Source organism: Psychrobacter raelei (assembly GCF_022631235.3).
GTDB classification, from domain to species: Bacteria; Pseudomonadota; Gammaproteobacteria; order Pseudomonadales; family Moraxellaceae; genus Psychrobacter; species Psychrobacter raelei.
This window is the reverse complement of sequence record NZ_CP093310.2, coordinates 634,388-749,730: the sequence shown is the minus strand read 5'-3', so window position 1 is coordinate 749,730 and position 115,343 is coordinate 634,388. Positions and strand designations below refer to the sequence as shown.

At 44.5% G+C, this 115,343-nt stretch carries 106 protein-coding genes and 1 pseudogene (1 of these 107 cut by a window edge); 22 read left to right on the top strand and 85 right to left on the bottom strand.

Features of this window, described 5'->3' with window-relative positions:
* Positions 1–119 precede the first annotated feature (119 nt).
* The gene (locus MN210_RS03190) at positions 120–1,499 is read left to right on the top strand and encodes a solute carrier family 23 protein (protein ID WP_011959846.1); all 1,380 of its coding nucleotides are present in this window, start codon (positions 120–122) and stop codon (positions 1,497–1,499) included.
* 117 nt (positions 1,500–1,616) lie between these two features.
* Here the strand turns inward: MN210_RS03190 and MN210_RS03185 are convergent, their stop codons facing one another.
* On the bottom strand, positions 1,617–2,579 hold the full coding sequence (locus MN210_RS03185; RefSeq protein WP_338412535.1) for a DMT family transporter: 963 nt from the start codon (positions 2,577–2,579) through the stop codon (positions 1,617–1,619).
* Positions 2,580–2,794: 215 nt separating this feature from the next.
* On the opposite strand from MN210_RS03185, the gene MN210_RS03180 reads away from it, so the two are divergent.
* Together MN210_RS03180 and ppc are read left to right on the top strand one after the other, a co-directional pair.
* Positions 2,795–3,100 carry a monooxygenase gene (locus MN210_RS03180; RefSeq protein ID WP_011959844.1) on the top strand — a complete coding sequence of 102 codons (306 nt, stop codon included), beginning with the start codon at positions 2,795–2,797 and terminating at the stop codon, positions 3,098–3,100.
* 86 nt (positions 3,101–3,186) lie between these two features.
* Positions 3,187–5,985 carry a phosphoenolpyruvate carboxylase gene (ppc, locus tag MN210_RS03175; RefSeq protein WP_338412534.1) on the top strand — a complete coding sequence of 933 codons (2,799 nt, stop codon included), beginning with the start codon at positions 3,187–3,189 and terminating at the stop codon, positions 5,983–5,985.
* A 153-nt stretch (positions 5,986–6,138) separates the two neighbouring features.
* Here the strand turns inward: ppc and MN210_RS03170 are convergent, their stop codons facing one another.
* From MN210_RS03170 to rpsB, 3 genes are all read right to left on the bottom strand, one after another.
* Positions 6,139–7,017, bottom strand: a complete 879-nt coding sequence (locus tag MN210_RS03170; RefSeq protein ID WP_241879191.1) for a hypothetical protein — start codon at positions 7,015–7,017, stop codon at positions 6,139–6,141.
* 176 nt (positions 7,018–7,193) lie between these two features.
* Positions 7,194–8,072: a translation elongation factor Ts gene (tsf, locus tag MN210_RS03165; protein WP_011959841.1), complete on the bottom strand. Its 879-nt coding sequence runs from the start codon at positions 8,070–8,072 to the stop codon at positions 7,194–7,196.
* Between the two features lie 192 nt (positions 8,073–8,264).
* Positions 8,265–9,053 carry a 30S ribosomal protein S2 gene (gene rpsB, locus MN210_RS03160; RefSeq protein WP_041773277.1) on the bottom strand — a complete coding sequence of 263 codons (789 nt, stop codon included), beginning with the start codon at positions 9,051–9,053 and terminating at the stop codon, positions 8,265–8,267.
* Positions 9,054–9,712: 659 nt separating this feature from the next.
* Here rpsB and map point away from each other — a divergent pair.
* The 7 genes from map (at position 9,713) to MN210_RS03125 (ending at position 20,314) form a co-directional block, all read left to right on the top strand.
* Complete coding sequence (gene map, locus MN210_RS03155) at positions 9,713–10,513, top strand: type I methionyl aminopeptidase (protein ID WP_338412533.1); 801 nt, start codon at positions 9,713–9,715, stop codon at positions 10,511–10,513.
* A 169-nt stretch (positions 10,514–10,682) separates the two neighbouring features.
* A complete protein-coding gene (gene glnD / locus MN210_RS03150; protein WP_338412532.1) occupies positions 10,683–13,382 on the top strand; it encodes a [protein-PII] uridylyltransferase in 2,700 nt (899 codons plus the stop codon).
* Positions 13,383–13,442: 60 nt separating this feature from the next.
* Entirely contained in the window at positions 13,443–14,672 is a 1,230-nt protein-coding gene (gene dapC / locus MN210_RS03145; RefSeq protein ID WP_011959837.1) for a succinyldiaminopimelate transaminase, read from the top strand.
* 140 nt (positions 14,673–14,812) lie between these two features.
* Positions 14,813–16,858 (top strand): DUF294 nucleotidyltransferase-like domain-containing protein, encoded by a 2,046-nt coding sequence (locus MN210_RS03140; RefSeq protein WP_338412531.1) that lies wholly within the window; start codon positions 14,813–14,815, stop codon positions 16,856–16,858.
* Between the two features lie 64 nt (positions 16,859–16,922).
* Positions 16,923–17,528, top strand: coding sequence for a 3'-5' exonuclease (locus tag MN210_RS03135; RefSeq protein WP_338412530.1), 606 nt, complete (start codon positions 16,923–16,925; stop codon positions 17,526–17,528).
* Between the two features lie 129 nt (positions 17,529–17,657).
* Positions 17,658–19,691 (top strand): D-alanyl-D-alanine carboxypeptidase/D-alanyl-D-alanine-endopeptidase, encoded by a 2,034-nt coding sequence (locus MN210_RS03130; protein ID WP_338412529.1) that lies wholly within the window; start codon positions 17,658–17,660, stop codon positions 19,689–19,691.
* Between the two features lie 80 nt (positions 19,692–19,771).
* Positions 19,772–20,314 (top strand): DUF421 domain-containing protein, encoded by a 543-nt coding sequence (locus tag MN210_RS03125; protein WP_201543974.1) that lies wholly within the window; start codon positions 19,772–19,774, stop codon positions 20,312–20,314.
* A gap of 157 nt (positions 20,315–20,471) precedes the next feature.
* Here MN210_RS03125 and MN210_RS03120 read toward each other — a convergent pair whose 3' ends face one another.
* Positions 20,472–20,918, bottom strand: a complete 447-nt coding sequence (locus MN210_RS03120) for a DUF2147 domain-containing protein (RefSeq protein ID WP_011959832.1) — start codon at positions 20,916–20,918, stop codon at positions 20,472–20,474.
* Positions 20,919–21,385: 467 nt separating this feature from the next.
* Here MN210_RS03120 and MN210_RS03115 point away from each other — a divergent pair, with 467 nt between their 5' ends.
* Positions 21,386–22,312, top strand: coding sequence for an N-acetylmuramoyl-L-alanine amidase (locus tag MN210_RS03115; protein WP_241879185.1), 927 nt, complete (start codon positions 21,386–21,388; stop codon positions 22,310–22,312).
* Between the two features lie 69 nt (positions 22,313–22,381).
* Here the strand turns inward: MN210_RS03115 and MN210_RS03110 are convergent, their stop codons facing one another.
* Both MN210_RS03110 and MN210_RS03105 read right to left on the bottom strand, forming a co-directional pair.
* Positions 22,382–23,188, bottom strand: coding sequence for a M48 family metalloprotease (locus MN210_RS03110; protein WP_011959830.1), 807 nt, complete (start codon positions 23,186–23,188; stop codon positions 22,382–22,384).
* A 218-nt stretch (positions 23,189–23,406) separates the two neighbouring features.
* Positions 23,407–23,601: pseudogene (locus MN210_RS03105) on the bottom strand (acyltransferase family protein); the annotation flags it as partial.
* 224 nt (positions 23,602–23,825) lie between these two features.
* Here MN210_RS03105 and MN210_RS03100 point away from each other — a divergent pair.
* Complete coding sequence (locus MN210_RS03100; RefSeq protein ID WP_241879184.1) at positions 23,826–24,032, top strand: hypothetical protein; 207 nt, start codon at positions 23,826–23,828, stop codon at positions 24,030–24,032.
* Positions 24,033–24,158: 126 nt separating this feature from the next.
* On the opposite strand, the gene purL is transcribed toward MN210_RS03100, so the two are convergent.
* Positions 24,159–28,184 (bottom strand): phosphoribosylformylglycinamidine synthase, encoded by a 4,026-nt coding sequence (purL, locus tag MN210_RS03095; protein ID WP_338412528.1) that lies wholly within the window; start codon positions 28,182–28,184, stop codon positions 24,159–24,161.
* A 424-nt stretch (positions 28,185–28,608) separates the two neighbouring features.
* Here purL and MN210_RS03090 point away from each other — a divergent pair, with 424 nt between their 5' ends.
* Positions 28,609–29,103, top strand: a complete 495-nt coding sequence (locus tag MN210_RS03090) for a pyridoxamine 5'-phosphate oxidase family protein (RefSeq protein ID WP_011959826.1) — start codon at positions 28,609–28,611, stop codon at positions 29,101–29,103.
* Positions 29,104–29,231: 128 nt separating this feature from the next.
* Here MN210_RS03090 and pgsA read toward each other — a convergent pair whose 3' ends face one another.
* The 11 genes from pgsA to MN210_RS03035 all read right to left on the bottom strand — a co-directional run bounded on the left by pgsA (position 29,232) and on the right by MN210_RS03035 (position 39,947).
* Positions 29,232–29,894 (bottom strand): CDP-diacylglycerol--glycerol-3-phosphate 3-phosphatidyltransferase, encoded by a 663-nt coding sequence (gene pgsA, locus MN210_RS03085; protein ID WP_110816162.1) that lies wholly within the window; start codon positions 29,892–29,894, stop codon positions 29,232–29,234.
* 103 nt (positions 29,895–29,997) lie between these two features.
* A complete protein-coding gene (locus MN210_RS03080; RefSeq protein WP_241879183.1) occupies positions 29,998–30,876 on the bottom strand; it encodes a class I SAM-dependent methyltransferase in 879 nt (292 codons plus the stop codon).
* An 81-nt stretch (positions 30,877–30,957) separates the two neighbouring features.
* A complete protein-coding gene (locus MN210_RS03075; protein ID WP_011959823.1) occupies positions 30,958–31,809 on the bottom strand; it encodes an undecaprenyl-diphosphate phosphatase in 852 nt (283 codons plus the stop codon).
* 81 nt (positions 31,810–31,890) lie between these two features.
* Positions 31,891–32,583 (bottom strand): tRNA (adenosine(37)-N6)-threonylcarbamoyltransferase complex dimerization subunit type 1 TsaB, encoded by a 693-nt coding sequence (tsaB, locus tag MN210_RS03070; RefSeq protein ID WP_011959822.1) that lies wholly within the window; start codon positions 32,581–32,583, stop codon positions 31,891–31,893.
* Between the two features lie 237 nt (positions 32,584–32,820).
* Entirely contained in the window at positions 32,821–33,510 is a 690-nt protein-coding gene (locus tag MN210_RS03065) for a YidB family protein (protein ID WP_011959821.1), read from the bottom strand.
* Positions 33,511–33,643: 133 nt separating this feature from the next.
* Positions 33,644–34,090, bottom strand: coding sequence for a hypothetical protein (locus tag MN210_RS03060; RefSeq protein ID WP_241879182.1), 447 nt, complete (start codon positions 34,088–34,090; stop codon positions 33,644–33,646).
* Between the two features lie 46 nt (positions 34,091–34,136).
* Entirely contained in the window at positions 34,137–34,409 is a 273-nt protein-coding gene (locus tag MN210_RS03055; protein ID WP_338412527.1) for an FAD assembly factor SdhE, read from the bottom strand.
* A 94-nt stretch (positions 34,410–34,503) separates the two neighbouring features.
* Positions 34,504–35,415 (bottom strand): dihydropteroate synthase, encoded by a 912-nt coding sequence (gene folP / locus MN210_RS03050; RefSeq protein WP_241879180.1) that lies wholly within the window; start codon positions 35,413–35,415, stop codon positions 34,504–34,506.
* Positions 35,416–35,581: 166 nt separating this feature from the next.
* Positions 35,582–37,465: an ATP-dependent zinc metalloprotease FtsH gene (gene ftsH, locus MN210_RS03045; protein ID WP_011959817.1), complete on the bottom strand. Its 1,884-nt coding sequence runs from the start codon at positions 37,463–37,465 to the stop codon at positions 35,582–35,584.
* A gap of 526 nt (positions 37,466–37,991) precedes the next feature.
* Positions 37,992–38,624, bottom strand: a complete 633-nt coding sequence (gene rlmE / locus MN210_RS03040; protein ID WP_011959816.1) for a 23S rRNA (uridine(2552)-2'-O)-methyltransferase RlmE — start codon at positions 38,622–38,624, stop codon at positions 37,992–37,994.
* A gap of 216 nt (positions 38,625–38,840) precedes the next feature.
* Positions 38,841–39,947, bottom strand: coding sequence for an RNA-guided endonuclease InsQ/TnpB family protein (locus MN210_RS03035; RefSeq protein WP_338412526.1), 1,107 nt, complete (start codon positions 39,945–39,947; stop codon positions 38,841–38,843).
* Between the two features lie 315 nt (positions 39,948–40,262).
* Here MN210_RS03035 and MN210_RS03030 point away from each other — a divergent pair, with 315 nt between their 5' ends.
* Positions 40,263–40,598: a YhbY family RNA-binding protein gene (locus MN210_RS03030; protein ID WP_011959815.1), complete on the top strand. Its 336-nt coding sequence runs from the start codon at positions 40,263–40,265 to the stop codon at positions 40,596–40,598.
* Between the two features lie 232 nt (positions 40,599–40,830).
* Here MN210_RS03030 and MN210_RS03025 read toward each other — a convergent pair whose 3' ends face one another.
* Complete coding sequence (locus MN210_RS03025) at positions 40,831–41,556, bottom strand: CHAP domain-containing protein (RefSeq protein ID WP_011959814.1); 726 nt, start codon at positions 41,554–41,556, stop codon at positions 40,831–40,833.
* Between the two features lie 189 nt (positions 41,557–41,745).
* On the opposite strand from MN210_RS03025, the gene MN210_RS03020 reads away from it, so the two are divergent.
* Positions 41,746–42,285, top strand: a complete 540-nt coding sequence (locus MN210_RS03020; protein ID WP_155586555.1) for a DciA family protein — start codon at positions 41,746–41,748, stop codon at positions 42,283–42,285.
* A gap of 295 nt (positions 42,286–42,580) precedes the next feature.
* Here MN210_RS03020 and lpxC read toward each other — a convergent pair whose 3' ends face one another.
* The 12 genes from lpxC to MN210_RS02960 form a co-directional block, all read right to left on the bottom strand.
* Entirely contained in the window at positions 42,581–43,474 is an 894-nt protein-coding gene (gene lpxC, locus MN210_RS03015; protein WP_201543950.1) for a UDP-3-O-acyl-N-acetylglucosamine deacetylase, read from the bottom strand.
* A 196-nt stretch (positions 43,475–43,670) separates the two neighbouring features.
* Positions 43,671–44,864, bottom strand: a complete 1,194-nt coding sequence (gene ftsZ, locus MN210_RS03010; protein WP_011959811.1) for a cell division protein FtsZ — start codon at positions 44,862–44,864, stop codon at positions 43,671–43,673.
* An 80-nt stretch (positions 44,865–44,944) separates the two neighbouring features.
* Complete coding sequence (gene ftsA / locus MN210_RS03005) at positions 44,945–46,243, bottom strand: cell division protein FtsA (protein WP_011959810.1); 1,299 nt, start codon at positions 46,241–46,243, stop codon at positions 44,945–44,947.
* Between the two features lie 352 nt (positions 46,244–46,595).
* Positions 46,596–47,486 carry a cell division protein FtsQ/DivIB gene (locus tag MN210_RS03000; protein WP_227675254.1) on the bottom strand — a complete coding sequence of 297 codons (891 nt, stop codon included), beginning with the start codon at positions 47,484–47,486 and terminating at the stop codon, positions 46,596–46,598.
* Positions 47,487–47,760: 274 nt separating this feature from the next.
* Positions 47,761–48,759, bottom strand: a complete 999-nt coding sequence (locus tag MN210_RS02995; RefSeq protein WP_241879175.1) for a D-alanine--D-alanine ligase — start codon at positions 48,757–48,759, stop codon at positions 47,761–47,763.
* Between the two features lie 141 nt (positions 48,760–48,900).
* Complete coding sequence (gene murC / locus MN210_RS02990; RefSeq protein ID WP_338412525.1) at positions 48,901–50,331, bottom strand: UDP-N-acetylmuramate--L-alanine ligase; 1,431 nt, start codon at positions 50,329–50,331, stop codon at positions 48,901–48,903.
* A gap of 171 nt (positions 50,332–50,502) precedes the next feature.
* The gene (gene murG, locus MN210_RS02985) at positions 50,503–51,660 is read right to left on the bottom strand and encodes an undecaprenyldiphospho-muramoylpentapeptide beta-N-acetylglucosaminyltransferase (RefSeq protein WP_425605629.1); all 1,158 of its coding nucleotides are present in this window, start codon (positions 51,658–51,660) and stop codon (positions 50,503–50,505) included.
* A 369-nt stretch (positions 51,661–52,029) separates the two neighbouring features.
* Positions 52,030–52,473: a DUF2147 domain-containing protein gene (locus MN210_RS02980; RefSeq protein WP_110816151.1), complete on the bottom strand. Its 444-nt coding sequence runs from the start codon at positions 52,471–52,473 to the stop codon at positions 52,030–52,032.
* Positions 52,474–52,652: 179 nt separating this feature from the next.
* Complete coding sequence (gene gshB / locus MN210_RS02975) at positions 52,653–53,630, bottom strand: glutathione synthase (RefSeq protein ID WP_338412524.1); 978 nt, start codon at positions 53,628–53,630, stop codon at positions 52,653–52,655.
* A 112-nt stretch (positions 53,631–53,742) separates the two neighbouring features.
* Positions 53,743–54,417 carry an orotate phosphoribosyltransferase gene (pyrE, locus tag MN210_RS02970; RefSeq protein WP_011959803.1) on the bottom strand — a complete coding sequence of 225 codons (675 nt, stop codon included), beginning with the start codon at positions 54,415–54,417 and terminating at the stop codon, positions 53,743–53,745.
* Positions 54,418–54,585: 168 nt separating this feature from the next.
* Positions 54,586–55,968, bottom strand: a complete 1,383-nt coding sequence (locus MN210_RS02965; protein ID WP_241879172.1) for a hypothetical protein — start codon at positions 55,966–55,968, stop codon at positions 54,586–54,588.
* A gap of 72 nt (positions 55,969–56,040) precedes the next feature.
* Positions 56,041–56,931 carry an NAD-dependent epimerase/dehydratase family protein gene (locus MN210_RS02960; protein ID WP_241879171.1) on the bottom strand — a complete coding sequence of 297 codons (891 nt, stop codon included), beginning with the start codon at positions 56,929–56,931 and terminating at the stop codon, positions 56,041–56,043.
* A gap of 416 nt (positions 56,932–57,347) precedes the next feature.
* Here MN210_RS02960 and MN210_RS02955 point away from each other — a divergent pair, with 416 nt between their 5' ends.
* The 4 genes from MN210_RS02955 (at position 57,348) to MN210_RS02940 (ending at position 62,808) form a co-directional block, all read left to right on the top strand.
* Positions 57,348–58,007 carry a hypothetical protein gene (locus tag MN210_RS02955; protein WP_338412523.1) on the top strand — a complete coding sequence of 220 codons (660 nt, stop codon included), beginning with the start codon at positions 57,348–57,350 and terminating at the stop codon, positions 58,005–58,007.
* Between the two features lie 212 nt (positions 58,008–58,219).
* Positions 58,220–58,816 carry a hypothetical protein gene (locus MN210_RS02950; RefSeq protein WP_338412522.1) on the top strand — a complete coding sequence of 199 codons (597 nt, stop codon included), beginning with the start codon at positions 58,220–58,222 and terminating at the stop codon, positions 58,814–58,816.
* A 124-nt stretch (positions 58,817–58,940) separates the two neighbouring features.
* Positions 58,941–61,961 (top strand): TonB-dependent receptor, encoded by a 3,021-nt coding sequence (locus MN210_RS02945; protein ID WP_338412521.1) that lies wholly within the window; start codon positions 58,941–58,943, stop codon positions 61,959–61,961.
* 19 nt (positions 61,962–61,980) lie between these two features.
* Positions 61,981–62,808 (top strand): hypothetical protein, encoded by an 828-nt coding sequence (locus MN210_RS02940; RefSeq protein WP_338412520.1) that lies wholly within the window; start codon positions 61,981–61,983, stop codon positions 62,806–62,808.
* Positions 62,809–62,831: 23 nt separating this feature from the next.
* Here MN210_RS02940 and MN210_RS02935 read toward each other — a convergent pair whose 3' ends face one another.
* Positions 62,832–64,202: a PGAP1-like alpha/beta domain-containing protein gene (locus MN210_RS02935; RefSeq protein WP_338412519.1), complete on the bottom strand. Its 1,371-nt coding sequence runs from the start codon at positions 64,200–64,202 to the stop codon at positions 62,832–62,834.
* 52 nt (positions 64,203–64,254) lie between these two features.
* On the bottom strand, positions 64,255–66,267 hold the full coding sequence (locus MN210_RS02930; protein WP_338412518.1) for an Lnb N-terminal periplasmic domain-containing protein: 2,013 nt from the start codon (positions 66,265–66,267) through the stop codon (positions 64,255–64,257).
* Between the two features lie 178 nt (positions 66,268–66,445).
* Here MN210_RS02930 and ampD point away from each other — a divergent pair, with 178 nt between their 5' ends.
* The gene (gene ampD / locus MN210_RS02925) at positions 66,446–67,066 is read left to right on the top strand and encodes a 1,6-anhydro-N-acetylmuramyl-L-alanine amidase AmpD (RefSeq protein WP_110816141.1); all 621 of its coding nucleotides are present in this window, start codon (positions 66,446–66,448) and stop codon (positions 67,064–67,066) included.
* A 32-nt stretch (positions 67,067–67,098) separates the two neighbouring features.
* On the opposite strand, the gene MN210_RS02920 is transcribed toward ampD, so the two are convergent.
* Entirely contained in the window at positions 67,099–67,980 is an 882-nt protein-coding gene (locus MN210_RS02920) for an HpcH/HpaI aldolase/citrate lyase family protein (protein WP_338412517.1), read from the bottom strand.
* A gap of 236 nt (positions 67,981–68,216) precedes the next feature.
* Here MN210_RS02920 and murJ point away from each other — a divergent pair, with 236 nt between their 5' ends.
* Positions 68,217–69,767, top strand: coding sequence for a murein biosynthesis integral membrane protein MurJ (murJ, locus tag MN210_RS02915; protein WP_110816139.1), 1,551 nt, complete (start codon positions 68,217–68,219; stop codon positions 69,765–69,767).
* Positions 69,768–69,850: 83 nt separating this feature from the next.
* Here the strand turns inward: murJ and MN210_RS02910 are convergent, their stop codons facing one another.
* The gene (locus MN210_RS02910) at positions 69,851–70,129 is read right to left on the bottom strand and encodes a type B 50S ribosomal protein L31 (RefSeq protein WP_011959789.1); all 279 of its coding nucleotides are present in this window, start codon (positions 70,127–70,129) and stop codon (positions 69,851–69,853) included.
* A gap of 278 nt (positions 70,130–70,407) precedes the next feature.
* Entirely contained in the window at positions 70,408–71,727 is a 1,320-nt protein-coding gene (locus tag MN210_RS02905; protein WP_338412516.1) for an EcsC family protein, read from the bottom strand.
* 466 nt (positions 71,728–72,193) lie between these two features.
* Here MN210_RS02905 and MN210_RS02900 point away from each other — a divergent pair, with 466 nt between their 5' ends.
* On the top strand, positions 72,194–73,897 hold the full coding sequence (locus MN210_RS02900) for an anthranilate synthase component I family protein (protein ID WP_338412515.1): 1,704 nt from the start codon (positions 72,194–72,196) through the stop codon (positions 73,895–73,897).
* Positions 73,898–74,045: 148 nt separating this feature from the next.
* On the opposite strand, the gene hisC is transcribed toward MN210_RS02900, so the two are convergent.
* The 48 genes from hisC to MN210_RS02660 form a co-directional block, all read right to left on the bottom strand.
* Positions 74,046–75,149 (bottom strand): histidinol-phosphate transaminase, encoded by a 1,104-nt coding sequence (gene hisC, locus MN210_RS02895; protein ID WP_338412514.1) that lies wholly within the window; start codon positions 75,147–75,149, stop codon positions 74,046–74,048.
* Between the two features lie 326 nt (positions 75,150–75,475).
* Complete coding sequence (gene hisD, locus MN210_RS02890) at positions 75,476–76,768, bottom strand: histidinol dehydrogenase (RefSeq protein WP_338412513.1); 1,293 nt, start codon at positions 76,766–76,768, stop codon at positions 75,476–75,478.
* Positions 76,769–76,958: 190 nt separating this feature from the next.
* Positions 76,959–77,630 (bottom strand): ATP phosphoribosyltransferase, encoded by a 672-nt coding sequence (gene hisG, locus MN210_RS02885; protein WP_011959784.1) that lies wholly within the window; start codon positions 77,628–77,630, stop codon positions 76,959–76,961.
* 53 nt (positions 77,631–77,683) lie between these two features.
* The gene (gene murA / locus MN210_RS02880) at positions 77,684–78,982 is read right to left on the bottom strand and encodes a UDP-N-acetylglucosamine 1-carboxyvinyltransferase (RefSeq protein WP_155586576.1); all 1,299 of its coding nucleotides are present in this window, start codon (positions 78,980–78,982) and stop codon (positions 77,684–77,686) included.
* A 181-nt stretch (positions 78,983–79,163) separates the two neighbouring features.
* A complete protein-coding gene (locus MN210_RS02875; RefSeq protein WP_011959782.1) occupies positions 79,164–79,418 on the bottom strand; it encodes a BolA family protein in 255 nt (84 codons plus the stop codon).
* 291 nt (positions 79,419–79,709) lie between these two features.
* Entirely contained in the window at positions 79,710–80,624 is a 915-nt protein-coding gene (locus MN210_RS02870; protein ID WP_338412512.1) for an alpha/beta hydrolase, read from the bottom strand.
* Positions 80,625–80,701: 77 nt separating this feature from the next.
* Positions 80,702–81,574 (bottom strand): BON domain-containing protein, encoded by an 873-nt coding sequence (locus tag MN210_RS02865; protein ID WP_110816133.1) that lies wholly within the window; start codon positions 81,572–81,574, stop codon positions 80,702–80,704.
* Between the two features lie 173 nt (positions 81,575–81,747).
* Positions 81,748–81,909 (bottom strand): PDDEXK family nuclease, encoded by a 162-nt coding sequence (locus MN210_RS02860; protein ID WP_338412815.1) that lies wholly within the window; start codon positions 81,907–81,909, stop codon positions 81,748–81,750.
* 154 nt (positions 81,910–82,063) lie between these two features.
* On the bottom strand, positions 82,064–82,255 hold the full coding sequence (locus MN210_RS02855) for a hypothetical protein (protein WP_241879151.1): 192 nt from the start codon (positions 82,253–82,255) through the stop codon (positions 82,064–82,066).
* On the bottom strand, positions 82,252–82,611 hold the full coding sequence (locus MN210_RS02850; protein WP_241879150.1) for a hypothetical protein: 360 nt from the start codon (positions 82,609–82,611) through the stop codon (positions 82,252–82,254). The genes MN210_RS02855 and MN210_RS02850 overlap by 4 nt, the downstream gene beginning before the upstream one ends.
* Positions 82,612–82,680: 69 nt before the next feature.
* Positions 82,681–82,821, bottom strand: a complete 141-nt coding sequence (locus tag MN210_RS02845; protein ID WP_241879149.1) for a hypothetical protein — start codon at positions 82,819–82,821, stop codon at positions 82,681–82,683.
* A gap of 48 nt (positions 82,822–82,869) precedes the next feature.
* On the bottom strand, positions 82,870–91,017 hold the full coding sequence (gene gpJ, locus MN210_RS02840; RefSeq protein ID WP_241879148.1) for a TipJ family phage tail tip protein: 8,148 nt from the start codon (positions 91,015–91,017) through the stop codon (positions 82,870–82,872).
* Positions 91,017–91,727: a tail assembly protein gene (locus MN210_RS02835; protein ID WP_241879147.1), complete on the bottom strand. Its 711-nt coding sequence runs from the start codon at positions 91,725–91,727 to the stop codon at positions 91,017–91,019. The genes gpJ and MN210_RS02835 overlap by 1 nt, the downstream gene beginning before the upstream one ends.
* Positions 91,727–92,437, bottom strand: coding sequence for a C40 family peptidase (locus MN210_RS02830; protein ID WP_241879146.1), 711 nt, complete (start codon positions 92,435–92,437; stop codon positions 91,727–91,729). Before MN210_RS02830 ends, MN210_RS02835 begins: the two co-directional genes overlap by 1 nt.
* Entirely contained in the window at positions 92,434–93,135 is a 702-nt protein-coding gene (locus MN210_RS02825) for a phage minor tail protein L (protein WP_338412511.1), read from the bottom strand. Before MN210_RS02825 ends, MN210_RS02830 begins: the two co-directional genes overlap by 4 nt.
* Positions 93,132–93,482, bottom strand: a complete 351-nt coding sequence (locus MN210_RS02820; protein WP_241879145.1) for a hypothetical protein — start codon at positions 93,480–93,482, stop codon at positions 93,132–93,134. Before MN210_RS02820 ends, MN210_RS02825 begins: the two co-directional genes overlap by 4 nt.
* A 31-nt stretch (positions 93,483–93,513) precedes the next feature.
* Positions 93,514–93,843 carry a phage tail protein gene (locus MN210_RS02815; protein WP_241879144.1) on the bottom strand — a complete coding sequence of 110 codons (330 nt, stop codon included), beginning with the start codon at positions 93,841–93,843 and terminating at the stop codon, positions 93,514–93,516.
* Between the two features lie 124 nt (positions 93,844–93,967).
* Entirely contained in the window at positions 93,968–94,528 is a 561-nt protein-coding gene (locus MN210_RS02810) for a hypothetical protein (protein WP_338412510.1), read from the bottom strand.
* A 72-nt stretch (positions 94,529–94,600) separates the two neighbouring features.
* Positions 94,601–98,020 (bottom strand): phage tail tape measure C-terminal domain-containing protein, encoded by a 3,420-nt coding sequence (locus MN210_RS02805; protein WP_338412509.1) that lies wholly within the window; start codon positions 98,018–98,020, stop codon positions 94,601–94,603.
* 86 nt (positions 98,021–98,106) lie between these two features.
* On the bottom strand, positions 98,107–98,451 hold the full coding sequence (locus MN210_RS02800) for a hypothetical protein (RefSeq protein ID WP_241879139.1): 345 nt from the start codon (positions 98,449–98,451) through the stop codon (positions 98,107–98,109).
* Between the two features lie 8 nt (positions 98,452–98,459).
* Positions 98,460–98,840, bottom strand: a complete 381-nt coding sequence (locus MN210_RS02795) for a hypothetical protein (RefSeq protein WP_338412508.1) — start codon at positions 98,838–98,840, stop codon at positions 98,460–98,462.
* Between the two features lie 81 nt (positions 98,841–98,921).
* Positions 98,922–99,848: a hypothetical protein gene (locus MN210_RS02790; protein WP_338412507.1), complete on the bottom strand. Its 927-nt coding sequence runs from the start codon at positions 99,846–99,848 to the stop codon at positions 98,922–98,924.
* Positions 99,849–99,866: 18 nt separating this feature from the next.
* On the bottom strand, positions 99,867–100,316 hold the full coding sequence (locus tag MN210_RS02785) for a phage tail terminator protein (RefSeq protein WP_241879136.1): 450 nt from the start codon (positions 100,314–100,316) through the stop codon (positions 99,867–99,869).
* Positions 100,306–100,791: a phage virion morphogenesis protein gene (locus MN210_RS02780; RefSeq protein ID WP_241879135.1), complete on the bottom strand. Its 486-nt coding sequence runs from the start codon at positions 100,789–100,791 to the stop codon at positions 100,306–100,308. Before MN210_RS02780 ends, MN210_RS02785 begins: the two co-directional genes overlap by 11 nt.
* An 81-nt stretch (positions 100,792–100,872) precedes the next feature.
* Positions 100,873–101,127 carry a hypothetical protein gene (locus MN210_RS02775; RefSeq protein WP_241879134.1) on the bottom strand — a complete coding sequence of 85 codons (255 nt, stop codon included), beginning with the start codon at positions 101,125–101,127 and terminating at the stop codon, positions 100,873–100,875.
* 25 nt (positions 101,128–101,152) lie between these two features.
* Positions 101,153–101,608 (bottom strand): gp436 family protein, encoded by a 456-nt coding sequence (locus tag MN210_RS02770; RefSeq protein WP_241879133.1) that lies wholly within the window; start codon positions 101,606–101,608, stop codon positions 101,153–101,155.
* Entirely contained in the window at positions 101,605–102,078 is a 474-nt protein-coding gene (locus MN210_RS02765) for a hypothetical protein (protein ID WP_241879132.1), read from the bottom strand. The genes MN210_RS02770 and MN210_RS02765 overlap by 4 nt, the downstream gene beginning before the upstream one ends.
* Positions 102,079–102,170: 92 nt before the next feature.
* Positions 102,171–103,082, bottom strand: a complete 912-nt coding sequence (locus MN210_RS02760; RefSeq protein WP_241879131.1) for a Mu-like prophage major head subunit gpT family protein — start codon at positions 103,080–103,082, stop codon at positions 102,171–102,173.
* A 74-nt stretch (positions 103,083–103,156) separates the two neighbouring features.
* A complete protein-coding gene (locus MN210_RS02755; RefSeq protein WP_241879130.1) occupies positions 103,157–104,110 on the bottom strand; it encodes a phage protease in 954 nt (317 codons plus the stop codon).
* Positions 104,111–104,346: 236 nt separating this feature from the next.
* On the bottom strand, positions 104,347–105,666 hold the full coding sequence (locus tag MN210_RS02750; RefSeq protein ID WP_338412506.1) for a phage head morphogenesis protein: 1,320 nt from the start codon (positions 105,664–105,666) through the stop codon (positions 104,347–104,349).
* On the bottom strand, positions 105,666–107,255 hold the full coding sequence (locus MN210_RS02745) for a DUF935 domain-containing protein (RefSeq protein WP_241879127.1): 1,590 nt from the start codon (positions 107,253–107,255) through the stop codon (positions 105,666–105,668). Before MN210_RS02745 ends, MN210_RS02750 begins: the two co-directional genes overlap by 1 nt.
* Positions 107,252–108,889, bottom strand: coding sequence for a terminase large subunit domain-containing protein (locus MN210_RS02740; RefSeq protein WP_338412505.1), 1,638 nt, complete (start codon positions 108,887–108,889; stop codon positions 107,252–107,254). Before MN210_RS02740 ends, MN210_RS02745 begins: the two co-directional genes overlap by 4 nt.
* Complete coding sequence (locus tag MN210_RS02735) at positions 108,882–109,457, bottom strand: DUF3486 family protein (protein ID WP_241879125.1); 576 nt, start codon at positions 109,455–109,457, stop codon at positions 108,882–108,884. The genes MN210_RS02740 and MN210_RS02735 overlap by 8 nt, the downstream gene beginning before the upstream one ends.
* Before the next feature lie 8 nt (positions 109,458–109,465).
* Positions 109,466–109,765, bottom strand: a complete 300-nt coding sequence (locus tag MN210_RS02730; RefSeq protein ID WP_338412504.1) for a VpaChn25_0724 family phage protein — start codon at positions 109,763–109,765, stop codon at positions 109,466–109,468.
* Between the two features lies 1 nt (position 109,766).
* A complete protein-coding gene (locus MN210_RS02725) occupies positions 109,767–110,114 on the bottom strand; it encodes a DUF2730 family protein (RefSeq protein WP_338412503.1) in 348 nt (115 codons plus the stop codon).
* 3 nt (positions 110,115–110,117) lie between these two features.
* Positions 110,118–110,339 carry a TraR/DksA C4-type zinc finger protein gene (locus MN210_RS02720; RefSeq protein WP_338412502.1) on the bottom strand — a complete coding sequence of 74 codons (222 nt, stop codon included), beginning with the start codon at positions 110,337–110,339 and terminating at the stop codon, positions 110,118–110,120.
* A 6-nt stretch (positions 110,340–110,345) separates the two neighbouring features.
* A complete protein-coding gene (locus MN210_RS02715) occupies positions 110,346–110,528 on the bottom strand; it encodes a Pam3-gp28 family putative phage holin (RefSeq protein ID WP_241879121.1) in 183 nt (60 codons plus the stop codon).
* 11 nt (positions 110,529–110,539) lie between these two features.
* A complete protein-coding gene (locus MN210_RS02710) occupies positions 110,540–111,133 on the bottom strand; it encodes an N-acetylmuramidase family protein (RefSeq protein WP_338412501.1) in 594 nt (197 codons plus the stop codon).
* A 90-nt stretch (positions 111,134–111,223) separates the two neighbouring features.
* The gene (locus MN210_RS02705) at positions 111,224–111,496 is read right to left on the bottom strand and encodes an HU family DNA-binding protein (protein ID WP_241879119.1); all 273 of its coding nucleotides are present in this window, start codon (positions 111,494–111,496) and stop codon (positions 111,224–111,226) included.
* A gap of 16 nt (positions 111,497–111,512) precedes the next feature.
* Positions 111,513–111,746: a hypothetical protein gene (locus MN210_RS02700; protein WP_241879118.1), complete on the bottom strand. Its 234-nt coding sequence runs from the start codon at positions 111,744–111,746 to the stop codon at positions 111,513–111,515.
* A gap of 80 nt (positions 111,747–111,826) precedes the next feature.
* Positions 111,827–112,015: a hypothetical protein gene (locus tag MN210_RS02695; protein WP_241879117.1), complete on the bottom strand. Its 189-nt coding sequence runs from the start codon at positions 112,013–112,015 to the stop codon at positions 111,827–111,829.
* A 7-nt stretch (positions 112,016–112,022) separates the two neighbouring features.
* On the bottom strand, positions 112,023–112,649 hold the full coding sequence (locus MN210_RS02690) for a DUF3164 family protein (protein WP_241879116.1): 627 nt from the start codon (positions 112,647–112,649) through the stop codon (positions 112,023–112,025).
* Positions 112,650–112,688: 39 nt separating this feature from the next.
* Positions 112,689–112,943, bottom strand: a complete 255-nt coding sequence (locus tag MN210_RS02685; RefSeq protein WP_241879115.1) for a hypothetical protein — start codon at positions 112,941–112,943, stop codon at positions 112,689–112,691.
* 46 nt (positions 112,944–112,989) lie between these two features.
* Positions 112,990–113,379: a Mor transcription activator family protein gene (locus tag MN210_RS02680; protein ID WP_241879114.1), complete on the bottom strand. Its 390-nt coding sequence runs from the start codon at positions 113,377–113,379 to the stop codon at positions 112,990–112,992.
* A 10-nt stretch (positions 113,380–113,389) separates the two neighbouring features.
* Positions 113,390–113,938 (bottom strand): regulatory protein GemA, encoded by a 549-nt coding sequence (locus tag MN210_RS02675; protein ID WP_241879113.1) that lies wholly within the window; start codon positions 113,936–113,938, stop codon positions 113,390–113,392.
* Between the two features lie 2 nt (positions 113,939–113,940).
* The gene (locus tag MN210_RS02670) at positions 113,941–114,849 is read right to left on the bottom strand and encodes an AAA family ATPase (protein ID WP_241879112.1); all 909 of its coding nucleotides are present in this window, start codon (positions 114,847–114,849) and stop codon (positions 113,941–113,943) included.
* Entirely contained in the window at positions 114,846–115,292 is a 447-nt protein-coding gene (locus tag MN210_RS02665; protein WP_338412500.1) for a hypothetical protein, read from the bottom strand. Before MN210_RS02665 ends, MN210_RS02670 begins: the two co-directional genes overlap by 4 nt.
* Positions 115,282–115,343: the 3' portion of a transposase domain-containing protein gene (locus MN210_RS02660; RefSeq protein ID WP_338412499.1), read on the bottom strand. The gene runs 1,945 nt beyond the window's last position; only the last 62 of its 2,007 coding nucleotides appear in the window; its start codon lies beyond the right edge, outside the window; the stop codon is at positions 115,282–115,284. Before MN210_RS02660 ends, MN210_RS02665 begins: the two co-directional genes overlap by 11 nt.

The window sequence follows — 115,343 nt, the reverse complement described above, 5'->3', positions numbered from 1 at the left end:
AAAAACTCATTCCAAAGGCTTATTTTTTCGTACTTAGGCCATAAACTTGGTCTATAATACGCGCAGTTTGCCTGCCCTAAGGGGGTAGGTTCCCTCATGACCAATGTTAAGGAACCCCTATGGACCCACGCCCTATAGAAGCAAAACCCACAGACAGCTCTGAACCCACCCCTTTATACGAATACAATGCAGACTTTAGTAATGGTAAATGGTTTCCTAATTGGAAGCCGTTTCAGGGGGATTTAGACCAACACTCTGTGGCCATTAATGAATACTTACCACCTGCCAAAAGCGTTATGCTCGGTGTCCAGCACACCTTTGCCATGTTCGGCGCTACCGTATTGGCTCCGCTACTTATGGGCTTTGATGTCAATTTGGCCATCTTGATGTCCGGTATTTGTACCATCTTGTTCTTTTTTATCACCGGTGGTCGTATGCCAAGCTACCTTGGCTCAAGCTTTGCGTTTATCGGACCTGTTATTGCCGCTTCTGCGTATGCTGGCAGTGGCCCTAACCCCAACCTAAATGTGGCGCTGGGCGGCATTATGGTGTGTGGTATGATTTATGCTGCCGTGGGTCTGTTGGTTATGAAAGTGGGCACCAACTGGATTGAAAAGCTGATGCCGCCTGTCGTGACTGGCGCCATTGTGATGATTATCGGCTTAAACCTAGCCCCTGTGACGGTACAAGGGGTATCTGCCAATCAGTTTGACGCTTGGATGGCCACCTTAACTGTGCTGCTGATCAGTAGCGTAGCCATCTTTACCCGAGGCATGATGCGCCGCTTACTGCTTTTGGTCGGCCTATTATTGTCCTACTTCATTTATTTTATCGTCACCAATGTGATGGGCTTTGGTACGCCGATTGACTTTAGCCATGTACAACAAGCAGCTTGGTTTGGTCTACCTACCCCGCATACACCTGAGTTTAGCTTAAATGCCATTATCTTAATTGCGCCAATTGCCTTTATCTTAATTGCCGAAAACTTAGGCCACTTTAAAGCGGTAGAGGGCATGACCAAATCTCATGTGACCCCGTATATTGGTCGCGGATTTTTTGCAGACGGTCTGGCCACTACCTTCTCAGCAGGCTTTGGTGGTACAGGTGTGACCACTTATGCTGAGAACATTGGGGTGATGGCGGTAACCAAAGTATATAGCACCACTATCTTTGTGATGGCCGGTGTGGTGGCGATTTTCTTAGGATTATCACCGAAATTTGGTGCCATTATTCAAAGCATCCCACCTGCGTTATTGGGCGGCGCCTCTATCGTGGTATTTGGCCTCATTGCAGTAGCTGGTGTCAAAATCTGGATCGACAACAAAATCGACTTTAGCAAAAACAGCAACCTTATTATTGCTGCAGTGACCGTCATTATGGGCGCTGGTAATTTTAGTCTGCATCTAGGCGGCTTCGACTTGGGCGGTATCGGTACGGCGACTTTGACTGCCATCGTGTTAAATGCGCTATTTAACCGTGAGATTGCCAATACCAAATAGTGTCTGTCTAAGCCCAGTCATCTACCGTTAAAAAAGCCGAGCTGTCAGAGCTCGGCTTTTTTTTGGCAGTCTTAACTGGATAGCTATTTACTTAACTTCTAACAGTTGATGTGACTACTAACGGCGCCGATAAAACTTTGCAAAGAATCGATAGCGGCGCAGCTTGAGTGTCTCATTAAAGGGCTTGGGCTTTAATGATCCTAAATAAATGGCAAACATGGTCAGGGCAGCTCCCGTCCATTGGATGGTATTGATTGGCTTATCTAACCAAAAGTAATCAATAAATAACGCAGCCACAGGCTCTGTCAGCAGCAGCAGTCCGGTTAATGCCAAAGACAGCTTAGGGATTGAGTAGGCGATAAGTCCCCATGCCAAGCACTGCATCACCGTTCCATATATCAATATCCAGCCTATCTCCGCCAAAGAGTTGGGCAGTATTTTGCCAGCATCAAATAAAAACATGGGGATAAGCATTGCCAGACTGCCGCCAATACTAATACGCTGCATCAAGATAAAAATCGGTGTGGGCGCGTTTTGATGAGTTAAGCGGATAAAAGTCATTGAGGCCGCTAACATAGCCGCTGAGACGATGCCGGTGATAAACCCGTAAGCGGCATGATTGTTATTGGCAAACTCAGGGCTAGCAATAAACACGACGCCTGCCAGCGCAATGACGAGGCTGATGAGCTGAATTATGGTTTGACGCTCTTTAAATAACAAAAACCCAAGCGCTGCTAAAAAGAAAATCTGTAAGCTATTTAACAAGGTTGATATGCCTGGGCCCACTGCATAAATGCTTTCGTGCCACAGCGCCAAATCAAACCCTAAAAACACCCCCGACAGCAGCGCAAATATAAATGCTTTTTTATTGGCTTGACTGCCTTTGTCGACTGGCATTTTTTGACCGAACACAGCGGCCAATAAGGTAAACACTATTCCGGATATGGCCAATCGCCAAAAGGCCATGGCATAGCCACCCACATCCACATGAGCCACAATCAGACTGCCTAGTCCAAAAATGACGCACCCAATGACCAATCCTATGGCCGGTAATTGGCCCGCATCCTTTATTTTTATCATATACCAACCTAGCGCGTTCAAATCTATCGGCCACTTAGGGCCAATATTTTTCTAAAATTCCCAGACTTAAATGTGTTGCAAAATAAGCTTAAAGTGGGTTGAATATAACGCAGTATACCCTTAATCTAAATAGGCGATACAGCCTTTAGCTAAAATTGAGGACATGGGCGTGTTTTAGGGTTTATTTACGACGTTATTTATCAAAAGGATTAAACATGAAATACTTATTACAAATAGACTTTCCCTATCAAGGTCCCTTTGGTGAAGCGTTCTATGAAGCCATGAAGCCGCTCGCTGAAGACATTGCCACTGAAGCTGGCCTGATTTCAAAAATCTGGACCGAAAATGAACACACTCAAGAAGCTGGTGGTATTTACGTCTTTGATAACTTAGCAGATGCCAACCGATATTTAGACAAACACACCGAGCGCTTGAGCAGCTTTGGCTTTAGTGATATCAAAGCCAAAGTATTTGTCATCAATGAGGCACTCAGCACGATTTGCCACGCAACATTCGACTAAGCCTTAACGCTTAACCACTAAACCTTACCAAAAAATAAACAACCCGCCCCACCAAAAAGTAAAATACATTATTTAAGGAAGAACACATGCCATCGAACAATGAGGTACTACGCTCACGTGTCAGGTTACTCGGCTCATTCTTGGGTGACGCCATCGCCCGTCAATCTGGCGAAGACACGCTACAAACCATCGAAACCTTGCGTAAGGGCTTTATTCAAGAACGCCGTGATCCCAATCCCGCTAACAAACAAAAGCTCATTGACCTTATTGCTTCACTGGATAATAAAACTTTAAAAAACGTCATCCGCGGCTTCTCTATTTATTTCTTCTTAGCCAATCTTACAGAAGAGAACTTCTTGCGTGAAGAGCGTCGCACCTTAAAGCAGCAGTCGCAAAACTTTTGGGAAGGCTCGTTTCGTCATACCTTACTTGAGTGCCAACAGCGTCATATTGCAGCCGATCAAATCAAAGAGCTCATTGATCAGCTCAAATTTATCCCCGTATTCACAGCCCACCCAACCGAGGCTCGCCGCCGTACCACCATGAATATCTTGCAGACTTTATATGCGCACAGTACCGCGCTCAACGATCTGCCTGAAGGCTCTTTGGCGTATCAAGAGGCCAAGCAAAAAACAGCCGAAACCATTGACTTATTATGGTCATCAGATGAAGTGCGTACCCGAAAGCCTTTGGTCTATGATGAGATTAATAACGGTCTACACTATTTTAATGCCAGTTTATTTACCGCCATTCCTCAGGTCTATCGCAATATAAAAAATGCCATTGTCGATGTCTATCCTGAACTAAGTGACTATGCCCTACCTGCCTTCTTAAGCTTCGGCTCTTGGATTGGTGGTGATAGAGATGGCAACCCCTTTGTGACTCATGAGACCACAGAGATGGCGGTGCTGCTACACGCCAATACTGTGCTGCGTCACTATCAGGTTATGGTAAGAAAGCTACGTCGTGAGCTGATTCACAGCGATACCATTGCCAGTATCTCCCCTAAGATCTATCAGCGCATTAAGCACTACAGCGAGCTGGATGAGAGAATTTTTTATTACAATCCCGATGACTATAACAACGAGCCGTATCGCAGATTACTGTCCATCATTTTGGCCAAAATTGCCGCAACCAATGAGCACATTCAAAGCCAAGGCAATAAACCTGAAGCAGCAGCGGATGCCTATAGCAATCCACAAGCCTTGCTCGATGATTTGCGCCTAATCCGTGAAAGCTTAAGTACTCATGATAAGGCGCATGCTGAGGGACTGCTGCTCGATATGATTCGCCTTGTCAAAACTTGCGGCTTTCATCTGGCAGCATTAGATATCCGCCAAGACTCCGGCTATCATGGCGAAGTGATTGCCGATATCTTTGATAACGCCTCAAACCTGCCTGATTATCGTCAATTAAGTGAAACTGAACGTCAACAATGGCTGACCCGCTTGCTTGAGCAGCCAGGTACGCCACTGATTTATGTAGATAATTTATCCAAGCAAACCCAAGAACAGCTTGCGCTAATAAACTCCATTGCCAAACTGCGTAAACTGGTGGGTGAAGACACCTTTGGCAGCTATATCATCTCCATGACCAACAATGCCAGTCAGTTGCTTGAGGTGTTATTGCTGATGCGCTTTTCTGGTCTATCTGGCATCAATGACTCAGGCGAGCTGTACGCAGCACTTCCTGTGGCGCCTTTGTTTGAGACCATTGAAGACTTAAAGAATATCGATCATATTCTACCTGCGGTGCTTGACAATCCTTTGTACCGCAAATTGCTTGAACAGTCAGGCAATACCCAAGAGATTATGCTGGGCTATTCAGACTCCTCCAAAGATGGCGGTATTATTACCTCAGCTTGGCAGCTTTATAGCGCTCAGCAGACCATCACTGAGATTGCCAAAAAATATGGCATTAATACCCGTCTGTTCCATGGCCGCGGCGGCTCGGTCAGCCGTGGTGGTGGCTCAACTCACCAAGCCATTGCTGCACAGCCTGCCGGTACTTTAAATGGCCAAATTAAGTTCACCGAACAAGGCGAAGTACTGTATGCCAAATACGCCAATCCAGACACCGCTGTGTTTGAGCTGACCATGGGCATCACCGGCGCACTAAAAGCCACCTCGTCGCGCTTTGTAGAGCAGCCCAAGCAATTAAACAGCTATGAGGCCTTATTTGCCCGCCTAGCAGAAGCCGGTGAGCAGCAGTACCGTGCATTAACTGATAACACCGAAGGCTTTTATGAATTTTATTCCCAGGCCACGCCGGTACAAGAGATTTCTTTGTTAAATATCGGCTCACGCCCTGCCCACCGCAAAAAAGGCTTACCAAGTAAATCTACCATTCGTGCCATTCCTTGGGTATTTGGTTGGTCACTTGCTCGCTTTACCCTACCGGCTTGGTATGGCGTAGGCAGTGCATTAAATAGCGTTAAGCAAGATGAAGCCTTGATGCAGGAGATGAATGACAATTGGCCATTCTTTAACGCCTTTATCAGTAATATTGAGATGGCCTTTACCAAGTCTGAGATGAGCATCGCTCAAGCTTACAGTCAGCTTTGCGAAGATGAGACGCTACGCGCGCGTATCATGCAAGCGGTCATTGATGAGCATGATCTAACACAGCAAGGTCTTAACTCTTTACTGAATCAAGACACGCTGCTGTCGAATCAACAAGAATTGGCGAGCTCACTTGAATGGCGCAATGCTTATTTAGACCCAATTAACTACATTCAAATTGAGCTGCTAAAACGATTGCGTCAAAACAACGAGCAGACGCCAGATACCTCATCAGGCCATACTCAAAACGATGATATCAGTGTCGAAGACCCATTAATTCGCAGCATCAACGCCTTGGCTGCCGGTCTTCGTAATACCGGTTAGCATTGAAGCATTGAAAGATAAACAATGAAAAAGCCCTTCACTGAGTGAGTGAAGGGCTTTCTTATGTCAATCAAAAGACCAAAACATGTTATCAAACAACACGCTCAAGCGCTTTAGCATCAACCTGTGTTATCTGACTATTGACTATTATGGTCAGCTTGTAGGCATAGGCAGCCGCAGTAGCCGCATTGATATGGGTAGTGGCAAAGAGACATATGGGGTTTGATAATCGAGCAATAAGCGATTCATGACTTTGCGCTTATGGGCAATCTTTTGCGCCTGTTCTAGAGCGACCCAGTGCGGCCTGACATCAATTAAATAAGTGTCGGTCAGGTCTTTTTTATTCACAAAAACAATGGCGTAAATACTCTCGTGAAACAGGCGTTTGCGCCGAATTTGATGATTGATTTTATCAAACAGCGTCTCGTCCTGTTTTAGCAGTGATTTAATACTGCGTTCAAAGTCATTAATATAATAATCAACCTCTAGTGTTAGCAAGGTCTTTCTTTTGGCTTGCCCAGACTCGCAGATATAAGACGCTTTGACATATACCTTATAAACCCGTTTAAAAGCCGTGACTTGCTTGCATCTTTTGTTGGCTTGCTTCCTACAGGCTATTGCTTCTGGCTGGCATGATAATGGTTCATTGTCATCTGCTTTAGCAGTTTGCTGCTCACATAAATAGTCATGATAAATCTTACGGGCTTTTGCGCACTGCTCTTGGGTCACTGACCATGCCAATTGGCGATGGTAGTTTAGATGCCACACAGTGATGACTTTGCCTGTGTTCACATTCTGTAGAGCCACATAATAGTATTTATCTTTCGGGCTATAAAACAATAAATGACGCTTGCTTAGCCCATATTTCTGACTGATATCAACACACACATTCTCATCGAGCAAAAGCATCAGCTCTTTTGGCGTCAGTGAGGTGCGTTGTCTAATGCGCTTTTCGGCATGCCTTGAAGGATAGGCGAAGCATTGCCGCCCTCTTTTAATTAAATCGCTAAAAGTGACATCCGCATCAGCCATGATTTTTGTTTCATCCAGTTAAATAAACTCTATCAAATACCTTTAATATAATAGCATTAAATATGCGCAGGTATAGTGCGCTTATTTTTAGACAAAAACAAAAAAAAGCCCATCACAACGTGATGGACTTTCTTGAAGCAAAACAATCAAACATCTGATTGCTTATATTCATGCGCTTATTGAGCAGCAGCAGCCTGGGCAGCAGCAACTTCAGCAGCGAAGTCTTCTTGTTTTTTCTCGATACCTTCACCAACTTCAAAGCGTACGAAGTCTTTAACCGTTACGCCGTCAGCTTTAAGTACATCACCTACTTTCTTCTCGTTGTCCATGACGTAAGCTTGACGAACCAATACAACTTCGTCTAGGTACTTACGTAGGCCACCTTCGATCATTTTTTCGATGATGTTGTCAGGTTTACCAGATTCACGAGCTTTGGCTTCAGCGATGTCTTTTTCACGAGCTAGGATATCAGCTGGAACGTCAGTGTCGTTAACGGCTACTGGGTTGAACGCTGCGATGTGCATCGCTAAGTTTTTGCCGCTGTCTTCTTGACCGCCTTCGCTTGATACAACCACACCGATACGTAGACCATGACGGTAAGACGCTAGGTTGTCACCTTCGATGATTTTTGCACGGCGTACTTGGATGTTTTCACCAATTTTTTGAACCAAAGCAACGCGAGCTTCTTCAACGCTTTGGCCATTGCCGTAGTCAAGCTCAGAAATAGCGGCAACATCAGTGGTGTTGTTAGCTAGGGCTAATTCAGCTACTTTATTAGCAAATTCAGTGAAGTTGTCATCTTTAGCGACGAAGTCAGTTTGGCAGTTAACTTCTAGCAAGATAGCTTTGTTGCCTTCTTGAGCGATTACGATAGCGCCGTCAGCGGCAATGTTACCTGCTTTTTTAGCCGCTTTTGCTTGACCTGATTTACGTAGGTTGTCGATCGCTTGCTCAACATCACCATTTGTTTCTTCTAGCGCTTTTTTACATTCCATCATGCCAAGGCCAGTACGGTCACGAAGCTCTTTTACTAATTTAGCAGAAATCTTAGACATATTTTTTCCTCTATTTGAGTAGTTATGGTGTATAAAATTATAATATAAATAAGCAGTGTAAGTTTATAAAATGACAAGGGCATGACGAGGGTTTCCACATCATGCCGCAATAGGTCATAGAATACTTATGAGATTAGGTCACCGTTTATGTCAAACGTTACCCACTCTCAATTCCTCTGCTACTTAATTCAATTACTCAGCTGAATCAGCTTCAGGTGCTGCAGCTTCTTCAGTTTGAACGTCTTCAGCAGCAGGAGCTTCAGCAGCGCCACCAGCTTGGGTTTTGGCGTATTCTTTACCAGCGATGATCGCATCAGCCATACGAGTAACGTATAACGTTACGGCACGGATAGCATCGTCGTTAGCTGGAATGATGTAGTCAACGTTATCTGGGTTTGAGTTAGTATCAACGATACCGATAACTGGGATACCTAAGTTTTTAGCTTCTTTAATAGCAATGGCTTCATGATCAACGTCTACAACGAAGATTGCGTCAGGTAGACCGCCCATGTTTTTAATACCACCTAAAGAGCGCTCTAGTTTTTCCATAGCACGGGTACGCTCTAACGCTTCACGCTTAGTTAACTTAGCGAAAGTACCATCTTCAGCTTGTTTTTCTAGCTCTTTTAGACGGTTGATTGACTGACGTAGTGTTTTCCAGTTAGTCAACATACCACCTAACCAGCGGTGATCAACGTATGGCTGGCCAGCACGTAAAGCTTGCTCACGGATTACGCCGCTTGCTGCACGCTTAGTACCAACGAATAATACTTTGTTGTTTTTAGCCGCTAAACCGTTAACATAAGTCAACGCTTCGTTGAATGCTTTAACAGTGTGCTCAAGGTTGATGATATGAATTTTGTTGCGCGCACCAAAGATGTACTGGTTCATTTTTGGGTTCCAAAAACGAGTTTGGTGACCGAAGTGAGCACCCGCTTGTAGAAGGTCGCGCATTGGCATATTAGTTGGACTGTTTGACATGTAAAATTCCTTAGTTATTGGGTTATGCCTCCACACTGCAAAAATCACCGATTTGTCGACACGCATCTGCTCAATCCCGCCCTACCGTGATAAATAAATCATCTGCAATAGGAAACAACAAAGCAAATTAGTCAAGCCGACAAACACCCAGCCATTTTTTAGCGCAATGTGTGTGTCATTGGTTAATAAGTTCATCTATATTTTACGTTGAGCCTGATGCCACAGGCTTTTGGGCAAGGCAGCAGACAACAAAGAAAATAAGGTCAGTATTTTACCATATATAAAGCGAATATAGAAGTGTTATTGCCACTGCGCTGCACTTTGCTATGCCCATGTTTTTGTATGTTTTCGCTTTGGCGAGATTTTAAGAGGTGCTGTATTGATTTGGCATAACATAGGTATAAAAAAACCACCATCAAGGCTGTCTTATAGCTATGGTATAATGGGAAACTTGCTAAAATAGCATTTGTCCAAGCCGCTTTTTTTATCGCTTTAGTTTTTATCACTATCGTCAGTATAAAGAGTTAAGCGCGGCAAGTACAAAGTAAGCCGCTTTCGTTATCAGACCCCTGATCCTCCCTGCGCGTGGCCAATGCTATGCCTCGCTGATACATCAGCCGTCTTTTATTTTTCTAACCAACTTGAAAAACAAAAATACTATGAGTAATACAGACAATTTAATACTTGGCCCAGAAGCCATCGAAAAAATGCGCATCGCCGGTAAACTTGCCAGTGATGTCTTGGTTATGCTTGATGAGCATGTCAAAGAAGGCGTGACCACTGAGACCCTAAATCAGTTGGCTCATGACTATATCGTTAATGTCCAAGGCGCAATTCCTGCACCCTTAAACTACGGCCACCCCCCTTTTCCTAAGTCGATTTGTACTTCGGTAAACCACGTGGTGTGTCATGGCATCCCAGCCGATAATAAAATCTTAAAAGACGGTGACATCATTAACATTGATGTGACTGTGATTAAAGATGGCTATTATGGCGATACCTCAAGAATGTGGATTATCGGTGAAGGCTCTATCATGGCGCAGCGTATCTGTGACGTGGCACAAAAAGCGTTATATGCAGGTATGAGTGTGGTCAAAAATGGCGCACATCTTGGTGATATCGGTGCGGCCATCCAAGAAGTGGTTGAGCCTGAACGCTTTAGCATTGTGCGTGAATTCTGTGGTCATGGCATCAGTAATACCTTCCACCATGAGCCGCAAGTGATGCATTACGGCCGTAAGGGAACAGGTATGGAATTAAAAACCGGTATGACCTTTACCATTGAGCCCATGATTAACCAAGGCACCTGGAAGACCAAAATCTTACCAGACCAGTGGACCGCCATTACTAAAGACCGTAAGCTGTCAGCACAGTGGGAGCACACCTTAATGGTCACTGATAACGGCTGTGAGGTATTCACGACCCGTCCTGAAGAAGATTTAAGCTTCTTAACCGCCTAATGTGATAAAAAAGACTGCCTTCGGTGGTCTTTTTTTTGGCAAAATAAAAGAGGTGATACTTTTGAGGCGTTAATTAAACTTATGTCACAAAAAAACTTATGTTATAAATGACTTGCGCCACGTTAATTGGCTATTATCTTAAGACCCTATACCCTGTTTGGAACTGACCATGTTTATTAGCGATCCCACCGACTCCTTAATCACGCCCTTGCCTGATTTGACCGCGCACAGTGAAGCTCAATCTCGCAATTTGGGGATACCCGATTGGCTCAAGCAAATTGAGGCGGACATTGCCACGGCGTTGGAAAAAGGGGTCGATATTCGTCACTTGGTAGAGGCGAGAGCTGCGTCCATTGATAGCCTACTGATTGAGCTGTTTAAGTTACATGAGCTGACGCAAACGGATTTGGCGCTATTTGCTGTGGGCGGCTATGGCCGAGGTGAGCTGTCGCCTTATTCCGATGTGGACATCCTGATACTCTCCCCCGATACATTAAGTACTGAAACCTCACAAAAGGTAGATGGCTTTGTGGCGCGCTTATGGGATGTGGGTATTGAGCCGGGTATTGCGGTGCGCACCATAGAGGATTGTCTGCAAGTGGCCACAGACATCACAGTCGCCACCAACTTACTTGAGGCACGCCTATTAATCGGCAACGACAGTTTAAGCGCCATCCCTAACAACGTGGTGCAACAAACTTGGTCTCAAAAAGAGTTTTATGATGCCAAAATGGCTGAAGCCCGCGCCCGTCATTTGCTTCATAATGGCACTGAATATAATCTTGAGCCAGATATCAAAAAATCCCCAGGGGGTCTGCGTGACATCCATACCATTGGCTGGATTACCAAACGCTATTTTCGCATTACCAAATTATACGACTTAGTACCGCAGGACTTTTTGACCGAAAAAGAATTCGATGAGCTGATGTTTGCAGAAGGGTTTTTATGGCGCATCCGTCATCATTTGCATCATTTAACCGGCCGCAATGAAAACAAACTGCTGTTCGATTATCAGCGTGACATCGCGGAGCGTATGGGGTATGAGCAAAGCGAGGAAGATGAGCCTAATGCAGCCGTAGAAAACTTCATGCGCGACTATTACCGCTGCGCCATGCAAATCTCCACCCTGTCTGAAATGCTGACTTCGCACTATTACGAGACCTTAATTGAGGCGCGTCTACCTGAATCAGAGCGTCCCGAAAAATCAGTATTAAATGCCCGCTTTAACCGAGTCGGTGATCATATTGCCATTGCCCACCATCACGTATTTGCTCAGCATCCTGAAGCCATTTTAGAGATGTTTTTATTAATGGGTCAGCATGGCATTAAGCATATCCGCACCCGCACGTTGCGCGCGCTAAAAATTGCGGCGCGAGGCATTGATCAGCACTATCGTGATAACCCATTGCACAAAAAGCTGTTCTTAGATAATTTAAAAGAGCAAAACTACCTGTTTCATCGCCTACGTATTATGAAGCGCTACGGGGTGCTGGCCAACTATATGCCGCAATTTGTCAATTTAATTGGGCTGATGCAGTATGACTTGTTCCACCGCTATACCGTGGATGCACATATCTTGCTACTTATTCGTATGCTGCACCGCTTTACCAGCCCCAAATACCAAGATGACTTTGCACTGGTAGGCTCTATTTACAAACGCATCGAGCGTAAAGAGATTATTGTACTGGCAGCTATCTTCCATGATATTGCCAAAGGCCGCGGCGGTGATCACAGCGAGCTTGGAGAGCGTGATGCCATTGAGTTTTGTCTCAGCCATGGCATGAGTGAGGCCGATGCCAAATTGATTGGTTGGCTGACTCGATATCATCTGCTCATGTCGATGACTGCACAAAAACAAGACATCTCTGACCCTGAAGTGGTGACTAAGTTTGCCAATTTAGTCGGTAATGTCACTCATCTAAATCACCTGTATGTACTCACCGTCGCAGACATGAACGCCACCAATCCTCAGCTATGGAATAGCTGGCGTGCCAGCTTAATGAAGCAGTTATATACCCAAACTCGGCGTATTTTACGTGCCGATTTAGATGCGCCCACCAACCGTCAAGAAATGATTGCCACTACTCGTCAACAGGCACTGACCATGCTGGATAAAGTCGACAATCAGCACATGAACCGTGAGGAGGTATTGGCACTATGGGATGAGCTCGGCGATGAGTATTTTTTACGTGAAATCCCAGAAGCCATTATGTGGCATACTGAGGCCATCTTAAATCACCCCCCTATTGGCCGTGCTTCCGATGCCAACAGTGAGCCCTTAATTGTGCTGCGTGAGCATAGAGAATTGGCACTCGATGCGGTACAAATTTTTATCTACACCCAAGATCAGGCCAACTTATTTGCAGTGACTATGGCGGTGTTTGATCAAATGAATCTAGATGTGCTCGATGCACGTATTATTACTGCCACGCGCGACTTTGCCTTAGATTCTTATGTGTTACTTGATCGCCATGGCACCTTATTGACTGACCCTGAATCGCGTGAGGAGTTGACCCGCCGCTTAATTGACGCCTTTAAAAACCCTGAAACGCCCAAGCTGGTTCAAAAGCGCTTACCACGGCGCTTAAAGAACTTTCAAGTACCCACCACCATTGATTTTAACTATAATGAAGCCAGTCGCCAGCATGTGATGAGCCTAACTACCCTAGATCAGCCGGGGTTACTGGCGCGCATTGGTCAGGTATTCTTGAACGAGGGCATTGAGGTCCATGCCGCGCGCATTACTACCTTAGGCGAGCGTGCTGAGGATATGTTTTATATTAGTGACATTGGGGATAATATGCTCAGTGACGCTAAGCTTGAGCGCCTAAGAACCACCTTAATTGACGTGCTTACACCGAGCTGTTGAGCGGTTTACAAACCTGTTATTGTCTGTGCACCTTAACCACTATATTTAAATAGGTCCATCATGAACCCAAAATTAGAGCTGCTGCACCCTTATCCGTTTGCCAAGATGGCTACCTTATTGGCACACTCTACCCCAGCCCCTGAGTTTGAAACCATCAAGCTTGGTATTGGCGAGCCGAAGCATGAGCCGCCCTCTTTTGTGTTACAGACGCTAGCGGACAACCTAATCAAGGTACAAAACTATCCCTCAACCAGTGGCTTACCTGAGCTACGCCAAGCCATTGCTGATTGGCTACAACACCGCTTTAGCTTAAATCGCATCAGTGCAGACTCACAGATTATCCCGGTGATGGGTACTCGTGAGGCCTTATTTAGCTTCGTCCAAGCCGCTATTAACTTAGACGCAGGCAATGATGTATCTGATAAACCCCTCATTGTCATGCCAAACCCTTTTTATCAGATTTATGAAGGTGCCGCTTTGCTTGCCGGCGCAGAGCCCTATTTTGTGCCTTGTACTGCGGATAATGATTTCAAGGGCGATTACCGCTCGGTGCCAAGTGACGTTTGGGAGCGTACCCAGCTGGTCTTTGTGTGTAGCCCCAACAACCCCACTGGAGCAGTATTTGATGCCGATGATTGGCAGGCATTGATTGAGCTGTCGGACCAACACAACTTTATCATCGCCAGTGATGAGTGCTATAGCGAGCTTTATTTTGAGTCGCCTCCTGTTGGGCTACTTGAAGTGTGTGCGCAACTGGGCCGCGATGATTACAAAAACTGCGTGGTGTTCCACTCGTTGTCCAAGCGCTCAAATCTGCCAGGGCTACGCTCAGGCTTTATCGCAGGTGATGCCAGCTTATTACAGCCGTACCTGCAATATCGTACCTATCAAGGCGCCGCATTACCCATTCATCACCAACTGGCCTCTATCGCTGCTTGGCAAGATGAAGCACACGTTGAGCACAACCGCACGCTTTATGCCCAAAAGTTCGATTTATGGATCAGTGAGCTGGGTGAGGCATTAACTCTTACCAAACCAGATGCTGGATTTTATTTATGGGTACAAGTGCCCCCACCCTTTGTCGATGAACAAGGCGAGCCAGATGACGAGGCCTTTGTCAAAGCCTTATATGAACAGGTCAATATCAATGCGCTGGCAGGACGTTACTTGTCACGTGAAGTTGATGGCGTAAATCCAGGTAAAGGTTTTGTCCGCCTAGCACTGGTGGCCAGTGTCGATGAAAGCCGGCAAGCCATTGAACGTATCAAAGGATTATTGGCACAGCCTTAGTCTTTTGCTCCACAGCCTGTGCTTCAATAAAGCACAGGCGCCAGATAAGCCGTGCGTCATTGCTCAAGAAGCGGTACAATGCCTGCTAAAATAACACGTGTACCCTATGTAATTTATTCGACATAACCAGGGAGTGGTTTATGACCAGGCTAGACTTTACGCAGCCTCCTTTTGACGTTTTGAGCTCAAATGAGCGTGAAAGTCTAAAAAAACAAACTCAAATCCGCTATTTGGCTAAAAATGAGGCGTTAAGCATCGCAGATACTGCCTATTTTTATGTGGTACTAAAAGGGCGTATCCAGCAAAGCCTAGCAGGTGAGACACTAGGTGAGTTTGTCGCCACAGCACTTAGCAATGATTGGTTCGATGGCCGCAAGCTACCTACAGATGAAGAGGTACACCTGCCGATACCAGCCGCCACGCCGATAAATCACTCAACAAAAGATGCATACCCAAGCGATGCCTATCATTATCAAGCCGTTGAAGACAGCTTGCTGCTGCAAGTGAATCCAGCGGCGATAGACAGACTATCGGTACAAAATCGTTATATCAGAAATTTACTCAGCGGCGAGTTGGCTGAGCGTATGCAGGCGTATAGCGCGCGCAGTCAAAAACCCGCCTTACGCACTACTCGCACGCTCAGTCATGCCGACTCCCTAGATACCCAAGGCTCAGCCGATGTATTAAATGGTGATGAATTAAATGGCCATGTATTAAATGCTTCTGTTGCCGCCACTCAAGCTGAGTCGCAGCAGCTTATGCTACAGCCGGTCACTGCCATTCGCATGCTTGACGTGCATACCATTGCAGAGACCGCCACCTTGGTAGATGCTGCCACCACCATGACCCAAGCTGGGCTTAAGCATGTCTTGGTCAAGCGCATCCCTACCGTGGAGCGCCACCCCACCCGCTCCCATCAAAGTAACTTAGGCATTTTAACAGATGCCGATATTTGCCGAGCTGTGAGTGAAAGGGTGGATATGAGCACAGCTTTATGCCGAGATTATGCCAAGTTCAAGCTACACACCATCGACCATCATCAAGACATTAGCGAGGCGCTGCTGGCGATGATTCGCTACCGAGTCCACCGTTTACCAGTACTTGATGAAAATCAAGAAGTGATCGGGGTACTGGGTCAAAGTGACTTGTTGGCGTTTTTGAGTCATCACTCTCAGCTTATTACCTTACAAATTGAGCAAGCCCGTAGTATAGATATGCTCAAAGGTCCGGTAGAACAGATTGGCCAATACATTCGAGAACAACACAACAATGGCATCAAAATCGGGGTAATTAGCCGCATTGTACAAGCGCTCAATGCCCATGTCTTTGCCAAATTGTGGCGACTTATCGTGCCCGATATGGTGTATGAGAACACCTGCATTATCGTGATGGGCTCCGAGGGCCGCGGCGAGCAAATTATGCGCACTGACCAAGACAATGCGCTAATTATACGTAATGGCTTTAATGACTCCAATTTGGCCGATTATGCCCAAAAATTCAATCACGTATTGGCAGAAATGGGGTACCCGCTGTGTGAGGGGAACATCATGATGAGCAATCCCTTATGGCGTCAGTCGTTAAACCGCTTTAAGTCAGAGATTTCAATCTGGTTTAATCAGCGTGAGCCGCAGCACGCCATTTGGTTATCTTGTCTACTAGATGCCTCTTACGTATGCGGCGATGAGCGCCTACTTGAGAGCCTACGCAAACATATCCAAGTGGCGCATCGCAGCACAGATCCCATGTTCGTGCGCGGCTTTGCTCAGGCCGCTTTGCAATTTGGCGATATCAATCAGTGGTGGAAAAAATTTATGCCGCTTATCGGTAAGCCCATGGCGCAAGATATTGATCTAAAAAAAGCGGGTATATTTCCTTTGGTACACGGCATTCGAGCACTGGCCTTAGAAAACGACATCTTTGATGTCACAAGCAGTAAGGCCCGGCTACAAGAGCTGGCGCGCGCTGGCGTCATGACGCATAATCGGGCAGAGACACTCAATGAGGCGCTGGAGTTTTTTATGGCTCGTCGTTTGGATATTGCCTTGGCCACAGAAGACCGACTGGCCCGCCAAGTTGATCCCTCAAGCCTATCCGCGCTTGAAAGAGATCTGTTAAAAGAGTGCCTAAACGTGGTCAAAAGTTTCAAAAATGAGCTGCGTCAACGTTATCAGCTCGAAGTCGCTTAGCGAAAAACCATCCCTATCTGCTATTGTCTTAATTTGCTATCTGTGTCCTCTTGGAGGTCTGATTATGAGCTTTATGCAGCACCTAAAATCCAGTTGGTACCAAAAGCGCCTGCTACGCCCTGAGCTCAATGGGATGTTTGAGCCGCCGGTGGAGAATCAGTGGGTGGCCATTGATTGTGAGATGAGCGGTCTTAACGCCAAAAAAAACCATTTACTGTCTATCGCAGCCATTCATATTAACGGATCTGTCATCGATACCGGACAGGGGCTACATCTTATTTGTCGCCCGCCGGTGATGCCCACCAAGGACACCATCATCATTCATGGCCTGCGCCCGATAGATGTCGAAAATGGTTTAAGTTATGAGCAAATGTTGGCGAAGCTGCTGCCGTTTATCGGTAATCGCCCCATCGTTGGGTTTTGTCCTCAGCTAGACATCAGTTTTTTAAACCCGTTAGTCAAAGCTTATATGGGTACTTATCTGCCTAATCCAGTTATTGATATTCGTACGCTTTATAATCGCTACAGCGGTAACCGCACCCAAGGCATACCTGATCAATCTTCGCACCTTAGCGCCATTTGTCAGCAGCTCAAGTTGCCTGATATGGCTGCCCATGATGCCTATAATGATGCCATTATGACCGCCATGGCTTTTTTACTATTAAAGTAACGAAAGCTTATTTGCTCTGGCTCTATTTATTTTTGGCGTCAGTGTTTATTGACCTCATCAGCAGTTATAATAACCGCTCATGACACCCCTGTTTTTTTATCCTTAAATCAACTGATACTTAGTAAGCTTATGACTGTGCCTAGATATAACTTCTGTGACTTATTGCCTGCCAAAACCTTAACCAAGATGGCAACGGCTATCGGTTTGTGCTTAGGGATTAGCCCCTTACTGTATGCTCAGCTACCCGCACCTGTGGAAGCGGCGCTTAATCGTGCTCACATTAGCACCGATGACATCAGTTTAGTGATTATGCCGGTAACCGCTACTGCAGACAATAACACTACCGCCAGTACCAAAACTGTAAAAAGCCGTCTGCCGGCGGTAGTACCGCTTAATCTAGTCCAGAAAGTCAAGGCTGAGCAGCCAGATTTGGTTGATGCTGATGAGCTGCCGCCTGAGCTTGAAAGCACCGCTTCGCCCTCAAAAATTGCCGCCCAGAAGCTGCAAACTCAGCCTGCTCAATCAAACCCTGCCGAGAAAAAAACTGCGCCAGCCTCAAGTACTGCATCTCAGAATAAATCAAGTGACCCAGCTCATAACAACCCAGCGCTGACTCAGGGCTTAGTCGATATCCCTGCTCATGAGTCAGCCAGTGACGCCCTAGCTGCTGTCAATCCAAGCACTGTCGACGACAATCAGCCCTTAGCCTATCCGCTGCGTCATTTATCTGAATTACCGCGTACCCCTGCCAGCACCATGAAGCTGATCCCTACCTTTATTGCGCTTGATCTGCTCGGCCCCAATTTTGTTTGGGTCACTCAGGCCTATCACACAGGATTCATTTCAGCCAATACTTTATATGGTGATTTAATCATCAAAGGCAGTGGTGACCCTAAGCTGACCCTTCAGCGTTTAAATAAACTATTAGAGCAGGTAAAACAGGCCGGTATTCAGCACATCAAAGGCGACATTGTATTAGACAGCTCCGTATTTCAAGGTGTGACCAAAGATCCGGCCGCTTTTGATAATGATCCACTGCGCCCTTATAATGCCAGCCCCGATGGCTTATTGGTTAACTTCAGCACCCTAGAGCTCACCGCTGTCCCACTTTTAAATGATGCTCAGCGCGGCACTGCCAAGCTATACTATAAACCGCTAATGGCCGATTATGATCTGCCCACAACCTTACCCACAGCGAGCCTAGGCAACTGCTCATCGGCCCGCTCAAGCTTGGCGCCCATATGGCAAGCACAAGGCCTAAAATTTAATAAAAGCTTGCCTACCTCTTGCGGCGCTCGCACTTTTTATATCGCCTATCCTGATGCCAAAGACTTCGCTAAACGGGTGGTCAAAGGCCAGTGGCTAAGTCTGGGCAATACCTTATCAGGCTCTATTAAGTTTTTGGGCCTCGGTAACACCGTAGCGGGCGATATGATCAATACCGAAACGCCGCTTAAGACCAACGCTGGTACTTACTTAGACATGAGCAGCAGCACCGATAAAAACGCCGTGCTGGCACAATCTGTCTCTGTTCTCCCCGCCTCGCCGCTGCCTTTTGTACGTTATCCTTCGCTGCCTTTATCGCAGCAAATTTTCGATATCAATCACTACTCCAATAACGTCATGACTGAGCAGCTAACGCTGACTTTGCCATTATTTTCAGACCCTAGCGCTGCATCTGATACCACAGGCCACGCTATAAAACCACAAAAAGACAGCTACTCTAACTACACCAAGGCACTAGGCACCATCAACCAGTGGTGGCAAAAAAATCTTACGACCCCCGCCCCTGTCATGTCTAACGGCTCAGGACTGTGCCGCGACTGTAGTGTGACTGCTGAAAATCTAGCTGATCTGCTGCAGTTCGCCTACAACCACCGCTACTTTGACACTTATGTCAATTCTTTAGGGGTGGCCGGCATTAGTGGCACCATTACTGAGCACGCTGAGCGTTTGCCCAGCTCAGCAGCCATTGGCCGTGCTTGGATTAAAACGGGCACCTTAAATAACGTCACCTCCATGGCAGGCTACGTACATGGCAAATCTGGTCAGGACTATATTGTGGTCGGTATTATCAATGGCAGCACCAACCAAGCACCTTTAAATACCTACGAGGCCCGTTATGTGCTTGATACCATGCTAGACTGGACAGCCAAGCACTAAATACCTGCAAGGGTCATCTAAACTATTATTGCTGTTTTAATCGCTTGGCTGTTTTTAACGCTTTGACCAAGGAGTACCTCATGCAGAATATATTTTTTGACAGTAGCGAGACCTTGATACGCATTGTGCTATCGTCAGTTATTGTCTATATCTGCATTGTGGCGTTTCACAAGGTATCAGGCAAGCGGTCTACCTCACAGCTTAACAACTTCGACTGGGTAGTGACTGTGATGATTGGGTCTATCGGCGCCAGTACCATTGTGCTTGATAACGTCCCCATCATTGAGGGCATGGCATCCATCGTGAGCCTATTAGCCTTACAGTACTTAGTGACCAAATACGCCGCTATCTCACCTGAGTTTGCAAACTTCATCGTCTCCGAACCACGGGTGGTGTTTTATCAGGGCCAGTTTCTACCAGAAGCCATGCGCAAAGAGCGCTTAACCCGCCAAGAGATTGAATGCGCCATGCGCAGTGAAGGGATTCATGATTATGACCAGGTAGCAGCTGTGGTGTTTGAAAGCGATGCCAAGCTCACCATAATTCCAAAGCGAGACCCCTCAGACAGACTAGATGAACAGGGTAATATAAAGCCCTCAGATACGCTCAAACCTTTGTACTAAGAGTGTACTAATACGATATTTAGGCCGCTCAAGCTACCAATACAGCCTACAAACCAGCAGCAAACCACATCTGCACAAAAAAGGTTAGACAGCTTGGCCATCTAACCTTTTTTGTGTTTACTTAAGCGGCTGTTACTCAGCCAACTTAGTTATGATTTTATTTGACTCGTGTCCAAGTTTGGCTGCGCTTAAAAGGTGTGTGCTTGATGTTACCAGTCAGCTTCAAAGACTGACCATTGTCAGCTAGGGTGACTTTACCGCCATAAACTTTGCCAGTTTCTGGATCAACCAGATCGCCACCTGACCATTTATTATTACCATCCGCTTTAAGACCGGTTAAGATAGGTAAACCCACGATCGGTTTGTTCTTTAATGAGCCTGAGCATTTTGAGCAAACTTCTTTGGCCTTTGACGCATCGTTAACTTTCACAATTGTACCGGTCACTACGCCATTAGACTCCGTCATTTTGATAACGGCTTTTTTTTCACCGGTTTTGTCATCTATAGATTGCCATTGAGTGTTGTTCAATGAGGCTGCCATTGCCGCAGTGGACATTAGGCCTGTCAGGGCCGTGGTGGTCAGTAAAGTAGTAAGAAATTTCATATCGACTCCAATTCGAAAAAATACAAATCCATTTAAGGTTAAAAGTTAAAAAAAGCTGAATCAAATAACAGCAATATTCATAACTAAATATCTAAAAAACATATCTAAAAAACCTAGCATGAATTCAGAATAGTTAGTGAACACTCAAGCTCCAGCTAAACTTGATTAACCCGATAATACCGTCCAAAAACTAAGTTGTCGAGACAAAATAATATAATTAAACTTAAATCACTGTTAACGTATAAAACCTACTTATTAGTGAAACAATCGCACAGTATTATTGCTAAGCTGTATGTTTTAGCCACTTTTACAGAGGCTCTTAACCCTGTCTATCGATAGAGGCTTTGAGATTAGTAACACGCTAGACTAGCTTGCCTTGCGCGGTTTTGCTTGTCTACATACAAACTCATTACCATTAAAGCTAAAATAGCCCCCTCTTTTATCCTACACACAGACAGAAAAAATTTATGCTTAACTTTCGCCCTAACGCACCTCATACCCCCGCCTTTTATCGAGCTAAAGCCTATTGTCATGGCCTAAATACTGCCCTTGGTATCATAAGTTTGGCAGCAGTGAGCTTAACGTTATCAGGATGTATGGGCCTACCTGCTACAACTTATGCGATTGATTCACAAAGCTATCAGGCCCAAGGCAAAAGCCAGCGTATTAAGTATATCGTATTGCATTACACTGCCGAAAATGAGCCTGAGTCACTGCGCATTTTGACCACGGCCAATGTCAGTGCCCATTATCTAATCCCAATTACCGATGACAAACCTATTTATCAGCTGGTGCCCGATAACCAGCGGGCTTGGCATGCAGGACAAGGTAGCTTTGCTGGTAGAAGTATCTTAAATGACACCTCAATTGGCATAGAAATCGTTAATGAAGGCATCCAACAGCAGTTTCGCAAAGCCAAAAATACCGACAATGATGGTTATCATCCTGCCGAGCATTATGTTGAATTTACGGACATACAGATTAAAAAAATTGCCCAGCTGGTACAAGACTTAGCGCAAAAGTATGAGATAGAACCAACGTTGATTATCGGTCACTCTGATATGGCACCGTCTCGTAAGATTGACCCTGGGGCTAAGTTTCCTTGGGAGCGACTTTATAAAGAATATGGCATTGGGGCATGGTATGAGGAGGCCGATAAGCAGCAATTTATGACAGAAGGCTCTTTTCAATCAGCCACTGTTGCCGACATTCAGCAGATGCTCAGTGATTATGGCTACGACATCACGCCTAGTGATGAATGGGACCGATCTAGCCGCAATGTGGTGTATGCATTTCAATTACATTTTCGGCCACAGAAACTTACCGGACAAATGGACTTAGAAACTTATGCTATTTTAAAAGCGCTTAATAAGAAGTATCACCATGCAAATTAAGCGCCTTGATGAACCTATAAGCTGGTGCACGGCCTGCTTATAGACTAAATAGCGATGAGCCGAAATTGCTTATTTTCCATTAGGGGCTTTAGCAGCGGCTTGATAAATTGGTGTCACTTCAGGCAATAGTGCTTGTATTTTATTGATACGCTGCTGAGAGTTTGGGTGAGTAGACATTAAGGTAACAACCGCATTGCTGCGACCATTTACCGCCTCCATTTTTTTCCACACAGAGATGGCTGCCTCTGGGTTATAGCCCGCTTGAGCCATTAGATGCAGGCCGCCGGCATCAGCTTGTGACTCTTGACTGCGAGAAAATGGCTTGTCGATACCTAAATCACTGAGCATACCGATAGAGTCTGCGCTTAATCCGGTCTTAGACTGTATCGCTGCACCCCCTAATTGCAATGCCAATCCGGTTAAAATCTTTTGCCCTGCATCTTTTTTGCTGTGCTCTTGTAAGGCATGCGTCATCTCGTGACCAATAATGGCCGCAATCTCTGCATCATTGAGATTAAGCTTTTCTACAATACCGGTATACACCACCATCTTACCGCCTGGCATTGCCCAAGCATTAAGCTCAGGTGAGCGAATGACTGTCAGCTGCCAGTCAAAAGGAACACCTGTGGCATTGGCACGATCTGCATAAGGTCTTAAGCGGTTAAAGACCCTATTAACTCGCACGGCTGTGCTCGACGTTCTATCCACTGCCCCTTGACTGCTTGCTTTAGAGACTACTTGACTGTAGCTTTTTGCTGCATCCTCGTTGAGTGCTGCCGTGTTATATCCGGCTACATCAGCGACGGTTGCACAGCCCACCAAAGTGGTCATAGTTGCGGTTAAGATAGAGATTTTCAGTTTGCCAAATACAGCCATAAAATATCCTTATAAAAAAGAAGTTATTGGGGAAAATATCTAGGCCCTTACAAAACCAGCGGTTTTAAAGAAATTTAAAACCGAGGAGTCAACGTTGATGCTTATATAATATATGTTGATTCTATGTAACTAATATGTCTAAATTATTGCCAATAATAAAATTATCACATAACTAAAAACCTGTCTACCATTAAGTTTAACTACTAACAGTTATTTTTATTATAATAAAAAATCAAAAAGCAGTTATTTTCGAGCCCGCGAAAAATAATGCCTGTCATCAAAAAACCTGAGATAACAAAAAACACATCAACACCAGCAAAGCCACCAGGCATCCATGCAGGATTAAAGTGAAATAGTACAACCGCTATTACCGCAATTGCTCTTAAGCCGTTGATATCTGTTCTAAATTTCATAAGTTGATTCTATTGATTGATAAGTTTTATTGACGCATGAATAAAGGCAAATACTCGCTATTATAACCATAGCCACTACAAAGCGTAGGCTAGTATTTAATAATGGTGGTATCAAGTAAAAACGCTCCCAGTAACCGCAGGTAACGCTCTGGCTAATTGGCAACATTAAGATGATAAAATAGATCACTAATACCTACTGTAGATTACCTAAAAAGGAGCCTGTCATGAGTGACTCACAACCAGATTACTCACAACCTGAAGCGCTAGAAGCTTATTTTAAACGTAAGGCAGAACAAGAAAGTCTAGCGCAAGCACAGGCGGAGCAAGAGGCAAAAGAGCTGTCCGCCTATGACGCCTGTGTGCTAAAGGAAAGTGCGCAAGTCAAAGAGTTGATTGCGCAGGCGCAAGCAAAGGATGGGCACAAGGATTAAAGCCAATCTCTTGTGTGATATCAGTAATAAAAAAACAATAAAAAAGGTGAGCCATTTTATGACTCACCTTTTTATTAAACGTTAGATTTACTCTACTCTGGTTAAAAAAGTAGCATCAAAACAATACTAGCGTAACCAAGCACGGGCATTACGGAACATACGCATCCACGCGCCATCATCTGCCCACTCATCTGGCTTCCAGCTGTGATTAACTGCTCGTAGCGTACGCTCAGGGTGTGGCATCATTAAGGTGACACGACCGTCAGTACTACAAATACCTGTCACACCGCCCAATGAGCCATTCGGGTTCAATGGGTAAGTCTCGGTGGGATTACCTTGGCTATCGACATAACGCATGGCGATCTGACCATGATTGGCCATACCGTCAATCTCTGACTTATTTAAGGTAGCAAAGCCTTCACCGTGTGCCACAGCGATGGGTAAGATGCTGTCTTGCATACCTTTTAATAAGATCGACTTAGTGCGCTCAATTTTTACGTTGACAGTACGCGCTTCAAAGCGGGCTGACTTATTGTAAGTAAAACGTGGGAAATTCTCCGCGCCTGGGATTAAGTCTTTTAACTGAGCCATCATCTGACAGCCGTTACACACGCCTAAGCTGAAAGTATCCGGACGGGTGAAGAATCGCACAAATTGCATACGCAGCTCGTCATGGAACAAGATTGAATTGGCCCAACCTGAGCCTGCACCCAATACGTCACCGTAACTAAAGCCACCACAGGCCACCAAACCATTGAAGTCGCGTAAATCAATACGACCCTCAAGTAGGTCACTCATATGCACGTCAACTGCATCGAATCCTGCACGCACGAAGCCGGCTGCCATTTCTAATTGACCGTTCACACCTTGCTCACGCAAGATAGCCACTTTTGGCTTATTGGGGCGGCTGTTGAGATAAGGCTCATCTACTTTTTGATTTAAATCAAAGTTAGCTTGAGCAATCAGACCATGGTGATTAGGATCAGCGATTAAGTCAAACTCCTGCTGCACGCACTCTGGGTTATCACGGCGTTTGGCAATCTGGTAACTCACCTGAGTCCAAGTTTGCTGTAGATCACTGCGGCTAAATACCAAGGCATCATCGCCTTGATGTAGCGGTGTAATTAGGGTTAATTTATCTTGATTGGCGCCGCCTACTGGGGTCTCAATGGTTTGACCAATGAGGCTTAACATTGCCGAAACGTTGTGCTCTTCAGCCAACGCCATAACAGCGTCAATATGCTCAGGCAGTACTTGGATCACTGCACCAAGTTCTTCAGCAAACAGCTGGCCTAAGAGGTTGTCATTGCTTAGGTTTAGGTTAATCGCCAAGCGATTAGTAAACTGCATCTCAGCCACTGTTGCCAATAGGCCTCCATCACCGATATCGTGATAAGCACTGATAACGCCTTGCTGGTTACCGGCCTGGATAAAATTAAAGAAATTAATTAAATCTTGAGGGCTGGCTAAATCAGGGCATTCATTACCCAGCTGGCTTTGGGTTTGCGCTAAGATTGAGCCACCCAATCGCAGCTTACCTTGCGACAAATCTAGACGGTATAAAGCAGCATCCGTATTTTTTAACTCAGGCGTTAAAGTTTTATTGACATCAATCACCGGCGCAAAGGCAGTAATGACTAAGCTCATGGGGCTCACAACAGCTTTATCCACGGCTTGACCATCCACCTCATCACTCCAGCCTGCGCGCATAGATAATGAGTCCTTACCTACTGGAATTGCAATGCCCAAGGCAGGACACAACTCTTCACCTACGGCATATACTGCATCAAACAAGGCTGCGTCTTCGACATCTTCACCGCAAGCGGCCATCCAGTTAGCTGATAACGTAATGTCTGAAATCTTATCGATACGCGCGCCTGCGATGTTGGTGATGGCTTCAGCCACTGCCAAGCGTGCCGATGCGGCAGGATTGATTAATGCCACAGGTGGACGCTCACCCATACTCATGGCCTCACCGGTATTGGCCAGTAAACCTGAGCTGGTTACCGCACAGTCGGCCACAGGCACTTGATAACGCCCCACGTATTGATCTTGGGTTACCATACCTGTGATTGAGCGATCGCCAATACTAATTAAGAATGACTTGCTGGCTACCGTTGGGTGACGCAGCACATCATGCACCGCCTCTTTGATATCAAAGCTGTCACCAGCATCAGCGAAATCAAGCGGAGCAAGGATTTTTTGTTCACGCTCGAAGGTACGCTTCATTTGCGGTGTACCGCCAAGCAACACTTGCATCGGCATATCAACCGGTTGCTCGTCTAATAATGCATCATCCACTTGCAGCTGACGGATGGCGGTTGCGGTACCTAAGATGGCATAAGGGCAACGCTCACGCTTACAAATGGCATCAAATAAGGCTTCGCTCTCAGGGCGAATGGCAAGCACATAACGCTCTTGTGCCTCATTTGACCAGATGGCCATCGGTGACATGCCCGCCTCTAGTGAAGGAATTTGACGTAAGTTTAGCACCGCACCCATGTCGTGATCATTGACCAGCTCAGGCATAGCATTTGATAAGCCGCCTGCACCCACGTCATGGATAGACACAATCGGGTTACCATCTTTACTGGCAGCGCTCGCCTCAATGTCATTACCTGCAAGCGCCCAGCAGCGATCGATCACTTCCTGACAACGGCGCTCCATCTCAGCGTTATCACGTTGTACAGAAGCAAAGTCTAACCCTTCATCAAGCTCACCACTGTCTACTGATGAGGCTGCACCGCCGCCCAGACCGATTTGCATCGCAGGGCCACCCAAGACGATAAGTAAGTCGCCCTCTTGGATGCTGTTTTTTTCAACCAAGTTGCGTTTGATGTTACCGTAACCACCAGCAATCATGATCGGCTTATGATAACCGCGCATCTCACTACCATCTTGATTCGCACTGGTATCTAATTGGAAAGAACGGAAATAACCACAAAGGTTAGGACGACCAAATTCGTTGGCAAAATTGGCTGAGCCTAGCGGCGCTTCTGTCATAATCTCTAAGCTTGACGCCATGCGCTCCGGCTTACCATAGTCTTTAGTGCTAAATTGACCTGACTGCTCCCACTTCTCTGGCATATCTGGCAGGTGTAGGTGTGAGACGTTAAACCCAGTTAAGCCCGCTTTTGGTTTGCCCCCTCGGCCGGTTGCACCTTCATCACGAATTTCACCACCGGCACCGGTTGATGCGCCGGCATACGGAGCAATAGCGGTGGGATGGTTGTGCGTTTCGACTTTCATTAAGATGTCGATGTGCTCATTATGAAAGTCATACTGGTGCATTTGCGAGGATAAAACATCTTCGCCCAGCTCTTTTTGAGGCAGCGGATAAAAGCGCTCAGCTTCAAAGCCTTGCATCACCGCAGCGTTGTCTTTATAAGCTGACAAGATACCGGTAGGGTTTTTTTCATGGGTGTTGCGAATCATTTTAAACAGTGATTTGGGCTGCACTTCACCGTCAACCGTCCACTCTGAGTTAAAGATTTTATGACGGCAATGTTCTGAGTTGGCCTGAGCAAACATCATCAGCTCAACGTCTGTGGGGTTACGTTTAAGCTCTTCACCATAAGCCTGCATTAAGTAATCGATATCTTCTACCGATAGCGCAAAACCAAACTCTCGGTTCGCCGCTTCTAAGGCACTGCGGCCTTGGCCAATGATATCCACATGCTTGAGTGACGCTGGTGTATGATCATCGAATAATTGGCTCAACTGATTTAAATCATAAACCAAGCTTTGGGTCATACGGTCATGTAAGATTTGCTCAGCTTGTTTTGGTAGTTTCGATGGCAAATCCTCGCCAGTTAAGGTAAATACGATAACGCGCTCAACACGTTCTACTGCTAACTCACAGTTATTAAAGATGTCGGTGGCTTTACTTGACCAAGGAGAAATGGTACCAAAGCGTGAGCTAACGATGACTTGGCACTGGCCGGCACTGGCTGTGATAGCGGCCACTTCTTCGCCTTGATTTAATAGGTCTAAAGCCTTTTTACGCTCAGCATCGTTAAGTTCGCGTGATAGGACGTACACTTGTTGTGTATCAATACCTGTCACCTTGAGGGCCGTCTGGCTATTTAACTGCTCAATTAATTGTTGGGCTTTGAACTCGGTTAAAAAACGGTGTCCAGCGAGGATCATCATAAGGCAAATTCCGCAGTGTCTGAGTAGAGTGTAGAAACGAGATTAATGAAAACAAAAGTTGTCACAGTGAACTGATACGCCTGTTTATAAGGCAAGCTTTTGGCAGTCCATAAAATCCTTGGCTATTATAGCAAGAAGTTACGCTTAAGGTGCTAGTGAACCACCTCATAAAACAGCTTTTGATGGCAATTATTATTTTATCTACTCTTTAGCAGCATCTAGTACAGTGATTATTAGATAACCAAAAGATAATCTTACTTAAATTAACTAAATAAGCCGCTTTTTTACAAAGGCTCACGTGCTCTTACAGGGTCAGGGTATCATTTGTTTGACCAGCCATTTAGCATAAACACTGTGTTAAAGATATTTATAAAAATTCAAAGACAATCAACCAATAACGATATTTTGATATAAGGAAATTATTATGAGTAAACAAGACCACATTGACCTTATTCGTGAGATTGTAAAAGAGGTTAAGTTTGCAATGTTCACCAGCATTACTACAGAGGGGCATTTGCACGCGTGTCCTATGACCACAAGTGAGACCAGCCTTGGCGCCCGTGAGATATGGTTTATTGGTGATAAAACCACTCAGGCCGTTGATAATATCAACAACAATCCGCAAGTAAATTTATCTTATGTTAGCCAAGATGGCAAAGACTATGTGTCTATTAATGGCAAGGCGGAACTGGTAGATGATAAAGCCAAACTTGATGAGCTGTGGTCCCCTATTTACAATGCCTTTTATGAGCATGGCAAAGAAGATGAAAACGTGCAGCTGATTAAAGTGGTGCCGAATGGTGCTGAATTCTGGCGCAGTGGCAACGGTATTATTAATGCCGCCAAGTTGGCCGTAGCAGCTGTTCAAGATGGTAAAATAGCCGACAGCTTAGGCGACAATGGTTCTGTTGAATTTTAAGCCAAAACAGCTCAGCTTCATCTCAAAATATGAACAAAAAAGCCCCAACCAATTGCAATTGGTTGGGGCTTTTAGTGATTGGTAAGCTGTGGATTTGATTTACTCATCGCTCAGCTGCAAGTAATTGACTAGTTTTGTTTGAGATAAGGCCAAGCCGCGCGCATATAGATCATCATAGACCATAAGGTTAATACAACCGCTGCCACCATCAAGCCATAGCCTAACAACTCCAGTGACTCTATATTAAGCAGCAGCACAGTAATGGCTATCATTTGGAACGTAGTTTTCAACTTACCCACATAGGACACCGCCACGCTAGTACGGGCCCCAAGCTCTGCCATCCACTCACGCAGCGCAGATACCGCAATCTCACGTGAAATAATAACAATGGCGGCAATGGCCATAATAATATTAGGATGCCACTGCACTAATACAATCAGCGCCGCAGCCACCATCAGCTTATCTGCCACTGGGTCTAAAAAGCGACCAAAGGCGGATACGATATTCATTTTTCGGGCCAAATAACCATCTAACCAGTCGGTAATGGCTGCCAACACAAACAATAAAGTCAACAGCAAATGGCGCAGCATGCTGTCACTAAACGCATCCATATTCATACCAATATTGGCAATGGTATTGTCCGAAATCATCGGCACACCAATACCTAAGGCTGGCGGCCAATAGGCGATCGCCACAAACAACGGAATCATCGCAATACGGGCAATGGTTAAGTTATTAGGCAAATTAAAAATGCTAGATTGTGAATTTGACTGTATAGGTGTTGGGCTCATAATAACTTTTAGACAGCGTTTGGTTTCATCTAGCTTAGCATTTATACCCAGATTTAGTAAGCCCCAATCGGGTATATCTAAACACTATTGTTAACTTAATAAGCTATAAATAAGTAAAGTAGGCATCGAAGCGTACCACGTCGTTTTGCCAACTTTCATTGGCAGCTTGTGAGGCAAAAACAGGTGCCTGTATTGGTCTTTTGACCACCACTCGTCCCCCAGGGGCCACAAAAGATAAGGCCAGACTTAATAAGGCCTGCTCTTCTTTAAGGCTAGGTGGCTCAGCAATCTGGTGTAGTGCCTGCATATGCTTACCCACCTTAGCACCTTTAGAGCTATGCGCATAGCTGCTCTCTGGGAACATAGGGTCTAGATAGATGACGTCAAAGGCGTGGCTGATAGTCTGGGCTTGCAAGTCACAGGCAGTCGGTGCAGGCTGCATATATTCAGTAGACTCTGCACAAACTATGTGCAAGCGCGCCATCAGTTTTTGCCAATTGGGCTGCTTGGCCATCATCTGCTGCTCATACTTGAGCAATAATACCATCAAGGGGTTGCGCTCAAGTAAGGTAAGCTGGGCGCCACTACTGGCCAAAATCAAACTGTCATGACCAAAGCCTGCAGTGGCATCAAGCACCCGACTGCTGGCAGTAAGCTTGGTGGCTTGCAGCAGCAATTCTGACTTTCTGCCGGCACTGACCACTCGACGCTGTAGGCTATTCCATTCTGGCGAGACACTCACCCCATTAGTCAGCAAGGTCAGTTGCTGCTTGTCATCTATCACCAGTAGCGGCTGCTGATACTGCTGACTGAGCTGTTTGCGTATTTTTTGAGTCAGCTTTTGCTCACTGGCGACCGCCTCGATACTCAGCGGCAGCTTAGCCTCTACTATCAGCTGCTGCAACGCTTGAATCAGTATCAAGGCCTGCTCAGCAATAGACTGAGGATAAATAAGCGTCACACAAGATATAGGCGAAGTCATGGCTGGCGTAAGTCCCTGTTTTGCAAACTGATATTTTGAAAGCTGATATTTTGAAAATTAATGCCTTCTCAATTAAGGCGACTAACCCTGAATGGTATAACCAAATATCCAAGCCACCAACAGCACTATGATACCTGTGATAATGCGCAACCAAGCAAATATGGTAAAGTCACGACGACTTACCCAATCTACCAGCCAGCGGATACACAACAAACCCACCACAAAGGATACCAATACCCCAACACCCAGTATCAGCCAATCTTGACCACTACTGAGTACGTCTTTGTGTTTTAATAAATCCAGCAAGCCGGCACCAATAATCACGGGGATGCCTAAGAAAAAAGAAAACTCTGCCGCGGCCTTGCGGGACACACCCAGCCATAGCGCACCGATAATGGTAGAGCCTGAGCGCGATGTACCAGGAATAAGCGCCAAACACTGCATAAGACCAATCAGTAGCGCTGTTTTTAGACTCACATCTTCTGCCTCTTCAGCAATCACCGGAATCTGCTTACGCTCAACATAGAAGATAAGCAGGCCCCCTAATATCAGCATAATCGCTACAGTATAAGGGTTAAATAGATACTCTTTGATTTGATCGGCTAACGTAAAGCCGACAAGCATCACCGGAATGGTCGCCACAATCAGACTAAGCCCCAGCTGACGGGGGTTTTTTAGCGCATTAGGACCTTCAGACTTACCCGTTATCAGACCCATTAAAGCATGCCATAAGCGCCCCCAATACTCATAAATGACTGCCAAGATAGCGCCCAGCTGAATGACTACGATAAATAAATCGGCTTTTTCTTTGGTCCAAAAGCTCATCAAGTCGGCAGAGAGAATCAGATAACCGGTACTGGATATGGGCAAAAACTCAGTAATGCCCTCGACGATACCCATGATGACGGCTTTGAGAATGAGTAGTAAATCCAAAATAAGTGCTCACTATAAAATAATAAAAATAAAAACTTCGCTCAACTAAACCTGTCGCTTAGACCAACTTTTCTGTGTGACTTAAGCTTTGCCCTGCTCTTTGAGTGTTTTCCAAGCATTATTGCGCAAATAAACAGGCAGAGCTTGATCTGCACTGACACCACCTGATACTAAATACTGGGCAATACCCAGCTTAGCTAAGCTCACCGCATCAGGAATAATCTCAGCAAACAAAGGTTGATCCTCCACTGCATGCAGCAAAGTTGCGCCGTTACCAGCAATGGGCAGCGCCTTATCGGTGCTTTGATCATAATCAACCAACCTCTCCTCACTGCCCTCTACCTGAGTCATCACCTGAACATCTGGCGTGCCTTGCATTTGGGCAAGCTGATACTCTCCAAAATAGACCTGCTTCATGCGCGCATCTAACGCGGCATAGACCTGCTGCACACCTTGTTTATCAAAGGCCGCCTGTGCAATGGCTGCTAAGCTTGATACCCCAACGCAAGGAATATTATGCGCCACAGACAACGCTTGTATTACTGCGGTATTAATTCGAATACCACTAAAAGGGCCAGGGCCACGGTTGAAAATTAACGCCGTAATATCTGCCAATTTAATTCCCGCTTGCTGTAAAGCGCTGTCAATCATAGGCAATATCTGCTGGGTTTGATCACGTTTACCGGTTTCGGTGTGATCACTGATGACTTGTAAATCTTGGCTCACTATCGCCACAGAACATTGATCAAAAACGGTATCTATTGCCAAAAACATGGGAGCCTCTTTATACAACTAAAAAATACAAGCAAAAATATAAGACAAAAAATCTAATCTTGAGTGAACCAAATAAGTGGCAGTATCATACCACTGCACATGGCTTTGATAAATCAGTAGTTGGTTCCATTTATGCAACCCACCTCATTTGCTATCAACTAAAAAAACCAGACCACTCATTTAGTAATCTGGTTTTGACCATTTTTATGTTATTAACCGCCAATCAAGACTCATCTCTTATTTTGGCAAGCTGCCTGAGATTTGACGTAAGATATCTTCAATCTCTTGGTTGGCTTCTTGCTCTTTATCTAAGCCGCCGTTTGGGGTCAATTGGTTAACAATCTCAGGCAATAGCTCGGCTAAACCTTGGCGTACTTCTGTATCATCTGCGCCTGTCTGGCTACGAACTTGCTCAAGCTCTTGCTCATCAAATAGTTTATTGATTTGGTTGGGGTCAAGGTTTTGGTTTTGTTGCTCATTGCTCAGCCAAGATTGCGCCTGATGGCCAAAGCCTAAGTCTTGGATCTTAGATAAAGCACCAGACAAGCCGCCATTGCGCTGAATCCAATTAAGTGCAATAGGCATCAGCGCCGCTACTAACATGGCTTTACCACCACCTGCGCGAGCACCGCCCATGCTACCGCCACCTAAGACGCTACCCAAGATACTGCCTAAGCCACCCGTATTGCGATTGCCGCCCATACTACCGCCCAGAACGCCGCCTAATAGGTCATCTAAACCGAAGCCATTGTCCTGTGCTTGGCTTTGATGCGCTTGATTGTTGCCGCCTAAAACACTCCCTAAAATATCCCCTAAGCCGCCCGTAGCACGTGGCTCGATACGCTGATTAACCGGATTGCGCTTGGCTTCATTAGGATCCAATGCTTGGCGTGCCACCTGAGTGATTAGATTGCCGAGTAGACTCATAATATCTCCTTAGTAATTTACAAAATAGGTTACAAATAACATGCCCCTACTATAGCAAAGCTTAGCGCTTAGTGCGTTAGCAATTACATTTACTTGTTATGTAATTTGTATATCAAAAGATGGTGCTGCGTTATTAGCGCCACTGAGCCAATACCATCAAGCGCCGCCAAGTATCCACTTGAACTTGATCTTGCCAAAGCACGACTGTCTTTTTTTGCACAATAGGATAATGAGTCACAAAGCTCAGCTGCAAGCAGTGACGTAAAGCATTGGCACTTACCAGCTTTGCCTCCCAAAGTACCGGCGCTGCACCAGCTGCCTTAGCATTTGCCCCAGCTTTATATAAAAGCTGCCAGCCTTTTGTCATATCATCACAATCACTGACGCTAATGTGTAACGGTGTATCATGAACGTAGAACACCATAGCAAGCAGTGCACTGCTTAAAAGCAGCACCATAATCCCGGCCCAAGTCACCAAGGTTGTCACTATCAACAATACCGGCACAGCCAAAAAGGTTGTGGCATATAAAAGCCGCCAACCACTCTTTGCGGCAATGCAAGAGTTGAGTTGACGGCTCATAAACAACATACCTTACGGCAGGCGTTGGTATTTATAGACTGAGCATTTAAGATAGATCACCATGCTGCAGTTTTTTGAGCTTTAATACCAACTCACCCACTTTGGCATCGTCTGGCGTATCTTGATTCATGAAATAATTCAATAAATCAGGGTCTTCATAAGTCAGCAGCTTAGCAAAGGTTGCTTGCTCATCTTCATCTGCGGTTAGATAGTACTGTTTGACGTAAGGATCAATATAAAAATCCAGCTCTTTTAGACCGCGGCGAGCTTGGTAGATAACACGTCTTTGTTCATTGGTGGGCTCGAGCTGTGTGCTCATAAGACACTCCTAACTAAGTAAAAAAAATAAAAATAATATAGCGATAAAAGCCAATGCTTTGAGGTAATACGGTTTTAAAATTTATAATGTATTGTTATTGGCTCAATTGCTGCCACAAAGCCAGACCCTCTACGCTTAATCTGACATTATGAGTGCGTATAATACTAGCGCCTTGCTGTACTGCTAATAATGCTGCAACCATACCCACGCCATCTCTATCAGTTGCCATATGATCATCAAAGATACCGAGGCCGGTATGGGTCAGCACCTGACCTAAAAAGCGCTTACGTGAGACACCGAATAAGATGGGCAACTGCAATTGATGCAACTGCGACATATGATTTAATAACCGCTTGTGGTGCTCATACTCTTTAGCAAAGCCGAAGCCTGGATCAATAATGAGATTATGTGCTTTTACGCCAGCTTGCTGAGCTGCCTCAATTCGTACCTTAAGCTCAGCAAGTACTTCACTGATCACATCTTGATAATGGGCTTTGGCATTCATGGTAGTAGGCTCACCGCGCATGTGCATCAGTACCACAGGGATATCGAGCTTGGCCGCCATCTCAAGTGCGCCCTCCCGAGTCAATGCTCGCACATCATTCCAGATGTCAGCACCCGCGTGCACCGCCTGTTCAATCACTGTCGGTGAGCTGGTATCAATAGACAGCCACAGCTTATCACCGAAGCGTTCACGAATCGCTGCAACCACAGGCACTACGCGCGCGCATTCTTCTTCTTCGCTCACTGGACTGGCATTTGGCCGAGTTGATTCTCCGCCGATATCAATAATAGTGGCACCCTCTTGAATCATGCGTTCACAGTGCCGTATAGCCGACTCGATATTATTAAACTGCCCACCATCAGAAAACGAGTCAGGGGTCACATTCAAAATACCCATTACTTGAGGCTGAGACAAGTCTAGCTGTTTATAGCCGCTAGCGATACCTGGCTTGGTAGATAAAGGCGCTTTAATTTTAATATTAGGAAGACAATGTAGTTGCATAATGGCTCATCTGTTTATAATTATTTTGGCAAATACTCCATAGATTTCATCCGCTATTCTAACAGATATGTCGCCCGGTGGCGGCGCATAAAAAAAGGCCTTTTCATTGAGAAAAGACCTTTTTTAAGACCACTTAAATCTACAAGTTGTGAGATAGTCTAATACACTACATTGCAGGTAAAGGTGGCGGTGTTGGACCTGAAGAGCTGACTTCCTTTTTTGGGGTAACATCTTTTTCTTGATAATTGCGAGGTGCACGTGGCTCATTACCTGCCAAGATATCTTGCAATTGATCTCTATCAATAGTTTCCCAATTCATCAGCGCTTCAACCATAGCATGCATCTTATCTTTATTGGCTTCGATAATCTCACGAGCGATGGCGTACTGTTCCTCTAAAATACGACGGATCTCTTCATCCACTTTTTGCTGTGTAGCTTCAGAAATAGCACGGGCACCACCGCCGAAATAACCTTGAGAGGCATCATCATCTTCATAAACCATCACCCCCAATGCATCTGACATGCCATACTTAGTCACCATAGCGCGCGCCATTTTAGTCGCACGTTCAAAGTCGTTTGATGCGCCTGTGGTCTTTTGATTAACAAAGACCTCTTCTGCAATACGCCCGCCAAATAAAATCGCAATATCATTCAACATCTTTGACTTATCTAAGCTGGTCTGATCAAACTCAGGCAGCTGCCAAGTCACACCCAGTGCCCAACCACGCGGCATGATGGTAACCTTATGCACAGGATCGGTGCCTGGTAGCATCTCAGCGACTAGAGCATGGCCAGCTTCGTGATAGGCGGTCGCACGACGTTCTTCTTCACGCAGCACCATAGACTTACGCTCAGGACCCATAAATAGCTTGTCTTTGGCATCCTCAAAGTCGTTCATATCGACACTGGTCTTATTACGACGAGCAGCAAATAAAGCAGCTTCATTCACTAAGTTTGCAATCTGCGCACCACTAAAACCTGGCGTACCACGAGCAAGAGCATTCACATCTACACCAATGGTTGCTGGCAGTTTGCGTAAATGCACCTTTAAAATCTCTTCACGGCCTTTGATGTCTGGTAAGCCCACATGCACCTGACGGTCAAAACGACCTGGGCGTAATAAGGCTTTATCAAGTACATCAGCGCGGTTGGTGGCAGCAATAACGATAATACCGTCATTACCTTCAAAACCATCCATTTCTACCAGTAGCTGGTTTAGGGTCTGCTCGCGCTCATCATTACCCCCACCCATGCCTGTGCCACGGCTACGGCCTACGGCATCAATCTCATCGATAAAGATAATACAAGGCGCATTCTTTTTGGCTTGCTCAAACATATCACGCACACGTGATGCGCCCACACCAACGAACATTTCAACAAAGTCAGAACCTGAGATTGAGAAAAAAGGTACTTTGGCTTCACCGGCAATGGCTTTAGCAAGTAAGGTTTTACCCGTACCTGGTGGGCCCACCATTAAGATACCACGAGGAATGGTAGCACCCAATTTGGTGAATTTGTCAGGGTCTTTTAAGAAATCGACCACTTCGACCACTTCTTCTTTGGCTTCTTCTGCACCGGCCACATCATTAAAGGTCACTTTAATTTGGTCTTCACCCAGCATTTTGGCTTTAGATTTACCAAAGCTCATGGGGCCACCGGCTTTACCGCCAGCGCCGCCTTGCATATTACGCATGAAGAACAAGAAGATACCGATAATTAGCAGAACAGGGAAGCTTGCAATTAATAACTGCATCATAATGCTTTGACGCTCGGGGGCTGCCCCTTGCACCTCAACCTTATGCTCACGCAACGTAGGCATTAACTCTGCGTCCGCCACTGCAGGAAGAACGGTCTCGAACTCCGAGCCGTTGACTTTTTCGCCAGTGATTTGTTCACCGTCGATCTTGACGCTTTTTATTTGGTCCTCAGTGACTTGAGTTACAAACTCAGAGTAATTGAGCGTATCAGGCTCATTACTGCTATCAAAGTTGCTAAATACCAGCACTAATACGCCGATAACAACTAGCCACAATAAGGTATTTTTTACCATGTCGCTCACAAGCTATACCATCCCTTACTTGTTGATGTGTTCAAAATTCTGCCTAATCTAGCATTATAGCATGAGGCAGAAAAACAATGACGGCCCGTCACCTTGTTAATACACCCGCTTAACCTTATGTCAGATGACACAATTTTGGTTAAAATAAAAGTAATAAAATCAAGGTTTTTTAGCTAAAACATTCTACTCAAATCGGTTAATAGTGGATTACTGTTAAGACATAACCCGCTTTAAGATTGAGCAGTTTCAATACATCTGACTTACATTGAGTTAAATTACGTCATTTAAATTTTTATAATACTTGACCAAAATTTAGCTGAGTTAAACTGTATGTTTTAGCAAACCGTTGCTTCTACCTACCTTTATTAGGTCAGTATAAGTATTTATCAAGCATAAAACAGATAATTATCCACCTGTTGCATCAATAAAGTCTAAATATTAGCTACTGTATTGATTATCTGTTGTCGGTGTGAATGGGATTATGCGCATCATGAGCAACGCTCAGCGCCATACCGCTTTATTTGGTAGCTACCCAAAACACCTCTTTTGAGCGCGGACGAGAAGCGGCAGGCTTAATGGTGCGAACTTTTGAAAACTGAGACTGTAGCTGCTGGCGTAATTGCTGCTCACCCTCGCCTTGGAATACCTTCATTACCAACGACCCACCTTTTGGCAGTACGCGCAAAGCAAAGTCTACTGCCAGCTCACACAGATAAATCATACGTGGCTGATCTACGGCGGTATGCCCTGACGTATTGGGTGCCATATCAGATAACACCACATCTACCTGTCTGTCACCCACTTCACTCATCAAGCGATCAAACACGGCCTCCTCTCTGAAGTCACCTTGAATAAAGGTGACATTCTCTAAGGCATCCATCGGTAAGATGTCTGAAGCGATGAGTATGCCCTCATCCCCTACCAGTCTGCCTGCCACCTGTGACCAGCTGCCAGGGGCACTGCCCAAATCAACCACCGTCATCCCTTTTTTAATGAGATTGGTTTTTTCGTTGATTTCCAATAGTTTATAGGCAGCGCGAGCGCGGTAACCCTCTTTTTGCGCCAATTGCACATAATGGTCATCCAAATGCTCTTTCATCCAAGCCTTACTGCTTTTTGATAGGCCTTTATTGGTAATACGTGTCGCCAAAATATCCTCACTATATTTTCAGACAATTCATAACTAAATTTTAATCTTAATTCTAGCATTATTTGCCCCAATAAAGGGGCTAACTGGGCGGATGGCTAGCAGTTAATCCTTCATTGCTGATCGTTTTGACCTTGATTGATATCAGCGAGTTATCCTCACTGTGGCCTAAAGCTCACTCTGACTTAACTTCGCTATTTTTTTGACTTCCTCCCCTCGCTAAACCGAGGGGATTGCTACAGCTAGACGGTCAAGCCCGACCGCAAGGATGTTCTTAGCAGCATTGATATCTCTATCATGCCATGTGCCACACTCAGCACACCTCCATCCTCTTATTCCAAGACCTGCTCTACCTTTCGGACTACTGTCACTTATTTGGCGGCAGCACGAGCAGGTCTGGGTAGTGTAACTCTCATTTACCATCTCAAACTGACAACCTGCATGCTTGCATTTGTATTCCAGTTGTCGTTTGAGTTCAAACCATCCTGCATCGTATGTCGATTTAGCTAGGTTGGTCATCGAATTGGTAAATGAGCGTGATTTAACATCACCAACCACAATCAAGGCATTGCTCTGCACAAGCCTTGTGGTGAATTTATGAATTAAGTCTAATCTCGTATTTTTAATTTTGGCATGAATTGCTTTGACACGCTTTTTATTCTTAGCACGTTGAGCGATGGCAAGCTTTTTAGCCCATTTTTGGGTCTGCTTAATAATTAGCTTGTCACCATTTGATGTGGTAGCAGACTCTTTTAAGCCTAAATCAATACCAACGCTACCCTTACCACTCACTTGCTTAGGAAAGTCTTTGACGGTAATACAGGCATACCAACGATTACGACTGTCTTGCACTATCTCAAGCGTATTGATTTGATATAGACTTAGGTTGTAGCTATCAAATATATCAATGATGAGCTTTTGACCTTTAGATAACGATAATTGAATGGTTGATTTCAGTGCTTTTTTACCGCTTTGCCTTGTGGTAAGGTGTTTGATGGCTGATTTCTTAAAGGGTATCCAGCCTAGGCTTTTGCGTTTGGCATCGGGTCGGTTGGTTCGCCAATTGAGTTTGGCTTTTTTAAACTGCTTACGAGATTTGGCATGAGTCTCGTTAATGGCTTGCAGAGTTTGCGAGTGCAAGCCTAAATACTCACCACTGCCTTTGGTGTATTGGCTTAAATCATAGGCCCAAAAGTACTTACCTGTGCGTCTTAAATGCTCAAAGCTTAACGCATTAACATAGTTCCACGCATAGTTAACACTCCCAGCTAGTTTGTTTAGCTGGTTTGCATGTTTGTCTTTGATGCGTAGCTTGAGTGTTTTCATAGGGTCAGTATGGCGAGGTTAATTTTAACTTGCAATACTTTAAGTACTGATCACGACAGTGTGTGTCGCCTTATATCCACCCCCTGAAGTGGGTAGTTTTACGGCGACCGGTGATAAAATGCAAAGAGTTAATACAAAGAATTTATAGCCATGTCAATTTTTGAGACAATCTAATCATGCAAGCGCAGTCAACTTTCTTTATAATGGCAGCGGTTGAGATAAGCCTTTAGATGACTAAATTATCGGTTTGTCTTTTTATCACGTACATTTTTCAAGGCTGGCATAGTTAGGCCTAATAATTAATACTGAGACATTATGAGCACTGCAAAAAACACACGCAAAACCCTAGATAGCACTGAAGTTCGCCGCCTAAAAGGCATTGGTCATGAGCTTAAGCCCGTGGTCACTATCGGTAACAAAGGCTTAACCGAATCAGTGCTAGAAGAATTAGAGCGTGCCTTAAACGATCATGAACTGATCAAAATCAAAACCCCACCAGGCACCAAAGAAGAACGTGACGCTTTTAGTGATGACTTAGCCGCCAAAACTGGCGCTCAGCTTATCCACAGCATCGGCCGTATGGCGCTATTACTTCGTCGTAACCCCAATGCCAATCCTAAGCTGTCAAATCTAAGCCGCTACAGCGACTAGTCTTCAAAGGCTTATTGGCTTTATTTAAAAGCTGTTATGCCAAGTTAAAAAGGCCGCTCTGTATGAGCGGCCTTTTTTTGTGAGTAGCCAATGCTGTTAGAAGGGTTAGCCGCTTTGACATCAACCATATTGATATCAACCATAAATGTCATAAACTGCCGGCACAAAAAAACTCAGCTTGTTGCTGAGCTTTGATGTCTAAATACATTGCCATAATCTATCAAGCTTAGGCTTAATCCATTGCTAAGTAGATACCTTCGTTTGATGCATCGTTTGTATAACGGGCATCGCGCCATGTGGTATATGAATAGGCGTCGCTATAAGGGTTTTTTCTAGGCTGAATAAAATCTGATACCCAAGTGTTACCATCAAAAATTTGAATGTGGCCATGTGGGTGCTTAGATGAGCGGTTGTACACCACTACGTCACCGACTTGTGGTGGCGCGTCATTGCTGATTTTAACGAAGCCAGCTTCTGCTAGAGTGCCACGAGTGGCGTATTGATAAGCTGAGGCATTGGGGGTGAAGCTATAACCTGCAGCTTGTAATGCTTGACGTACGTAGCGAGCACATAAACCTTGAGTTCTTGAATGAGCGGCACGGGCTGCACGGGCTGCGGCTAGCGCGGGTGGTGCTGAACTATCGATACGAGCTGCTGAGCGAATAGGACTATTGGCTGTGGTGGCAAATGTGGTCGCTGAATACTTACTTTCTAACTGTCTAGCAAGCTGAGCTAACTCATCGCTCTTTTGACTTGCTTGACTGGATAAAGATTCAATCTGACCGATACTTGCACTATTTCCACTAATGTTTGAGTAAACTGAGACTCTCTTGATAGGTGTATTATTAACTGAAGCTAATGAAGAGCTTGCAGATGGTTCAAAAGTCTGTTGAACCGTGGCATTTACTTGTGTGGCACTTAGCCCCATTAACGACAAAATAATAAGTGACTTTTTCATAACGCTCCCAGAATTAATCTTTTTAATGTACTATTCAACCTACCTGTCAAATAGTCTTCTAATCTTCATTTAATAAATAAACGTAAAACAAACGACCTATCGAAACAGTCTGTATTTAGACCTAGCAACCGTTTATGCTATTCATATAGTCAGTTATAACGCCATCTAAAATTAAGTCTGAGGCCTGCGATGCAAAACCCATTAAAACCCAATCACTTAGCAAATCGCATTGATCATCAAAAGTCTGCAGCGTCTGCCTTGCCGCGCTTTTTACGAGATAAATGCTCTGAGCTGAACAAAATAACTCAAGAGATTAAGGTATTATTTGACTCTGGCCTCCCCCAAGAGATATTAGACACTCTGTGGGTGGTTAAATTCGAAGAGGGGCACTTGGTGCTCTCTGTACAGTCTCAAACTGCAGCAAATCATCTTCGATACCAGTCAAACAACCTAATTCATATACTTAAAGAACAATCTCTTACATTCAGCGTACTAAAGAATATAGATGTAATCGTTACTTACCCTGCTTCAATTAATCATTTAAATGAAAATTATGATCACTCAAAACCGCATTCAAATCAATCGAACTTAATTGCTAATAAGGGCTCAAGCCACGTTAATCATGGCCTGACCGAAACAACGAGAAGAACTATAACACACACTTTAGAGCATGTCATTAAAGACGAGCGCCTCAAAAACTCTCTAAAGCGTCTCGCAAAACCTAACTAAATAGTCTCTAAAATGTTTTATTATGTAACTTGATGTCGTTTTCTTGGTATATAACGTTTAGTTTTTAAAACCAATTCATCAATTCTCCTAAATAAATCCACTTTTTCATCATGAGATACACTTTAATAATTAGGCTGTAAGTATTGAATATGTTTGGATTATGAAAGTATTTCTTATTTAGACACAAAAAAAGGTGAAACCTGAGTTTCACCTTTTTTTATATTTCCATATTGTTGCTTAAAATCTAAAAAAACGACCAGAAAATCTAAAAATTATTGAAGATTTTACTTGAAATTTAAATTTCATAAGCTCTCGCCACTGAAGATGTGTCATAAATTGTTACAATTTCAAAGTTATTGGGGTCATTATATACCTCTCTAATGAGCTTATTGTTCAATGCATGACCAGATTTGTAAGCAGAAAAACCGCCAATCAGACTGTATTTAGCCAAATATAAATCACCAATAGCATCTAAAATCTTATGACGCACGAACTCTTCTTGATGTCTTAGGCCCTCTTTGTTCATAATGCCGTTATCATCAAGCACAATTGCATTGTCCAAACTGCCGCCTAGCGCCAGATTATTCTTCTGCAGATGCTCAATATCTCGCATAAATCCAAAGGTTCGAGCATTGCCCACATTCTCGATATAGTTCTGCAAGGAGAATTCAAAGCGATAGCGCTGGGTATCTTTTGGAATACCAGGATGATTAAAGTCAATTTCAAAATCTAAGCTAAAGCCGTCGTAAGGCTCAAGTTGTGCCCACTTATCTCCCTCGACTACTTTGACAGGTTTTAATATTTTCATAAACTGCTTAGGAGCGGCTTGCTCCTCTATACCTGCCTCGAGTAATAAGGTGACGTAATTGGCAGCACTGCCATCCATAATAGGAATCTCAGCATCAGACACCTTAATCAGTAGGTTATCTATACCAAAGCCTGCCAAAGCACTTAATAGGTGCTCGACTGTGCCAATTTTTATGCCATTTACCATCAGATTAGAGGACATGACCGTGTCTGTCACCAAAAATGCATCGGCCGCTATCAAGGGAGCATCCTCAATATCGGTGCGCAAAAATCTAATCCCCGTATTTACCTCACTAGGCTGCAAGGTTAAGGTGACATCTTGACCGCTATGTAGTCCTATCCCAACGACAGTTATGGGCTGTTTTAAGGTGCGTTGTTTCATAAAGCCGGTACCTTATTGCTGTCGTCAATGAGTTGCTGTCATTAACGAGCAAAATAAAAAGAATTCTAGCACAGTCGCTCAATAATATTACCTTATATCCTAGGTATTTGTGGTTAATTTCACAAAAGACAGGCATAAAAAAAGCCAAGCATTGGCTTGGCTTTTTAATAGCAGGTACAATTTTATTGTTAAGTTATTAACGGTTTTGTTGACGCTTTAGATAGTCTTGGATGCTATTGGTTTTAGTCGCTGCAGGCTGCTGCGGAGCTGAAGAACTACCTGCAGGTGCCTGTGCCGGATAGGCTTGAGACTGAGCCGCTTTTTGATGGCTGTTAAACGCGCTGGTGTGTACACTAGGATCAACGGTTTGATTGCTATTGGCAGACAGCATAGGCTTACGCTCATCTTGGCTTTCATCTAAGGTCAGACCTGTAGCGATCACCGTGACATGTAAGTCTTCACCTAGCTTCTCATCAATGACTGTACCAATAAAGATATTGGCATCTTCTATATCGGTAATATCGTTAACCACTTCAGTGATCTGATTTAGCTCATCTAAAGTCACTGATTCAGAAGACACAACGTTTACGATAAGACCTTTGGCATTTTCTAACAATAAATTATCAAGTAGTGGTGAGCGAATGGCTTTTTCAGTCGCTTGACGGGCACGATCTTCGCCACTGGCGCGGCCAATACCCATCATAGCATGACCTTTGGCGGTCATAGCAGTGCGGATATCATTAAAGTCAATGTTGATCACACCTTCGCTTGAGATGGTCTGGGCAATACCTTGTACTGCATGCATCAATACATCGTCCGCCTTTTTAAAAGCATCTTGCATTGAGATGTTGCCATACACCTTTAATAGCTTATCGTTTGGAATGGTAATGATAGAATCTACAAAGTTTGATAACTGATCGATACCGGCTTTGGCCGCTTTAATACGTTTGCCGCCTTCAAATTTAAAGGGGGTGGTTACTACGCCGACCGTTAAGATTTCCATCTCTTTGGCAATACGCGCCACAACAGGGGCCGCACCCGTACCCGTACCACCGCCCATACCAGCAGTAATAAATACCATGTCTGAGTCTTCAAGTAGTTTACGGATAGACTCCTCTTCTTGCTCAGCGGCTTCACGACCCACTTCAGGGTTAGCACCTGCGCCTAGACCACGGTTGGTATTGGCACCTAATTGTAGTTTGTTATCAGCAGTTAGTCTGTCTAAGGCTTGCTTATCAGTATTGGCACAAACAAAGGTAACCCCTTTAACGCCTTGTTGAACCATATGTTCAACCGCGTTACCGCCGCCACCGCCAACGCCAAATACTGTAAAACGAGCTTGGCCATTATTTAAATCGTGGCTATTAGTAGCCATTGTGTACTTAGACATTATCACTCCTTGGGGTCACCTTTTTTAGTTAATTTTTATATGTATTAACTAAGTGATGACTGTCAAATATGAAAATTAAATTATATAAGGTTTTTAAAAAAGTTATTCAAACTGTGTCTAATTCTGCTAAATGAATTGGGCTTATCAACCTCTAACGCTTCAGGAGAGCTTCTTTCGCTGTGTTTAAACTGCTCGCTTTGACTGTATAACAACGCGCCAAAAGCAGTTTGTAGCGAGCGCTGCTCCACTCTTGCATTGAGCTCTTTAAACTTCTCATCATGACTATCAAAATAGTTGTAAGCGGAAATTGCCTCATGCGGCGTGGTCAGCACTACCGGCATCTCAAGCAAGCGTTTTGAGAAACGTACCATACCTTTGACTTGACTGCCACCCCCGGTTAATACCACACCACGTTGTAGGTAGTCGAGTAAGCCGGCATCTGAAAGCTTTTGAAATAACGCTTTATAAAGCTCGATATAACGGGCTTCAATGATTTGAGCCAACTGTAAGATATTAACCGTTACCTCATCATTCATACTACCCACACGAGCAAACGTCTCAAAACGAGAAGGGTCTATATCACGCGTATCCACAGTCCCTTTTTCAATTTTGAGTCTTTCAGCCTCCATCATGGTGATATTGAGCTCAGCTGAAATATCCATGGTGACGTTATTACCGCCATCAGCGATACAGTGGGTAAAAATTAATTTATTTTCACGATAAACACAAATACTGGTTGTACTTGCGCCGATATCGATCAAACACACCCCTTGCTCACGTTCGTCTGGCATCAGACCATATTCAGCACTTGATACCGCATCGAACAACATATGGTCAATGCTCACATCACAGGCTTGAATTAGTTTTTGAATATTTTGTCGGCTGCTCACCGGCATCATCATTAAATGATACATCACAGTGACTTTGTTTGCATACATACCAATGGCATCATCTACCATCTTTTCTTGATTTTCAAGGAAGATGCCTTGTTGGCAATAATGCATTAAATAATGGGTATTGGGTAGCACACTGGCTTTGGCTAAGGTTAACGCATTAACAATGTGTTGGGTTTCGACCACACCACTGTCTAAATCCACCACACCAAAGCCATTATGGCTTAATAATTCAGGAGTCGATAAGGTAAGCCAAACACTATGGATACGACAATTGGCCATTTCCTCAGCTTGGATAATGGCCTGACGGATAGAGCTTTTTAAGCGATCAAAGTGGGTAATCTGACCTTGCTGAAAATCATTGGTAAATACCTCACCCACCCCTTTAATGCGAATTTCTTTTGCAGAAATCACATTACCAACGACTACATACACTGCAGTGGCGCTTAGATGAATAACGGCGAGAAGATTTTCAGATTTACTCATAAGTTTAGAACATAATAGGTACTGTTAGGAGTTTAGAGTATTTGGTTATACGCTGTGTCCTACAAAAAACAGTAAGGTTAGATTAAGTTGTTTGGTTATTAATTCGTCTGGGCTTATCCTTAAGCAGACTGGCCTTAAGTACCCTTTATTATTTCCTGCTATTACTGCCCTATCCTTTGCCAGCCATGTATCCACCATCTTTTATTTTATATCTAACTGAGCGTTTATTGGCCAAGACAAGCTTAGCGCTTATCACGGTAACACACTATACGCAGCAGCTAGAGGTGATATAAAAACAACTTATCAATAAACGGGCATCGCCTATGCTTTGCGGCAGAATCAAATGCGCTCTTTAGTTGGTTTGTTGGCTGCTTGGACGCGAAGCTGCTGCTTGCGGCTCATTAGCTAAGCTTGAACTGTTGGTATTTTTGTTCTGTTCACTTGTACTACTGGTGGCTTTTTGCGTACTTGCCGTCTTTTGAGTATCGCTTCTTTGATTCATTTCAGCTTTATCAGGTGCTGAGTCTTTTTTCCAATCAATCACAAAGCCATTTTTATAACGCAAATCTACTGCCTGTATTTGACCACGTTTATCTGCCAACTGGTTTTGAAGCAATTGGCTAAGATTCATAAGCTTTTGTGAGGTGTGCTCGTTATCGACAATAATACGCATGCCATTATTAAAGCGAATTGCCCAAGTCATGCGCGGTGTTAACACCAGATCATCCACTTGCATTTTTAAAGGGGCAAACCACTGGTTGACTTGCTGCATTTGTTGCATAATTAAGGAGGATTGCTCAGCATCTCCTTGCAGCATAATAAGTCCATCTTGAGACAATTCAGATTCGCTCACAGGCTTAAATACTTTGCCTTGCGAATCTATTAAGTGTTCACTGCCAAATTTAGCTATCGGCTCACGTGGTAAGGCGGTGATAACAATTCCTTCACCCCATTTGCGCTCAATGTCTACTTGGCTAATCCAATCTTGCTGCATCACACTGTCTTTAAGCTCAGGCAATACTGCGGTAAAAAAGCTACCAGCCTGTTTTTTGCTCATAGCGGTATTAAGCTTTTGGTACTGAGCGGCATCTAGATTTTTGGCGTTTACCACCACTTTGGCAGGCTGAGAGTGATACACCCTATTGGCCACCAAAACAAATATGGCAACAAACAACACTACCGCGATAGCTATCCACACTTTTGCAGATAAAAATTTACTTAAATTCAGCGAAGTTTTATTCACAGAGGCAGCCATCGTGTCCATTTTGTCTAATAACTTATAATTGTAACGCATTTGCTGAAGTAGCGATAGCGCCTATGTTTAGTGAGCATGTATCAATTTATGACAGAAAAAACCATATGAGAAATAATGCAATATCTCATAGGGCTATTTGGGTCTAAAAATACATATTTTTAATTGGTCTTGGGTTTAAATGGGTGTGTTTTAATCAGATCCGCGTGGTGGTTAGCCTTGCCTTATTTATCTGATTATTTGACCACACTAGCCCTGTTAACCCTTACAGCGTCTGGGCTAAGATATGCCAACATAGCTGTTCAAAATTCATCCCACGTGCTTTAGCTGCCATAGGTACTAAGCTGTGACTGGTCATACCAGGTACGGTATTAATCTCTAATAGCCAAAAGTTACCTTCTTCGTCTTGCATAGCATCAATACGGCCCCAGCCTTTGGCGTCTACTGCCTTAAATGCCGCCAAGCTTAGTGCCTGTAAATGTGCTTCTTCTTCTGCGCTTAAGCCACAAGGAATATGGTACTGAGTATCGTTACGATTGTATTTGGCCTCATAATCGTAGAAATTGGAGATGTCTGCAGGCTGCAGGCGAATAACTGGATAAGCCTCATCATCGATAATAACGATGGTAAACTCACGGCCAGTAATCCATTTTTCTGCCATCACCACATCACCACACCCTGCTGCTACTTCATAGGCTTTTGGCAGCTCATCTAACGTATTCACCTTGCTCATACCAATACTTGAGCCTTCATGCACTGGTTTTACAATTAAAGGCAGACCCAAAGTATTAACGATTTGCTGCCAGTCTGTGTCAGCGCCCAAGACTGCAAAAGGCGCAGTAGATAATCCACAGCCGTGCCACAATTGCTTAGTACGTACTTTGTCCATACCAATCGCTGATGCCAAAACACCGGATCCTGTCTGGGGTAGACCCAGCCAATCTAACAGGCCTTGTAACTGACCATCTTCACCGCCGCGGCCATGTAGCACATTAAATACACGGTCGTAATTTTTTAATTCAGTCACATCTTGGTCTTTAGGGTCAAAGTGAGTGGCATCGATGCCCTGTGACTGTAGCGCCTGTAATACCGCATTGCCACTGTCTAATGACACTGCTCGCTCATTGCTATTACCCCCAAAGACCACGGCGACTTTACCAAAGATGCTTGGATCTTGAGTCGTGGCGGCGTTAGCAGAAGCTTTGGTAGCAGATACAGGGATTGCAGTTGGGTTGGTAGCAGATTGAGTCATAGTCATGGGCATCTTAAATGGTAAAAAGGGTCAATAATCAAAGCCGTGACACCCAGCAAGGCCAATAAGACCAGTCAGCTTAGTCACAACGTAAATAGTATAGATAAAAATTACTTCAAACACTAATCATAATCTTCAAGGATTAGTATTGGCTTAAAGATACAGGTTATTGGCCGCTAATTGTTGGCTTACCTGACCTACGTTGCCTGCGCCTTGAGTAATGAGCATATCACCCGCTTGTAGCACCCGCTGCATCACAGGGGCCAGCTCATCTTTATCCACCACAACCGGCTCAACTTCACCGCGCAAGCGGATACTACGAGCCAATGACTTGGTATCAGCGCCCACAATTGGCGCTTCACCGGCACTATACACATCCAGCAATAGCAGCACATCCACCTGCGATAATACCGCCACAAAGTCATCATAACAATCACGAGTACGACTGTAACGGTGCGGCTGGAATAACATCACCAAACGGCGCTCAGGATAACTGGCGCGCGCCGCTTTAATAGTCGCTGCCACCTCTACTGGATGATGACCATAGTCATCAATTAATAAAACATCACCGTCATCTTTGGCCACGCAAGCTTGCTGCTCAAAGCGGCGACCTACCCCAGCAAACTTTGCCAACGCCCGTTTAATAGCGTCATCATTCACCCCCTCATCGGTGGCCATAGTAATGGCAGCTAAGGCGTTAAGTACGTTGTGTTGCCCTGGAATGTTTAACGTTAATTCCAATGGCTCGCGGTCTTTACGCAGCACGGTGAAGTGAGTTTTAGTGCCATCAACACGTACATTGGTGGCCTGCACATTGTTGTGCGGCTCTAAGCCGAAAGTTAATACTGGGCGACCAATATCATCAATCATATCGAACAGCTCTTTATCATCACCGCAGACCACAGCCAGACCATAAAACGGCATATTTTGTAAAAACTGGATGTAAGCGGCTTTTAATTTATCAAAGCTATTACCGTAAGTATCCATATGATCTTGGTCAATATTGGTCACAATAGCAGCCATAGGATGCAGGGTCAAAAATGAAGCATCTGATTCATCAGCTTCTGCAATTAAATAGCGGCTTTCACCCAGTGAAGCATTTTTTCCTGAAGCATTAAGTTTACCACCGATAACATAGGTAGGATCAAACCCGGCCTCTGTCATCATCATGGTCAGCAAGCTCGTGGTTGTCGTCTTACCATGGGCACCGGCCACGGCGATGCCATGACGATAACGCATTAATTCACCCAGCATATCAGCACGGCGTACCACGGGTAATTGTGCTTTTAGAGCAGCCTGAATCTCAGGATTCTCGCGATCAATGGCAGAAGAGACCACGACCACGTCGGCATTGGCAATATTTTTTGAGTCATGACCGATAAATACTTCAATTCCCAAGCTTTGTAAGCGCTTGGTTACCGGACTTTCTTTAATGTCTGAGCCACTAACACCATAGCCTTGGTTTTTCATTACCTCAGCAATCCCGCACATCCCTGCACCACCCACGCCGATAAAGTGAATGCTTTTAATGCGGCGCATTTCTGGAATTTCGATTAATCTTTTTGGCAGGGCTGATTTTGACATAGGGTTCTCTTTCAATAAAAAATGACAATAAATATTTGGTAGAAATAACAGCTACCTAGTAATGAGCTAAATACCGTTTAAAATAGGTTTTACGGTAATAGCATAAGTTTTGTAGTAACTTGAGCCTAACCGTTACAAGTACGCTAAATATCGCCGATGCAAAGCAACTCATTAGCGAATGGCTTGCTCCCACACAAAGTCTGCCGTCACCACAGTTGATCCTGGATTGGCCAAGGCTTTGCCTTTTTTGGCCATGCTCTGACACTTCTCACGGTCTAAGTCCAGTAGTGTCTGTGCTAGATATTCAGGCGTCAGCTTACTTTGCGGGATTAAATAGGCGGCATCCTCAATAGCCAGCGAGCGGGCATTAGCAGTTTGATGGTCATCGACGGCATGTGGCAGAGGTACAAAGATGGCTGACAGTCCCACATTTTGAATTTCAGTCACCGTCAGCGCCCCCGCTCGGCAAACAATCACATCCGCCCAAGCATACGCTGCGGCCATGTCGTCGATAAAGGGTTTAACCGTGACCGTATGCACAGCTCTATCCACCGCTTGATAATAGCCTTGGGTGCTGTCCAAATTATTACGGCCACATTGATGATGGACTGCAATCGGCTTATCTATCTGAGCCAAGGCAGCAGGGACCGTACGATTTAATGCCTCGGCACCCAAAGACCCCCCAACCACCAAAAGCTTAAGCGGGCTCTCATCATTAAGATCATAACGCTTCTCAGGCGGCTCAATCTCACAAATCGCTTCACGCACCGGGTTACCCACGGTTTCAAGCTTAGGATTTTCAGCACTGTCACTATCACCAAACGTGTTAGGAAAGGCTTGTAATACCTTGGTAGCAATCTTGGCCAAGTAGCGATTACTCATGCCAGCGATGGCATTTTGCTCATGAATAATAAGCGGTGTTCCGGTGGCTTTTGCAGCCAGACCTCCTGGGGCACTGACATAACCGCCAAAGCCGACCACCACATCAATCTGATTGCTTTTGATGACCTTGATACTCGCCAGCATTGCCTGCGATAGAGTAAACGGCATTTTTAAGAGTCTACCCACACCTTTGCCGCGCAGGCCTTGCATATCGATGGTATGAAAAGTATAGCCCACAGGTCGAACCAAGTCGTTCTCCATGCCATGCGGCGTACCTAACCAGTGTACTTCTGCGCCGCGTCGGGTCAATTCTTCTGCCACTGCCAATGCAGGAAATACATGGCCGCCTGTGCCCGCTGCCATCATTAATACTTTAGGAGTCTTTACCGAAGAGCTTGTCGATGGGGATGTTGGTGCGGAGGTTTGTACAGCAGCATACTCAGACACGGATGGTTCTCCTAATTTTTAGCTAAAAATAGGTACAGATAAAAGTTGAAAAATCATAGCATAAATAACAGGCTTAGGCGATGACCTACCTAAGTTATACCCGCTTATCTTACAACAAAGTAAACAACTGTTTAGATGCTGTAGGACAATCTATGCCTCAAACTGAGTTTTCCGACAAAACATCGAATACACAAAAGCCAAGCTGCGATGTTTTTCACAGCTTGGCCTTTAAGATGGTCTATATTTTATTATTAAAATGAGTACTATGAAAGTAGGTGGGATATGAATCACCTCATTTCATAGCCAATTCATGCATTTTACACAGTTACTCTCATTCATTGAGTCTCATTGACAGTCAACGTGCTAAGACTAACGACGCTTTAACACACGTGTTTTGCCCAGTAGTGATATGCCTTTATAGCCTCTAAGCTCCAAAGTATCCCCTTTAAGCTCACCTTTACCTGAAAAAGTCATGCCTGTTTCAGGCTCAATACCGCTGCCACCGACATATTTATTAGGGTTGTTTGGATCTGCTTTTAAATCCCAAAGTACAGTCGCGCCTATTAAAGATTTGTCTTTGAATTTGCCGCGGCATACATCACACACCGTTCTACCTTGAGCGCGGGGGTCTAATAACTTCACAATTTTTGCAGAGATCTTGCCATTTGATTCGGTAAATTTTAATACAGAATCTGGCTGACCCTTATCGTTATAAGTCGTCCACTGAGTGTTATTTAATTGGTCCGCAGCGCTAGCACTAAAAGCGAAAGCCAAACCGGCGCTAAGTATAAGTGATTTTGCAAAGGTACTCATATTACATCCTTGTGTTATGTTTAATTAATCCAAAGTGAGTCACACTCACTTTATTCATCGTAGCGTAGAGTGTAACAAACAACCACCCTACTAACGATAAAATATTTAATTATTTTGTAAGATTAATTAACAAAACATTGCCATATTATGGCAATCCCCTCTACTTATGGCCATCCCAGTTATGAATGTTGAGTGCATTTTTTCTCAATGGCGATAATTAAATCGGTCGCGATATCGGTACCACATTGGTCGTTAATTTCACGTACACAGGTGGGGCTGGTGACGTTAATCTCTGTAATTCTGGCCCCGATCAAATCTAGACCAACAAACATCAAGCCTTTTTGCTTAACAATAGGCGCCACCTTTTTGGCCACAGCCATCTCCTGCTCAGTCACTGGCATAGCCACACCCTGTCCACCGGCGGCTAGGTTGCCGCGGGTTTCGCCTTTTGTGGGGATGCGCGCCAGACTAAAGGGAACAATTTCACCATCAACAATCAACACTCGCTTATCGCCCTGCTTAATTTCTGGCAAATAACGCTGCGCCATAATCGGTAAACTCTCAAGTTCAGTAAGCATCTCAAGCGTGGCGCCAATATTGGGACTGTCTTGCGTCAATCTAAAGATACCGGTACCGCCCATACCATCTAAAGGCTTTACAATAACATCTTGATGCTCTTGGATAAACTTGCGAATATGCTGCTGCTTGCTGGTCACTATGGTGGGACTCATTAAGTCGCTAAACCAGGTGGCAAAAAGCTTCTCGTTACAGTCGCGAATCGCTTGAGGGTCATTGACCACCAATACCCCCGCTGCCTTGGCATGATCTAACATATAAGTACTGTATAAAAAGCGCATGTTAAATGGCGGATCTTTACGCATTAAGATGACATCATAATCAGTAATTGGCTGAGTTACCTTATCCGCTAAACTGTAAAAATCGTTAGGGTCACGGCGAACCGTGACCGCTTGCGCATCTACTTTTAACTCGCCCTTATCCAGCCATAAGTCATGAATTTGACAATACCCCAAACCATGTCCTCGATCACTGGCAGACCACATCATGGCTAATGTTGAGTCTTTTTTATAGTTCACCGTTTCGATTGGATCCATCACCACTAAAATATTAAGTGGTTTTTGGGCGCTATGTTGACTCATGGTAATTCACTCCGTTATGACTGTCAGTAACTGACAAAGATAAGATGATTATAGTTAGGGTGATGGCTAGGCGTCATTTTTACAAGTCTAGCTGACTTAAGCCCCACTCCATTTATACGCCGTACTGCTCACGGTAATGACGCATTTTGGCCAACTGCGTTTCCTCACCCTTTTTGGCCACATAATCAATAATATCATCTATATTAACCAAAGCTTGTACAGGAACTTTTAAGTTCTCTGCCAGCTCTTGAATCGCAGATTGCTCATTTTGGCCACGCTCTTTGCGATCAAGCGCCACAAGAATACCGGCCACTGTGGCACCGGCAGCATCCAAAATATCGACAACCTCTCGCATTGCTGTGCCAGCAGTGATGACATCATCTAGCACCCATACCGCTTTGCCATTCACATCTGCACCCACTAAGTTGCCGCCTTCACCATGATCTTTGGCCTCTTTACGATTGTAACCCCAGTGTGCGTTAATGCCATGATTATTCCATAGGGCTTGTGCAGTGGCTGCCACAAAAGGAATGCCTTTATAAGCGGCGCCAAAGATAACCAGCTCATCGCTACCCGACACCTTTACTTGCTGAGCTAAAGCTTCGGCATAACCATTGGCCAATAATGACAACATCTCTCCTGTGGACAGTAAACCTGCATTAAAGAAATAAGGACTAATACGGCCTGATTTAAGCACATATTCACCAAACTTTAACACTTCATTAGACAAAGCAAGCTCAATAAAAGCACTGCTAGAAAAATTAGAAATAGAAGGAGAAACTGCCATGAAAAGTCCTATTTAAATAAATAAAAAGTAAAGTGACGTTATATCAAGCCACCAACCAAACTTAGGCTAAAGTTAGGCCAAAGCTTGGTAAAAGATAGGCCAAAAATCTGTCATATATAAAGCCAATTAGCGGCGTATTATAGCTTTAATCGCCTTTTAATGTCAGGGTTATGACCAGCCATTAATGTAATAGTTACTGATATTAGGGTATCTAGTAAACAGGACACAATCGCTGCATAGGTTAAGATAAATGGGCTGGCCTAAGTTATGACTGGTCTCACCCTTTTGATTGGTGATCGCGGTTTTGCTGTGCTGTTTGGCGTGCTGTACCTGCAAAGATAGGTAACTGGCGGCCACCACCACATGACCTTCAAACAAGCGAATTTGACGGTACTGCTTTGCAAACTGTGGGTGTAGATTACATTGACTAAGCACATAACTGCGCATGTGCTGACAGATTTGTTTGGCAGTTAGGTACTCATTAATATGCGCTTGACGACGGCACTGCTTAAGAATGTGCACAGCGACACTGCAAGCCAAAATATCTGTGGTTAAGCTGTCAACCCCATTATCAAAGCGCTCAGGATATAAGATAACCTCCCAGCTTGGGGCAAATAAATCATTAATCATCTCAGGCATCAAGGCAGACAGTTTTGATGAGCAGACACCGTGGTTTTGCTTATCAGCCTGCCCTGCCCAAGTCTGATCGTCATTACAATGTGAGCGCCTAAACCCATAACGTGTTAAGCCTGGATACTGTTGACACGCTTGGTAGATATCGGCCATATCTAATAAGCTCATCTGAGTTAAAGGCGCTAACAGCTGTGTGTCTGATACATTGGCCGATTCTAAGTGATCAGATTGCTCAGAGCCACTGGCAGTATCAAATACAGGCTCGAAGAAATGAGCCGGCAAATTAATCAAACCGCCCAACTGCAGCAACTCTAAATGTGAAGCCAACTCAGGTGAAGCAATGAGCGCCCACATCGAAGCATTTGAACCCTCTCTTTGAGACTCTGATAATTGATGCGGTATCTGAGTGCGCTCTACCAATTGATGTAGCGCCTGCTGATAACGTGGGGCAGGATGTGGTATATCGCTCAAAGGGCGGTCTGGATCTAATCCTATAGCATCGCCATTAAAGCTAGGATGTCTGATTCCCGCGTGCTTAATTTGACGCTGCTGCAAGGTGTGCGCCATCTGATTATATGCTTCTACCTCTGTATCTGTCTTAGACTCACAATCAGACAATGACTCTGATAAGTCGGTGCAATCGAGAGCAGAGGACTCTGAGTGTGCTTGAGTGCCAGTATGAGAGGTATGGGCGTTAGATACCTGCATCTCATCTGAGCGGACATGATTGGTATTAGAGTCGCGTAAATGCCTATCCTGTTGAAAAGGCTGATGCAACTTATCACTCAAGCGCGATATTTGAATAAAAGGGTGAGGCTGACTGTCTTGGCTATTACTGCGACTACTATTTAAGTTAGGCTTATTACTTGCTGATGAGCCTTGTTGCGCATCGTCTTGTGAGTTTCCCATTGATGACATACGCCCTCCTGATAAGCTTAACGTAAAAACGCTCTTTTAAAGCGTGTAATATATTATAACTATTATAACGTTTTATGCCTCAATAGCTTGTAGAATATGCATATACCCGCTTTTCCAATCTGGATATTGCAGCCAATCGCGCGGAATGTTACTGTGCAAGCGCTTGCCACTTACCTGCGCTTTATCTGTCTCACTTAAGACTGCAGGCGGCGTTGTACCAAGTTTATTGCACAGCCAAACCATCAACTCATAAGAGGTCACCGGTACATAGTCTGTTGCCAAGTACATAGGCGCTATAGGCTCAGATGCAGATAAAGTGAGCACTTTAACAATAATGGTCACCAAGTCTGTATCCATAATACGATTGGTCCAAGCGGACACTGGCATTGGCGCTTTATCGGCCTCTTTTGCCTGACGCAGACGCATGAGGCGCTGTTCACCATAAATGCCACTAGGACGAATGATTACCGCGCGCTCAGCAAATATTTGCTGCAGTGCCTGCTCAGCTTGCAAGATGTATTTTGAAGCTTCTCTTTTGGGGGCTACTGGGACAACGGTGTCATCTATCCACTCACCATTATCCTGTCCATACACCCCGGTGGATGAGATAAACACTACTCTTTGAAGCTTTGGCAGTTGATCAGCTAAATTTGCAACATGCTGGGCGACACCTAAATAAGTATGTTTATAGTTTTTTGTCTCATAGCCATCTGGGGTCACTATGATTGCAATATGGGTAAACGCATAAAGCTGCTCTGCCGTTAGCGTTAGCGCATCAGCTTGCAGGTAGTCCGCCTGTTCATTCAAATCATAAGACTGACGCTCTCCTCTGGCCAACCCCGTAACCTTAAGCTGCTGCTGAGCCAGCACATTAGTCACTGCCAAACCAATATCACCCTGCCCTATAATGAGATATTTCGATGTCTGTGAACTGGCTAAATCTGTGTTTGTTAAACTCTCCATTCTCGCTTCCTTATTTTATTTTTAACTGTTTTTTATTGTCTATAACAATTATCATAACTGTTTGATTAAGCTTTTAATTCTGCTAAGTCTTTTAATATTATTTTTTTAATGATTTTTATAGTGCTTTTAATTTAAGTTACAAAAATATTATTCGAGTCATCTAAACATTCATTGATTAAATCTAAAAGCCATAATATAATCGATGGTATTATATGTAGAGATAGATTAATAGAGCATCATATAACCCTCTAATACCTCATATCCTCCACATAGCTTACCTTTTAAACCTCCAGACTACCAGTAACACTCTTGCTTGATTCAGTAAAATCATCCTGCGCTATCGATTCCAATTAATCATAATAAGTATCACTGGTCCCCAAACTTTTAAACTGGCTTAACCCCAGGGAACTATATATATGAAACTTTTTTCTAAAATTGCACTGGCTACTGCTACCTTATCTATCGCTTCTTTCGCATCAGCAGCATCTATCAGTGGCTCAACTGACTTCCGTGTTACCCTACCAGAAATCTTGGTTTTGTATCACTGGGATGATGCACACCTGACATTATCAGATGTGGCAACCACACCAGATAACGACAGTGACCCTCGTGAGATCAGCGATGCGACCACACGTGATTTATCAGCAACGCTACAAGAGACGAATTTGACCTTTCAAGGCAATGATGTCAACACTGCGTCACCAATCACAAACTTTGATTCAGGTCTTGTAAAGGTGACGCTAAAAAACTCTTGGGCAGTACGTAGCTTATCAACCGCACCGGTAACGTTAACCTTAACCAACCCGAATGCAACTTTAAAAAATGCTACGAATAATGCAGCCACCATTACCACCCAAGATGCTGTATTAGCATCATCAGGCAATGGCGTCACTGGTACAGATTCAGCGTCTATGACCATCCCTAGCGGCTGGGCACCTGTCATGGGTGATATTAAGTTTAATTTAGACTTAACCAATGCAGACTTCGCTGGCGAATACAACACTCGTGGTAAAGCAGCAGATACAGATGAGAAGACTGATACTTTCTTATTGACACTAACTGGCAATGCTCAGTAATTAAACGTCTTCCGATAGAGCAATCGTTAAAAATACCAGCTCATGCTGGTATTTTTTTGACTAATTGCTAGTCTATATATGACGTAATGCTTTTAAATAAACGACAATCTGAAGTCCATCAATGACTTGACGTAGTTGTTACTTCAAAATGCTTTAAATATACTTGAAACACAGTGAGTCTCATCAATATCTATTTTATTCAAAGGTCTGCCATGTCTATCCTTTCACCGCGCCTTACCTCTACCACTCTGTCTCTACTCACACTTGCCGCTAGTACATTATTATTGATGCCGTCTGCACAGGCTGAGCTGATTATCCATACCTCAAAGGATAACAGCGGTAGAACCCAAATGGTGGTCAATCAGGATAAACAAAAAGAGCTGCCGCCTGCCCAATTAGGTATTACGCCCTCTCGTGTTGATGAAACTGTATCACTGACTCAAAACAAAAACACCGCAGGTTTAAATCAATCACTCACGCTATACAACTATGGCAACAAACCCAAAAAAATTCGCTTAAATCTAGTTGACCTTGATACAGCGACCGGTAAGCCGATTGAGCCCAATGAAAATACGTTAAAGCCTTGGACACTGATTAATCCTACTGAGTTTAGTATTGCTCCAGGCGGCTATCAGACGGTACGTATGGCCATCCGCCTACCCATGCAGTTTGCCAAAGGCAGCCACAAAGCCATGCTCTCTATCGAGCAGCAGGTAGATAATGCGTTGACTTATGATGCTGATGGCAAAGGGGTTACCGTTGAAATTGGCTCACGTTATGGCATGCCTATTATCATGAACATAGAATAAAACCGCTCTATCAAGCAGGAGCTTTCAAAGACAATTTATCTAGTCAGCTCCATACTACTCTTTAGTCTAATAAAGATAACCAATAGTTGCTCTGCTTGCTCAAAGCCCCATTTAAGTGCCCGTTATGATAACAAAACCAACCACCTTACGCCTGATGATACTGGCATCCCTACCTGGGCTTTGGGGCACTTATGGTATCGCTGGGGCTGCCATAAACATACCGCATCATACCAATGCTGAGCCGATGACAACAGCGGCTGAGGCGACAGGCCAAGAGATAAAATCAAACCCTCAAAATCTGTCATTAACCCCCAGTCTGGTTGGTATTTATGTTAATGATCAAGAAGTCGATACCATAGAAGTACTGGTTAATAGCGATGCGCAGGCGTTGCCCACACAAACAGGGGACAGTGGTGAAAAACAAAACAACCATCATTACTATCTCTCCTTAGCGGATTTAACCCGCTTAACTGGCATCCAGCTCACCGCCAATGGATCGGTAGGATCAAATAGCAACACGGGCTATCAGGTCAGCACCCCCATTGGCGATACCCAGTTGACAGCAAACACCCTCACCCAGTATCAATCTCAAGACTATATCGCACTCAGTACGCTCAAAAAGCTGGGCATTACGGCTGACTATATGCCTGCTGATCTGGCAGTACGCTTGAATATGGGCTGGCAACCTAAAAAAGAGGGGGTAGCCCTAGCAGCATCTGAGACATTATCAAAATCTGAGCAGCAAGCCGTTGATTATCGTCCCGGCACACTTGGCCTGTTAGGGCTTTCTTTTAATAGCTCATTGAGTGTCTCAGAAAACCCGCTAACCTCTCAACAGTCATCGACCAATCGTCAAATGTATGCCGATATTGGTGCTTTTGGCTATGCGTTTGGCGGCGTTTGGGGGGCTCGTGCTTTGGGGGTAGACAGCGATTCTGACAGTATTGGGCGCTGGGATAATACGGAGCGCTGGGACGACGAGCAACGCATTCGCTCAGAGCGCTTCTCTCAAACAGCACTCGATGGCTTTACCTATCTGCCCTCAGAGTGGGATGACTGGCAAATTGATAATTTATACTGGGCAAAATCAGGGCAACAGCTGGCCACTCGTATTGGGGTGAGTCAGCCAAATTCTTTGGGCCAAGGCGCTCAGACATCTGGCTCGGAGTTTACAGGGGCGTTGATTGCTTATAGTAATCGGGATATCGAGCGTCACCTCGCCTTTTTTGATGATACTAGCAGCAGCCTATTACAAAACACCAGTCAAGATTACCAACATATTACCGGTATCGGTGAGCCTGGCGGTGTCGCTGAGCTACGCATCGATGGCCGTGCGCTCGCACAGGTACAGATTGGACTTGATGGGCGTTATGAATTTTTGAATCTGGATGTCAGCCAATTAACCTTGGCCGACACCTTGGTCGAAATTGCTATTTTTGCCTATCCATTAGCCCGCCAGCCCTTAGAGGTGCGCCCTATATTCTTGGGTAAGCGTCGAACTAATACAGCAACCGATGAGCTATTAATCGAGGCAGGTATCGGCCGCTCTGGTAACCTGTTTAATAGTGACAGCAATGACAACCACGATACCGCCGCTCATGTTTATGCCGAGTATGGTATTAGTAACCGCTTAGCAGTGCGCGCTGGGGCGAATACCAACCTACAAAATGATACCAAAAATAGCGATGAGCTCTCTTGGCATACAGGGGTCAATTATAGCCCATCTGTTTATACCAATGCAGACCTAAGCTATGCGCACACACCGACTCAAGAGCTATGGCAAGCGCAGTTACAGTATCAACGTGATAAACTGTGGGCGAATTATCAATACAATTATCGTGAATTTGAGGGTATCGGTCGCGGTAATAGCGGCTCAAATACTGACGTATTGCGTGACAAACGTCATCAGCTATTACTAAACTATCGCCCCAATGACAAAACCATTATTGGCTTAAATCAATATTATGATGACTTAGATCAGCCACTCTCTGGATGGGATAAATATCATGCTTACGCCAGTATCTATCATCAGTTTAGCCAAGCGCTCAATGCTGATGTTAACTGGGATACTCGCGGTGACCGCTATAATTACCGAGTCAATTGGCAAGATATCAACCTCAATCGCCGGCCAAATAATAATAGCTCTACCCGTAATCGTGTTGGGCTCTCAGGCACCAATGACAGCGACACCTTATCATTACGTCACTATCTAAATGACCGAATAAGCTTAGGGCAGTCTGTCAGCCGTCATCATGAGCATAGTGAGCCACTGTATCAAGGCGATATCAGCTACCGCTTTTATAAAGGCGGCGCAGACCCAAATCTGGCCTCACGCTTTAGTGGCTTTGATAATCTAGTGAGCGTGGGCTATAGTCTTTATGATAATAAGGTGGGATGGCAGGCCGATTGGCAGCTGACCCATCATAACAGCATTAACTTTAGTCTTGGTTATAAGCACCGTTATGTCGATGCCATCGCCACTGAAAATTTGGATGGTTTAATTACTACTGATGGCTTTATTATTGATAATGCACTGCCTGCGTGGCGTCAGAATAATTATTTATATGCCAAGCTGTCTTTTGATATGTTTAAACCACCAAAGCAGGGGTTGAAGATGGGTAATTTTCCTCGTCAAAACCTAGGCAGTGTGGTGGTTGATGTTGCGCATCCGGCAGAGCCTGCTATTCATAGTGACTCAATGAGCTTTACTTTAGATAATCAAAAAGTAGTCGCCAATCTACTGGGCTCAAAGGACAATCATAGCCAATATTTGATTAGTAACATCAAGGCAGGCGACTATACATTAAAGATGGATGCCGAAGAGTTACCGCTAGAGTACAGTACCCAAGAGCTACCAACGCCGCGCATCCGAGTCAGTAACTATGCGCCCACCTCTGTGCCGATTCAGCTACACAAGACCTATGGTGTCTCTGGTCAGTTGGCAGATGCCAAAACGGGTGTTGAGATTGGTATTTATCAAAATGGGGAGCAGGTACAAAGTGTACGCTCTGGCAGCTATGGTTATTTCCAAGCCTTTGGATTAGCTGAAGGCCATTACACCTTACAAGCTGACGGCTACCAAGCCTATCCCTTTGACATCACCAATGATTTTGTTATGCAGCTGATATTACAGCCAGCTGACTAAAACTTAAAGATAACGGTATATGAAATATATGACACTAAATGGCTTACTTAAACGGCTAAGACAGCATAAGCGGCTCATAAATATGACAGGCGCGGTGCTATTGGGTCTAGGTAGCCATGCCGCACTCGCCTGCCCTGTGGTCTACTTTAATAATCAGGTGACTCGTTTAAATACCGTCAATGATATAGACGGCCAAACAATCTATTTTTGTATGCAAACTGGATTTTCAAATAACCAGCTGCAATATACCTTTCAGCCCAATGACTTGTTAACAGGTGGTAGCCAAGCCATTGTCATGGGACAAGCCATTCAACGAGCTCCTATCAGTAACCGCTCTATCAATCTTATTGGCCCAGGCACAAATACATTAAACCTAAAATCACTGCTGGCAAAGACCAATTTCCCCGTAAATGGTGGCGCATTGGGGAAAGCGTCTGTTTTTAACTTCTATAGCCGTGTGAACTCCCGTAGAGGAGAAGACCAGTGTACTCCTAGAGATCAGTACACCGTTATTCGCCGCTATATAAGAGCAACGCCCCGACTGTTTCAGGCCAATAACAAATACCCTTCACCTGGTGGACCAAAGATAGCCACTGCTTTAGCTGATGGCAATAACTTGGCCATTATTAAAGATGCTGAAATTCGGCAAGGTAACAGCTTTTTAAAAGCCGATATCACTTTTTATCATGCCAATGCTGGTCAGAGCGGTCAATACTTTACAGACAGAGACACCGGCAACCAGTTTTGCTGGGTGGCCGTTAGCACCACGATTGATATCAAGGATAATGCCAGAAATATCAATCATGCCGGAGACTACTTTGTGGATGTGGGTGTCTATAATCCATAATTAGATTAATGCTCAGACTGCGATTACTCCACCAACCACTCAACCGTTTTATCCAGCACCTGCTCATCAGACAGCAAAGCCATATGGCCCACGCCATAAAAGACGGCTTTGCGCTCTTGGGGAACATCTAAGGTATGCTCGGTTGTGTGTTCGCCAAGGGCTGAGTTGATATTTACCAGCCCATCACCCAGCAGATCACTCACTTTCGAAGCCTGCCCCTCCTCACTCAAGCTGCCTGCCAAAAAGTAAGCCTTGATATGCTGTGGTAGAGGGGTTGCATGACGCTCGCTGTCTGGCAACACACTGCGAGCTTGCAGCGAGTGCCAATCTTCATCACGCACGCTGCCATGGCGCAAATCAATGATACCCATGCTGCGTATATCGCCAAGCTTGGCCAACGAGCCAGCAAAGGGCAGCTTGCCAATACTCTGCTGCACCACATCACCAATGCGCTCAAGCAGGGCGCCATGATGTGGCGAACCGAGTGTGATTAACTTTTGTACTTTGTTCACCCAGTCGTGCTGTTGCTCACTGCCATAATACAGCGCGCTACGCGATACCAAACCACCCATGCTGTGGCCGATTAGATCTATTTGAGTGATATCAGGGTATTGCGTTATCAGCATTTCTAGCAGTTGAGAGAACTGACGACCATTTGTCGATATGCGCTGACCGGTATTGTAGTTCAAGTACAATACCGTGGATGCAGGTAGGTTCTTTATCACTCGCCGCCCCAGTGACGCGTCATCATCAGGTTGCCAGTTTATGTAGCCCATACACAAGCCGTGCAAGATAATAACCACACGGCCTTTGATTCGCTGATTTGTGTACACGGTTTGAGTAGTATTGCCGGGCTCAGAGAGTATTGGCTTGGTATATTTGTGATGGCTATCCACGCCATACAAGGTCATCGGCAGAGCAAGCGGATTATTGTTGCTAACAAGATGATCGCCCATGACTCCGTTGATGACATTCACCACCATACTAAGTGTGTTTGGCAGAGGATGAGGCTTTGTATGGTGCATTAACTGGCTGTATTGCTTTAGACCCATTGCCAAACTGTGACCAACGATTGAGGTGATGCCCTTCACCACCTGATACATCCGCCCACTAATGCCCTTATACCACAAGTCGCCATAGCGGTGATTCAATAGCCCTAATGGCCGCAAAACGATTTCGCGGTGTATGGCTTCAGCAATACCTGTCGTTTCAATCACGCCCATCACCGCAAGTTGACTGATACCGGCCACAAAATCACGCAAAGACAGCTCAGGGTCTTGCCATGCCCGCTCATCTAATTGATCAGTATCTGCCTGTAACGGATAGTTTGTGGTCAAAGCTGATGACTGATGCGATATCGGCATGGCACTCAAGGGTGAGGTAGGATTGATCATTAGGCCGCTTCCATAAAGTGACATCCATACTGCTATGCTCAGTATTTAAGTGTTAAAAATGCTTGATATACGCCAGTTGTATATCGTCTCTGCCCTCAATATCATCTTGCAACTGATAACTGCCTTGCAGGCGAATCGCTTGGTTCTTCGCCAAGTCATACTGCGCCCCTAAGCTAACTATTGGCTGCCAATAATGACTTCTACGATTGTCTGAATCTAAGTCGCCGTGATACCAATATGGCATTTGTAGCTCCCCCACCACCCTAGCCTTGCTATTGAGCTGATAGCGGCAGCCCAAATTCACGCCTGCTCCCACTCGGTAGCCATGACTTAAGCCTTTACCCACTTGTGCTAAGCCGGAGCCAAAGGCATAGCACAATTGCGGCGGTAGCTTACCTGAGCCCGCTGTTGGTGTCCCAAAGGCGGCAGATATCCCTTTCTCGTAAGCAAAGCTGCCCACCAGATGGCTGGCATCGGGATCGTCATGAGTCGCTAATTTGGCTTGAGAGCCATCTTTTACTTGCGTAGCTTGCAAGTTAACTCCCCAGCTTGACAACTTAGAGTCGCCGCTGCGGGCGGTATTGATCGGGTTAAATGAGCGGCCACGCAAAATGGCCAACTCTTGTAACTCTACTCGGTTATGATCGCCTTTGTGCGGCTCTTGGTCTTGATACACTCTAAGCGCAATAGAACCTGCTTCTAAATGAAAATTTTGTGGATAGCCACTGGGCCGATCCAATAAGTCATTAAATCCGCCGCGATAGGCCAAGCTTAGATAGCCTGTATCATCTTGCGCACCTGCACCGATCATCACGCGCTGTAGTTCATGTCCATTTAGCGGGTTATTATCAGCAGGGGTTAATTGAGTGGGGATTAGGCGATTATTCGCATCAATGCTGCTTTTGGGCAATTCTATTTGGGGGTTATTGCGTTTGGCCTGTGCCAATGTTTTGTCTGCAGGAAAATAGCTTTGATTTGTTATCAAGCCTTGTTTTTTAAGCAATCGAACCACATCAGAGGGCACCACTGCCAGCTTAAATTCATCTAATAAGTTGCCTTCAGGGCGTACCACATCAATATAGCGTAGAATCTCTGAGGCGCAGTTATCTAAAGTAAAATAATAAGGCAGTTCTAAGTCTTTGGTCTCATAAACATGACGCATAATTTGCTGAATTTCAGCATCTGTTAGCTTAAGCTCATAGGTCCAAACGTCACGGTTGTCGGTCTTTAGATAGTCAGCAAGCTTTTGTGGGTAGGGCTCAATAGTAATGTCATTAGGATAACCACCAGCGGCAGATTTGGCTGCATAGACGAGAAATGAATCATCAGGATTGCCGGCCACGGTATCATTTAGTGCATGCGCTTTATCAATGGCTTTGGGATCAGCCAGGCTGGCCTTAGAATCAATGAGCATCAAGGTATGACCAAAAGCGGATACCGGACGGTTGGGATATTCTTCAGCGAATACTACAGATAAGCGCTGTGGGTCTAATGCTTGAAGCCAATTATCAAAGTCAGGACAGTCGGGCTGAATGTTTTCAAGGCCAAGCTGAGTCTTGAGCCAATGAGTACGCGCCGGAAACCTACAGGCCGCACTGTCATTGCCCTTTATACCTTGAGTGATTGTGGCAGTGATAAAGGCCTCTAACTCAGCCTGCGGATCAGTGTGACCTGCAGGGCTTAGAAAAAATTCTGGGTTAGTGATTTTACTTTTATAGCGTGCTGAGCCACTTTTTGTATGGCCATTTGGTTCAAAATAATGCAGTCGCAGCCAGCTGGGATGGGTGGCCAGATTTTTTTGCTTTGCTGTGGCAATCAATTGATCTATCTGCTTTTGTTGCTCTAAGCTACCGGCTTGTTCTGCCGTCATTTTAGCAGACTGCGTTATAGGCATCTTTGCGATGTCCTTGTTATGCTTAGTCTGCTGCGGCTGAGCTTGGGCATAAGCGGACGCGCTTAAGCTTACCAAGATACTGGTCACTGCCACATGAGTGACACTATTTTTTAGGCTTAATAAGGGTGTGCTTTGAGCCCAAGAACCTACAGCCGATTTGTCTGATAACATGATTCACCCTATTATTAATTTAAGTATAATAAAGCAGCTTAATCGATTGCCGCCTAATGGGTTTATGATACCATGCCGCTGATTTAAAGCCATTAATAGCGGTATATATTATGTTGCTTAGTGCCGCTTAAACAGTGTTATTAGCCTCCCTTATTTACTCATAATAAAATGACTACTTATGAAAAAACCCTTTATTAAAGCCCGCGCTTCTTACAAGCCTATACCTCTAAGCATTGAATCAGGTCTTTTAACTCAAGCCGACTGGCTGCCCTCACCTAATTACAATCAGCGTCCTGAATCTTGCGAAATTAGTGCCATCATTATCCATAATATTAGCTTGCCACCTAATGAGTTTGGTCAAACAAATGAGCAAGGCCTACATTATGTCAAAGCATTATTTACCAATACTTTGGATTGGGACGCACATCCTTATTTTAAGAGCATTGAAGGCATGGAGGTCTCCGCGCATTTATTTATCGAGCGTAGTGGCCAAATCACTCAATTGGTCAACTTTGAAAACAGAGCTTGGCATGCCGGGCGATCAAGCTATCTGGGCCGGCCTGAATGCAACGATTACAGCATAGGTATTGAGCTTGAAGGCTCAGATTTTCAGGCTTTCACCGCTGAGCAGTACACCGCCTTGGCCAGTGTAATCGCCGCTATTTATAAGGCTTATCCCAAAACACGCCGTCATTTAACAGGCCACAGTGATATTGCCCCTGGGCGTAAAACGGATCCAGGAGAGTATTTTGAGTGGGACACGCTGCGTGACTTAGTCAGCACCTTGGTGGCTAAATAATGCAGCGTTGTTAAATAATGCAGTGTCTGACTCTAAGCAGACAACAGTGTTTGACACTGCAAAATCACCGGTAAATCTACCATGACCCCGTCTATGGCAAAGATGCTCTCACCAGTGCGCTGATAATAGTCGATTACTTGTTGGGCAAACTCAAGCTGAGCTTGGCTGGGGGTAAAGGCTGTATTTACTAAGGCCACCTGCTTGGGGTGGATACACAGCATACCTGAGAAGCCTAAGTCAGAAGCGTATTCAGCCGCCATTTGCATGCCTGCCTCATCTTTAAAATCGGCATAAATACTCTCGATCGGGGCTTGTAATCCATTGGCTTTACTGGCTAATAATAAAGTGACGCGCAGCTGGCGAAAAAAGTCTTGCTCAGCTTGACTGCCTGCGCGTAATGACAACTCATTGCTAATATCAAGGCGGCCATAGCTTAGCGCCATAAGCCCCTTGCTTTGGGTGATTTGGTTTAACTGACCTAATCCTAGAGCTGACTCAATCTGCCCCACAACAGTTAACCCCGTTTGCTCCCATACTTGAGTGACTGACGCACTTGAGGTCAGCTTGGGCAGCAGCACGCCGGACACCAACTTACTTGAGGTCAGCTGCTTACATAGCACTAAATCCTCAGCCAATTGCTCATCATTATTAAGGCGCAGCCAAACACTGGCTCTCACATTATCAGACTCTAATTGTGAAAAAAACTCAGCTATATTCTCACGTGCCTGGCGCTTTTGGTCCAAGGCCACAGCATCTTCTAAATCAATAATGACCGCTTCCGCCCCACTGTTTAATGCTTTATTAAATCGCTCTGGATAAGTGGCGGGAACGAATAACCAACTGCGCGGACTGACGATTGGCCGGCTGCCTGTACCAGAGCTGGCGATTGGCGTTATGCGATAAGAGTCGCTCATTTTTTATCCTTTTTTACCCTTCATGGTTTATAGGTATATTTATTAAAATTAACAATAAAATGATTACAGCTCAGAGCCAAAACAGACAAACTACCAAGTATGACACACCCCCAGATTCCATCACAATTTCATTAGCCAGTACAATTATCGTATCGAGATAGTGCTATAATCTGCCAGTTTTTTATAATTTTAAAACCCAATGAAACCTATTTTAAACAAACAGGTATTGAGATTACATGGCAAAAAGTAAACTGTTTCGCTCGACAATGATTGTCAGCTCCATGACCATGCTCTCACGTATTCTAGGCCTTGTGCGCGACATGGTCCTAATGAGTGTGTTTGGTGCTGGTGGCCTGATGGATGCTTTTTTGGTGGCATTCAAGATTCCAAACTTTCTACGCCGTCTCTTCGCTGAAGGCGCCTTTAGTCAAGCTTTTGTTCCTGTCTTATCTGAATACAAAGAGCGCCGTACCCTACAAGAAGTACAGATTTTAATCAGCCGCACCTCAGGTGCGCTATTGATGATTTTATCTATGCTAACGGTAGTGGTTATGTTGGCAGCGCCATGGGTAGTCAGTTTATTTGCGCCAGGTTTTGCTGAGGACCCCAATAAGTTTAACACCACCACCGAGCTACTGCGTTTAACCTTCCCCTATTTGCTGTTTATTTCTATGACCGCCTTTGCCGGTAGTATTTTGCAAAGCTATGGACGTTTTGCTGCGCCTGCTGTAGCCCCTGTCCTGCTTAACTTAAGTATGATTGCGGCCGCTCTCATTTTTGCGCCTATGTTTGATAAACCGATTATGGCTTTAGGTTACGCCGTTGCCATAGCAGGTCTATTACAGTTTTTTATCCAATTGCCGCAGTTGTATCAGCAAAAACTGCTGGTGCCGCCCAAGATTGATTTTCAGCACGAAGGGGTGCGCCGCATCTTAAAACTGATGTTACCGGCCATCTTTGGTGTTTCAGTCACTCAAATTAACTTGCTGCTTAACACCATCTTGGCATCATTAATGATCACCGGTTCGGTTTCTTGGTTATATGGCGCTGAGCGTTTGACCGAATTGCCTTTGGGTTTAATTGGGGTCGCCATTGGTACCGTTATTTTGCCAAGCCTGTCTACCAGTGAAGCCAAAAAAGATGATGTCAGCTTCCGTAAGACCTTAGACTGGGCGGCTCGATTAATTATTGTGGTGGGTCTGCCAGCAGCGTGTGCTTTATTTGTGTTGTCTGATGTATTGATGCAGACGCTATTTATGCGTGGTGAGTTTTCTTTACGCGATGCTAATATGAGTGGCTTTGCGCTACGAAGTATGTCTGGCGGCATCTTAGGCTTTATGCTCATTAAAATCTTTGCGCCCGCTTTCTTCGCCCGTCAAGACACCAAGACTCCAGTGAAAATTGGTATTATCACTGTGATTGCTAACATGATATTTAGCTTAATCTTCGTGGGTCTGTTTTATCTGCTCAAACTGCCTTTGCATGGCGGTCTGGCATTGGCCACCACAGCCGCTTCTTTCGTCAACGCAGGTCTACTGTACTATCTTCTGCATAAGCGCAACTTTTACCGCTTTGGCCCACAGTGGAAAAAGCTGTTTGCTCAGTTTGCCATATCTAGCTTATTGATGGTGATTGCGCTGTATTTAATGCTCCCCTACTTCCCCACTCATGCTTCACAGTGGCATCGCGTCTTTGCTTTATTGCTAATCTGTGCCGTGGGTGCGCTGGTATATGGTGTGGTGCTACTGGCATCAGGCTTCCGTCCTCGTCAATTAAAACATGGCTAACGGATAGTTTATATAATAAAAAAACCACCGTAAAAAACGGTGGTTTTTTTTGCTTAAAACTTAAAGCAGAATAATTTAAATCATTACTCAGCGTCAGTTTTCTTAGCCTTGCTACGGCCACCAAACGCACCAAAGCGTTTGTTGAAGCTTGCAACACGACCTTCGTTAGAAGTTTTGCGTTGTTCGCCAGTGTAGAAAGGATGAGAAGCGCTAGAGATATCTAGTGGGTAGTAAGGATATTCTTTACCTTCATACTCACGAGTAGCTTTAGTTTTAGCAGTTGAACGGGTTAAGAAGAACACGTCAGCGTTAGTGTCGTGGAATAATACTTCTTGGTATTCTGGGTGGATATCTTTACGCATAATTAATTCTCTCTATGTCCGATATACAGCAAAGCTGTATTTAACTGAGGCACTAAACGCATTAGCTGTTAGCTATCATGTCACTGGCTCATTCCAGCACACAACACCAACCACCTGCTATTCTAGCCTTCCTCAGCGGGAAGTTAAGGCGGTAATTTTACAGAGTTATACCGCATGATGCAAGGTGGTATTAAACAATACTCACCTTACGTCACGCCCTGACCTGTCTAAACGGTTATTAAGCCAAAATAAGCTTATTAAATTATCAAGCTATTAGGCTATTTGGCTTGATCTTTTTTAGCGTCATTTTTAGCGTCATTGGCAGTTGTTGACTCAGCGTCTTTTTTGGCAGGTTGCCCCTCTTGTGTGTGAAAGTCATAGCTTTCTTGGGTTTCTGCACCTTTGGTGGGATCTGTAGGCTCTTCACCGAATTGATCGGCCACGTCATCGCTTACTTCAGTTTTTTTATCAGCCTTAGTTTGCTTATTGTCAGCATTGTTGTCAGCGTTTTTGTCAGCTGCTTCATCAGCGCTTTGTGTTTTAGCCTCACTATCGTTTTTAGCAGGCTGCTTTTTATCGGCAGCTTTTTCTGACGCGTTGTCTGATTGATCCTCTTCATGGGTCGCATCCGTTAACGCCTGCTTCGCCACAATAGGCTCTGGACCAAATGTTGCCTTGGCCACACCGATAACTTGATCAATCAAATGGCTGTTGTAATGTACCGTAGTTCCCACAGCCACAAGCGGTAAGAATTTGCCCATCCAGCTGATATTAATGCTGTCTAAGTCGAAGTTAAACTGCTCTGCTAACTTATCCACTTGTTTGGCATAAAACTCAATATTACTGCCAGCAATGCCTAAGCCTTTTGAAAGCTCACTACGTAGACCCGTATTATCTGCATTGCTAATTAAACCTTTGGCCACACCTAGCGCTGCTAAAATCGTCTGTTTTTCTTGCATTTTGCTTAAGTCAGCGCTGCCAATCACCGCATACGCCATTTTAATACCTTGCTTACCGGTTAAGGGTTTATCATACACAGTGGCCAACTGATAAACCGTGCGTAGTGATACCAAAAGCAACCACAGCGTATCAGCCAACATACCCGGTAGACCAGCCAGACCCGTTACGCCGCCTATAGTAGCCAAAGCACGGTTTTGGTTGGCTATATCACGTGCCAACGCATTGCGCTCTTGATCGCTTAACGTCTGAATGCCCTCAAAGCGCTGCTCGCGTGGTAAATCGATTTCACTCCATGTGGCAGCCAATTTTGCCACTTGTGAAAATACGCTGTCAGACGCCTTTTGATAAATACTGTTTGGCACAACTTTTTTGGCATACTTGCCATAAGTCGCAAAGCGCTTACCCAATAGCTGCTCTGAGGTCTTAATGGTTTGTTGGCTTAACAAGTTGCTGGCCGTGCTGGTTTTGTAGTCAGATAAATCGACCGCTTTAAATTGACTGGCTTTGCCTGATTTGGCACTTAAACTGTCAAGCATAGAGCCAAAACGCTCTAAATTATTGCGTGCCACATGGCCTAATACGTCTAGACCGGTTACAACTGCTTTGCTTTTTTTTGAACTTTTTGATTGCTTAGCCATAAAATATTCTTCCTGAATGAGTAAAAATTAAAGGTAAATAGCGAATAAAAATAAGCCTTAAAGTGCCGTTATGGATAATGGCTGAGTATTGTTAAACTTGGTGCGGCTCATGTCGCGATCTACAATATTGCTGTAGCCTATGTTCGCCTTATTGATATGAGCACTTATTATATTAGCACTTATACATTAGTCTATATTACAGACAGCCACTTGTGCCTAGCAAATGTTAAGCTTAGTTATTACCAAATGATATGTAATTGTAAGCAAGATATCAGTTTAAACAGTGTTATCAGCGATTGGCACAATGTAAAATAGCCGGCATTTTACGTATGTTGTTTGTGGCACTTGATGTATGGTATCCGTTAACTTTTAGCAGCCGAAAATGGCCATCACCTGTGCCCAACTGTCTATAGGTATGGTTGTTATCCAACAATACCACAGCCCTTTTTACTTTTATTGAGCGTTTATGATTTACCACACCTTTTCATTTGATAACCTGCCGGCGCATCAGCTTGTGCCTTATCTGATAGATTTTGTTGAGCAGTGCGCTGAGCGTCATCTGCCTTGGCATGTATGCTGGCTTAATAATCAAGGCAGCCCTGTGGTAGGTTTATTGCCAAAAAAATCCTGGAGCGTCTCGCCCATCACACAGTCCCATAACCTCAAGTCCTCTGCGCTGAACGTAGAGGTGACCGTATATAACCGCCCACAAGATCAAGCATCACAAGCCGCCACCCAAATGGTTACAACGCGGCACATGGGTTATGAGCAGTGGATAAGTGAGCTGATTGAATATGCCACTGTGCATAAAAAAGCTGATAACAAGGCTCATAATGGCGGCAACTATAGCGCACACAGCATCAATAAACCTCACGAAAGCTGTGCTTATCACAATGGTCTGATGGGCTTTATTGGTTATGACATAGCGGCCAAAGCACTTAGTCCCAAGTCAGATATCGGCTTGGCCGAGCAGCCGGCAGCCTTCTTGGGTCATTATGATATTTATTTGACCCCAACGCCCCAAGGCTGGCAGCTGCACACACAGCCGGCGTGCCCTCAGCAAGCTATCAACAAAGTTATGACCTATTTGCAGGCATTTGAGGCGCAGCTGTCCTCAAGGCAAAAAAAACAATTGGCATCACCTTTGCTTGCCTTAGACCCTATCTGGGATGTTGAGGGTTATCGCTCTGCCTTTGAGCAAACCCAACACTATTTATATCAAGGCGACAGCTATCAGATTAACTTAACCCAAAAGTGGCAAGGACAATTGCCCAGCGCTTTGCATGCTCAAAATGATGACAGTGCAAAAAATCACTCTCCGACGCAGGCGACTGCCACCAGCGATACCGATACCTATTTCCCGTCAGATAGCCCCATTCGTTTGGTCAATTACCTGCCCCAGCTACATCAGCAAACACAGGCACCTTTTGCCGGCTATCTCTGCATTACGCAGCTCACAAAACAGGCTAAACACTCTGACATCCCTGCCCCATCAGGTGGTCATCCCTTTGCTGCATTTGAATTGTTAAGCTGTTCGCCTGAGCTGTTTGTGTGGTTTGATAACGATCATCAAGGCCAATCACAAATTCTAACCAAACCTATCAAAGGTACGCTGCCAAGAGGCAAAACACCCGAGCAAGATGACACGCTCAAGCAGCAATTGGCCATGAGCGAAAAAGACAAAGCCGAAAACGTAATGATTGTAGACTTGCTGCGTAATGACTTGGGCAAATATGCGCAAATAGGCAGCGTCAAAGTCCCCAAACTGTTTGCCATCGAAAGCTTTAGCAACGTGCACCATATGGTCAGCTCCATCACTGCCACCATTAAGCCTGAGCACCATCCATTAACTGTATTATTCGACAGCTTACCGGCAGGATCTATTACTGGCACCCCAAAAAAGCGTGCGGTGGAGATTATTAGTGAGCTAGAAGTGGCGCCACGAGGAGCCTATTGCGGAACATTGGGCTTTATGAACTTCTCTGGCAATGGACAGTGGAATGTGCTGATTCGATCCTTGCAAGCTGATCATCAAGGCAACGTGGCGTTGTGGGCAGGCGGCGGTATTACCGTGGGCTCTGAGTGCCAATCAGAATATCAAGAGTGTCATGATAAGGTGGGCAACTTGCGACACATCTTAAATCCGCAGCCCTCTAAATCTACGCCATAGACACACCTCATTTTATTTTTACCTACAAAAAAGACAAAAAGAAAAGGACACCGATAAGGGTGTCCTTTTTTATGCATGTCTTGCTAAATGGCCATGCAATCAAGGCAGAAAGACAAGACAAAAAGGCAAGGCAGAAAGACAATACGGATTAACCAGCCATCTGCTGTAAGGCGCCAATCAAACGTCGGTTTTGCTCAGCGGTACCCACAGTAATGCGCAAATATTCATTAATTCTTGGCTGATTAAAATAACGCACGATAATGCCTTGCTCACGCAGCTGCTGGGCGACTTCACTGGCATTGCCCTGCTGTGGGCGAGCAAACACAAAGTTGGCTTGTGATGGCAATACCGTGAAGTTAAGCGAGCTTAATTGCTCAATTAGCTGTTCGCGTAGCGCAATAACTTGCTCACAGGTACTCTTAAAATACAACTCATCTTCTACACTGGCTAAGGCTCCCGCTTGTGCCAAACGGTCTAGTGGATAGCTATTAAAGCTGTTTTTCATGCGGGTTAACGCTTCAATTAATGAAGGATTACCAAAAGCCATACCCACACGCAGCCCTGCCAATGAGCGTGATTTTGAGAAGGTTTGGGTAACCAGTAGATTATCATGCGTCTCAATTAAGCGGATGGCTGACGCCTGCTCGGTACTGGCAAAATCAATATAAGCCTCATCAATCACAATCACTGCATTGGGGTGCTCAGTGGCTAGCTTGTCAATGGCCTCAAGTGACATTAAGATACCAGTGGGCGCATTGGGGTTAGCAATAATAATGCCTGAGCAAGGCTGACGATAATCATCAGTCTCAATACTAAAATCATCACGCAATGGGATTTTTACTAAATCAATGCCAAAAGTATCGGCGTATACCGGATAAAAACTATAGCTGATATCCGGCGCCAATAATGGGCGCTCTTTCATAAAAAAGCTGGCAAATACTAGCGCCAAAACCTCATCTGAGCCATTACCAACAAAGACTTGATTGAGATGTAAATCATAAGCATCAGCCAAAGCCTGCCTTAATGCATCAGACTCAGGTGCCGGATACAGACGCAATTGATCACCGCCATGACTTAAAGCGGCCGTAATGGCCTCTACAACTTTGGGGGAAGGCGGAAACGGGTTTTCGTTGGTATTTAGCTTGCACAAATTATCGTGCTTGGGCTGCTCTCCGGGTACATAGGGGTTTAAATTACGTGCTTTTGTAGACCACAATCGCGTATCAAGTTTAAATTCCATAGTCTTTATCATCTTTTTATAAGGGGTGATATGAAGTGTGGCCAGCCATCACAATACGCAATAACTTGGTCTTACTCACTTCATTCAATTAAGATATTAAGGGCAAGTTCAAAGCAAATAGCACAGCTTATCTTAGCACGCCCGCCCCAAGTAAACGATAATAATCCACCAAAAAACAACACCCATAAGGCATTAAACGACAGTTAGTGTCACTTTACAGCGCCCTTATGACCCAGTCATTTTGATCAAGACGCCACGACCATAAGTACCTATGCTAAATAGGCCAATTCCACCAAACGGGTGTCAATGAATTACAAGCTGCAGATAAGCGTGTTAAATTAGCTGCGGTAACGTGCCGAACGGGCATGCGCCTCTAAGTCCTCTTGCATTGCTAAAGTATCTGCTATCTGTGCCAGTGGCTTTGAGCCTTCAGCTGAGCAGTAGATAATAGAGGATTTTTTCTGAAAGTCATACACCCCAAGCGGTGAGGAAAAGCGTGCAGTACCAGAAGTCGGCAGCACATGGTTAGGGCCTGCGCAATAATCACCAATGGCCTCAGGGGTGTGACGACCCATAAAGATGGCGCCAGCATGACGAATATCTGCCAGCACATCATCGGGCTTATCAAGTGACAATTCTAAATGCTCAGGGGCAATACGATTAATTAAAGCCAGACCCTCAGCACGGTCTTTTACCAAAATAAGTGCACCACGGTTTTGTAGTGCTTCACGGGCGATATCCGCTTTGGGCAACCGCTCAAGGGCATTGTCAATGGCCGTAGCAACCTCATTTAATTGCTGCTCGCTGGTGGTCACAAAGATCGCCTGCGCCACTGTATCGTGCTCCGCTTGAGACAATAGATCCATCGCCAACCAGTCGGCATTGTCCGCCGCCTCACCTTCGGCATACACTAAAACTTCAGAGGGACCGGCAATCATATCGATGCCCACTTGACCGAATACCGCACGCTTGGCTGCGGCCACATACTTATTGCCTGGCCCAGTAATCTTGTCCACTTGCGCGATGCTATCTGTACCATAAGCCAATGCCGCTACTGCTTGCGCGCCGCCAATGGTAAAGACTTTATCTACGCCAGATAAATAAGCGGCTGCCAATACCAAGGGATTCAGCTCGCCCTTTGGCGCTGGCACCACCATAATCACCTCGGCCACGCCAGCGACCTTAGCAGGTACCGCATTCATAAGTACTGACGAGGGATAAGAGGCCAGCCCACCGGGCACATAGATACCCACTCTATCTAGCGGCGTCACTTTTTGTCCCAGACGGTTGCCCAGTGCATCGGTATAATCCCAGCTTGGCTGTACTTGGCGCTGATGAAAATCTTTAATACGCTCAGCAGCTGTCTTTAGAGCGGCTTTAATCGGCTCATCTAATTGACCAAAAGCTTGTTTTAAAGCGTCTGGCGTTAAGACTAACTGCTGCATACTCGTTGCAGGGTGAGCATCAAACTTTTGGGTCAGTGCCAGTACCGCTGCATCACCCCCATGACGTACTTGATGGATAATGTCATCAACAGTAGCCAGTAGCTCTTTATCATTCACAGTTTCAAAGGCAAGCAAGTCGGTAAGCTGCTGCTCAAAATTGGGGTCGGTGCTGGTCAAAGTACGCATGAAAAATCCTCAAAAAATAAGGTTATACCAAAAGGGCTTATGTTTACTAAGCACTAAGCATCAGTGTCTTACAAAGTCATATAAGAACACTTAAAAAAAAACCAGTGTATCACGCAAAACTGCTAGGTTTTGCCCTACACTGGTTTAAATATCAATAATAGCAAGTGGTTATCAATGCTCTATGTCCGTACTAATCACCAATACTTTGCTTAAAGCTGTCTAAAATTGGCTCAAGCAGGCTGTATTTACGCTTGTAGCTGACCTGATTGACAATCAGACGTGACGAGACATCGCAAATGTGATCAAGCGGCTCAAGGCCGTTAGCACGTAAAGTATTGCCGGTATCGACCACGTCGACAATTAAATCACCTAGGCCAACCAAAGGCGCCAGCTCCATCGAGCCATACAGCTTGATGATATCTACTTGCTGACCTTGACTGGCAAAATATGCACGCGCCACATTGACATATTTGGTAGCAATACGCAGGCGACGATTGGGCAACGCCACACCTTTAATGCCTGCAGTCATCAGTTTACACTGAGCAATTTTTAGATCCAGCAGCTCATACACGTGTTTGGCGCCATACTCTAACAACACATCTTTACCCGCTACGCCGAAGTCGGCCGCCCCGTGCTCTACATAGGTTGGCACATCACTGGCCCGCAGAATCAGTACCCGAACCTTGTCATGTGAGGTGGGAAAAATCAGTTTGCGAGATTTATCTGGGTCCTCTAAAAGCTCGATACCTGCCGCTTTTAGCAAAGGCAGCGTCTCTTTTAGAATACGCCCTTTAGATAATGCCAAAGTTAGACCATCATAGTCACTATCGGCTTGGTTTAATATTTCATTTGTTTCAGTCATAGTCGGGTATGTCTTAATAAGATGAGAGTATTTTTGTTATAACCAAGCGGGCTTTAGTCATCCAAGCTATCGGCTTCTGCTGCATCAGTTACCGGATTGACACGTTCGATATTTACCCCAAGGCCACGTAGCTTTTCCTCTACGTTTTCATAGCCACGGTCAATATGATAAATACGGTCAATCAGCGTCTCGCCTTCGGCAGCAGCCGCGGCCATTACCAGTGACATTGAGGCGCGTAAGTCAGTGGCCATAACTGGTGCCGCATTGAAGCTATCCACACCACGGATAATGGCTGTGTGACCGTCAACTTGGATATCTGCGCCCATGCGCTTAAGCTCTGGCACATGCATATAGCGGTTTTCAAAGATGTTTTCGCTAATGGTGCTGGTGCCCTCTGCTAAGCAGCATACCGCCATTAATTGGGCCTGCATGTCGGTTGGGAAGCCTGGGTGTGGCTGGGTACGAATATCAACTGGCTTGGGGCGGCCGGTCATTTGAGCACGAATCCAGTCATCACCTGTGGTAATAATGGCGCCCATTTCTTCAAACTTTTGTAGCACAGGCTGTAATAACGCCGGGTCAGTATTCTTAGTAGTCACATCACCTTCAGTCATCAAAGCGCCTGCCAAATAAGATCCGGTCTCGATGCGATCAGGCACCACGGAGTACTCACAGCCCTGTAGGCTGTCTACACCTTCAATGGTCAAGGTAGCCGTGCCAATACCGCTAATCTTAGCGCCCATAGCCACCAACATATTGGCCAAATCAACCACTTCTGGCTCACGTGCGCAGTTCTCTAATACCGTGGTGCCTTTGGCTAAAGTGGCGGCAATCAGCACATTTTCTGTACCACCCACTGTTACCATATCGAAGCTGAACTCACAGCCAATCAAGCGGCCACCTTCAGGGGCGCGGGCTTTAACATAGCCGTTTTCTACAGTGATCTCCGCACCCATTGCTTTAAAGGCTTTTAGATGCTGATCCACTGGACGTGAGCCGATAGCGCAGCCACCAGGCAGTGATACTTCAGCTTCACCAAAGCGGGCCAACAAAGGACCTAAAACCAAGATAGAGGCACGCATGGTTTTTACCAGCTCATAAGGGGCAAAGTAGTTTTCGATGGTGCTGGTGTCACAGGTTACCGTATCGCCTTGCTTTTCAATACGAATGCCAAGTCCTGCAATCAGCTTGATTAACGTGCGCACATCTTGTAGTGAAGGCACATTATTCAATGTTGTCGGCGTCTCTGCCAATATCATGGCAGCAAGAAGTGGCAAGGCGGCATTTTTTGCGCCTGAGATGGTGACTTCGCCTGCAATGCGGCTGCGGCCGGTGATTAAGAATTGGTCCATTGAATACTGTCCTAAACGATTGTTTCAATAAAAATTACACTAAATAAGTGACTAAAAATACAAAGGGTGCCGGTAAATAAGACAACACTGACCATCAAAAATACTATGACTAAAGATAAGGTCAAGCGCTCAGTTAAATACCGCTAATATAAGAGTGATGGTATCAGCTCGTCATCAGCCCCTATTGACCTGCTTGTTTGGCTTCCCACTCTTGGGGGGTCAAGGCTTGGATATTTAACGCATGAATCTCACCGCTGGCGATAATGTCATTGACCAAGCCATAAATTGCTTGCTGGCGTTGTACCAAACGTTTGCCTTCAAAGCTTGCATCCACAACACGCACATCAAATTTATTGCCTTGATTTGCCGCTTGAATAAAAGCTTCTGGGAAATGGGGCTGTAAAAATGCGATTAAATCGTCCGCGTTCATGCTCATGAAAACTACCTATAATTTTATTGGGTGAATGTGTTCGCTGTCGCTAAAATGTGTTCGCTGTCGCTAAATAGGCAAATAACCTAAAGCCTGCTATAAGTTTTTGATTATAGCAAGGGTTGCGGTTATTTACCTAATAGATGTTGGCAGATGGCTGAGGCTAGGTCGTTTATCAAGGTATAACATTCGATATCCTCATATGTCCTGCCTGAGTTTTTTAAGCCCTGTTGTCTGCCATTTATTTGCCTGCCTTTTAGTAGAAGTGGCCGCTTTACTGTTCATTAAGCGTGCCCGCTATAAGGTGTCATGTAAATAATCAAGTAGCTGCCGACGTACCGGATTAACCCAGGTTAAGGTGGTGGCCATGGCCCCAATACTGGTTGCATGACTGGCCCCATCAATCTGCTCTACTGTCACTTTTGCACCTGCGTTTTGTAGCGCTTGGGTCATGTTCTGAGTATTGCTAATGTGTACCACTTTATCATTTTGTGCTGTCATTAATAGATAAGGTGGCTGCTTGCCACTGCTGCCCGCTTTAATCAACCGATCAGGCATCACCTCATCTGGCGTGGCCTCGGCAGGGAATACAATGCGCGATGAGAACTTTCTAAAGTCATAGCTATAAGGACCGGCCATACCCACCACAGCCTTTATGTCGCTTGGCTGTAAACCATAAGCTGCTAAAAAATCGGCATTAGACACAGCCGCCACTACATTAAAAGCGCCAGCAGAATGACCAATGACAGCCATTTTATTGGCATCGGCAAAAAACTTAGCCGCATTTTGATGCGACCAAGCAATGGCCTTGGCCGTATCTTGCACAAAATCTGGATAAATATGCTCAGGTGCTTTGCGATAATTGATGACCGCAGTGACATAACCGGCCTGAGCTAAGCTTTCTCCAACAAATCTGTACTGCTCTTTATTGCCACTCTCCCAAGAGCCACCATGCACGAACACCACCAACGGGTAATTGGCAGCAGGCGTGTCATTGTTGCGTATCGCTTGGGTCAAAGCTTTGGGGTAATACACATCCAAATCCTGCTCAGGTTCGCTGCCATAAGCCAAATCTTTAATGACGCTTACACCGCCATTAGGGGTCACAGCATTTAACAGGCCGAGTACAGAGGCAGCATTTGCCGTCTGTATCGACATCCAAATAACCGCTCCGCCAGCCAGTGAATAGCTGAGTTTTTTATAATTTAGCATAGACTCTACTTAGATTGTTGATTAGAAGATATGGTGTGGCTCAAAAGATAATCTGCCTACGGCTCGATTAGTATGCTCTACCAACCACTCACATCTTGCTTGTACATCTCAATATAAGGACTCGGATACACCTGCGAGTTTTGAGTGGTCGACGCCTCAGCTGTCGGTGCAGCAGGCGCAGTCTCTGGTGCTTGATACTCAGGTGCAACTTGAGCCGGCGGCGCATAGTTTTGGGTATCTACGGGGGCAGCCTGAGCAGGTGGCTGCTCTGTATAGACCGGTGCAGGTGGCTCAAGCCCCGTCTCTTGTGTGATGCTGCTTTCGTCAATTACGGCCCCATTATCATCAATCAACTGATTGAGCAGAACCAACTCTTTAATACCTACCGTGCTATTGATGATATTAATTAAGTGACTGCGCTGCGCTGGGGTCAATTTACCTAAAATATAGACAATGCCATCATCAGTAACCACCTTAACTTGGCTGCTGCTTAGGGCATTATTGGCCAATATCTTGGCATTTACCTTGGAGCTAATATAAGCATCATGCACCGTATAACTGGTGCCTTTTTGGTTCCCCACAGTCAGCTTGTTATAAAACTGTTTTACATCTGGCATGGAGGACACAATCGTCTCTACCTGCTGCTTAGTCTGCTCATCTGGCACCTCGCCGGTCACCAGCACCGTGCTATAAAAGCTGTCGACACTGATGCGGCTGCGCTGATACAAAGTGGGATCAATACGGCTAATATTAATTTTTGCGGTATTTTCAATACTTTTATCCAAAATACGCTGAGCTAAAGTGCGGTCGGTCACCGCCACCCCAAACGAATCATCAGATGAATTAAAAGATTGTATACTGGCGCAGCCAGAAAGTAGGCCTGCACTTAGTGCCACAGCCACAGTGGTGCGCTGGATTATCTTATTGCCGAATAGCCAAGAACTTACCATTTTATAATGTCCTTATTTATAGCTTAGTGCTTCATAACATTGACTTTTAATTTTGCGATTTTAAGCGGTACGGTTAGGGGTGCGCTTTTAAAAAGTTTAGCTGCTAGTTTACCGCTAATAACTTACGCTGCATTGAACATTTGGTAACAAAAGCGTAGCCTCTGTTGGCTATTTTACCAAGCAGGCGCCAAAAATGCCCCTTGTAGCCACTCTGACTGTAGCGGCTCCCCTTGGCCGGATCGGCCTGTTCGCTCAGTAAACCCCACCACATCAAAGCGGCACTCAAAATCGGCATATTCAGGATGATGACGCAAAAAATAGCGTGCGGTTTTGATCAGTTTTTTTTGTTTACTGCGGGTGATTGTAGCCGGTCGCGTAAAATGAGAATTGCAACCAGTTAAAATAGGAACAAAAAAACCAGTTAAAACGGTCTTTAAACGTTCCCATTTTAACTGGTTTTTTATTACTCTGTGTTATTTAAAATCACTCCTATAGAGGGCTATCAGTTTTAATCCACCTCAATCCATCCCACTGCCATTGGTTGCGGTAATCTGGCGGCGGCTGTAACGTAAATCCCAGCCGCTTGTTTTCTACATCTGCAATCAATGTATCAGCATCGCCTTTATCTTCGTATAAAAACGCAAGATTGTTAGGATTGTAGACGTATATCTTAATAATCATCGTTTTACTCCCGTTGCTGTCAATGTTAGGCCCGTAACACTATGTTGATGATGCACATAGCTTGATGTTGATGATGCCGCCTGGAATACATATGTTACACTTTTGCCGACAGGTGGATTGACATCTAAATAAGGAGCAAGCGCCATAAAATATTGAGACCACGATACCGTTGAGTTTCCAGTAAATGGCGCCATACCGCCCATTGTCGTTTCTCTGACAATTTCATCTTCAAGACCTTCTATCCTGCGTATTATTCGCACAGTGAAATAATACGTACGACCTTCTTTTGCATATATTACTAAATTAAAATTTTCAGCGTATCCATTTACTAAAATACTGCCGCTCGAATTTTTCATATTAATTGTGATTTCGCCCAGCTCAGATATAAACTCTGTACCTCGTTCGCCTTGAGGTTCGCCCGCCCATTAGCTGTTGATTGCTATAGCATGTGCTGGCGCTGCTACTACTTGAGCCAATGCTGTTGACATCAGTACTAACAATGCTGCAATTACCCACAGCATACGTTTTTTAAGACGTATGCCTTGAGTTAAAATCTTTTTGAGCATATCGCCCCCTTATTCTAAATATAAAAAAACCACCCGAAGGTGGTGTGGTTATGCAAATTTTACGTTTACATTGTCGATAAAGTCGCCTAGTACCGTCATTGCAGTCGACCCTCCGCTGTTTGCAAGAACGAACACAACCGTATTGTAGCCTTCTTGTAGTTCAAAATTGATTTCGGACTGCCCTTGCGTGTACTTCTTCTCGTAAACCCCGCCAGGGCTAAAGACTTTTACATATAAAATGTCATTTAAATTTACCAGATATTGACTGACATTCGTTTTCTTTCCAGCCCTAACCGCTATGCTGAATTCTACGGTTTGCACCTGCCCACCGCCGCCATATTCCGGAGCTATGAACGTAAACCCTCCGAAGGACGGTAAACGTAACGTTTTATCTTTCATCGGTTCATCAGGGTTGTATAAAAGGTACCCGTTAGTCGCGTAGTAATTCGACATTTTAACAAGGTAACTAGGCGTCCATGCCGACCGCTTCATCGACTCAATATCAATAGTACCGCTAATTTTGTCGGCTAATACAGTGCCCTCAAACCGACCGCTAAGTGCAGTTAGATTACCGTACCTATCAACGATGAAGCGGTTATTGATATTCAACTCACCACCATTGATTATCGGTGCTGATATCGTTTGATTGGCTTTGATATGCTTACCCAGAATTGTGCCGTCAGCAATCAGGTCGCCATTAAATACTGCCTGATTATTGACTAGACTAAACATGGGCTTGACGACACCATCACCAGCATCTCTAACAACACCGAATTTGTCAGCCATAACGATGACTTGAGACTCTGCTGTTTGCTCGCTTGCCATTGCTCCCACTGCGATGCCCGCAATAGCTCGCTTGCCTCCAGCTATTGCTTGAGTTTTGATGGTGTGAGTTGACTGTGCTTTGTCTTTTGTTACTGACGTATTTTGCAGCGTTGTGATCTTACCTTCGGCAGTTCCGATACGAGACAAAGCTTGATTGGTAGCAACAGTCTGCGCTTGATCTTTGCTCGCTTGAGTTTGCTTGAACTCATCAAGACTGGCTTTTGTGTTGTTGATCTCCTCAGCCACGTCTTCAGGGGCTGGTGTCCAGTCAAGTAATTTAGTACCTCTAAATATTTGAGCTTCCTCTACATAGGTTGTTATGTTTGGACCATATACAGAAAGCCACAAGTTCCCAGTTTCATCAACTGTGAATGTTTTTTCTACATTGTGATAAATTTTACTGTTGCCATCATTATTATAAACAGAGCCATCTATACCGACTTTATTGTCTTTTTCACCTGTATAGAGCAGTAAAACACCCCATCCAGCTGTTAAGTCAACCTTTTTAATATGTATAGTGTATTCGGTATTTGGTTCTAGTTTAATTGGCTGTTTTGGTGTTTTATATGAGCCACCCTCCCAGTTACTGTCGTCTGATAAGTATTTATATTGAAAGTGGTTCCGTCCGCCAATTTCAATAGCATCAACCTGAGCATTTGCATGAGCTTTGGCAGCAGACTCAGCCGCATCTGCCTTGGCTTTTGCATCAGCTTTGGCAGCCGCTAATTTAGCATTGGCATCATCAATAGCACGCCGTTCTTCAGCACTGATAAGACCGTCTGCATAAGCTTTATCAGATACGCTTTTAGCATTAACCTGAGCATTTGCATACTCTTGGGCTGCTGATTTAGCCGCATTAGCTTTAGCCTCAGCATCAGCCTTTGCAGCATCTATTGCTTGCTGCTTAGCTGTGTTTGCTGCACTTTGCCACTCACTTTGTAGCCCAGTACGTGCGAGACTGGCTACTTCAGTCTTACTAGCTTTGGTACTTTGTAAGTTAGTGATACTGCTCTCTGCATCACCAATACGAGACAAAGCTTGATTGGTAGCAATGGTCTGCGCTTGGTCTTTACTCGCTTGGGTTTGCTTAAACTCATCAAGACTGGCTTTTGTGTTGTTGATCTCCTCAGCCACGTCTTCAGGGGCTGGTGTCCAGTCAAGTAATTTAGTACCTCTAAATATTTGAGCTTCCTCTACATAGGTTGTTATGTTTGGACCATATACAGAAAGCCACAAGTTCCCAGTTTCATCAACTGTGAATGTTTTTTCTACATTGTGATAAATTTTACTGTTGCCACCATTATTATAAACAGAGCCACCTATACCGACTTTATTGTCTTTTTCACCTGTATAGAGCAGTAAAACACCCCATCCAGCTGTTAAGTCAACCTTTTTAATATGTATAGTGTATTCGGTATTTGGTTCTAGTTTAATTGGCTGTTTTGGTGTTTTATATGAGCCACCCTCCCAGTTACTGTCGTCTGATAAGTATTTATATTGAAAGTGGTTCCGTCCGCCAATTTCAATAGCATCAACCTGAGCATTTGCATGAGCTTTGGCAGCAGACTCAGCCGCATCTGCCTTGGCTTTTGCATCAGCTTTGGCAGCCGCTAATTTAGCATTGGCATCATCAATAGCACGCCGTTCTTCAGCACTGATAAGACCGTCTGCATAAGCTTTATCAGATACGCTTTTAGCATTAACCTGAGCATTTGCATACTCTTGGGCTGCTGATTTAGCCGCATTAGCTTTAGCCTCAGCATCAGCCTTTGCAGCATCTATTGCTTGCTGCTTAGCTGTGTTTGCTGCACTTTGCCACTCACTTTGTAGCCCAGTACGTGCGAGACTGGCTACTTCAGTCTTACTAGCTTTGGTACTTTGTAAGTTAGTGATACTGCTCTCTGCATCACCAATACGAGACAAAGCTTGATTGGTAGCAATGGTCTGCGCTTGGTCTTTACTCGCTTGGGTTTGCTTAAACTCATCAAGACTGGCTTTTGTGTTGTTGATCTCCTCAGCCACGTCTTCAGGGGCTGGTGTCCAGTCAAGTAATTTAGTACCTCTAAATATTTGAGCTTCCTCTACATAGGTTGTTATGTTTGGACCATATACAGAAAGCCACAAGTTCCCAGTTTCATCAACTGTGAATGTTTTTTCTACATTGTGATAAATTTTACTGTTGCCATCATTATTATAAACAGAGCCATCTATACCGACTTTATTGTCTTTTTCACCTGTATAGAGCAGTAAAACACCCCATCCAGCTGTTAAGTCAACCTTTTTAATATGTATAGTGTATTCGGTATTTGGTTCTAGTTTAATTGGCTGTTTTGGTGTTTTATATGAGCCACCCTCCCAGTTACTGTCGTCTGATAAGTATTTATATTGAAAGTGGTTCCGTCCGCCAATTTCAATAGCATCAACCTGAGCATTTGCATGAGCTTTGGCAGCAGACTCAGCCGCATCTGCCTTGGCTTTTGCATCAGCTTTGGCAGCCGCTAATTTAGCATTGGCATCATCAATAGCACGCCGTTCTTCAGCACTGATAAGACCGTCTGCATAAGCTTTATCAGATACGCTTTTAGCATTAACCTGAGCATTTGCATACTCTTGGGCTGCTGATTTAGCCGCATTAGCTTTAGCCTCAGCATCAGCCTTTGCAGCATCTATTGCTTGCTGCTTAGCTGTGTTTGCTGCACTTTGCCACTCACTTTGTAGCCCAGTACGTGCGAGACTGGCTACTTCAGTCTTACTAGCTTTGGTACTTTGTAAGTTAGTGATACTGCTCTCTGCATCACCAATACGAGACAAAGCTTGATTGGTAGCAATGGTCTGCGCTTGGTCTTTACTCGCTTGGGTTTGCTTAAACTCATCAAGACTGGCTTTTGTGTTGTTGATCTCCTCAGCCACGTCTTCAGGGGCTGGTGTCCAGTCAAGTAATTTAGTACCTCTAAATATTTGAGCTTCCTCTACATAGGTTGTTATGTTTGGACCATATACAGAAAGCCACAAGTTCCCAGTTTCATCAACTGTGAATGTTTTTTCTACATTGTGATAAATTTTACTGTTGCCACCATTATTATAAACAGAGCCACCTATACCGACTTTATTGTCTTTTTCACCTGTATAGAGCAGTAAAACACCCCATCCAGCTGTTAAGTCAACCTTTTTAATATGTATAGTGTATTCGGTATTTGGTTCTAGTTTAATTGGCTGTTTTGGTGTTTTATATGAGCCACCCTCCCAGTTACTGTCGTCTGATAAGTATTTATATTGAAAGTGGTTCCGTCCGCCAATTTCAATAGCATCAACCTGAGCATTTGCATGAGCTTTGGCAGCAGACTCAGCCGCATCTGCCTTGGCTTTTGCATCAGCTTTGGCAGCCGCTAATTTAGCATTGGCATCATCAATAGCACGCCGTTCTTCAGCACTGATAAGACCGTCTGCATAAGCTTTATCAGATACGCTTTTAGCATTAACCTGAGCATTTGCATACTCTTGGGCTGCTGATTTAGCCGCATTAGCTTTAGCCTCAGCATCAGCCTTTGCAGCATCTATTGCTTGCTGCTTAGCTGTGTTTGCTGCACTTTGCCACTCACTTTGTAGCCCAGTACGTGCGAGACTGGCTACTTCAGTCTTACTAGCTTTGGTACTTTGTAAGTTAGTGATACTGCTCTCTGCATCACCAATACGAGACAAAGCTTGATTGGTAGCAATGGTCTGCGCTTGGTCTTTACTCGCTTGGGTTTGCTTAAACTCATCAAGACTGGCTTTTGTGTTGTTGATCTCCTCAGCCACGTCTTCAGGGGCTGGTGTCCAGTCAAGTAATTTAGTACCTCTAAATATTTGAGCTTCCTCTACATAGGTTGTTATGTTTGGACCATATACAGAAAGCCACAAGTTCCCAGTTTCATCAACTGTGAATGTTTTTTCTACATTGTGATAAATTTTACTGTTGCCACCATTATTATAAACAGAGCCATCTATACCGACTTTATTGTCTTTTTCACCTGTATAGAGCAGTAAAACACCCCATCCAGCTGTTAAGTCAACCTTTTTAATATGTATAGTGTATTCGGTATTTGGTTCTAGTTTAATTGGCTGTTTTGGTGTTTTATATGAGCCACCCTCCCAGTTACTGTCGTCTGATAAGTATTTATATTGAAAGTGGTTCCGTCCGCCAATTTCAATAGCATCAACCTGAGCATTTGCATGAGCTTTGGCAGCAGACTCAGCCGCATCTGCCTTGGCTTTTGCATCAGCTTTGGCAGCCGCTAATTTAGCATTGGCATCATCAATAGCACGCCGTTCTTCAGCACTGATAAGACCGTCTGCATAAGCTTTATCAGATACGCTTTTAGCATTAACCTGAGCATTTGCATACTCTTGGGCTGCTGATTTAGCCGCATTAGCTTTAGCCTCAGCATCAGCCTTTGCAGCATCTATTGCTTGCTGCTTAGCTGTGTTTGCTGCACTTTGCCACTCACTTTGTAGCCCAGTACGTGCGAGACTGGCTACTTCAGTCTTAGATGCCTTTATAGACTGTAAATTAGTGATGCTGCTTTCAGCGTTGTTTACTTTACTAACAAGCGTTTGACGGGCACTTGCTTCAGCTTGATCGCCTTCTATCCTTGCTGTGCGCTCTTCTTCGAGTCCAGCTACCAGCTCATCTTTTTTAGCAGTCAACGTTGTTAACTGTTTAGCTTGAGCATCATTAACCTCTTCAACCTCACTGATTTGCGTACTAAGCTCTTGAGCTTTAGCAGTCAAAGCATCTGTTTGTTTTTTATCTTGTGCTGCCAGTGCTTGTTGTCGTGCTGTTACCTCAGCTTGGAGCGCTTGAGCACGTGCTTGAGCTTCTGCTTGAAGGGCTTGAGCACGTGCTTGGGCTTCCGCAGCTACTTTACTAGCAGCGTCAGCATTGGCACTGCTGACAGCTTGGGTCTTAGCGGTATCAATATCAGACTGTAAGCTGTCAATCAGTGTTTTTGACAGCTCGGTTTGGGTGATTTTACCATTGATGCTGGCGACGATTTGCGACGCATCATCACTGCATTGACCACTCATAGCTACCCAATTACCTGTGTTGCCCTGATCATCAATCAGTCTTAACCAAAAATAGTGAGTCTCTGACAGCTTAACGCCGTTTTGAGTAAAGGTATCGGTGGGGTAAGACAAAGTAGCAACTTTAGTTGCAGTAGCTCTGTTATTGCTTAAGCTACGGTATATCTCAATCTTAGCCTTATTGATAACCGTTGTTGGATTAGTCCAGTCTAATTTGATAGCAAATAGCTCAGGTGTGGCTTTTAGTCCTTTGATATCATAGTCAATAGACCACTCTTTGATGACTGGCTCTGTCAGTTGGCCGTTGGCAGATTTGCCACGGATTTCAGCTTTGTATTCGCCGTTTGGCAGGCCTTTAAGCTTGATTTCGGCGCTGTCTTGGCTGTAGCTGCGGTATAGCTCTCCGTCTTTATAGACTTTGATCAGATACTCTGTAGTGTTAGTACCTTCCCACGCAATTAGTAGCTCATCCCCGTCTTTAGAGACACGGCCGTAGCTGACTTGTGGTGTGTGCTTGGTCGCTGTATCATCTTGCTCAAAAGTTACGCCTTGATCAACTACCGCTTCTTTATTTTCGTCATGTTGAACAGCACTAATTGTATACGTGTCACCGTCTTCTTTGATGCTTAAAGCACGGAACAATCTTGGTTTAACGTCTGTTTTAGTGGCGCTAAATACACCCAATTGCTCGATACCAACGGGCGTATCTGTTAGAGTAATTTTGGTGCCATTTACTGATTGCACAGACACAGTTTTGCTTTGACCATTAGCATAGTAACGGATATTTTTAATATCGCCCATAGCACGGTCAGCAGTAATTGTATTGCCTGCAACTGATAACACACGCCCAGCGATCATATCGCCAGCGTAGTCGTTGTCTGCAATCTCTATGATGTCAAACGGCAAATGACGGATACCCTCACGGCCCACTTTAAAGCTAACCATTTGTTGCTCACGGATAGAGGTTTCAATCAACCATTTACCGACACGAGCAGCTTGACCACGGCTTGTACAACCAAATGCAGTGACTTGCTTTACATTGAGACCATAGCGCTTGATAGCCTCGTCATTTGCTACATACTCTGTCTTGGTTGCGTAGTTGTCAGCTTTGTCATTGTATTTGACATGCACAGCAGTAAAGATAGTCTTTTGAGCAGCACCAGAGTATGCAAATGCACCATCTACTACATTGCTATTGGTATAGGTTGCGACGGGGTCTTTTTTCGCATCTTGCAATGCCGTCACCATTTGACCATCCCACACAGCAATGCCACGGAATACGCTTGCCAAATCATCAAGCAAAGCCTTAGCGTCTCTTGGCTCGCTAAGATACGCATTACAGGTAAAGCGTGGCTCTTCGCCGCCAAAGCCGTCTGGTACAATCTGATCACAGTATTTAGCGATTTGATATAGTGACCATTTGTCACAGCCAAAGTCGCCCAATCTATCACCCAGGCCATAGCGCTTATCAGTCACCAAGTCATAAAATACCCATGCTGGGTTGTTAGACCATGCTGTTTTAAACTCACCCAGCCAGATGCCGTCATACGTACGTTTAACAGGGTCGTAATTATCAGGTACTTTAATCTGTGTCCATTTGTTTAAATAAGTACGAGTCGGGATTTTGTTACCAAACTGTGCAGAGTCAATCTCAAGTCCGACTACCACAGAGTTTGGGTAGTTAAATTTAGCATCTATCGACTCAACATAGCTGACCCAATGCGTAGCGTTACTTGTGCTGTCGCTTGTGCTGTCTGGTGTATTGCGGCGCACACTAATATTAAACGGTGCGTCTGGCAAGTCAGTTAAAACAACATCTTGGTGATAGGCAGACGTGGTTTTACCAGAGATGGTAACTGGATAGTCTCTATTACCGCATCTGACTGTTAGTGATACAGAGCTACCAACACGATCACCGTTATCTTTCATCTCAACCAGTGAGCCAAGTGCCAATGTTACTCGCACGCTATCAACAAGCGGATCAGTGATAGTACGGGTAATGGGTTTAGACGCTTTTACTTCGGCGCCGACAGATACGATCTTGTCTGTGCTATCAAAGCCTGCTAGATAGTCTTGGTTGTGCGTACCAGGCAGGGCAGACACACGTATGCCCGTAAAGTTGTATGATCCGTCCACATTCTGGATTGGCGTATTATCAAGATAGATATTTTTAAACGTCACATCTTGACCAGCAACGCCTTCACATAGCAAATCAATAATTTTTAGTCGTTGTGCTGATTCTAGTGTATTTGGATATTCAATCGGCGTATGTCCACCGCCGCCACCTTTTCCGCCGCCGCCACCCATTAATCTACCCTCACTGTATAATTAACTGCTCTCACGCTGTCATCATCTGTATCTAAGTTATAGTTATCAAATGCTGCTGGCACATGATAATCACGAGTTTGCACCAGCTCTGCTGCATCTTTTACGACCACATCACCGCTCACTTTGTAGCTCTCAATCGATTGTGAGATAACTTTACTGCCAATCATAATCTCACCGTATGCGACTGGTACGCATGAGCCTTGTGCTGTATTGTTGCCAAGGCTACTGAACGATGATGAGCGTGATTTGTCTGTGTTACTGGTATCGCCAAATCCGGGCTGCTTAGTTAGCATCTGAGCGACACCGCCCAATACCAGTCCCACACCAGCCGTGAGCAAACCCGTTGATAATGCACCCCATGCGGCAATCGATGCGCCGCCTGTGAAGAAGGCCGCACCAATCATAGCCGTACCTAAGATAATCTGGCCAAACTTACCAGCGCCTGCAATCTCTGGTACCACATGGATTACATCGTTATCTGTTAAATCACGACTAAAATCTGTGTCGATGGTCTTATCTGTGACGTCTTTGCGAGCGACACGCACAAAGTAACCGCCCTCGCTAATACGCTTTTGCAGTCCATCTAATTGAGTAAATAACGCCCGCATGGCTTCACCCGCTGTTTTGACATGCAAGTCAAAGCGGGTGCCAAAATCCTGTAAATCACCGTATAGTCTTACGATTGCCATTATCTTGTTGCCTCTAAATCATTAAAAATGGCGGTCATCATGTCTGGTTGCCAATCTTTATGCCGCCATACTGAGTGCATTGCCTTATGCCAGACGTCACAAAAGCCCTCACGCCTTGACAGCCCGCCGTATGGATGGTGTAGCACTTGCTCATCACCCAGATAGATACTTGCATGGTTAGCGTTGCCACGGATTGACGTTAAGATGACGTCGCCAGACTGCATATCTGATAGTTCAACTTGATAAAAGCCAGTCTTGGGGAAGTTGACCAAAAAGGCGTTGTCCGCTATCTCGATAGCTTCACCCTTACGCTGATAGTCCATTATCTTAATACCGCATAGCATGTAAGCATCTTCAACGATTGAGTAACAATCGTGCTTGCCATACTCAAAAGTACGGCCCCGTAACAATGGGGTGTAGCGGTATTTGATAATCTCCCAGTCGTCATTATTGTTTACAGCTATCCACCAATCACAACGCATTTTGTGCTGTGTTTGGCGGTCTGCACCGCTCAAATAACGCTGGCCTTGCGGGTGCGAATGAACCACTATATCAGCAGGTTGCCACTGGTCATGACTGATTCTAAATGTCTCGGTGGGCTTATCGGCTACGTTGGTACACGGGGCGTAAGTGCCATCGACAATCAAGCCACAACACTCGTTTGGGTATTGCTGCTTGGCGTGGGTGATGATTTGCTGCTTTAACGTCATAACTTATCGACTCCTACAAAGCCACCAAACGGCAAGACAGCTTTACGGCCAAACCTTGCACGGCAACCTTGCAAGCATTTACTACATTTGTCTTTATCAGGGTCGTCTGTAGGTTGGTCGTACTCATCGGCAACCGCATGACCGGTATAACCACAGCCAGCACCACGATACGTCCAACCGCAAGTGTTAGCGACAATGATACGGCGTGGCAACATAGCGCCATCTGTCTCACTCGGCACTGCCAACTCAAAAGTTGCTGTTTGATTGTTTAACGCTGAATAACGTTCAATCACATAGCGTGATACCAGTTGCTGATTAGGATCAGCATTGGGATTGCCATTAGCAAAGTTGATGGCATCTAAATGTTGGGCATAGACTTGGCGTCTTGTAACCACTGCACCTACGCCGCCTTGATAGTCCTCAACGACTGCGGTAACTAAGCCGTATAGATTGGATAAGGTAATATTTGGGCGATTGCTAGCACCTGTGTTTTTAAGCTCAAAGCCATCAGCGGTAATGGGGTACGGCAAATAAGTCACGCCTTTCCAGACAATGGGCTGACCAAGCTCATTTGTCTGGTTACAAAAGTGATAGACGTCGCCGCCAAACTTGGTGAAGTCAACATCAAACAGCTCAAGCAGTACGTCTTGCTCAAGCTGAGTGATTGCTTTGTTTTGTTCGGGGGTTAACTCTCTCATACTACTGTGTCTTCAGCTCCCACGTCTGACTCAAACCCCAGATCAATACTCAAAACATCATCATCAAATGTCAGTACAAATGCATTGACAACTTTATTTTGATAATACAAAGCTTTAATTTGACTATCAGCCCAGGCAGTGATTTCTGCCTGTAGTTTCGAGAAACGGCCAGGGCGTACGTTTGTCTCGCTTGTAGTGACTAAAAAGTCTTTGTATTCGTTATCAAAATCAATGCTGACTTGAGCTGTGTCTTCTTTATCCCAAGCCTCTTTTGCGTAATGAAAACTCATTAAGACAGATAGTTCATCCAGAGTTACGGTTTTGGTCGTGTTTGTTGATTCGCTCATAATTTGCTCCGATTTGTAGGTTTGGTTGGCGTTATGCCAACACTTGCTGCATTGTCCAGCTAAGTGTCCATTTAGCGCCGCCCTGTGGACTGCGAGATATATCTTTAGCTATGTACTTACGTAGTGGCTCATCACTGGTAACCCGCCACAAAAAAGGCGTTACAGTATGTGCGTCAAGGAAGGCTTTGACTTCATCAATGGTTGCTTTACTGCCGACTTTACTTGCTTGCCAATGTTCAAGTCGTGGTGCAAGCCCTTTCGACTGGCGCTGGGCATAGCCGTCACCAAATTGCACAATCACGACATCATTGTCTGTGCTACCTGTTGCTTGTATGCCAATGTCATAAGTAAATGTTTTCATGTTACTTAGATTAGCAGGGCATGACTTAAGAGGTTATTAAAGTGATTTACTGATTTTTAGGCATTAAAAACCCCCTTTAACGGTTGGTTAAAGGGGGTTTAAAAAGTTGTGTTCTAGTGGCTATTTAGTAGTTACAGCTTGCTTTTCCAATAGTTTCCCATTTATCTGTACTAACCAGCTTATCAATATCAATAATAGTTACAGTAACTGTTTCTTTGATCCCAAAATCTGATTGTAGTACCTGACATGCATACTCTGCATAACCATCACGATTACTACCGTCGTTGTGCATACCCAGCTTCAGAGTGCTATAGGGGAATAATACATCAAGCACATTAGGCTCGTCATCACCTTTAAAATACTCAATTATTTCGGCTTTTTTTGCGTCAGTCAATTTGCCGTCATCTGATTTTGGCTCTTTTGGCTCTATGGCTTCAGTCACTGTAACTTCTTTTTCTACTTTAGTAGATGGTGTTTCATTTGTTGTGTCTTCAACGGGGGGTACTTCTTCTGGTGTCACGTCTGGTGTTTGCTCTGGCTCGACTGATACCTGCTCAGTTGCTACTCCAGACGTTTCTGTAGCCGTTGTATCTGTGCTTTCTGTAGTGTCTTCACCTGCGATAAGTCCAATGATTAGCATTACCACTATGAACCCAACCAAACCAATTAATATCTTCTTAATCATCACTCAGTCTCATCTATACTCGTTTAAATAAACTTTAATCATACCTTGTTATTACTAATCACTGCAAAACATTTAAGCAGGGGCTATCATACCGCCTGGTCTCATCTCATTTTGTAATGTTTGCAGCACGACTGCTTTTAATGACTCAGCCAGTTGCTTGCCATCTTGCGTGGTTGTTTGCACATCAGTATTAGCACCGTCATTGTTAATATGTATATCAATTTTAACTTGGTTCACCACACCAGCGGATTGATTATTCTGCTTATTGCCATAAACCTGCACACCAAGCTTGCCGTTAGGGCCGCGCGTTAGCGGCATGACTGCTTCAGGGCCTGCTTCACCCATGACGCCAAGCCCGCCAGCATGACGGAATGCAGTCGGTTTATTAAAGATATCGCCGTTTGCATAGAATTGAACCCCATTACTCCAACCGCCACCTTTCGCCTGAAATGTCGTTTGCAAAAACGAACCAAAGTTACCACCAATCGCACCGCCTATACCACTTAGGGCTTTAAAAAGTGTCCACTGAGTCAGCATCTTACCAATGTCTTGCAAGATTGAGGAAGCTAAGTCTTTAAAGCTACCTTTGCCATTAGCCACAAAGCTTGTGAAGCTATCACTCATTTTGTTAAAGGCGCCAGTAGTGGCCTGCTGCATAGTTTCATTCAAGCTTTTAGCGCCATCAGATAAGCTTTGAAAGCCTGACTGCAACCCAACAACCCAATTATTATCTTGCAATGCTTGCTGTTGCTTACGTAGTTCAATCAATTCATCACGCTGTTCAATGATTTTTTGTTTTGCCTGGTCTGATAAAGTAATACCTGCTTGTTCCGCTTGGTTTAACAAGCTACGCTCAAAGCGCAAGCGCTCAACCTCATCCGCTTGTTTACCTATAAGCGAGGTCTCAAAAGCGTAGTATTCAAGGTTTATTTGCTGACGTCCTAAAAATTCATCAAGCTTTTGTTCGTTTTGCTTTTCAGCTCTTAATTTAGAGGCTAAGTTATACTGCTCTAAGATTTCAGCAGTTTCTTTTTTAATAGCTTCTTGATTATCACCAGTCACATCTTTTAGTGCTCTTTTTTGCTCAGCCATCAGTGCATGTTCAAAGCGTAACCGCTGAACTTCATCAGCTTGCTTACCAATCAATGATGTTTCGAAGCTGTATTGCTCTAACGATGATCGCTGTTGATTAGTGAAGTTGTTAACAATATCAGCTTCAGCTTTTTGAGCTTGAGCCAGCTCTTTTTGTCGCTTGTCTTGAGCAATCAAGTCTTCTTTGGCTTTAATCAATTGACGATAGCTGTTTAATACGCTGTCTTTAATACCCGCATAAACCCCATGCTGACGGTCATAGTCAAAGCTAGCTAACTCACTGTCATTGCCAAATAGCGCAATATCTTTTTTAATACTATTCATGGAATTGCTGATATTTTGAGCCAGTTGCAACGCAGCCTGCACAGCTTCGTTTTGCTTATCCTTAATGCCAATGGCTAGACCTTCAGATAAATATCCACCATACTGTTTAAATAGTCTTGAAGGCGACCGAATAATAAAGAAGCTTTTAACTGTATCACTGACACTGCTGGCTAAATTGCGAGCAACATCAATCGCACCGCTGATTTTGTTTTTTACCCCATTAATGAGACCTTGCACAGCATCCACGCCGATGCTAAACAGCTTTTGTGCAAGGGTGCCAAATGCATCGATAATATTGCCAACACCACCTGTAACAATACTAACGGTGTTTTTAAGGCCATTACTAATGATGTTAGCAAAGCCTTTTATACCCCCACTTGCTAGTGCTTTGATAGCATCAAAAGTTGTTTTAACCGTGTTTTTAACCAGTTCAAATCCTGTATTAAAAACGGTAGCAATGATATTTATACCCGCACTAAATACCGCTTTTATGACATTAAAACCTGTACTAACAACACCTTTTATGACATCAAATGAGGTGCTAAAAATACCTTTGATAGTAGCCCAATGTGCTGTGAACAACGCGGATACAACATCCATCGTCGCTTTGACGTACGGTGCAAGAAAATCAAAAGCTTTGCCTGCCCAGTCTTTAATACCTGTAAATACAGACTTGATATTTCTAAAGGCTTCTTGGACTGGCCCTGGCAATGAGTTAAATACCTCAGTTGCCTTGTCTTTGATCGTATCCCAGTTGCGATAGAGCAGCACACCAACGGCTACCAACCCAGCGATTGCACCTAATATCAGCGTGACAGGACTGGTCGCAACACCGACAGCGATACCAAATGCAGTGGTGACGGCGGTTGCTGCTGTGCCGATTGCCACCCAAGCGGCCACTGCACCATTAAACAATAAAAACGCACCAGCAGCTGCACCAATACCGCTAGCCAGTGGGATAATAATCTCTTGATGAGCAGCAAAGAAGTCGGTTACTTGATTGATGACATCACCTGTCTGTGATGCGTAGTCTTTTAAGCGATTAAAACCTTCACCTAATATCTCTAATGCACTATGCATTCTTTCGATATTTTCGGGTCTGCCCAATACATCCATGACATGACCCACAACGTCACCAGTTTGAGCTACAAAGCCTTGAAGTTGATTAAAAGCACCACCTACAGATGTTATAGCGCTTTTCATTTTTTCAGCATTTTCAGGTGCTCTTAACGCATCTGTCATTCTTGCTAGACCGTCAGACGCTCTGATAACAATGTCTTGTATGACATCGCCAATACCAGACTGCACTATCGCTAGTTTTAAACTATTGAAGTTATCACCCAAATTGCTAAGTGCGCCGTCCAGCGTCTTAGCTCGGTTAGCCATTGCATCACCAAACTTGGTCTCACCAATAGCTAATAAATATTCCTGAATCGCCTTAGAGTTTTTGGCAACAGTTGTGGTGACACCCTGAAAAGTAAACGATACTTTGTCACCTTCCTGACTCGATTTAATACCAAACTCTTTTAATCGCTCAAACTCAAATGTAGAGGCATCAGCAACTGCCTCAATCATCTGGTTCAAATCTTTGCCCATAGCTGCCGCAAAGTTCCCGTAGCTACGCATACTACGCATACTGGGATCTAAGCCCAAGTTTTTGAGCTGGGTAAATCCTCGTACAGATTGCTCTAACGCATAAGGTGTTGTTGATGCGAATTTAGTCAACTCATCAAAAGCGGCCGCGGCCTCTTTTGTGCCACCTGTCGCCGTTATGAGCTGAGAGTTGAGGATGTCAAATTGACGTTGGGTCTCTGTCAATGAGCTTAGACTTAATGCTGTACCCAATGTACCAACAACACCACCAAACATAGTGACCTTTTTGGCAACATTTGCTAATGTATTACCAAAACTGCCTGCTCGTTGCCGCAATCTATCAAATGTATTGCTCGCACTTCGCCCAGCACGTGCCGACGTATCATCAACATCATTCAGTCCATCTTCCAGGTCATCAAGTGTCCGTATTGCTGCTGTACCATCAGCAGATATGACCAGCCCAAACTTTAGCTCTTCAGCCATTTACTTATCCTTTAATATAAATACAAAAAGCCCAGTGTTTAAGATAAACACTGGGCCTTCTAAGTATTATTAAAGCTGTTTACTGTTTAAGACGAAGATCTGTTTGATAAGTACTCATTAATGCTATTTACATAGCCGTCGGTTGCAGATCTAAAGTTTGCAAAGTCCTCTGGTGTTACAGTGACATCCTCACGACGTAATAATATATCTACTGCAATCCAATCGATCCCTATGACATGACCGTTAAAGCTGTTGCGCTGTAATACAATGTAGTCAAATAATGGCAGAATAGGCTCAAACTCACGCCATATCGTCATGACTTCAAACTCAAACTCTTCTTGCTCGGTTGCTACGCCAAACTCTGCAAATGCATCATCAAGGGCCTGTTGCTCCGCTAAATAGTCTTGATAGGCTTGTCGTTGACAAGCCACATGACTACCTAGCGCATGGAGTTTTTTTGCTTTAACTTATCGCCAGCCACACTATCAAAATAACCATCAATAACCGCCTGACGAAACTCTGAGATAGTCAGCAGCTGTCGTTTAGTATCATCATTGACTTCTAGATCATCGCCATTTTCATCTTTTACTTGACCGGCTTGCCAACCGACAAAGACTTTATCAAAGAAATCGTTTTCAACTTCTTCTACGCTTTCAACATCTTGTGTTGTTTGGATACGCTCCATCAGACGCATACGCTCATCATGCGGCAAACGGTTGAAATCTACTTTTACAGTTGTCTTTTTATAACTGCCGTTATATGGCATCTTAACGGTTACTGTCCAAGGATAAGTGTCGGCGACATCACTCAGTTTAAACATGATTTTCTTCCTAATTTAAGTGGTTTTAAAGTGGGTTTAAAGCAGTTAAACGGGTTAACTGCTAGGTTAGAGTAGATTGAGTTAACTAAATACGATGGTATATGGTGGTGTACTGCCAGATTGCATGACATTACATTCAATCTCATAGCCCAGTGCGCCATCCATATCTGTCGCACTAGGGATATCAGGTGCAACCGCTGGATAGTCCAGTTTGATTTTATTACCAGCCGTGGTGCCGTGCTCAAGCACTAACGGCATCTCTTCACCGTCCCAGGCTTTTTGATATAAGTTGATCTCGCTAAGCTGCGGCGCACCAACGGTGATAGATAACACAGGGATACGATTACTAATCATTGCAGATTGATGGTTAACCATATCCAAGCTGGTGACTTCGTTACCTGTCGTGTGGCTAAACGTATTCATTGCATAATCTTTGTTGCCCAGTTTAAATATGGGTGTATTGGCGAAGTTAACCGCTTTGGGTGTCTTATAACCTTCAACGATTGTATTTAAGTCGCTTGGCTTCTCGATTGGCACAGTGCCGCCCACCATAGAGATTTCAAACTCCCAATAGCCAATTTCACCGCTATTTACTGATAGCTTGATTTCAGCTTGGGCTTTTTTGCCAATATGAAACTGACCATCTAACAAAAATGCCACGGTGCCATGATTGGTGTCTGTTGTTTCAGGCGTATACGTCACCTTATCTACATCGACTGTTTCAGAGTGACCCGCCATTAAGAATAAATCACGATACGCAGGGGCAGTACCAGCGGTACCGCTACTTGCAAAAGCAACCTTGCCTGTAATTTTTACTTTGTCGGTTGTACGAAACCGTTTGTTAGCGCCCCAGTTTTCGCCATCTTTTGCTTGCTCAACGGTGTCACCCTCAAAGCTAATAGCAACATCGGTGGTTTCAACAGGCGTCAGCTCACTGGTGGCGAGATCACCGACACCCCATAACAGTAGCTTTTTTCTAAATTTACGACTTAATGCAACATTTGGCATGGTTTACTCCTTGTGCCATTAAATATCTTGCTGATTAATTTGTTGTGTGTAACCCAGCTCGTATATGTCAGACCATACGTGTAAGCTGTCTTTTAAATCCACCAAGCCCCCAGTCACAAACTTGAGCGGATCAGTATTATTATTATTAATATCGGTGCAAACATAACCACTTAATGCTTTAAACACTGCCTGCTGCATAGCCTCGGCACGCTCTCCAACGGCAGCACCGTAGCTATCCGTGTAGTTACTGCAAATAGTGATGACTTGATAGCGTTCAGTGACTGCTTGATAATAGTCGCTTTGGCTGTGTGCCTGTGTTTCAAGCTTGATGACATAACATGCCTCTGTTGTGCTGCGGTTTCTTAGCACCTCATCAAGCTGGCCAGAGTCGGCTACTTCAATAAATAATTGCTCATGCGCTTGGTCATAGTCATTGATACGCTGGGCGATTTGTTGTCTAATTTGCATCTAAAGCATCTCTGATAAGTTTATTGATAGCATTGGCATCATCACTACTAACACCTAGATAAGGTCTGGCTGGTATACCGCCGCCACCTTTTTGATGGCGCCTGGCATATTCTTCATTAGAGCCAATATTCACCTCATTACGACCTACGTTATAGGTAATCGACTGTAATAAGTTGCCCGAATGCTCCAGCAAGCCGCCTCCAGACGGCATGAGCACCCAATCATTAACACCAGGCGCTAAATTTTTACGTTTAATGCCTGATCTCTTTAATGCAGCATAGTCAGGTTTGACATAACCTGGCCACGGCGTACCATCGGGTGATTGTTTTTCATCAGCGATACGCGTCTTGGCGCTTTCAGTCAGCTCGTTACCAATAGCGTTTAGGATGGGTCTTAAATCATCAGTCTGCTCACGCAATCGTGCAAAAAGCGCTCGACATTCATCCATCCCGTTCCATGTTATCGCTGTACTCACATCAAACCCTTTTTAAATGTGTTTAAACCCTTTTTAAATTTGTTCAAAACTTAATTATGGTGCTATGACCGCTTTTTAATGTTAAAACGGCTTAGAGGGCGCTTTAGAAGCATGATCTTTGAAATAACTTTTGGCGCCACTAGTTATAAAATCAATGGTAAATTCGAAGTTATCACCAGTCGCATCTTCTAGCTCATGACAAGCTAATATGAACAAAGCTTTTGCATAGCCTTTTCTTTCATTCTCTAAATTTAGATTAGCAATAATAGGACGAATGACTTTATTGAAGTCTTGTATCGCTTGCTGAGCACTTTCTTGTTCATCAGATGAATACATAGCCTTACCCTTTAATACTTCTATACTAAGTCAACCGCCCCATTTTATTACGAGTAAACTGCCGTGGCTCACTGCTAATATCTGCATGATCACTGCCTTGATTGACATCATCATCGGCATTATCTTCAACAATATGCAAACCTAAGCTGGTATCACCCTTAGCAAATCGCTCAAGATGCTTAATGGCATCATCGTATAGTTTGGTAGTAGCATTATCCGTATTGCCCGTATTGCCAAGCTTGACCTTTAGATAGTACACAGCCAAATCAATAGCGAGCGTCTTAATCAAGGCAGGGACGATATCAAGCGGCAAGCTCACACGCTGACCGATATAGCTATCAATGATGCCAGTCGCATCAGCAATGGCTGCGTCTGCAACTGGCGTATTAATGCTGTCAGCACGGCGCTTGGGATTGGTCAGCTCAATAACTGTCTGCGTACCCAAACGCAACTCTAGATCTGTGACAGCGGCATAACTCATTCTGGGATACTCTCAGTATGCTCAGCGACAAGCACATCCCAAGCGTCATCACGTTCTTTTGCGCTCACATCAAGACCAGCGTCTTTAAGCTCTTTAACGGTCGGCTTATCAGCAGTCATATCAAGATTTAAGCCGCGTATGGCTTCAGTGATAACAACTAGACGCTCATCAGGCTTCTCTGATACATCAGCACTTTCAGCAGCATTTGTATCTGCATCATCGCTTTGAGCTGTATCAGCACCTGCATTTGCTGCAACATCTGCATCATCGCCCAATGAACCGCTTGCATTTTGGATATCAGCAGTATCATCGGAGAGCACTTTAACTTTAAGATAGCTATCGGCTTCAAGCGTTGCCAGCTCGTTTTGCGTAACTTCAATCTCTTTAGCCGTCTTTGTGAATTGCATGCCGTTACGAAATCGACTCAGGCAACCAGCCGCCATCACTGATACTAAAACTTTGTTAGTCATGGTTATATCCTTTATTTTATAAAACTCTGTTATTGGTTAGGGGCTGGGCATTTAGCCCAGCTTGATGTTAAAGCATTACATTAAACGATTGGTTACACTCGCTGAGTGACTAGCACATCAACCACATCTTTGTTGATGTTGGTCTGACCATTTGCTAAACGTTCAGCTTTTACAAGCTCTAAAGCTTTAGCTCGTAGTTCTGGCGGTACAACTAGCAAAGTAGGCTTAATATCTAGCTCACGGCCACCATCTGCCTTTTGTGATTGCATGTGTGCAATGGCAGCGTTTAGATTGTCAGAGGTTAATGGTTTATTTGACATATATGCCATCTGCCAGAAGCCATAGCCCACATTGTGGCGAGCACGAGCACCCCAGCGGAAGATATCAAGCATGAACACAGACTCATCATCAAGCTTGGTCATACTCGTCAGCTCAACGTCTTTACGCTTCTGGAAGATGATTGGCTTGATAATATTGTTGGTATCTAGCAAGTACCAAGATGGATCAGTACCAGCAGGGTCATAATCAAGATTAGAGACAGTCGTTACCTCACCTGTGCCATCGTGGTTTTCATACACAGGGTGATCGGTATCAAAGAAGTTTTGACCGTCATAACACAATTGATTGTGACCATTTTTTAATGCACCAAACACCAGTTTGTCGGGATGTTGACGAGCACGTTTGCCATTCGCTTCAACTATCGGGGTTAATGTACCCAAATTATCATCTTCAATATCAGTACGTTTGACCGCAATCGTTGATTCATACAGCTTATTAACAATGGTGTAGCCGTGCGTTTTGATATCATTTAGTACACGTTCGCCAATCCATTCACGCATGTCTGGCATCTCACCAAGCCATCCGTATGTGTTGCTCGCGGTACTGGATGGTACGACAGTTGCGATTTGAGTGTATTCAGGTTCAACGCTATCAAGACCTCTTTGGAAGGTCTTTTTAATCGCCGTATTCAGTGCTGATAGCGTTGCAGCATTAACTAAAGCCATGGGCTTGTTCCTTTTGTTTTATGATTTACTTGAAGAAAGTTACTGATTAATAAAGTGTTTAAAGCAGGTGTTGCTTAATCTACAGTCACACCCATTTGAGCCAGCACTTCTTGTTGCTCACTGTTTAACTCTGTGCTTTTATCTTCTTTGGGTGACGTGCTTGGCAGATTGCTGTCACCAATAATGGGCGCCTTGGTTTCAACAAACTTATTAAAATCTGCTAAGCCCTGTTCAGTTGAGCAGCAGCTGGTGTAAAACTCTTTATCAGCTGGTGCAATCTTTTTATCTGCAATAGCCGTGTTAATAGCTGTCTCTACCGCTTCTTTATGCTTTGCAGCCTGCATGTCTGCCAGTTGCTGTTTAGTAGTATTAAGCTCGGTAACAACTTGAGTGTGGGTGGCTTGCGGCACAAAGCTATTTAAATCAGGCGCTTTTTTGGCAGCTTTTAGTGCTTTGATAGCTTCAAGCACTGCTGACTTATCAGCATCAGCGGCTAAGCCAAGGGCTTTTAATAATTCAGGGTCCATAGGAGTGTCCTTTTGGTTTGAGTTTGGGGTGGTGGTTGCATTATTTAGGGCAGGCACATTTAAGTTCGGCTTATTGGTCAAGCCGACACTGGCTAGCGCATGTACCACGCCATCTTTAGTGATGTTAAATGCGGGAGAGTAGAATTTATAACGCTTATCTTCTATGACTTCTTTGCCACGTGCATTGAGCTCAAACAAACCTAAGATATGGTTGTTCTCAATCTTAAGCTTGGTAATCCAGCCACTGGCTTCAGTGTTTGGCGTAGTTTCACTGGCATGATCAATGTCTAAGATAAACGGCAGGATGGTGTTGTTAATGACCGCTTCAGGGTCGCTGTTATTCCAGCTACGCCCATCTCGGCCAGCGAATGCACCAATCGGTATCAGGGGTAACCATAGTCCGCTTTCTGCATTAGTATCAGATGGCAAGCTACGGCAAAGTGCCGTGATAACGTCACTTTGATTGGTATTGTTAAGCGTGGTATGTATAGGTGTTTTCATATTGCTTAGAGTAGCAATATGACGGGGATGCGGTTATTAAAGTGGTTTACTGATTTTTACTTGATAGGAGTGGGGTTTGCCGTATAATATTAGTTAGTTTTTATGTTGTAGAGCCCAATTCAGGTAGAAGGGATTGTTAACTGTGGTTTTGTAGTATTATGATGGCGGTATTACAAAAATAGGTTAGCAAGTGACGTTGGTTCAAATCCAACCCAACATAAAAACGCCATCTTTTCCTATAACTCTCCCCACAGTAGTTCAAACGCCTTTAAAGTAGATAGCTCATCCTTAGATAACGCCGACCCTGTTTTCACCAAATTCAATAAAACTTGTTTTTTCTTGCCATTGTTGTCTTTTGTTTTGACAGCATAATCAACTTTAATGAGTAGCTTTCCATTTTGTTGAGCGTAAACAAACACTAATGTATCAAGCGCATTATTTTGCCGTTGTTGCTCTTTACTCTGTAATAAGATTGCGGTAGGGTTTTGTAGCTCGATTGGTAAGTTTTGCCAGAACTCTATATCTAAATGCTTATCTAATTTCTGCTTACTGTCTCTTAAACCATGCAATATATCCACATCTCGTACGGCAATAATTCGATGGTGCGGCGCTTTACCCATCTGTTCTAGCTTATCGACCACCTCGTCTTTAATAGTGCCAACTGCCAGCGTATTACCATAAGCACGCTTGTTTTCCGCAATATCAGTCACCATGTCACGTACTACTTTATCAATCATAGCCTTTTGAGCAGCATCATTAAGCAAGGCTGTCATGGTGGCATTGGCTAAGCTTGGGTTTTGCGTCACCACTTTTGACAGCTTATCTGTCACCATCTCAAGCGCTTTATGCTCATGATGCTTACCGACATTATATTCAAAACCTGGATCAATACCCTTGGGCACTTTATGAATACGCCCAGTCGATTTGTTCACCCAGTCATGCACTTCAACCCTAGGACTTTTACTAATGCCTAGTTTCTCCGCTTTATCTGCTGTGATGCTTTGCACCCAGCATTTGCATCCCCAGCCGTTCATGGGCATATGCGTCTGCCAGAAGGGGTCGTCAACAGGCAGTACCAAGTTTTCAAACCCTTTATGATCTAGCCTATGCTCACGACTTGGCCCAAGTCGATAGCGTAAGTACGGGTGCGTGGCTTTATTAGACTCAAATCGATGCCAAGAGCCTGTGTGATAAGACTGAGTCTTATTAACTGCATAGACTTTACGCAAGCGTCTGTTGGATAATCGGGTTATCTTTTCGCCCGTTACTTCATCTTCTTGCTCAAAGTTACCCCATCCAGACTCACCAAGTCTGGCTAGAATACCCTTTTTAAAACTGTGAAAGCTTTGACCCTCAGCCACAGCATCAATCACAGATTGATGGATATTCTCTAATACATCCATCTCCATAATCTTAGCGACTGTGAACTTAGAAGCATGCTGTTGTGCATATATCTCTGACCAGTTGTAGCTGGTTGCCAGCTTTTTACTTTTAATATAAGCAATGGCTTCATGAGGGATAACTTTGGGTTTATCATCTAAAGGTTTATCTGCCATTACTTAACCCCATCAGCAAACGCCTTGATGCCTGCTAATGCTAGCGCATCGGTAATATCACTGGTGTTTAATTGGGCATCATTAAGCAGAGTTAGCATCTCATCAAAGCTATTAGCGCTTTGTAGCTGTGTCACCAAATCTTGAATAGATTGCTCAGTCATATTGATAAAGTCGTCTAAGTCATCGTCGGTATCATCAGTGACATGGTCTTGCTTACCATTGAGTTCTTTTAATACATCAATGACAGCATCTTTGGTTTTTGGGTGATCACTGTGCATGCTTGCAACACTTGGATCACGATAACCGTTTGCAACCCATTCAGCGTATTTTCTATTCAGTTCAAAATTATTAGTATTTTGAGCCGTTGGTACTCCTAATAACTCCTCATCCTCTTGTGGATCAGGAATGCCAAGTTTGTCACGTACAAAGTTCTGTGGCACTTTAAGCCCAAGCGGTATCAGCTGAGCAAGACCACTCACTAGACCTGCAATATCTTCAGGCTCTGGTACGTGCAGGACAAACTTTGGATAGACCTCTTGTACGCCATAGTTAAAATCAATGTACGGCTTAATCAGTTGCTGGTTAATCGTAGCAGCCAATTGCTTGGCATCAGCTTTTAGCAAGTCCAACCGTACTTCATTATGCACTTGGCTTTGAGCATTGCTACTGCCATCATCAGCGGTCATCGTCTGACCAAGCACGGCTTTACTGATTTGCTTATCCAGCCAGTTTGCCAAGTTCTCAAACAGACTTTCACCGCCTGTTGAGGTTGCCGCTTGGATAAACTCCAGCTGCATAGACTCCGGGATAATGGCCGCCGCATCTGTACCTATGTTTGCCACAGCACGCTTTAAGATTGTCTTATCAGTGTCAGACGCACCATTGCCATATTTACCCACACGGATGGGCATACCAAACACTTCACAAAACGCCATCCAATCTGTTAGGGCATACGTCTTACACATATAACTAAGTGCAGCCATACGTGCTAAACCGCCACGAATAGGTACACCCGCTTTTAGCTTGGGCTGGTGTACTACAAACTTATAAGCGGGCAGATGCTGTCCAGCCGTACCATCTTCATTGCGTAACCGTAATGTATACGCGTCATCAGCAGCATAAGTAAAGTAACGAGGGTCACGCCATTTGTAAGTAGTTGGCTTAAAGTTTTGCCACATTACCTCACATGCGGCAAATCCTTTACCAAGACCATCCACCAAAGCGCTAATCAGGTCATCAAATTCAGCGCTTTGTACTAAGTTGTTGATGTCATCAGCAATCTTTTGGCCCAGCTCATCATCACTGCCAGGCTCAACGTGTCTATCCAGCCCCTCAATTGCCAATTTACGAGTACGAATTACGCTGCCGTAATGCGGCTCACGCTCTTCCATTTCTTCAGCGAGCGTTAGGTAGTCGTATATATCACCTTGGTTAGCATCTGTCAGTACATTGGCCAGCTTGACAGGATTTAACCCTTTTGCAATGCTGTCATCATTCCACGCACGGCGTACACCCGTCATAGATGCGGCGGCAATTTCCTGCTCTAATACTTTTTTGCCTGCTTGGCTTTTTGGGTCTATTTCTTTCACAGTACGCCTCGTTTAAATCCATAAAATTCTGTGGCATCGTCATCTTGATAGATAGTGTCGCTTTTAACACTCTCGTAGCCGTATTCACGTACCTTGGCTTCAATAGTAAACTGGGCATGACGTAGCAGTAATAGTGATATAGCGGTATCAGCATGTCGCTTAATGCCTTGCCTATCCTCACTAGCCGTTGCAGTCGGTATCTTTGGTATACCCTTGACCACTCTAAATGCTCGCAAGTCTGCCAATACTCTGTCTGTTTTAGGTATCTTCTTAAATGTGCCGTCTTCTAACGCTGACTTTAAAGGTGGGGTGTTGTTTCGATACCACGGGTCACTAAAGCTCACCTCATCAATCAAGCCCGTTTGCTCTTTTTCATCCCATCTGCCAAACATATCCGCCGCCGCTTCAGCCAAGAAGCCACCATTACCACGCGCATCAAACGCACCACCAGCAAAGTTAGGCAATTGCTTCAATATATAATCAACGATGATTTGTTCTTGTTGCTTATACGGCATCTTGCCAAGCTCAACAATAAACTGGACTTCTAAATCTAGATTGTGTTGCTCAGCGCCAACACTTACTGACGTAAGGTTACTACTACGTGCAAAATCCTCTCCAACATAGTGTTTTAAATTAGGGTTTAAGCCGTCTAAAAGTGGCTTTAAATGCTCTTCACACCAGTCGTGTATTTCACTACGTCTGATATGCTCATCAACCAAGCTAAAGTCATCTGTTTTAATAAGGCTAATAACAGGCGTGTCTTTATCCATGTTCTTTTCAATCATGGCACGGGTTAACCAGTTACCAGAGCCATGCTTGGGCACACACATATACTCTTCTTGAGCATCTTCCTCGCTTTCTGTGTCATTAAGCAGGTTTTGTATCCACTGGCGTTCACCTTCAGCCGTATACTCACCACCAGTGACCTGGCATTTACCCAGTACCTGACAAATACGCTGATACAGGCCATCATTACACGCATCTTCAATGGTAATGGTGTGCACAGAGCCGCGCTTTTTACCAGACCGGCAGTCTTTAATGTATTCATTAAAGGGGCTGTCATCGCCATTGTGTGTTGAAATAATGCGGACTTTACTGCCCCACATAGTAAGGGCCATTGCAGCTTTTAACACTTCAGCAAATCTATCGTGGAATGCCGCTTCATCAATAACCACATTACCTTGCATACCACGCAGATTTTTGGGACTGGATGACAGGGCTTTGACCTTAAAGCCAGAAGCAAAATAGATCACAAAGACCTGGATGTCTTTGTCTTCATCATTAAACACATCTTCCTGTGTTTCACTTGCAGCATAACCGTAAGCCTTGGCCCACATAGCGACAGCATCGATATACTCGCGTGCCATCTCTTTGTTTGAGCCGATATAAAACGTATCACAACCGCCCGCTGTACGGCTCATACTAGCATCAAGGGCGTTGTCCGCAGCTTCCGCCCAGGTTAGACCAATACGGCGGGATTTTTCACCCACCTTGATTTGACTGTCATCGGCTATCCATCGCTTTTGATAGCCGAGCAGTACATCATTTTTATTAAACCCACTAAAGCTATCTAAGAAGTTTTGACACTCATTAGATAGCTGATTCAGTGGGCGCTCTGTAACGGCATTAGTCATTAGCGATACCAAGGATTTGATGTTTAATCATTTTGACCGTATCAGCAGACAATCCAGCTTCTGATACAGCTTGCTCGGCGGTATCAGCAGCAAGTGTCGCAATCTCTTTACGTATCGCTTGCTCACGCTTAAAGCTACTGGTTTCAGCTTGCTCAACACGCTGCACCACAAGGGCTAACTGATTAAGCGCCTTGATATCAACGCCGTCTTCACTTTCACCAACGGTCATTGTGGTTTCAAATGCCAGCTGCTTAATAAACTCCATCAGCATTTTTCCCACGTCGCTTTGCGGCGCTTCACCAAACTGCTTGGTCCAGATCTCTGCCATTTCACGGCTTTCACGGATACGGGCTGACATCTGCTCCATGCGAGTGCTAAAGCGATTAAGCCCACTTCGGCTTAAGCAGTGCTCTTCATCAAGCCCAGCATCTAAGATAAGCTGATTAATTTCAGCTAAGATTTTTGCTTGTGATAGTTTCTTATCACGTAGCATCATGGTCAGCTGGCTTTTGATGTCGCTTGGGAGTAGATCCACTTTGCTTGCACGTCCTCGTGTTTTGTCAGTCATAGCTATCCCTAATAGCGTGGATTAGGCTTTTTTACACCATCAACGACGCTGACACCGTTGGTCACATCAAGGCCGCGCTGGGTGATTGTTGCCACCAGCAAGTCAGTACCAGTGATATCAAGATGATTATTCTTAACCAGACCTTGCTCCTCAAGCCACAGCATGTGATTACGTACCAAATCCATGCTGATATTATGGCCGTACTGAGCAAGGCAGGTTTGCAGGATGTTTTGATTCGCATCGTTGTTACAAGCAACTAAAGACTGCAATAACGCAAGCCGTTGATCTGCTATGATTAAATTTGTCACGCTATTTATCCCCTTTGTTTACTTCTTTTTCTACTAATAGATCAACCAATCGAGACAACCCCTTTATGCTTGAACGCAGTGCATAGGTTTCGCCTCTCATTTCTTTAATTGCCACTTGCAGTGCCACAACATCTTTGGCGCTTGGCAAATGCTGAAGATCCTGCTCAACTTTATCGACGCGATTTTCTACTTCGTCAAATTTTAGCTGTAGGTAGTCCAGACCTTTTTTTATCTCTATTTTGCGTGCATAGCGTGCGTCTAATATCAGATAGATAATAGAGCTGATTGTGCCGCATAGTGTCAAAAACACTGCCCAATGAGCTGTAATGTATTCAAAGATTTGTCGCACCAGCTATCCTTTTTTTTCATAGACTTTCTGGCAACCAATACAGCGTAAAGTCAGCCCAAGCTTCACTCGTGGTAGCTCTACAAGCTCACCGCAGTCAATACACTCATAGTCACCGTCACTGGTTTGATTATGGGCTGTTAGTGGCTGTATTTGCGCCTTTGCTTTAGCTAATTGGTGTGCCAGCATAATATCTTGCTGTCGTTGTGCAATATCGACGTTATCCATAGTCAATCACTTTTTGTGTCTATATGTTTTGTTAAAGACTAACCACGCCGTTGCACCCAATGTAATCAATGCCCCGACTGCTGTTTCCAGCTGTTCTGCATTGAGCACACCGCTTTGCACCAAGTTAGTACCAAGGCCGATAAGTGAATAACGGATAATCGGAAATATAATACTGTCTTGTCTATCCATTTTAATGCCCTTTATTTAGTGTGCTTATGCTTGTTGTATGCAGCCTCAAGCTTTTCATCGTATTTGTTTTTACGATACCCGCTACCGTTATACCCTCGTGCAAAGCCCGCCCAGTCATGACGTTGTAGCTCATCAACGAGGTTATTTGCTTTGATAAATCGGCACATCGCATCTAACTGCTTAGCCTCAGACTCATGCATGGCATCCACAAATTCTTTAAGCGATGCATAGCCCAAGTCCTTCCAGTTATTACCCATCACTTGACCCAAACCCCAAGAGCAGGACGCATGAGCAGCATCCCAATGCAGCACGGATGCAACATATAGCTTTTGGTGTGAAGGGCGTACGTTATAGGCAGATTTGCGCCAAGATGGATAGCAGATATCAGGGAATAGGTCACGCATTTGCTTGCGCTTGGTGTAGTAATAGACCTTGCCAAGCTCGCGCCAAAACACATGCGGCTCAAATAAGATGACAGGTGAGCCATCAGCATTAAATCCGCTTTCAGGACACTCAACATCACGCACGGCTAACAATACGGCTGTTTCAACGCCCAAGCCTTTGGCAGACTCTCGGATTTGTTCAAGGGTGATTTTTTTAGGCATAAAAAAACTCTAACTAATGTGTATTAGTTAGAGTTTATCTAGTGCATAGCTGTAAGGTTATTAAACTGGTTTACTGATTAAAAGAGATTATCAGTTAACCGCTTCATCCAATCCCTTACCAGCTTTAAATCTGACAACTGTCTTTGCAGGGATCTGTAAAGGTTCGCCAGTTTTAGGGTTACGACCTGGGCGCGCTTTACGCTTGGCAGTGCTAAAGGTACCAAAGCCAACCATTTGAACATTATCACCATTTGCCAATGCTTCTGTTACGCCATGTTCAAAGGCTTGTAGTGCAGCGTGTGCCTGCTTCTTATTAATACCTGCTCCATCTGCCATTTTGTTGATTAAATCTTGTTTGATCATTGTCTTATTCCTTAGTTTAGTTTGATTGTTCAGTATCCGACTGACGGCGGTTACCTATTCCTGCTAGGCTCATTGCTTTTGCTGCTTCACCAAGTTGTTTACCAAGCCTATTTAGTTTTCGACTAAGCAAGACTCGAAAAAGCAAATTTTCTTCATCTGGTCTTAGTTTACGTTGCACACCGCCAATATAAACCAAGTTTCCATGTTGTTCATAGAAAGGAAACACTTTACGCATTTTGCTAATTTTCATTTCTACCCCCAATTTTCACAATATGCACGAAGGTCTGTATCATTCATTGCCATTAGCTTTTTGAGCTTACGTTCGTTAAGTCAAAAGCTGATACCACCTCTATCATCAGCAGCAAAACGATTAATAAACCACTCTTTAAAATCCCCATCCCAATAAACATGCATATTTAAAGCGTTTAAACGTTTATTAAGAGGTTCCACATGTTTAACCAAACGTTTCTCAGCTCGTTGAACATCAGCGACCAAAGCACTCATAGTTTTAGCCATCATTGACCTCCTATACCTTGCTAAAATCGAGAGCTATTTGCTGATACTTGCCTTTGTCATCACGCTCATAAAAACGCATGTATTCAGTGCTACTGGTGACTTGCATCGCATCTGCAATGGCCTCCATGGCTTTCTCCCACTTTGGATGCTCAAAGTTGTGACGGCGTAAGCCAAGCACGCGCTGAGTGCTAACTTTACCTTCTTTATCCACTTGGAAGGCATCGTTAACCAGTGTCATAATTTCTTTGGCACTGCTTGCACCCCATTCTTCAATGCACTCATGGATGAGGTTTTGGGCTATCTGCAAGCGCTCATCAAACACAATATGATCTTGAATGGCAATCTGCACTTTGTATTTACCATCAAAGCTAGGCAGACTAACATTGCCTTTTTTGCCGCCATACTCAGTGTCATATTCAGCAGCAGAAATATCAAGAAAGTCTCTAAAATCAGAAAATAGGGAAGCCTTAATATCCTGCATCACACCGCGTAAGTGCTTAGCATCCTTAATCATCTGCCTAACTTGCTCATCACGCAGCTTGTCGATAGGCTTTATTTTGTCGATAGGTACATGGTAGCCTTTTTCGTTGACCATAAAGCCTTCAGGTACATTTATTTGTTTTTCTTGATTAGTCACGTTCTTACTCCTTACGATTGTTTGATTTTTTTAATTGTTCTAACCAGCAAACCACAAAAGCATCTGCATGATGAACACCAATGACAGCAAACCGCCGCTAATGCGTAGCATAAAAATCGCTGCGTCTACATCACGTTTCATCTGTTCAACATCACGCTTGAACTCATTGCGCTGATTGTCTTCAAGCAACCAATCTTGTATTGTTTTTTGTGGCTTAGCTGGTCTTATTGTTTCTCTGCCAAGTGGTACACCTGTAAGTCGCACATCTGATAGTGGTACAGTTTTGTTTTCCATCGTCTTATCCTCTTTTAATACTGTTTTAATCACGCTTAAAGCTGATTTAAAACAGGTTAGGTTGATTTTTATCTTGCATCTGTTTACGGACACGCTTAAGCACCGTATACACCCAAGCCACACTACAGCCGAACTCTTTGGCCAGCTGGTTGTGGTTGCTGCCGTCAAACTTCTTGTACATCTCTAGATCTCTATTACTGATTTTTACGCTCAAAGTAATAGGAATATAAACTTGAGTACCGCCTGCCTGTTCAGCAAATGCCAACGCAACATCCACCCCTAATTTGTTTGCTATAACAGGTGTAAGACCGTAATGTTTAACGCCAACATGAGCAACAGTGCCCGCCAAGTCTTTGATTAATTCAGGGGCGGATACACCAAACACATCAAGTGACATACCAGCCGCACTTTTTTCATCTTTTTTTATATCCGCCATGATTAACCCCTTACTTTTTGTCTTTTAAGTTTTGATGTCGCAATTTGGCTTCTTCACGTTGCTGCCAGCTCTTCAGCGTCTCAATCAGTCGCCACAGCTCTCTATCATCAGCGCCCCGCAAGTTAATAATCAGCGGCTTATCATCCTGCTTGCGCTGTTTGTTAAATAGCTTACGTGCAAAGGCATTTAACGCATTGTCACTACCGTCTTTCACAAAGCCCTGCTGGTGCATCGTGATCCACAGTGCTTGGATTTTGCCAAGCATCGGGCTTTGTCCGCCAAGCTTTTGCTCATCTTTATTGCGTACGGAGTTGTCTTTTTGACCGCTATACTTACCACGTCTGGCCTCAAAGCCTTTACCGCGCATCTCATCAATGACAGCGTTAAGCTCGGCAAGCGTCATATTTTTGATGCTACGCTTAGCACTGCCACTGACACGCAGGCTTACGTTAGCCAGCATATCTCTGTACGTTGCATCATCAAGCTGTAGCGCGTGCATACCTGTCTTGATAGTGCGTTTCAGCTTGTTCTTATAGACAGTTGTTGTATTAGTCGTCATAATCACCCCATCTGCTTTTGTGCTGATAAAATCAGCGGTAGCGTAATTGGCTCATTACGAGCTTTAGCAGTCAGACCGGCTAGCTGTAAGTAGTTGGTTAAGGCACGTAATGACCCAGCCCCTTGACCGATGCTATACAGTGCATTCATAAGCTTGGTATCAGACAGCTCAAGCCCCCAAGCCTGGGCTACCGCATCGACATCCTTTTTACTGCTCTGCTGTACTGATTGGCGTTTGGCGTTACGACTCCAAAGCCTTGCAAACTGGTGGCGTTGATTAAATCCGCCTTGCATCTGTGTATAGACCTTATCGTTACCAATCAGCATAAAGCCGACTTCACTGTCTTCTTGCAAGATGCGTAATTCTTCCAATACTTTCAGCGGCAAGTGGTCAGCTTCATCAATAATCATGAGACCCTTAGTGCCAGACAGCTTCGTCTTTAAGATACGTGATAGTTTGCCTGCACGTTTTGGCGCATCAGTAATGCCAAGCTCCAATGCCATCTCGTACAGCACTTCATTGATAGTACAGATGCTAGGGCGGGCGGTTATCATCCACACATTGTTATTAGCTTTGGTGTATTGGCGAGCTGCTTGCGTTTTACCCACTCCGCTTGCACCATAGACAACGCCCATTTTTCCAAACATCTTCAAAAAGTCGCAGTCAGCAAATATCTTTGTCGCCGTAGGTGTCTCAACAAAGTCAGGGGCAGAGACAAATGTATCAGTCTGCTTTGTCTGTGCGTTCAGCCAGCTTTGCAGCGTAGCTTCAAGCTTTTCGTTATCACCTTTATAAGTACCTTTAAAGAAGCTACTTAACGCACCAGAGCTAAAGCCACATTCTTTGGCAACTTGGGTTTGAGTTAAGCCTTTTTCTTCTATCAGTTGTTTTACTTGATCTGTTAATGTCATTGTTTCTCTCCTAAAACTTCATCGATCAATACTTCACAATGCTTTCTTGTTACTGACTTAGGGCTGTCCTTCGTAGAGCAGACTGGTACACCATTCACACTGATTACCTCAACGCTGTCACACACCTTGTTAAAATAACGTAGAGCCTGACCCATGCTGGCGTAATCTATTTTTTTGCTTCCAGTATCATATTTGGTCATTTTCTTACTACGTTTTGACATCTTTCGATATATGATATTTGGTCTAAAGATCTTACTTTCGGTATGCTTGGTTGGCTCAAACATCCAATCAAAATTTAATTCGTCATTAATACGTAAGAAGAAACGAACCTTATTTTTGATGATTGTTCTATATACTTTCACATTAAACCCATCACAAAGCAGCTCAACCATCGTCTTATTTTTCAGCTCATCAATCTGCTTTTTAGTTAGCTTACTCATCATTCCTCTCCTTTGTTATCATTGCCATAGCCCGCACAAAGTCATCATCAAATT

What these genes read in the sequence shown, in the direction of transcription:
- MN210_RS03190 (WP_011959846.1), top strand. Translation starts at nt 120, where the DNA reads ATGGACCCACGCCCTATAGAAGCAAAACCCACAGACAGCTCTGAACCC.
- MN210_RS03185 (WP_338412535.1), bottom strand. Translation starts at nt 2,579, where the DNA reads ATGATAAAAATAAAGGATGCGGGCCAATTACCGGCCATAGGATTGGTC.
- MN210_RS03180 (WP_011959844.1), top strand. Translation starts at nt 2,795, where the DNA reads ATGAAATACTTATTACAAATAGACTTTCCCTATCAAGGTCCCTTTGGT.
- ppc (WP_338412534.1), top strand. Translation starts at nt 3,187, where the DNA reads ATGCCATCGAACAATGAGGTACTACGCTCACGTGTCAGGTTACTCGGC.
- MN210_RS03170 (WP_241879191.1), bottom strand. Translation starts at nt 7,017, where the DNA reads ATGGCTGATGCGGATGTCACTTTTAGCGATTTAATTAAAAGAGGGCGG.
- tsf (WP_011959841.1), bottom strand. Translation starts at nt 8,072, where the DNA reads ATGTCTAAGATTTCTGCTAAATTAGTAAAAGAGCTTCGTGACCGTACT.
- rpsB (WP_041773277.1), bottom strand. Translation starts at nt 9,053, where the DNA reads ATGTCAAACAGTCCAACTAATATGCCAATGCGCGACCTTCTACAAGCG.
- map (WP_338412533.1), top strand. Translation starts at nt 9,713, where the DNA reads ATGAGTAATACAGACAATTTAATACTTGGCCCAGAAGCCATCGAAAAA.
- glnD (WP_338412532.1), top strand. Translation starts at nt 10,683, where the DNA reads ATGTTTATTAGCGATCCCACCGACTCCTTAATCACGCCCTTGCCTGAT.
- dapC (WP_011959837.1), top strand. Translation starts at nt 13,443, where the DNA reads ATGAACCCAAAATTAGAGCTGCTGCACCCTTATCCGTTTGCCAAGATG.
- MN210_RS03140 (WP_338412531.1), top strand. Translation starts at nt 14,813, where the DNA reads ATGACCAGGCTAGACTTTACGCAGCCTCCTTTTGACGTTTTGAGCTCA.
- MN210_RS03135 (WP_338412530.1), top strand. Translation starts at nt 16,923, where the DNA reads ATGAGCTTTATGCAGCACCTAAAATCCAGTTGGTACCAAAAGCGCCTG.
- MN210_RS03130 (WP_338412529.1), top strand. Translation starts at nt 17,658, where the DNA reads ATGACTGTGCCTAGATATAACTTCTGTGACTTATTGCCTGCCAAAACC.
- MN210_RS03125 (WP_201543974.1), top strand. Translation starts at nt 19,772, where the DNA reads ATGCAGAATATATTTTTTGACAGTAGCGAGACCTTGATACGCATTGTG.
- MN210_RS03120 (WP_011959832.1), bottom strand. Translation starts at nt 20,918, where the DNA reads ATGAAATTTCTTACTACTTTACTGACCACCACGGCCCTGACAGGCCTA.
- MN210_RS03115 (WP_241879185.1), top strand. Translation starts at nt 21,386, where the DNA reads ATGCTTAACTTTCGCCCTAACGCACCTCATACCCCCGCCTTTTATCGA.
- MN210_RS03110 (WP_011959830.1), bottom strand. Translation starts at nt 23,188, where the DNA reads ATGGCTGTATTTGGCAAACTGAAAATCTCTATCTTAACCGCAACTATG.
- MN210_RS03100 (WP_241879184.1), top strand. Translation starts at nt 23,826, where the DNA reads ATGAGTGACTCACAACCAGATTACTCACAACCTGAAGCGCTAGAAGCT.
- purL (WP_338412528.1), bottom strand. Translation starts at nt 28,184, where the DNA reads ATGATGATCCTCGCTGGACACCGTTTTTTAACCGAGTTCAAAGCCCAA.
- MN210_RS03090 (WP_011959826.1), top strand. Translation starts at nt 28,609, where the DNA reads ATGAGTAAACAAGACCACATTGACCTTATTCGTGAGATTGTAAAAGAG.
- pgsA (WP_110816162.1), bottom strand. Translation starts at nt 29,894, where the DNA reads ATGAGCCCAACACCTATACAGTCAAATTCACAATCTAGCATTTTTAAT.
- MN210_RS03080 (WP_241879183.1), bottom strand. Translation starts at nt 30,876, where the DNA reads ATGACTTCGCCTATATCTTGTGTGACGCTTATTTATCCTCAGTCTATT.
- tsaB (WP_011959822.1), bottom strand. Translation starts at nt 32,583, where the DNA reads ATGTTTTTGGCAATAGATACCGTTTTTGATCAATGTTCTGTGGCGATA.
- MN210_RS03065 (WP_011959821.1), bottom strand. Translation starts at nt 33,510, where the DNA reads ATGAGTCTACTCGGCAATCTAATCACTCAGGTGGCACGCCAAGCATTG.
- MN210_RS03060 (WP_241879182.1), bottom strand. Translation starts at nt 34,090, where the DNA reads ATGAGCCGTCAACTCAACTCTTGCATTGCCGCAAAGAGTGGTTGGCGG.
- MN210_RS03055 (WP_338412527.1), bottom strand. Translation starts at nt 34,409, where the DNA reads ATGAGCACACAGCTCGAGCCCACCAATGAACAAAGACGTGTTATCTAC.
- folP (WP_241879180.1), bottom strand. Translation starts at nt 35,415, where the DNA reads ATGCAACTACATTGTCTTCCTAATATTAAAATTAAAGCGCCTTTATCT.
- ftsH (WP_011959817.1), bottom strand. Translation starts at nt 37,465, where the DNA reads ATGGTAAAAAATACCTTATTGTGGCTAGTTGTTATCGGCGTATTAGTG.
- MN210_RS03035 (WP_338412526.1), bottom strand. Translation starts at nt 39,947, where the DNA reads ATGAAAACACTCAAGCTACGCATCAAAGACAAACATGCAAACCAGCTA.
- MN210_RS03030 (WP_011959815.1), top strand. Translation starts at nt 40,263, where the DNA reads ATGAGCACTGCAAAAAACACACGCAAAACCCTAGATAGCACTGAAGTT.
- MN210_RS03025 (WP_011959814.1), bottom strand. Translation starts at nt 41,556, where the DNA reads ATGAAAAAGTCACTTATTATTTTGTCGTTAATGGGGCTAAGTGCCACA.
- MN210_RS03020 (WP_155586555.1), top strand. Translation starts at nt 41,746, where the DNA reads ATGCAAAACCCATTAAAACCCAATCACTTAGCAAATCGCATTGATCAT.
- lpxC (WP_201543950.1), bottom strand. Translation starts at nt 43,474, where the DNA reads ATGAAACAACGCACCTTAAAACAGCCCATAACTGTCGTTGGGATAGGA.
- ftsZ (WP_011959811.1), bottom strand. Translation starts at nt 44,864, where the DNA reads ATGTCTAAGTACACAATGGCTACTAATAGCCACGATTTAAATAATGGC.
- ftsA (WP_011959810.1), bottom strand. Translation starts at nt 46,243, where the DNA reads ATGAGTAAATCTGAAAATCTTCTCGCCGTTATTCATCTAAGCGCCACT.
- MN210_RS02995 (WP_241879175.1), bottom strand. Translation starts at nt 48,759, where the DNA reads ATGCCCATGACTATGACTCAATCTGCTACCAACCCAACTGCAATCCCT.
- murC (WP_338412525.1), bottom strand. Translation starts at nt 50,331, where the DNA reads ATGTCAAAATCAGCCCTGCCAAAAAGATTAATCGAAATTCCAGAAATG.
- MN210_RS02980 (WP_110816151.1), bottom strand. Translation starts at nt 52,473, where the DNA reads ATGAGTACCTTTGCAAAATCACTTATACTTAGCGCCGGTTTGGCTTTC.
- gshB (WP_338412524.1), bottom strand. Translation starts at nt 53,630, where the DNA reads ATGAGTCAACATAGCGCCCAAAAACCACTTAATATTTTAGTGGTGATG.
- pyrE (WP_011959803.1), bottom strand. Translation starts at nt 54,417, where the DNA reads ATGGCAGTTTCTCCTTCTATTTCTAATTTTTCTAGCAGTGCTTTTATT.
- MN210_RS02965 (WP_241879172.1), bottom strand. Translation starts at nt 55,968, where the DNA reads ATGTCATCAATGGGAAACTCACAAGACGATGCGCAACAAGGCTCATCA.
- MN210_RS02960 (WP_241879171.1), bottom strand. Translation starts at nt 56,931, where the DNA reads ATGGAGAGTTTAACAAACACAGATTTAGCCAGTTCACAGACATCGAAA.
- MN210_RS02955 (WP_338412523.1), top strand. Translation starts at nt 57,348, where the DNA reads ATGAAACTTTTTTCTAAAATTGCACTGGCTACTGCTACCTTATCTATC.
- MN210_RS02950 (WP_338412522.1), top strand. Translation starts at nt 58,220, where the DNA reads ATGTCTATCCTTTCACCGCGCCTTACCTCTACCACTCTGTCTCTACTC.
- MN210_RS02945 (WP_338412521.1), top strand. Translation starts at nt 58,941, where the DNA reads ATGATAACAAAACCAACCACCTTACGCCTGATGATACTGGCATCCCTA.
- MN210_RS02940 (WP_338412520.1), top strand. Translation starts at nt 61,981, where the DNA reads ATGAAATATATGACACTAAATGGCTTACTTAAACGGCTAAGACAGCAT.
- MN210_RS02935 (WP_338412519.1), bottom strand. Translation starts at nt 64,202, where the DNA reads ATGATCAATCCTACCTCACCCTTGAGTGCCATGCCGATATCGCATCAG.
- MN210_RS02930 (WP_338412518.1), bottom strand. Translation starts at nt 66,267, where the DNA reads ATGTTATCAGACAAATCGGCTGTAGGTTCTTGGGCTCAAAGCACACCC.
- ampD (WP_110816141.1), top strand. Translation starts at nt 66,446, where the DNA reads ATGAAAAAACCCTTTATTAAAGCCCGCGCTTCTTACAAGCCTATACCT.
- MN210_RS02920 (WP_338412517.1), bottom strand. Translation starts at nt 67,980, where the DNA reads ATGAGCGACTCTTATCGCATAACGCCAATCGCCAGCTCTGGTACAGGC.
- murJ (WP_110816139.1), top strand. Translation starts at nt 68,217, where the DNA reads ATGGCAAAAAGTAAACTGTTTCGCTCGACAATGATTGTCAGCTCCATG.
- MN210_RS02910 (WP_011959789.1), bottom strand. Translation starts at nt 70,129, where the DNA reads ATGCGTAAAGATATCCACCCAGAATACCAAGAAGTATTATTCCACGAC.
- MN210_RS02905 (WP_338412516.1), bottom strand. Translation starts at nt 71,727, where the DNA reads ATGGCTAAGCAATCAAAAAGTTCAAAAAAAAGCAAAGCAGTTGTAACC.
- MN210_RS02900 (WP_338412515.1), top strand. Translation starts at nt 72,194, where the DNA reads ATGATTTACCACACCTTTTCATTTGATAACCTGCCGGCGCATCAGCTT.
- hisC (WP_338412514.1), bottom strand. Translation starts at nt 75,149, where the DNA reads ATGATAAAGACTATGGAATTTAAACTTGATACGCGATTGTGGTCTACA.
- hisD (WP_338412513.1), bottom strand. Translation starts at nt 76,768, where the DNA reads ATGCGTACTTTGACCAGCACCGACCCCAATTTTGAGCAGCAGCTTACC.
- hisG (WP_011959784.1), bottom strand. Translation starts at nt 77,630, where the DNA reads ATGACTGAAACAAATGAAATATTAAACCAAGCCGATAGTGACTATGAT.
- murA (WP_155586576.1), bottom strand. Translation starts at nt 78,982, where the DNA reads ATGGACCAATTCTTAATCACCGGCCGCAGCCGCATTGCAGGCGAAGTC.
- MN210_RS02875 (WP_011959782.1), bottom strand. Translation starts at nt 79,418, where the DNA reads ATGAGCATGAACGCGGACGATTTAATCGCATTTTTACAGCCCCATTTC.
- MN210_RS02870 (WP_338412512.1), bottom strand. Translation starts at nt 80,624, where the DNA reads ATGCTAAATTATAAAAAACTCAGCTATTCACTGGCTGGCGGAGCGGTT.
- MN210_RS02865 (WP_110816133.1), bottom strand. Translation starts at nt 81,574, where the DNA reads ATGGTAAGTTCTTGGCTATTCGGCAATAAGATAATCCAGCGCACCACT.
- MN210_RS02855 (WP_241879151.1), bottom strand. Translation starts at nt 82,255, where the DNA reads ATGATTATTAAGATATACGTCTACAATCCTAACAATCTTGCGTTTTTA.
- MN210_RS02850 (WP_241879150.1), bottom strand. Translation starts at nt 82,611, where the DNA reads ATGAAAAATTCGAGCGGCAGTATTTTAGTAAATGGATACGCTGAAAAT.
- MN210_RS02845 (WP_241879149.1), bottom strand. Translation starts at nt 82,821, where the DNA reads ATGCTCAAAAAGATTTTAACTCAAGGCATACGTCTTAAAAAACGTATG.
- gpJ (WP_241879148.1), bottom strand. Translation starts at nt 91,017, where the DNA reads ATGGGTGGCGGCGGCGGAAAAGGTGGCGGCGGTGGACATACGCCGATT.
- MN210_RS02835 (WP_241879147.1), bottom strand. Translation starts at nt 91,727, where the DNA reads ATGGCAATCGTAAGACTATACGGTGATTTACAGGATTTTGGCACCCGC.
- MN210_RS02830 (WP_241879146.1), bottom strand. Translation starts at nt 92,437, where the DNA reads ATGACGTTAAAGCAGCAAATCATCACCCACGCCAAGCAGCAATACCCA.
- MN210_RS02825 (WP_338412511.1), bottom strand. Translation starts at nt 93,135, where the DNA reads ATGAGAGAGTTAACCCCCGAACAAAACAAAGCAATCACTCAGCTTGAG.
- MN210_RS02820 (WP_241879145.1), bottom strand. Translation starts at nt 93,482, where the DNA reads ATGAGCGAATCAACAAACACGACCAAAACCGTAACTCTGGATGAACTA.
- MN210_RS02815 (WP_241879144.1), bottom strand. Translation starts at nt 93,843, where the DNA reads ATGAAAACATTTACTTATGACATTGGCATACAAGCAACAGGTAGCACA.
- MN210_RS02810 (WP_338412510.1), bottom strand. Translation starts at nt 94,528, where the DNA reads ATGATTAAGAAGATATTAATTGGTTTGGTTGGGTTCATAGTGGTAATG.
- MN210_RS02805 (WP_338412509.1), bottom strand. Translation starts at nt 98,020, where the DNA reads ATGGCTGAAGAGCTAAAGTTTGGGCTGGTCATATCTGCTGATGGTACA.
- MN210_RS02795 (WP_338412508.1), bottom strand. Translation starts at nt 98,840, where the DNA reads ATGTTTAAACTGAGTGATGTCGCCGACACTTATCCTTGGACAGTAACC.
- MN210_RS02790 (WP_338412507.1), bottom strand. Translation starts at nt 99,848, where the DNA reads ATGCCAAATGTTGCATTAAGTCGTAAATTTAGAAAAAAGCTACTGTTA.
- MN210_RS02785 (WP_241879136.1), bottom strand. Translation starts at nt 100,316, where the DNA reads ATGCAAATTAGACAACAAATCGCCCAGCGTATCAATGACTATGACCAA.
- MN210_RS02775 (WP_241879134.1), bottom strand. Translation starts at nt 101,127, where the DNA reads ATGTATTCATCTGATGAACAAGAAAGTGCTCAGCAAGCGATACAAGAC.
- MN210_RS02770 (WP_241879133.1), bottom strand. Translation starts at nt 101,608, where the DNA reads ATGAGTTATGCCGCTGTCACAGATCTAGAGTTGCGTTTGGGTACGCAG.
- MN210_RS02765 (WP_241879132.1), bottom strand. Translation starts at nt 102,078, where the DNA reads ATGACTAACAAAGTTTTAGTATCAGTGATGGCGGCTGGTTGCCTGAGT.
- MN210_RS02760 (WP_241879131.1), bottom strand. Translation starts at nt 103,082, where the DNA reads ATGGCTTTAGTTAATGCTGCAACGCTATCAGCACTGAATACGGCGATT.
- MN210_RS02755 (WP_241879130.1), bottom strand. Translation starts at nt 104,110, where the DNA reads ATGAAAACACCTATACATACCACGCTTAACAATACCAATCAAAGTGAC.
- MN210_RS02750 (WP_338412506.1), bottom strand. Translation starts at nt 105,666, where the DNA reads ATGGCAGATAAACCTTTAGATGATAAACCCAAAGTTATCCCTCATGAA.
- MN210_RS02740 (WP_338412505.1), bottom strand. Translation starts at nt 108,889, where the DNA reads ATGACTAATGCCGTTACAGAGCGCCCACTGAATCAGCTATCTAATGAG.
- MN210_RS02735 (WP_241879125.1), bottom strand. Translation starts at nt 109,457, where the DNA reads ATGACTGACAAAACACGAGGACGTGCAAGCAAAGTGGATCTACTCCCA.
- MN210_RS02720 (WP_338412502.1), bottom strand. Translation starts at nt 110,339, where the DNA reads ATGGATAACGTCGATATTGCACAACGACAGCAAGATATTATGCTGGCA.
- MN210_RS02715 (WP_241879121.1), bottom strand. Translation starts at nt 110,528, where the DNA reads ATGGATAGACAAGACAGTATTATATTTCCGATTATCCGTTATTCACTT.
- MN210_RS02710 (WP_338412501.1), bottom strand. Translation starts at nt 111,133, where the DNA reads ATGCCTAAAAAAATCACCCTTGAACAAATCCGAGAGTCTGCCAAAGGC.
- MN210_RS02705 (WP_241879119.1), bottom strand. Translation starts at nt 111,496, where the DNA reads ATGATCAAACAAGATTTAATCAACAAAATGGCAGATGGAGCAGGTATT.
- MN210_RS02700 (WP_241879118.1), bottom strand. Translation starts at nt 111,746, where the DNA reads ATGAAAATTAGCAAAATGCGTAAAGTGTTTCCTTTCTATGAACAACAT.
- MN210_RS02695 (WP_241879117.1), bottom strand. Translation starts at nt 112,015, where the DNA reads ATGATGGCTAAAACTATGAGTGCTTTGGTCGCTGATGTTCAACGAGCT.
- MN210_RS02685 (WP_241879115.1), bottom strand. Translation starts at nt 112,943, where the DNA reads ATGGAAAACAAAACTGTACCACTATCAGATGTGCGACTTACAGGTGTA.
- MN210_RS02680 (WP_241879114.1), bottom strand. Translation starts at nt 113,379, where the DNA reads ATGGCGGATATAAAAAAAGATGAAAAAAGTGCGGCTGGTATGTCACTT.
- MN210_RS02675 (WP_241879113.1), bottom strand. Translation starts at nt 113,938, where the DNA reads ATGACGACTAATACAACAACTGTCTATAAGAACAAGCTGAAACGCACT.
- MN210_RS02670 (WP_241879112.1), bottom strand. Translation starts at nt 114,849, where the DNA reads ATGACATTAACAGATCAAGTAAAACAACTGATAGAAGAAAAAGGCTTA.
- MN210_RS02665 (WP_338412500.1), bottom strand. Translation starts at nt 115,292, where the DNA reads ATGATGAGTAAGCTAACTAAAAAGCAGATTGATGAGCTGAAAAATAAG.